This is a genomic window from Arthrobacter sp. StoSoilB13, from assembly GCF_019977255.1.
In the GTDB taxonomy this organism is placed as follows: Bacteria; Actinomycetota; Actinomycetes; order Actinomycetales; family Micrococcaceae; genus Arthrobacter.
Window position 1 is genome coordinate 1,208,536 of sequence record NZ_AP024648.1, and the last position, 112,988, is coordinate 1,321,523.

Annotated in this window: 97 protein-coding genes and 18 pseudogenes (2 of these 115 only partly in view); 75 read left to right on the forward strand and 40 right to left on the reverse strand. The window is 62.4% G+C overall.

Translation table 11 applies throughout. From position 1 onward, the window contains the following. Positions 1–359: the 5' portion of a LytR/AlgR family response regulator transcription factor gene (locus tag LDP01_RS17790; protein ID WP_224092204.1), read on the reverse strand. Its footprint begins 361 nt before the window's first position; 359 of the gene's 720 nt are visible here — the first part of the coding sequence; its start codon is at positions 357–359; its stop codon lies off the left edge, out of view. 22 nt (positions 360–381) lie between these two features. Continuing rightward, a pseudogene (locus LDP01_RS17795) lies at positions 382–1,585 on the reverse strand (sensor histidine kinase). A 243-nt stretch (positions 1,586–1,828) separates the two neighbouring features. Here LDP01_RS17795 and LDP01_RS17800 point away from each other — a divergent pair. Both LDP01_RS17800 and LDP01_RS17805 read left to right on the forward strand, forming a co-directional pair. Further along, positions 1,829–2,209, forward strand: coding sequence for a DUF485 domain-containing protein (locus LDP01_RS17800; protein ID WP_224092207.1), 381 nt, complete (start codon positions 1,829–1,831; stop codon positions 2,207–2,209). Further along, positions 2,206–3,837, forward strand: coding sequence for a monocarboxylic acid transporter (locus tag LDP01_RS17805; protein WP_224092209.1), 1,632 nt, complete (start codon positions 2,206–2,208; stop codon positions 3,835–3,837). The genes LDP01_RS17800 and LDP01_RS17805 overlap by 4 nt, the downstream gene beginning before the upstream one ends. A gap of 77 nt (positions 3,838–3,914) precedes the next feature. Here the strand turns inward: LDP01_RS17805 and LDP01_RS17810 are convergent, their stop codons facing one another. From LDP01_RS17810 to LDP01_RS17830, 5 genes are all read right to left on the reverse strand, one after another. Next, positions 3,915–4,934: a PHP domain-containing protein gene (locus LDP01_RS17810; RefSeq protein ID WP_224092211.1), complete on the reverse strand. Its 1,020-nt coding sequence runs from the start codon at positions 4,932–4,934 to the stop codon at positions 3,915–3,917. 70 nt (positions 4,935–5,004) lie between these two features. Continuing rightward, entirely contained in the window at positions 5,005–5,601 is a 597-nt protein-coding gene (locus tag LDP01_RS17815) for a hypothetical protein (RefSeq protein ID WP_224092213.1), read from the reverse strand. Positions 5,602–5,662: 61 nt separating this feature from the next. Beyond that, entirely contained in the window at positions 5,663–6,070 is a 408-nt protein-coding gene (locus tag LDP01_RS17820) for a DUF4383 domain-containing protein (RefSeq protein ID WP_223936509.1), read from the reverse strand. A gap of 130 nt (positions 6,071–6,200) precedes the next feature. Further along, positions 6,201–6,890 carry a hypothetical protein gene (locus LDP01_RS17825; RefSeq protein WP_224092216.1) on the reverse strand — a complete coding sequence of 230 codons (690 nt, stop codon included), beginning with the start codon at positions 6,888–6,890 and terminating at the stop codon, positions 6,201–6,203. Positions 6,891–7,063: 173 nt separating this feature from the next. Beyond that, positions 7,064–7,534, reverse strand: coding sequence for an Lrp/AsnC family transcriptional regulator (locus tag LDP01_RS17830; RefSeq protein WP_224092218.1), 471 nt, complete (start codon positions 7,532–7,534; stop codon positions 7,064–7,066). 194 nt (positions 7,535–7,728) lie between these two features. Between LDP01_RS17830 and pdhA the strand changes: the two genes are divergently transcribed. From pdhA to LDP01_RS17845, 3 genes and pseudogenes are all read left to right on the forward strand, one after another. Further along, positions 7,729–8,898, forward strand: a complete 1,170-nt coding sequence (gene pdhA, locus LDP01_RS17835; RefSeq protein ID WP_396133494.1) for a pyruvate dehydrogenase (acetyl-transferring) E1 component subunit alpha — start codon at positions 7,729–7,731, stop codon at positions 8,896–8,898. Continuing rightward, positions 8,898–9,909: pseudogene (locus LDP01_RS17840) on the forward strand (alpha-ketoacid dehydrogenase subunit beta). Before pdhA ends, LDP01_RS17840 begins: the two are co-directional and overlap by 1 nt. Next, complete coding sequence (locus LDP01_RS17845; RefSeq protein ID WP_224092222.1) at positions 9,906–11,306, forward strand: dihydrolipoamide acetyltransferase family protein; 1,401 nt, start codon at positions 9,906–9,908, stop codon at positions 11,304–11,306. The pseudogene LDP01_RS17840 and the gene LDP01_RS17845 overlap by 4 nt, the downstream one beginning before the upstream one ends. Positions 11,307–11,405: 99 nt before the next feature. Here LDP01_RS17845 and LDP01_RS17850 read toward each other — a convergent pair whose 3' ends face one another. From LDP01_RS17850 to LDP01_RS17860, 3 genes are all read right to left on the reverse strand, one after another. Beyond that, entirely contained in the window at positions 11,406–12,278 is an 873-nt protein-coding gene (locus LDP01_RS17850) for an NAD-dependent epimerase/dehydratase family protein (protein WP_224092224.1), read from the reverse strand. A gap of 512 nt (positions 12,279–12,790) precedes the next feature. Beyond that, the gene (locus LDP01_RS17855) at positions 12,791–14,443 is read right to left on the reverse strand and encodes an HNH endonuclease signature motif containing protein (protein ID WP_527249092.1); all 1,653 of its coding nucleotides are present in this window, start codon (positions 14,441–14,443) and stop codon (positions 12,791–12,793) included. A gap of 599 nt (positions 14,444–15,042) precedes the next feature. Then, positions 15,043–15,711, reverse strand: a complete 669-nt coding sequence (locus LDP01_RS17860; RefSeq protein WP_276573610.1) for an SACE_7040 family transcriptional regulator — start codon at positions 15,709–15,711, stop codon at positions 15,043–15,045. A 119-nt stretch (positions 15,712–15,830) separates the two neighbouring features. On the opposite strand from LDP01_RS17860, the gene LDP01_RS17865 reads away from it, so the two are divergent. The 7 genes and pseudogenes from LDP01_RS17865 to LDP01_RS17895 all read left to right on the forward strand — a co-directional run bounded on the left by LDP01_RS17865 (position 15,831) and on the right by LDP01_RS17895 (position 23,767). Then, positions 15,831–17,441, forward strand: coding sequence for a carboxyl transferase domain-containing protein (locus LDP01_RS17865; RefSeq protein ID WP_224092226.1), 1,611 nt, complete (start codon positions 15,831–15,833; stop codon positions 17,439–17,441). A 2-nt stretch (positions 17,442–17,443) separates the two neighbouring features. Further along, positions 17,444–19,645 (forward strand): ATP-binding protein, encoded by a 2,202-nt coding sequence (locus LDP01_RS17870; protein ID WP_224092228.1) that lies wholly within the window; start codon positions 17,444–17,446, stop codon positions 19,643–19,645. Beyond that, on the forward strand, positions 19,642–20,805 hold the full coding sequence (locus tag LDP01_RS17875) for an acyl-CoA dehydrogenase family protein (RefSeq protein WP_224092238.1): 1,164 nt from the start codon (positions 19,642–19,644) through the stop codon (positions 20,803–20,805). Before LDP01_RS17870 ends, LDP01_RS17875 begins: the two co-directional genes overlap by 4 nt. Positions 20,806–20,825: 20 nt before the next feature. Continuing rightward, positions 20,826–21,614, forward strand: coding sequence for a CoA transferase subunit A (locus LDP01_RS17880; protein ID WP_224092240.1), 789 nt, complete (start codon positions 20,826–20,828; stop codon positions 21,612–21,614). Continuing rightward, positions 21,611–22,364, forward strand: a pseudogene (locus LDP01_RS17885) (CoA transferase subunit B). The gene LDP01_RS17880 and the pseudogene LDP01_RS17885 overlap by 4 nt, the downstream one beginning before the upstream one ends. Beyond that, positions 22,361–22,846, forward strand: coding sequence for a MaoC family dehydratase (locus LDP01_RS17890; protein WP_223948528.1), 486 nt, complete (start codon positions 22,361–22,363; stop codon positions 22,844–22,846). The pseudogene LDP01_RS17885 and the gene LDP01_RS17890 overlap by 4 nt, the downstream one beginning before the upstream one ends. 45 nt (positions 22,847–22,891) lie before the next feature. Continuing rightward, positions 22,892–23,767 (forward strand): HpcH/HpaI aldolase/citrate lyase family protein, encoded by an 876-nt coding sequence (locus LDP01_RS17895; RefSeq protein WP_224092242.1) that lies wholly within the window; start codon positions 22,892–22,894, stop codon positions 23,765–23,767. Positions 23,768–23,836: 69 nt separating this feature from the next. On the opposite strand, the pseudogene LDP01_RS17900 reads toward LDP01_RS17895, so the two are convergent. From LDP01_RS17900 to LDP01_RS17930, 7 genes and pseudogenes are all read right to left on the reverse strand, one after another. Further along, positions 23,837–24,941 (reverse strand): annotated as a pseudogene (locus LDP01_RS17900) (Gfo/Idh/MocA family protein). Further along, positions 24,926–25,627 carry a ThuA domain-containing protein gene (locus tag LDP01_RS17905; protein ID WP_224092244.1) on the reverse strand — a complete coding sequence of 234 codons (702 nt, stop codon included), beginning with the start codon at positions 25,625–25,627 and terminating at the stop codon, positions 24,926–24,928. The pseudogene LDP01_RS17900 and the gene LDP01_RS17905 overlap by 16 nt, the downstream one beginning before the upstream one ends. A 57-nt stretch (positions 25,628–25,684) precedes the next feature. Further along, positions 25,685–26,689, reverse strand: coding sequence for a sugar phosphate isomerase/epimerase family protein (locus tag LDP01_RS17910; RefSeq protein WP_224092246.1), 1,005 nt, complete (start codon positions 26,687–26,689; stop codon positions 25,685–25,687). A gap of 11 nt (positions 26,690–26,700) precedes the next feature. Beyond that, complete coding sequence (locus tag LDP01_RS17915) at positions 26,701–27,960, reverse strand: Gfo/Idh/MocA family protein (RefSeq protein WP_224092248.1); 1,260 nt, start codon at positions 27,958–27,960, stop codon at positions 26,701–26,703. A 42-nt stretch (positions 27,961–28,002) separates the two neighbouring features. Continuing rightward, positions 28,003–28,848, reverse strand: coding sequence for a carbohydrate ABC transporter permease (locus LDP01_RS17920; protein WP_224093927.1), 846 nt, complete (start codon positions 28,846–28,848; stop codon positions 28,003–28,005). Between the two features lie 61 nt (positions 28,849–28,909). Then, positions 28,910–29,839 (reverse strand): carbohydrate ABC transporter permease, encoded by a 930-nt coding sequence (locus LDP01_RS17925; RefSeq protein WP_224092251.1) that lies wholly within the window; start codon positions 29,837–29,839, stop codon positions 28,910–28,912. Beyond that, on the reverse strand, positions 29,836–31,161 hold the full coding sequence (locus LDP01_RS17930) for an extracellular solute-binding protein (RefSeq protein ID WP_224092261.1): 1,326 nt from the start codon (positions 31,159–31,161) through the stop codon (positions 29,836–29,838). The genes LDP01_RS17925 and LDP01_RS17930 overlap by 4 nt, the downstream gene beginning before the upstream one ends. A gap of 248 nt (positions 31,162–31,409) precedes the next feature. Between LDP01_RS17930 and LDP01_RS17935 the strand changes: the two are divergent. Beyond that, positions 31,410–32,520, forward strand: a pseudogene (locus LDP01_RS17935) (LacI family DNA-binding transcriptional regulator). On the opposite strand, the gene LDP01_RS17940 reads toward LDP01_RS17935, so the two are convergent. Beyond that, a complete protein-coding gene (locus LDP01_RS17940; RefSeq protein WP_224093928.1) occupies positions 32,492–33,970 on the reverse strand; it encodes a lipase maturation factor family protein in 1,479 nt (492 codons plus the stop codon). The pseudogene LDP01_RS17935 and the gene LDP01_RS17940 overlap by 29 nt on opposite strands. Positions 33,971–34,071: 101 nt before the next feature. Here LDP01_RS17940 and dxr point away from each other — a divergent pair, with 101 nt between their 5' ends. The 5 genes and pseudogenes from dxr to LDP01_RS17965 all read left to right on the forward strand — a co-directional run bounded on the left by dxr (position 34,072) and on the right by LDP01_RS17965 (position 39,058). Further along, positions 34,072–35,256 carry a 1-deoxy-D-xylulose-5-phosphate reductoisomerase gene (dxr, locus tag LDP01_RS17945; protein ID WP_224092263.1) on the forward strand — a complete coding sequence of 395 codons (1,185 nt, stop codon included), beginning with the start codon at positions 34,072–34,074 and terminating at the stop codon, positions 35,254–35,256. A 45-nt stretch (positions 35,257–35,301) separates the two neighbouring features. Further along, positions 35,302–36,634: pseudogene (locus LDP01_RS17950) on the forward strand (M50 family metallopeptidase). 73 nt (positions 36,635–36,707) lie between these two features. Then, entirely contained in the window at positions 36,708–37,001 is a 294-nt protein-coding gene (locus LDP01_RS17955; RefSeq protein WP_224092265.1) for a YciI family protein, read from the forward strand. Positions 37,002–37,050: 49 nt separating this feature from the next. Then, positions 37,051–38,217: a flavodoxin-dependent (E)-4-hydroxy-3-methylbut-2-enyl-diphosphate synthase gene (gene ispG, locus LDP01_RS17960; RefSeq protein ID WP_216925300.1), complete on the forward strand. Its 1,167-nt coding sequence runs from the start codon at positions 37,051–37,053 to the stop codon at positions 38,215–38,217. Then, entirely contained in the window at positions 38,180–39,058 is an 879-nt protein-coding gene (locus LDP01_RS17965) for a GNAT family N-acetyltransferase (RefSeq protein WP_224093929.1), read from the forward strand. Before ispG ends, LDP01_RS17965 begins: the two co-directional genes overlap by 38 nt. Positions 39,059–39,114: 56 nt before the next feature. Here the strand turns inward: LDP01_RS17965 and LDP01_RS23510 are convergent, their stop codons facing one another. From LDP01_RS23510 to LDP01_RS17980, 4 genes and pseudogenes are all read right to left on the reverse strand, one after another. Beyond that, a complete protein-coding gene (locus LDP01_RS23510) occupies positions 39,115–39,261 on the reverse strand; it encodes a TetR/AcrR family transcriptional regulator (RefSeq protein ID WP_263433781.1) in 147 nt (48 codons plus the stop codon). Positions 39,262–39,286: 25 nt separating this feature from the next. Beyond that, a complete protein-coding gene (locus tag LDP01_RS17970; RefSeq protein WP_263433782.1) occupies positions 39,287–39,727 on the reverse strand; it encodes a TetR/AcrR family transcriptional regulator in 441 nt (146 codons plus the stop codon). After that, entirely contained in the window at positions 39,724–40,467 is a 744-nt protein-coding gene (locus LDP01_RS17975) for an ABC transporter permease (RefSeq protein ID WP_224092267.1), read from the reverse strand. Before LDP01_RS17975 ends, LDP01_RS17970 begins: the two co-directional genes overlap by 4 nt. Positions 40,468–40,475: 8 nt before the next feature. Further along, a pseudogene (locus LDP01_RS17980) lies at positions 40,476–41,238 on the reverse strand (ABC transporter ATP-binding protein). Between the two features lie 501 nt (positions 41,239–41,739). Between LDP01_RS17980 and LDP01_RS17985 the strand changes: the two are divergent. Together LDP01_RS17985 and LDP01_RS17990 are read left to right on the forward strand one after the other, a co-directional pair. After that, entirely contained in the window at positions 41,740–43,551 is a 1,812-nt protein-coding gene (locus LDP01_RS17985) for a proline--tRNA ligase (RefSeq protein ID WP_224092270.1), read from the forward strand. Continuing rightward, positions 43,548–44,342 carry a sulfite exporter TauE/SafE family protein gene (locus tag LDP01_RS17990; RefSeq protein ID WP_224092272.1) on the forward strand — a complete coding sequence of 265 codons (795 nt, stop codon included), beginning with the start codon at positions 43,548–43,550 and terminating at the stop codon, positions 44,340–44,342. The genes LDP01_RS17985 and LDP01_RS17990 overlap by 4 nt, the downstream gene beginning before the upstream one ends. On the opposite strand, the pseudogene LDP01_RS17995 reads toward LDP01_RS17990, so the two are convergent. The 3 genes and pseudogenes from LDP01_RS17995 to LDP01_RS18005 form a co-directional block, all read right to left on the reverse strand. Further along, positions 44,335–45,334, reverse strand: a pseudogene (locus tag LDP01_RS17995) (aminoglycoside phosphotransferase family protein). The gene LDP01_RS17990 and the pseudogene LDP01_RS17995 overlap by 8 nt on opposite strands. A 49-nt stretch (positions 45,335–45,383) precedes the next feature. Further along, entirely contained in the window at positions 45,384–46,112 is a 729-nt protein-coding gene (locus tag LDP01_RS18000; RefSeq protein WP_224092274.1) for a VIT1/CCC1 transporter family protein, read from the reverse strand. Between the two features lie 97 nt (positions 46,113–46,209). Next, complete coding sequence (locus tag LDP01_RS18005) at positions 46,210–47,268, reverse strand: DUF4439 domain-containing protein (protein ID WP_224092277.1); 1,059 nt, start codon at positions 47,266–47,268, stop codon at positions 46,210–46,212. 115 nt (positions 47,269–47,383) lie between these two features. Here LDP01_RS18005 and rimP point away from each other — a divergent pair, with 115 nt between their 5' ends. Beyond that, a complete protein-coding gene (gene rimP, locus LDP01_RS18010; RefSeq protein WP_224092279.1) occupies positions 47,384–47,995 on the forward strand; it encodes a ribosome maturation factor RimP in 612 nt (203 codons plus the stop codon). Further along, complete coding sequence (gene nusA / locus LDP01_RS18015) at positions 47,995–48,975, forward strand: transcription termination factor NusA (RefSeq protein WP_224092281.1); 981 nt, start codon at positions 47,995–47,997, stop codon at positions 48,973–48,975. Before rimP ends, nusA begins: the two co-directional genes overlap by 1 nt. Before the next feature lie 157 nt (positions 48,976–49,132). On the opposite strand, the gene LDP01_RS23785 is transcribed toward nusA, so the two are convergent. Continuing rightward, positions 49,133–49,336 carry a hypothetical protein gene (locus LDP01_RS23785; protein WP_309928041.1) on the reverse strand — a complete coding sequence of 68 codons (204 nt, stop codon included), beginning with the start codon at positions 49,334–49,336 and terminating at the stop codon, positions 49,133–49,135. On the opposite strand from LDP01_RS23785, the gene LDP01_RS18020 reads away from it, so the two are divergent. The 4 genes and pseudogenes from LDP01_RS18020 (at position 49,256) to LDP01_RS18035 (ending at position 53,688) form a co-directional block, all read left to right on the forward strand. Continuing rightward, positions 49,256–49,510, forward strand: a complete 255-nt coding sequence (locus tag LDP01_RS18020) for a YlxR family protein (protein ID WP_309928035.1) — start codon at positions 49,256–49,258, stop codon at positions 49,508–49,510. The two genes, LDP01_RS23785 and LDP01_RS18020, sit on opposite strands and share 81 nt — an antisense overlap. A 152-nt stretch (positions 49,511–49,662) precedes the next feature. Continuing rightward, the gene (gene infB / locus LDP01_RS18025) at positions 49,663–52,539 is read left to right on the forward strand and encodes a translation initiation factor IF-2 (protein WP_224092285.1); all 2,877 of its coding nucleotides are present in this window, start codon (positions 49,663–49,665) and stop codon (positions 52,537–52,539) included. 77 nt (positions 52,540–52,616) lie between these two features. Beyond that, positions 52,617–53,129 carry a 30S ribosome-binding factor RbfA gene (gene rbfA / locus LDP01_RS18030; RefSeq protein WP_224092287.1) on the forward strand — a complete coding sequence of 171 codons (513 nt, stop codon included), beginning with the start codon at positions 52,617–52,619 and terminating at the stop codon, positions 53,127–53,129. A gap of 75 nt (positions 53,130–53,204) precedes the next feature. Beyond that, positions 53,205–53,688 (forward strand): annotated as a pseudogene (locus LDP01_RS18035) (nucleoside deaminase). Here the strand turns inward: LDP01_RS18035 and LDP01_RS18040 are convergent. After that, positions 53,682–54,878, reverse strand: coding sequence for a pyridoxal phosphate-dependent aminotransferase (locus LDP01_RS18040; protein WP_224092289.1), 1,197 nt, complete (start codon positions 54,876–54,878; stop codon positions 53,682–53,684). The pseudogene LDP01_RS18035 and the gene LDP01_RS18040 overlap by 7 nt on opposite strands. Before the next feature lie 34 nt (positions 54,879–54,912). Between LDP01_RS18040 and truB the strand changes: the two genes are divergently transcribed. From truB to rpsO, 5 genes are all read left to right on the forward strand, one after another. Further along, positions 54,913–55,845: a tRNA pseudouridine(55) synthase TruB gene (gene truB / locus LDP01_RS18045; protein ID WP_224092291.1), complete on the forward strand. Its 933-nt coding sequence runs from the start codon at positions 54,913–54,915 to the stop codon at positions 55,843–55,845. Between the two features lie 2 nt (positions 55,846–55,847). After that, complete coding sequence (locus LDP01_RS18050) at positions 55,848–56,201, forward strand: hypothetical protein (RefSeq protein ID WP_224092294.1); 354 nt, start codon at positions 55,848–55,850, stop codon at positions 56,199–56,201. Between the two features lie 20 nt (positions 56,202–56,221). Continuing rightward, positions 56,222–56,677 carry a hypothetical protein gene (locus LDP01_RS18055; protein WP_224092297.1) on the forward strand — a complete coding sequence of 152 codons (456 nt, stop codon included), beginning with the start codon at positions 56,222–56,224 and terminating at the stop codon, positions 56,675–56,677. Between the two features lie 67 nt (positions 56,678–56,744). Next, complete coding sequence (locus LDP01_RS18060; RefSeq protein ID WP_224092300.1) at positions 56,745–57,728, forward strand: bifunctional riboflavin kinase/FAD synthetase; 984 nt, start codon at positions 56,745–56,747, stop codon at positions 57,726–57,728. A gap of 158 nt (positions 57,729–57,886) precedes the next feature. Continuing rightward, the gene (rpsO, locus tag LDP01_RS18065) at positions 57,887–58,156 is read left to right on the forward strand and encodes a 30S ribosomal protein S15 (protein WP_144652206.1); all 270 of its coding nucleotides are present in this window, start codon (positions 57,887–57,889) and stop codon (positions 58,154–58,156) included. A 47-nt stretch (positions 58,157–58,203) separates the two neighbouring features. On the opposite strand, the gene LDP01_RS18070 is transcribed toward rpsO, so the two are convergent. Beyond that, the gene (locus LDP01_RS18070; protein WP_224092302.1) at positions 58,204–58,398 is read right to left on the reverse strand and encodes a hypothetical protein; all 195 of its coding nucleotides are present in this window, start codon (positions 58,396–58,398) and stop codon (positions 58,204–58,206) included. On the opposite strand from LDP01_RS18070, the pseudogene LDP01_RS18075 reads away from it, so the two are divergent. The 3 genes and pseudogenes from LDP01_RS18075 to LDP01_RS18085 all read left to right on the forward strand — a co-directional run bounded on the left by LDP01_RS18075 (position 58,397) and on the right by LDP01_RS18085 (position 62,629). Further along, a pseudogene (locus tag LDP01_RS18075) lies at positions 58,397–60,647 on the forward strand (polyribonucleotide nucleotidyltransferase). The gene LDP01_RS18070 and the pseudogene LDP01_RS18075 sit on opposite strands and share 2 nt — an antisense overlap. A gap of 75 nt (positions 60,648–60,722) precedes the next feature. Next, on the forward strand, positions 60,723–62,066 hold the full coding sequence (locus LDP01_RS18080; protein ID WP_224092304.1) for a M16 family metallopeptidase: 1,344 nt from the start codon (positions 60,723–60,725) through the stop codon (positions 62,064–62,066). 101 nt (positions 62,067–62,167) lie between these two features. Continuing rightward, positions 62,168–62,629: a DUF1579 family protein gene (locus LDP01_RS18085; RefSeq protein WP_527249093.1), complete on the forward strand. Its 462-nt coding sequence runs from the start codon at positions 62,168–62,170 to the stop codon at positions 62,627–62,629. A 33-nt stretch (positions 62,630–62,662) separates the two neighbouring features. Here the strand turns inward: LDP01_RS18085 and LDP01_RS18090 are convergent, their stop codons facing one another. Both LDP01_RS18090 and moaA read right to left on the reverse strand, forming a co-directional pair. Beyond that, positions 62,663–62,929 carry a MoaD/ThiS family protein gene (locus LDP01_RS18090; RefSeq protein WP_224092308.1) on the reverse strand — a complete coding sequence of 89 codons (267 nt, stop codon included), beginning with the start codon at positions 62,927–62,929 and terminating at the stop codon, positions 62,663–62,665. 4 nt (positions 62,930–62,933) lie between these two features. Then, positions 62,934–64,059: pseudogene (gene moaA / locus LDP01_RS18095) on the reverse strand (GTP 3',8-cyclase MoaA). A gap of 203 nt (positions 64,060–64,262) precedes the next feature. On the opposite strand from moaA, the gene LDP01_RS18100 reads away from it, so the two are divergent. The 9 genes from LDP01_RS18100 (at position 64,263) to LDP01_RS18140 (ending at position 71,911) form a co-directional block, all read left to right on the forward strand. Then, on the forward strand, positions 64,263–64,994 hold the full coding sequence (locus LDP01_RS18100) for a response regulator transcription factor (protein ID WP_224093930.1): 732 nt from the start codon (positions 64,263–64,265) through the stop codon (positions 64,992–64,994). Further along, positions 64,981–66,210, forward strand: coding sequence for a sensor histidine kinase (locus LDP01_RS18105; protein WP_224092311.1), 1,230 nt, complete (start codon positions 64,981–64,983; stop codon positions 66,208–66,210). The genes LDP01_RS18100 and LDP01_RS18105 overlap by 14 nt, the downstream gene beginning before the upstream one ends. Beyond that, on the forward strand, positions 66,207–67,784 hold the full coding sequence (locus tag LDP01_RS18110) for a molybdopterin-dependent oxidoreductase (RefSeq protein WP_224092313.1): 1,578 nt from the start codon (positions 66,207–66,209) through the stop codon (positions 67,782–67,784). Before LDP01_RS18105 ends, LDP01_RS18110 begins: the two co-directional genes overlap by 4 nt. 59 nt (positions 67,785–67,843) lie before the next feature. Then, entirely contained in the window at positions 67,844–69,076 is a 1,233-nt protein-coding gene (locus LDP01_RS18115; RefSeq protein ID WP_224092322.1) for a molybdopterin molybdotransferase MoeA, read from the forward strand. Continuing rightward, positions 69,064–69,618: a cyclic pyranopterin monophosphate synthase MoaC gene (gene moaC / locus LDP01_RS18120; protein ID WP_224092331.1), complete on the forward strand. Its 555-nt coding sequence runs from the start codon at positions 69,064–69,066 to the stop codon at positions 69,616–69,618. The genes LDP01_RS18115 and moaC overlap by 13 nt, the downstream gene beginning before the upstream one ends. Then, entirely contained in the window at positions 69,615–70,118 is a 504-nt protein-coding gene (locus LDP01_RS18125) for a MogA/MoaB family molybdenum cofactor biosynthesis protein (RefSeq protein ID WP_223948552.1), read from the forward strand. Before moaC ends, LDP01_RS18125 begins: the two co-directional genes overlap by 4 nt. Further along, positions 70,108–70,563: a molybdenum cofactor biosynthesis protein MoaE gene (locus LDP01_RS18130; protein ID WP_224092333.1), complete on the forward strand. Its 456-nt coding sequence runs from the start codon at positions 70,108–70,110 to the stop codon at positions 70,561–70,563. Before LDP01_RS18125 ends, LDP01_RS18130 begins: the two co-directional genes overlap by 11 nt. Positions 70,564–70,659: 96 nt before the next feature. Beyond that, the gene (gene dapB, locus LDP01_RS18135; RefSeq protein ID WP_224092335.1) at positions 70,660–71,418 is read left to right on the forward strand and encodes a 4-hydroxy-tetrahydrodipicolinate reductase; all 759 of its coding nucleotides are present in this window, start codon (positions 70,660–70,662) and stop codon (positions 71,416–71,418) included. A 4-nt stretch (positions 71,419–71,422) separates the two neighbouring features. Next, positions 71,423–71,911: a hypothetical protein gene (locus tag LDP01_RS18140; RefSeq protein ID WP_224092337.1), complete on the forward strand. Its 489-nt coding sequence runs from the start codon at positions 71,423–71,425 to the stop codon at positions 71,909–71,911. Here the strand turns inward: LDP01_RS18140 and LDP01_RS18145 are convergent. After that, complete coding sequence (locus tag LDP01_RS18145; protein ID WP_224092338.1) at positions 71,887–73,122, reverse strand: heparan-alpha-glucosaminide N-acetyltransferase domain-containing protein; 1,236 nt, start codon at positions 73,120–73,122, stop codon at positions 71,887–71,889. The genes LDP01_RS18140 and LDP01_RS18145 overlap by 25 nt on opposite strands. Positions 73,123–73,193: 71 nt before the next feature. Then, positions 73,194–73,742: a TOPRIM nucleotidyl transferase/hydrolase domain-containing protein gene (locus tag LDP01_RS18150; RefSeq protein ID WP_224092340.1), complete on the reverse strand. Its 549-nt coding sequence runs from the start codon at positions 73,740–73,742 to the stop codon at positions 73,194–73,196. 76 nt (positions 73,743–73,818) lie between these two features. Between LDP01_RS18150 and LDP01_RS18155 the strand changes: the two genes are divergently transcribed. The 7 genes and pseudogenes from LDP01_RS18155 (at position 73,819) to LDP01_RS18185 (ending at position 81,494) form a co-directional block, all read left to right on the forward strand. Further along, positions 73,819–74,154 carry a hypothetical protein gene (locus LDP01_RS18155; protein ID WP_224092341.1) on the forward strand — a complete coding sequence of 112 codons (336 nt, stop codon included), beginning with the start codon at positions 73,819–73,821 and terminating at the stop codon, positions 74,152–74,154. A 74-nt stretch (positions 74,155–74,228) separates the two neighbouring features. After that, a pseudogene (dapA, locus tag LDP01_RS18160) lies at positions 74,229–75,141 on the forward strand (4-hydroxy-tetrahydrodipicolinate synthase). 27 nt (positions 75,142–75,168) lie between these two features. Further along, on the forward strand, positions 75,169–76,860 hold the full coding sequence (locus LDP01_RS18165; RefSeq protein ID WP_224092342.1) for a ribonuclease J: 1,692 nt from the start codon (positions 75,169–75,171) through the stop codon (positions 76,858–76,860). Between the two features lie 73 nt (positions 76,861–76,933). Next, positions 76,934–79,799 (forward strand): annotated as a pseudogene (locus LDP01_RS18170) (DNA translocase FtsK). Between the two features lie 9 nt (positions 79,800–79,808). Next, the gene (gene pgsA, locus LDP01_RS18175; protein WP_224092346.1) at positions 79,809–80,411 is read left to right on the forward strand and encodes a CDP-diacylglycerol--glycerol-3-phosphate 3-phosphatidyltransferase; all 603 of its coding nucleotides are present in this window, start codon (positions 79,809–79,811) and stop codon (positions 80,409–80,411) included. Further along, positions 80,408–80,921: pseudogene (locus LDP01_RS18180) on the forward strand (CinA family protein). Before pgsA ends, LDP01_RS18180 begins: the two are co-directional and overlap by 4 nt. Before the next feature lie 138 nt (positions 80,922–81,059). Further along, on the forward strand, positions 81,060–81,494 hold the full coding sequence (locus tag LDP01_RS18185; RefSeq protein WP_216925260.1) for a helix-turn-helix domain-containing protein: 435 nt from the start codon (positions 81,060–81,062) through the stop codon (positions 81,492–81,494). 120 nt (positions 81,495–81,614) lie between these two features. On the opposite strand, the gene LDP01_RS18190 is transcribed toward LDP01_RS18185, so the two are convergent. Continuing rightward, positions 81,615–82,163: a MarR family winged helix-turn-helix transcriptional regulator gene (locus LDP01_RS18190; RefSeq protein WP_224092348.1), complete on the reverse strand. Its 549-nt coding sequence runs from the start codon at positions 82,161–82,163 to the stop codon at positions 81,615–81,617. 41 nt (positions 82,164–82,204) lie between these two features. On the opposite strand from LDP01_RS18190, the gene LDP01_RS18195 reads away from it, so the two are divergent. The 6 genes and pseudogenes from LDP01_RS18195 (at position 82,205) to dapF (ending at position 87,858) form a co-directional block, all read left to right on the forward strand. Continuing rightward, positions 82,205–82,429 carry a DUF3046 domain-containing protein gene (locus LDP01_RS18195; protein ID WP_224092350.1) on the forward strand — a complete coding sequence of 75 codons (225 nt, stop codon included), beginning with the start codon at positions 82,205–82,207 and terminating at the stop codon, positions 82,427–82,429. Between the two features lie 270 nt (positions 82,430–82,699). Continuing rightward, positions 82,700–83,741: pseudogene (gene recA, locus LDP01_RS18200) on the forward strand (recombinase RecA). Continuing rightward, complete coding sequence (locus tag LDP01_RS18205; RefSeq protein ID WP_224092352.1) at positions 83,731–84,273, forward strand: regulatory protein RecX; 543 nt, start codon at positions 83,731–83,733, stop codon at positions 84,271–84,273. Before recA ends, LDP01_RS18205 begins: the two are co-directional and overlap by 11 nt. Before the next feature lie 98 nt (positions 84,274–84,371). Further along, positions 84,372–85,901: a tRNA (N6-isopentenyl adenosine(37)-C2)-methylthiotransferase MiaB gene (miaB, locus tag LDP01_RS18210; RefSeq protein ID WP_224093931.1), complete on the forward strand. Its 1,530-nt coding sequence runs from the start codon at positions 84,372–84,374 to the stop codon at positions 85,899–85,901. A gap of 20 nt (positions 85,902–85,921) precedes the next feature. Continuing rightward, a complete protein-coding gene (gene miaA / locus LDP01_RS18215) occupies positions 85,922–86,827 on the forward strand; it encodes a tRNA (adenosine(37)-N6)-dimethylallyltransferase MiaA (RefSeq protein WP_224092353.1) in 906 nt (301 codons plus the stop codon). 62 nt (positions 86,828–86,889) lie between these two features. Beyond that, complete coding sequence (gene dapF, locus LDP01_RS18220; protein ID WP_224092354.1) at positions 86,890–87,858, forward strand: diaminopimelate epimerase; 969 nt, start codon at positions 86,890–86,892, stop codon at positions 87,856–87,858. On the opposite strand, the gene LDP01_RS18225 is transcribed toward dapF, so the two are convergent. Next, complete coding sequence (locus tag LDP01_RS18225; RefSeq protein ID WP_224092356.1) at positions 87,839–88,453, reverse strand: class I SAM-dependent methyltransferase; 615 nt, start codon at positions 88,451–88,453, stop codon at positions 87,839–87,841. The two genes, dapF and LDP01_RS18225, sit on opposite strands and share 20 nt — an antisense overlap. A 491-nt stretch (positions 88,454–88,944) precedes the next feature. Between LDP01_RS18225 and hflX the strand changes: the two genes are divergently transcribed. Further along, on the forward strand, positions 88,945–90,507 hold the full coding sequence (hflX, locus tag LDP01_RS18230; protein WP_224092358.1) for a GTPase HflX: 1,563 nt from the start codon (positions 88,945–88,947) through the stop codon (positions 90,505–90,507). Continuing rightward, positions 90,500–92,557: an ATP-dependent DNA helicase gene (locus tag LDP01_RS18235; RefSeq protein ID WP_224092360.1), complete on the forward strand. Its 2,058-nt coding sequence runs from the start codon at positions 90,500–90,502 to the stop codon at positions 92,555–92,557. Before hflX ends, LDP01_RS18235 begins: the two co-directional genes overlap by 8 nt. Before the next feature lie 27 nt (positions 92,558–92,584). On the opposite strand, the gene lexA is transcribed toward LDP01_RS18235, so the two are convergent. Beyond that, the gene (gene lexA / locus LDP01_RS18240; RefSeq protein WP_224093932.1) at positions 92,585–93,328 is read right to left on the reverse strand and encodes a transcriptional repressor LexA; all 744 of its coding nucleotides are present in this window, start codon (positions 93,326–93,328) and stop codon (positions 92,585–92,587) included. A 356-nt stretch (positions 93,329–93,684) separates the two neighbouring features. On the opposite strand from lexA, the pseudogene LDP01_RS18245 reads away from it, so the two are divergent. The 8 genes and pseudogenes from LDP01_RS18245 (at position 93,685) to LDP01_RS18280 (ending at position 99,896) form a co-directional block, all read left to right on the forward strand. Next, positions 93,685–94,045, forward strand: a pseudogene (locus LDP01_RS18245) (LysM peptidoglycan-binding domain-containing protein). Between the two features lie 76 nt (positions 94,046–94,121). Then, positions 94,122–95,240, forward strand: coding sequence for a histidinol-phosphate transaminase (locus tag LDP01_RS18250; RefSeq protein WP_224092364.1), 1,119 nt, complete (start codon positions 94,122–94,124; stop codon positions 95,238–95,240). A gap of 46 nt (positions 95,241–95,286) precedes the next feature. After that, entirely contained in the window at positions 95,287–95,913 is a 627-nt protein-coding gene (hisB, locus tag LDP01_RS18255) for an imidazoleglycerol-phosphate dehydratase HisB (RefSeq protein WP_216925246.1), read from the forward strand. Next, the gene (gene hisH, locus LDP01_RS18260) at positions 95,910–96,671 is read left to right on the forward strand and encodes an imidazole glycerol phosphate synthase subunit HisH (RefSeq protein WP_224092365.1); all 762 of its coding nucleotides are present in this window, start codon (positions 95,910–95,912) and stop codon (positions 96,669–96,671) included. Before hisB ends, hisH begins: the two co-directional genes overlap by 4 nt. Further along, the gene (locus LDP01_RS18265; protein WP_216925244.1) at positions 96,672–96,830 is read left to right on the forward strand and encodes a CG2302 family histidine operon protein; all 159 of its coding nucleotides are present in this window, start codon (positions 96,672–96,674) and stop codon (positions 96,828–96,830) included. Between the two features lie 34 nt (positions 96,831–96,864). After that, a complete protein-coding gene (gene priA, locus LDP01_RS18270) occupies positions 96,865–97,608 on the forward strand; it encodes a bifunctional 1-(5-phosphoribosyl)-5-((5-phosphoribosylamino)methylideneamino)imidazole-4-carboxamide isomerase/phosphoribosylanthranilate isomerase PriA (RefSeq protein ID WP_224092367.1) in 744 nt (247 codons plus the stop codon). After that, on the forward strand, positions 97,608–98,537 hold the full coding sequence (locus LDP01_RS18275) for an SseB family protein (RefSeq protein WP_224092375.1): 930 nt from the start codon (positions 97,608–97,610) through the stop codon (positions 98,535–98,537). Before priA ends, LDP01_RS18275 begins: the two co-directional genes overlap by 1 nt. Before the next feature lie 53 nt (positions 98,538–98,590). Then, positions 98,591–99,896 (forward strand): annotated as a pseudogene (locus LDP01_RS18280) (MFS transporter). Between the two features lie 158 nt (positions 99,897–100,054). On the opposite strand, the gene LDP01_RS18285 reads toward LDP01_RS18280, so the two are convergent. Next, positions 100,055–100,471, reverse strand: coding sequence for a DUF1844 domain-containing protein (locus tag LDP01_RS18285; protein ID WP_224092377.1), 417 nt, complete (start codon positions 100,469–100,471; stop codon positions 100,055–100,057). Between the two features lie 381 nt (positions 100,472–100,852). Here LDP01_RS18285 and infC point away from each other — a divergent pair, with 381 nt between their 5' ends. From infC to LDP01_RS18310, 5 genes and pseudogenes are all read left to right on the forward strand, one after another. Continuing rightward, entirely contained in the window at positions 100,853–101,875 is a 1,023-nt protein-coding gene (gene infC / locus LDP01_RS23790) for a translation initiation factor IF-3 (protein ID WP_497960737.1), read from the forward strand. A gap of 119 nt (positions 101,876–101,994) precedes the next feature. Further along, entirely contained in the window at positions 101,995–102,189 is a 195-nt protein-coding gene (rpmI, locus tag LDP01_RS18295; RefSeq protein ID WP_059387794.1) for a 50S ribosomal protein L35, read from the forward strand. Positions 102,190–102,309: 120 nt separating this feature from the next. Further along, positions 102,310–102,990 carry a 50S ribosomal protein L20, sunset domain variant gene (gene rplT / locus LDP01_RS18300; RefSeq protein WP_224092379.1) on the forward strand — a complete coding sequence of 227 codons (681 nt, stop codon included), beginning with the start codon at positions 102,310–102,312 and terminating at the stop codon, positions 102,988–102,990. A 26-nt stretch (positions 102,991–103,016) separates the two neighbouring features. Then, positions 103,017–103,938: pseudogene (locus LDP01_RS18305) on the forward strand (TrmH family RNA methyltransferase). Positions 103,939–104,031: 93 nt separating this feature from the next. Beyond that, on the forward strand, positions 104,032–104,949 hold the full coding sequence (locus LDP01_RS18310) for a cation diffusion facilitator family transporter (protein ID WP_223936600.1): 918 nt from the start codon (positions 104,032–104,034) through the stop codon (positions 104,947–104,949). Between the two features lie 93 nt (positions 104,950–105,042). Here LDP01_RS18310 and LDP01_RS18315 read toward each other — a convergent pair whose 3' ends face one another. Beyond that, positions 105,043–106,254: an MFS transporter gene (locus LDP01_RS18315; protein ID WP_224092381.1), complete on the reverse strand. Its 1,212-nt coding sequence runs from the start codon at positions 106,252–106,254 to the stop codon at positions 105,043–105,045. Between the two features lie 134 nt (positions 106,255–106,388). Between LDP01_RS18315 and LDP01_RS18320 the strand changes: the two genes are divergently transcribed. Continuing rightward, positions 106,389–106,823, forward strand: a complete 435-nt coding sequence (locus LDP01_RS18320) for a (deoxy)nucleoside triphosphate pyrophosphohydrolase (protein WP_224092383.1) — start codon at positions 106,389–106,391, stop codon at positions 106,821–106,823. Positions 106,824–106,843: 20 nt separating this feature from the next. Here LDP01_RS18320 and LDP01_RS18325 read toward each other — a convergent pair whose 3' ends face one another. Then, on the reverse strand, positions 106,844–107,938 hold the full coding sequence (locus LDP01_RS18325) for an Rv2578c family radical SAM protein (RefSeq protein ID WP_224092393.1): 1,095 nt from the start codon (positions 107,936–107,938) through the stop codon (positions 106,844–106,846). 77 nt (positions 107,939–108,015) lie between these two features. Here LDP01_RS18325 and pcp point away from each other — a divergent pair, with 77 nt between their 5' ends. Next, positions 108,016–108,663, forward strand: coding sequence for a pyroglutamyl-peptidase I (gene pcp / locus LDP01_RS18330; RefSeq protein WP_224092395.1), 648 nt, complete (start codon positions 108,016–108,018; stop codon positions 108,661–108,663). Here the strand turns inward: pcp and LDP01_RS18335 are convergent. Together LDP01_RS18335 and LDP01_RS18340 are read right to left on the reverse strand one after the other, a co-directional pair. After that, positions 108,632–109,264, reverse strand: coding sequence for an SIMPL domain-containing protein (locus LDP01_RS18335; protein WP_224092404.1), 633 nt, complete (start codon positions 109,262–109,264; stop codon positions 108,632–108,634). The genes pcp and LDP01_RS18335 overlap by 32 nt on opposite strands. Continuing rightward, complete coding sequence (locus tag LDP01_RS18340) at positions 109,261–109,680, reverse strand: hypothetical protein (RefSeq protein WP_224092405.1); 420 nt, start codon at positions 109,678–109,680, stop codon at positions 109,261–109,263. Before LDP01_RS18340 ends, LDP01_RS18335 begins: the two co-directional genes overlap by 4 nt. 148 nt (positions 109,681–109,828) lie before the next feature. Between LDP01_RS18340 and pheS the strand changes: the two genes are divergently transcribed. Together pheS and pheT are read left to right on the forward strand one after the other, a co-directional pair. Further along, positions 109,829–110,890, forward strand: coding sequence for a phenylalanine--tRNA ligase subunit alpha (gene pheS, locus LDP01_RS18345; RefSeq protein ID WP_223936608.1), 1,062 nt, complete (start codon positions 109,829–109,831; stop codon positions 110,888–110,890). A 2-nt stretch (positions 110,891–110,892) separates the two neighbouring features. Beyond that, positions 110,893–112,988, forward strand: the 5' portion of a protein-coding gene (gene pheT, locus LDP01_RS18350; RefSeq protein WP_224092407.1) for a phenylalanine--tRNA ligase subunit beta. Its footprint extends 448 nt past the window's final position; the window shows 2,096 of its 2,544 coding nt (coding positions 1–2,096); it begins with the start codon at positions 110,893–110,895; its stop codon lies off the right edge, out of view.

Below are 112,988 nucleotides of genomic sequence, written 5' to 3' on the forward strand. Positions count from 1 at the left end.
ATCAGCTCGCTGATCCGGTCAACGGAACGTGCCAGCCTTTCGGCACGCAGCGGCTTGAGGAGATAGTCAATGGCAGCGAGGTCGAACGCCTCCAACGCGCAGTCTTCGTCAGCAGTGACAAACACGACGGCGGGAGGGCTGCTGCTGCGCGCAATGGCGCGGGCGATGTCCAAACCGGAAAGGGCCGGCATATGGATGTCGAGGAACACCGCGTCAACGGACTCCCGTTCCAACGTCCGCAAAGCCTCCGCCCCGGACGACGCCCGGTGGATGGTGCCGATGCGCGCATCCTGCCCCAGCAGGAAAGCGAGCTCCTCCACGGCAGGCAGTTCGTCGTCAGCGACGAGCACGTTGATCATGATTAAAGATTAGCCCGGTGTGTCAGGCGTCATGTCCGGGCTGGGATTTGGGGACCCGCATGGTGATCAGCGTTCCCTCGCCCGGGGGCCGTTTCGATGACGAGGCCGTGCTCGTCCCCATAGACCTGCCGCAAGCGGGCGTCGACATTCCGCAGCCCTACGTGCTCACCGTCTGTATGTCCGGCAAGCACGGACCGCAGGTGCTCCGGGTCCATCCCCACCCCGTCGTCCTCAATAGTGACCTCAGCGAACGCGCCGGAATCGTTGGCACAGATGGTGATGTGTCCAGGGCCTTCCTTCGCCTCAAGACCGTGCCGGACCGCATTCTCCACCAGCGGTTGCAGGGAAAGGAACGGTATGACCGTGCTCAGCACCTCGGGTGCGATCCGAAGGCTCACCTGCACGCGCTCGCCGAACCGGGCCCGTTCCAGAAGAAGGTAGCGGTCGATGCAGCGCAGTTCCTCGGCCACGGTGGTGAAGTCGCCGTGCCTTCGGAAGGAGTACCTGGTGAAGTCGGCGAACTCCACCACTAGCTCCCTTGCCCGGGCCGGATCGGTATTGATGAAGGAAGCGATCGCGTTCAAGGAGTTGTAAATGAAGTGCGGGCTGATTTGGGCACGAAGAGCCCGGACTTCGGCCTCCATCAGCAGGGTCCGGGAAGCCTCCAACTCAGCCAGCTCAAGCTGGGCGGCAATCCAGTCAGCCACTTCGCTGGTGGCCCGTACCAAGCCGGCTCCGGCCGCAGGCGCCAATGCTGCCACCGAGCCGACAACTTTGGAGCCGGCACGGATGGGGGCAATGACGGCACTGAAATCGTGGTGGCCGTGCTCGGATCTTGCGGAGGCCGAATGGCCGGCGTGGGGCACCACGGCAGTCCGGCCCGTCGCCAGCACTTCGGCGGCGAGGCCCATGAGGGAAGGCCGCAGCTCCTCGGCAAACCCGTCCCATGCAAGGACCGAATCGGTATCGGTAATGGCCAACGCGTCGCAGCCCAGGAGCATTCGCAGTTGCTTGCTCGCCTTGGCCGCGCCGGCCGCCTGCAGCCCGCCACGCAGATGCTGCCCAGCACGCGAGGCGGCGTGGAGTGTGTTGTATGTGGCCCGTTCAGCATCCGTGCCCAGGTCCCGGAAGGAACGGATCACCTTCAGCCCAACACCCACGACGACGGCGACGGCCAGCACGATCACGGCGATCGCGGCTGCGGTGAAGAGCGGGGAGTCAGGCATAGAGCCAGCGTAGCCGGATGCCCGCTCACATCCTGCGCCGTTTTCCCCCAACGTTCTCTCACATCCCACCGGGTTTTCCCCAACGTTCTCTCACATCCCACCGTTCGGCGCAGCATCCTGACCGCTGGGCGACGGTGGCCGCTGGTTCTCTGGAACCGCTGGCACAGCCCGTTCGATAGTGATTGCAGTCACATTGGCAAAGCGTGTGGAGCTGATGTGGACACATCACAATCAGGAGGAACCATGGGTAATGAGGCCCAACCCCAAGACGCAACAGCGTCCGTGGACTTCCAGGAAGTCCAGCAGACGGAACGGTTCAAGACGCTGCGCAAGCGGCACCGCAGTTTTGTCTTCCCGATGGCAGTGGCGTTCCTGCTCTGGTATTTCGCCTACGTTCTCTTGGCCGACTACGCCGTCGGCTTCATGTCCATCAAAGTTTGGGGCAACATCAACGTCGGCCTGATCCTCGGGCTGCTCCAATTCGTCACCACTTTCGGCATCACGGCTTGGTACGTGAGCTACTCCAACAGGAAGCTGGACCCCATCGCGGCATCGATCCGCAATGAGATCGAGGGCCACCAGTTCGATAAGGATGGCAACATGATCCGCGGGGCAGCCAAATGAACACGAACCACATCAGCACCGTTGTCCCCGCGGTCAACGTTGCAGCATTGAAGGATACGACGCTCCTCAATATGGGCATTTTCGCCCTCTTCGTGGCGGTCACCATGGTGATCGTCTTCCGGGCAAGCAGGAACAACAAGACCGCGGCCGACTACTATGCGGCCGGCCGTTCCTTCACCGGTTCACAGAATGGCACCGCGATTGCGGGCGACTACCTTTCTGCGGCCTCGTTCCTCGGTATCACTGGCGCCATTGCGATCAACGGATATGACGGGTTCCTTTACTCAATCGGCTTCCTTGTCGCCTGGTTGGTGGCGTTGCTCCTCGTGGCCGAGCTCTTGCGCAATACCGGCAAGTTCACCATGGCCGATGTCTTGTCCTTCAGGCTGCGCCAGCGGCCGGTCCGCATAGCGGCTGCCCTCTCCACACTCGCGGTTTGCTTCTTTTACCTCCTCGCGCAAATGGCAGGAGCCGGCAGCTTGATTTCGCTCCTCCTGGGCATCAGCGACTGGGGCGGACAAGCTTTGGTGATCATCGTCGTCGGCGCATTGATGATCATGTACGTCCTCATCGGAGGCATGAAGGGCACCACCTGGGTGCAGATCATCAAAGCCATCCTGCTGATCGCTGGAGCTGCAGTCATGACTGCCTGGGTGCTGGCGATCTACGGATTCAATCTCTCCAACCTGCTCGGCTCCGCCGCCGAAGCCGCCAACAACCCTGCCGTTCTCAACCCAGGCCTGCAGTACGGCAAGACGGAGACGTCCAAGCTTGATTTCATGTCCCTGGGCTTGGCGTTGGTCCTGGGCACAGCTGCCCTCCCACACGTTTTGATGCGTTTCTACACGGTTCCCACCGCCAAGGAAGCACGCAAATCCGTGGTCTGGTCGATCTGGCTGATCGGCCTGTTCTACCTGTTCACGCTGGTGCTGGGTTACGGTGCTGCAGCTTTGGTTGGAGCAGACACCATCAAATCGGCCCCAGGCGGCGTCAACTCTGCCGCGCCCCTGCTGGCCTTCCACCTCGGCGGGCCGCTGCTGCTCGGCTTCATCTCCGCTGTTGCTTTCGCCACCATCCTTGCCGTTGTTGCGGGCCTGACCATCACGGCGGCAGCCTCGTTCGCCCACGATATCTACGCGAACGTCATCTCCAAGGGCAAAGCCGATGCAACCACAGAGGTGAAGGTGGCCCGGCGCACCGTAGTAGTGATCGGCATCCTGGCCATCCTGGGCGGTATCTTCGCCAACGGCCAGAACGTGGCCTTCCTGGTGGCTCTCGCCTTCGCAGTGGCAGCTTCGGCCAACCTGCCAACCATCGTTTACTCGTTGTTCTGGCGGAAGTTCACCACGCAGGGCGCCGTATGGAGCATGTACGGCGGATTGGCCTCGGCCATCCTGCTCATCACGTTCTCGCCCGTGGTCTCTGGTGCAAAGACGTCCATGATCCAGGGAGCCAACTTCGCGTTCTTCCCGCTGAGCAACCCGGGCATCGTATCGATCCCCCTCGCCTTCCTGCTGGGCTGGCTGGGGACCGTCCTGGACAAGCGCCGTGAGGATCCAGCCAAACAAGCGGAGATGGAAGTCCGCTCGCTGACAGGTGTCGGTGCAGAGAAAGCAGTGGACCACTAAGGTCACCAAGGACCAGGCCAAACGCGGGGGCTCCTCTGCCATACGGCGGGGGAGCCCCCAGGCGCGCCAGCACTAACTCACTTCTTGAGGCTTAGCCATTCCTTCAACTGCTCCAACGGCCATGTGGTGACGATCCGTTCCTTAGGCACGCCAAGCGCCTCGGCACGTTCGGCGCCGTACTGAAGGAAATCGAGCTGGCCGGGGGCATGGGCATCACTGTCAATGCTGAACAAGCAGCCGGCATCAAGCGCCATCTTGATCAGCGCGTCCGGAGGGTCCTGCCGCTCCGGCCGTGAATTGATTTCGACGGCGACACCCCACTCGGCACATTCGGTGAAGACCTTGGCGGCGTCGAATTCGGACTCGGGCCGGGTGCCGCGGGATCCTTGGACCAGACGGCCGGTGCAATGCCCCAGAACGTTCGTGTGTGGATCGCTTATTCCACCAAGCATCCGCTTGGTCATGGTCTTCTTGTCCGAGCGCAGCTTCGAGTGGACACTGGCCACCACCACGTCCAGCCGGTCCAGCATTTCCGGCGATTGGTCCAATGTCCCGTCCTCAAGGATGTCCACTTCGATGCCTTTGAGCAACCGGAAGCCGTCCTGATTGGCGTTGATCCCTTCCACCACACCCAGCTGCTTTTCAAGCCGTTCTACGCTGAGGCCGTTGGCGATGGTCAGGTTGGGGGAGTGGTCAGTGAGGGCAAGGTATTCACGGCCCAGCGTTTTGGCAGCAGCCACCATGGTTTCAATCGGTGAACCGCCGTCGGACCAGTTGCTGTGGCTGTGCAGGTCGCCGCGTAACGCTGCCTTGAGCGTGTCGCCGCCGGATGCCAACGATTCCGCGCCGCGCTCGCGAAGGTCGGCCAGATAGTCGGGCACCCTGTCTTCCATTGCCTGGGTAATGACTTCCGCGCTTCGGTCCCCAACACCTTTCAGGCTGGTGACTCTTCCATTTCGGACGAGCCTGGCCAGCTCGTCGGGTGGAAGCTGCCGCACGGCGTCGGCGGCTTTCCTGAAGGCCTGGACCTTGAAGGTAGGGGCTTGGCCGCGTTCCAGCCAAAAGGAGATTTCTTCGAGCGCCTCAACGGGATCCATGGCTCCATGATCCACGAACCGGGCGCACCATCAACAGAGGGCAATGTTGATGGTGCGCCGGTCCGGGCCATTACTTCTGGTGGTGGCCGCCTGGAACCAGTCCGGGAGGTGTTCCGTCCGAGGGCGCCAGTCCATGCTCCCCATGGGGAACGGCGTGCTGGCCGGCCATGGATGCGGCCAATCCCGGCGTGGCCACCGATGCAACAACGACGGCGGCCCCGAACGCGGCTGCCAGAAGCCGCCCGGTCCTTGGCAGGCCGTGGGCGCCGCCGTCGTTGGTATTTTGCTGCCGGCCCAGCCAACCGCCTCCGCCAAGTGCCATCAGAGTTAGTCCCAGAGCCGCAAGATGGCTCACTCCAAGCGAGCCTTCACCGGCCGCCAAACCCCCTCCAAGGACAGTGATGTGGGCAGCGGCGGCAACCAGCAAAGCTGGAAAGGCAAGCCGGCGCAAGACAAGGGAGTTCCGGTGGAGTCCCCACAAAGACCACGCCAGGAAAGCCAGGCCGGCTGCGAGGGCCACCACTCCGGCAAACACCATGCCAGGTGCGCCGGCTACCGTGAGGTAGCCGGCCGCAATGGACAGCTCCACTATCCCGCCGGCCATGGCTGCGAAGTAGACGAACAACAATGCAGTGGCGTTCAGCGTGGGGTGATATTTGGCTGCCATGGCGCTGTCCTCGGTCTCGATGGGTCTGTGATCAGGGGCTCTGTGATCAGGGGTTCTGTGATCAGGCGCGGGCTGAGGCTACGACGGCCTTGTCCTGGGACAGGGCAACGCCCAGAAGCACCACAGCGCTGGCCAGGTGCAGCACGTTATCTGCCCCGTTCAGGGCGATGATGTTCAGCGAAGTTCCCACGAGGAACAGCCCGAGGATACCTACCAGCAGGTAGACACCGCCCACCGCCGTGTTGACGGATTTGGAAAGCGTGACACTGTTCATGCCTGCATAAAGAAGGGCGGCACCAATGGCCAGGTGAATGACGTTGTGCAGGGGGTTCACCGCGAAGATGATCAGGTTGGCACCTTCAGTGGCGAAGAAGCCGGTTCCTGAGGTGACGAAGAATCCGAGCACGCCTACCAAGAGGTATACGGCTCCGAAGATGGTGGCGATCAAGCGATTGGGCGAAGTACGCATTGGTCCGAACCTTCCGGTGATGGCCGGGTGTTCCCGGCCGTCCTGTGGAGCCCCGGGCGGGGCTCTCAAGCAGTGATTCGGACCATGCGTTGCTGCGGATGGGTGGAAACCGGAATATTTTTTCCCGCCCTTATGGACGGAGGCGGATGCTGCTCATTTTGAGATCGTTGGTGCCCTCGAAAACGTACTTGAGATCGATGGTCTTGCCGGTGCACTGCAAGGTTCCCGCGATGTCCGCTTTGTTATTCCCGTTATCCGAATTCACGCTGACGGAGTTGTAATTTGGCTTGCAGGAATCATCAAGTTCCAGGCTGGCAATACCGTCGATGAAGGACTGCTTATCCAGTTCTTCCTTCAAGGCCGGGTGCAGGTAGTTGTCATAGGCCTGCTCAGTTTGCCCTGAAACCACCAGATTGGTGAACTCGTCAGCCAAAGACCTCGCCTTCGACGTCGCGCCGCCCACAACGTTCACCAACACCAGGATGCCCACCACGGCCAGGACGATCACTCCTGCCACAATGCCCAGGACAATCCAAAGCACCTTTTTGCTCTTGGCCGGCGGCGGAAGCTGTTGGCCGTACTGGCCGGGTGGGTACTGCCCCGGCGCATACTGCCCCTGGGGGTACTGGCCTTGCGGGTACGGGTTTTGGTCAGGCGGATATTGTCCCGGCGCATACTGGCCTTGGGGACCCGGGGACGACGGCGGCTGTTGCCACTGCGCTGGAGTCCCGTTTGGTTGGGGGTACCCGGGGGCCGGGTGGGACGGGTGGTGGGTTCTGGCCGTATTCGCTTCCGCTGTGTCGGGTTTCGTCGCGACCATTCGGTTCTTGCAGGTTGCTCACTGTAGTGCCCCTTTCGGCAGCCTGCGGCAGCGCCACCACGTAGCCAGGAACCGCTGGCCGGCCCCCGATGCGTCCACCTGAATCAAATCGCATCCGCAGTTCCACAGGCAAGGGCCAAAGCGTAGTAACGGCAGGTGAAAACGGGGGGGTGTCAGCCTTCGGAGCGCCGGCCCAGCAGGGGTTGCACCCGGTACGGAATCATTTCCCGCATCGCCAAGGCAGTATCGGTGCGGTCAACGCCGTCGCATGCAAGGATCTTGCCGTTGATCCGGTAGAGGTCTTCGGCGTCCAGCGCCACCACACGCAAGAGCAAGTCGGCTGATCCGGTCAGCCCGAAACCTTCCAGGATCTCCGGGATGTCCGCAAGATCCTTCGCGAGCGAGGCGAGTTTCTGTTGCTGGACATGCACGGTGATGAACGCCGTAAGGGGGTAGCCGAGGGCAACCGGATTGATTCGCCGTTCAAAGGAGAGGAAGGCATGCTTCTTCTCGAGTTGGGCCATGCGCGCCTGAACAGTATTGCGGGACAAACCAAGTTTCTGGGCGAGAGCCACAACGGTCCCTCTGGGATCCTTTGCCATCGCTGAAAGGAGCCGGGTGTCAGTGCCATCCAAAGGTTGCATAATGCGCAAGATTAGCACGGCTCGGCCACTCCCAACATGGCAGAATGCTCAAGTTTTTCAACGGTAGTTGTACCCGATGCGTCTTGTGAGTAGGGTCACAATTAACGCTGGCGAAGGAGCCAGGGGGCCGGTCTGCGCTTGGATCACAAGTCCAGCAGGGTCGGCAAAACCTAGCCGGAAGGTTGCGATCACCTGTGTTAACGGATAAGGCGGGCAAGGGAGTGCAAAATGACGCTCCGCGCCCCGGACAAAGTGCACAAAATCCTTTGCGGACGGGGGGCAACCTCCTTCAGTTGGTGTCGCCGGAAGGCGAACGGATCAGCCACCCGGAATTTGATCTTTGGATCAAGGACATCGGCGATGAACAATTGGGCTCCTTGTTTGAGGACATGACAGTCATCCGCCGCATCGACACCGAGGCCACAGCCCTCCAGAGGCAGGGCGAACTGGCCCTGTGGCCGCCGCTGCTTGGGCAGGAAGCAGCCCAGATCGGCTCAAGCCGCTCCTTGCGCGACGACGACTTTGTCTTCCCCAGCTACCGTGAAAGCGGCGTGGCGTACATCCGCGGCGCGCACGTCTCAGAGATCGCCCAGGTATGGCGCGGAAACGCCTTGTACGCCTGGGATCCCCAACGGATCAACATGGCGACACCCCAAATCATCATTGGTTCCCAGAGCCTCCACGCCACTGGTTACGCCATGGGCGTCCAGTTGGACGGCGCCAGCACGGCGGTGCTGGCCTACTTCGGGGACGGCGCCACGAGCGAAGGCGACGTGAGCGAGGCCATGGTGTTTGCGGCAAGTTTCCAGGCTCCCGTGGTCTTTTTCTGCCAGAACAACCATTGGGCTATTTCCGAACCCGTGCGCGTGCAGTCCCACGTTCAACTGGCCGACAGGCCGACAGGGTTCGGCATCCCCAGCCTGCGCGTTGACGGAAACGATGTCCTCGCCGTCATGGCTGCTACCCGCTGGGCTTTGGACCGTGCCCGCAGCGGCGGCGGCCCAACCTTTATCGAAGCGGTCACCTACCGCATGGGCCCGCACACTACGGCCGATGATCCCACGCGGTACCGGGACCCGAACGAGCTGGAGGACTGGGCTGCCAAGGATCCAATTCTCCGTCTGCGGCGGCTCCTTGACGCCAAAGGCCTGCTCACTGAAGAACTGGAAGGCAGAGTCAAAGCCAAGGCCGACGCCGTCGCAGCCGAGCTCCGAACCAGCTGCGTCAACATGCCTGATCCGCAGCCGTTGGACGTTTTTAACCACGTCTACAGCACACCCAACTCCTGGATTGAACGCCAGAAGGATCACTATTCGCGCTACCTGAGCAGTTTCAACCAGCCCGTCGAGGAAGGTGCACTCTGATGTCCAAGCTCACATTTGCCCGGGCAATCAACGCCGGCCTTCGCAAGTCCCTGGAAAGCGATCCCAAAGTCATCCTCATGGGCGAGGACATTGGTTCCCTCGGTGGTGTCTTTCGTGTCACCGACGGACTCCAGAAGGACTTTGGAAAGCACCGGGTGATCGATTCGCCGCTGGCTGAGTCCGGCATCATCGGAACCGCAGTGGGCCTGGCCTACCGGGGCTACCGCCCAGTGTGCGAGATCCAGTTCGACGGCTTCATCTATCCTGCCTTCGATCAGATCGTCAGCCAGGTGGCCAAGATGCACTACCGGACGCAGGGGCGGGTCAAGATGCCGATCACCATCCGCGTTCCTTTCGGTGGTGGCATTGGCTCGCCGGAGCACCACTCGGAATCGCCGGAAGCCTACTTCACCCACACTTCAGGGCTTCGGGTAGTGGCGGTGTCCAACCCGCAGGACGCTTACACAATGATCCAGCAGGCCATTGCCTCCGATGATCCTGTTCTCTATTTCGAACCCAAGCGCCGCTACCACGACAAGGGTGACGTCGATGAGTCCATCGAGCTCTCCCAAGCGATGCCATTGGACAAAGCGGCAGTGGTCAACGCCGGATCGGACGTCACCCTGGTGGCTTACGGCCCCCTGGTAAAGACCGCCAAGGCTGCGGCACAGGCTGCAGCTGATGAAGGAATTTCCGTGGAAGTCATCGACCTGCGCTCGTTGTCCCCGGTTGACTACCCGGTGGTTGAGGCATCCGTGCGCAAGACAGGCCGGCTGGTCATCACGCACGAGGCCCGGCCAAAATGGTGGCCTCGGAGCGGAAATTGCGGCCAGCATTACCGAGCGCTGCTTCAACTACCTGGAATCCGCACCCGTCCGCATTACTGGCTTCGACGTTCCCTATCCCTATTCGAAGCTTGAGATGCATCATTTGCCCGATCTGGACAGGATTCTGGATGGCGTGGACCGCACGTTGGGCCGCCACAACTCCCTGAGTGGACTGGAAGGATGACCGCTACCATGATCAAGGAATTCAGGCTGCCGGACCTTGGCGAAGGCCTGACCGAGTCGGAAATCCTTAGCTGGAAGGTCGCAGTGGGGGACACCGTCACCCTCAATCAGGTCATCGCGGAGGTTGAGACGGCCAAGGCCGTCGTTGAGCTGCCGTCGCCTTTCGCCGGCGTCGTAGCGGCACTGCACGAGCAGCCTGGTTCCGTGGTGGAGGTCGGCAAGCCGATCGTCTCCTTCGAAGTGGACGACGCCGGGGCCTCCAACGGTGGCAACCCGACCGCCGTCGAGACCAAGGCTGCAGCGCCACAACCTGAAATGGCGCAATCTCAAACGCCACAATCTCAAACGTCACAGGCCGAGTCGCCTGAGGCTGACGCGACCCCCGCCAAGAGGGAGCCGAACCTGGTGGGCTATGGCGCCGTCGTCGAGGAGACCGGGCGCCCGGTCCGCCGTGCCCGCGGCCTTGTGCAGGCTGCGGCAACAACAGTGCAGGCAAGGCCCAAATCCGATGATGTCCCTGCAGAGCGTCCACGTTCCACACCGCCGGTCCGCAAGCTGGCGCGCGATCTTGGAATTGACCTCCAGCTGGTTCCCGGCACTGGTCCAGGGGGACTCATCACGCGGGAAGACGTCCAGAACTTCACAGGTGAGCCGGAAGGCACAAGCGCAGTACCAACGGCGCCGGCAGCCACCGGCGAGCGTGAAACGCGCACACCTATCAAGGGTGTCCGGAAGTTCACGGCCGCTGCCATGGTGCAGAGCGCTTTCACCGCACCGCATGTGACGGAATTCCTGACAATCGATGTCACAGCCACCATGGAATTGCTCACGCGGCTCAAGGCAAGCAAAGCGTTTGAGGGCTACAAGCTCACTCCGCTTACCGTTGCGGCCAAGGCGGTCCTGATAGCGCTACGGAACAACCCAACGTTGAATTCCCGTTGGGACGAGGCGCGCCAGGAGATCATCCAGTTCAACTACGTCAACCTTGGCATCGCGGCCGCTACGCCGCGAGGCCTGACGGTACCGAACATCAAGGATGCCGATCGCCTGAGCCTACGGGAACTTGCCACTGCGCTGTCGGAACTCACGGACACAGCACGTGCCGGCAAGACGTCTCCGTCAGATCTTTCGGGTGGCACCATCTCCATTACCAACATCGGAGTATTTGGGATCGACGCCGGAACGCCCATCCTGAATCCGGGGGAGGCGGCCATTGTGGCCTTGGGTGCCGTGAGGAAGGCGCCGTGGGTGGTCGATGATGAGATCGCCGTACGCCAGGTGATGTCCCTGAGCTTATCCTTCGACCATCGCTTGGTGGATGGGGAACAGGGTTCACGATTCCTGGCCGACCTTGGCGCTATCCTGTCCGACCCCGCCATGGTGTTGACTATGGTCTAGCTTCACGAACGTAGGAAGCTGCGCCGGCCCACCCCTTTACGAGTGCTTGCAGGAAACTGCGGCTAAGGGGTGGGCCGTTGCGCGTTCAAGCCCGCGCGTTCAGTCCTCTGTGGGCGTGGTCCGGTTGGAGTGGTAATCGCGCCAGCTGTGTTCCGGCTCAAAGCCAAGGAGCCGTCGGGCTTTGTCGATGGACAGCATGGTTTCGTGCTGGCCCAGTTCCTTGACAACCTCGACGCCGGGAAAGACTTCGGCGGCAAGTTCGGCGCTGCTTCGGCTCATCACGGTGTCCGAAGCGGCGATGATGAAGGTCTCGAAACCGGCTGCACTTTTCTCCAAGGCGCGAACCACTGCCTGGGCGCCGTCGCGGGCATCAATATAGCCCCACAGATTCCACTTGCGAAGGGTGGCGTCCGAGTCGAAGGACGGGAAGGCGTCGTAATCCTCGGGGTCCATCACGTTGGAGAACCTGAGCGCGGTGATGCTCAATGCCGGGTCCCAGCGCGTGAGCTGGATGGCCATCTGCTCCTCGAGGTGTTTCACCAGGGAGTAGGTGCTCTCAGGCCGCGCCGCGTACTCCTCATCTACAGGAATGTAGGGAGGGTCGATATCGAAAGGGAGCCCCAGGACTGTCTCGCTGGAGGCATAAACCACTTTCTTGATGCCCGCTCGCCGGGCTGCCTGGAAGACGTTGTAGGTGGAGAGCATGTTGTTTTCAAAAATTGCGGCGTCCGGAGCCAACCCCGGTGCGGGGATGGCGGCCAAATGGACGATCGCGTCCAAGCCGCTGTGTTGGTCGTCCAAACCAAGTACCACGTCCAGGACCTCGCCATAGTTGCGGAGGTCTACATTTACGTAGCCGTGGCCCCTCTTGCCTGCGCGGTCCATGTTGAGCACGTGGTGGCCGTCCTGCGTCAGCCGGCGGACCACGCTCCTGCCCAATTTTCCGCTTCCCCCAGTGACAGCAATCCTCATGATGCGCTCCTCGCGTTATGTAATCCGCTCCAGCCTATGTGCCGCAAGAGGACCGCACAGCCCCTGAAACTGGCCCTGTGAGTCCTAGGAATACTGGAACAGCCCAAGCACATACGGGTAGCAGGTTGCGGGTAGGGGCGGTCAGGCAACTGACGCAGGTAGAGCCAGGGGCCTGGCGCCCGTCTGTGCACGCGCGCACGCGCGCTGGTACTCGTCTCTGCGCGCGCGAAGGCACCCGGCAATCATCTGTACATCGCATCCGGCACCTTCCGCATACCGCGGCACTCCCTGGACGCATCCGGCACGTTCGGCCTACCGGGGCACCCGTGGACGCATCCGGCACGTTCGGCCTACCGGGGCACCCCGTGGACGCATCCGGCACCTTCCGCATACCGCGGCACTCCCTGACGCACCCGGCACCTTCCGCATACCGCGGCACTCCCTGACGCACCCGGCACCTTCCGCCTACCGGGGCACTCCCTGGAGGCACCCGGCACCGTTGTCGGGCAGGTTTATGTTCTCCGGGGTGTGTGGTGGTGGTTGCGTCGGGGTGTTTGTTTGGGGTCGATGTGGGGTGGCGGAATGAACCACGGAACCCCTGTTGTGATGTCGATGCGCCAGTCTTCTTTGTGAATGAGGTGGTGGTGGTGGCTGCAGAGCAGGGTGCCGTTGTTGGTTGACGTGGTGCCGCCGTGTGACCAGTAGGTGATGTGGTGGGCTTCGCACCACGGGGCGGGCATGCTGCAGTCGGGGAACGCGCAGCCTTGGTCCCGGGCGGTGATGGCTTTGCGGATGTGGGGTGGGAAAATCCGGGTGGTGCGGCCGATGTCGAGGATGCGGGATTCGCTGCCGAGCAGTACGGGGAGGATGTCGGCGTCGCAGGCGATTTTGCGGATGGTGTTGGGGTGCATCGGACCCTGGAACGTTGCTGTGCCGGTGCTGAGTCTTTGGTGGCCCGTGAGTCGTTGGTGGCCCGTGAGTCGTTCGAAGAGGTCGCGTTCGTCGATGGTGACGGCGAGTTGGGGGCGGAGTCCGCCGTTGGAGGGCAGTTTCCCGGTGGTCATCGCGACAGCACAGGCTCCGACGAGGCCGTTGAGCAGTTTCTGGGCCCGCGTGCGACGGTCCAGATCCGGTCCGCCTGACGAGTGTTCTGGTCGGGGGTGGAGGGCCGTTCCGGTGCTGGTGCTGGTGTCGGGCGCGATGGCGGGCTCGGCGTTGTGGCCCATGAGTCGTGGGTTGGTGGCGGTATTCATGGCGGTGGCCAGGGTTTCGTATTGTTCTGCGGTGGCGAAGATTTCGATGTGGTGGAGCCCGTTGCGGCGTCGTCGGCGGAGGAACGCGCCTTGGAGTTGGCGGAGAACTTCTTCGGACGGTTCGGGACCGTCTTGGTCGATCGAATCGACCCAGCGTTTGGCCATTTTGGTGACGAAATCCGGGTCGGATTCAATAGCCGTGGCGGTGAGGGCGTGTTCCATCCGGGCGATGGTGCCGTCATCGGCGAGCTGACGGACTTTGTCCAGTGCGGTGCTGATGATCGTTGCGGACCGGGAAGGCACCAGAGCTGAGGAGAGGGCTTCGGCCAGCACTTCGCGCCGGGCCGGGATCTCCTGCCCGGCCATTCCGGCCTGAGGAAGGACGTCGGGTGCGAGGGCGAGCCTGCGCCGGGCTTCCCCGATGCTGATCCGCAACCGGGCCCGAAGGAACTCAGCGGCATTCCGGTACCCGTCATCCAGGACGCTGCCCGTTCCCGTAACCCTCGCATCCGAGGCTGGTTCGGTCCAACCGGTCCGCCACTCGGGCGCGCCAGCCGACGACCCCGGCGACGCTTGCTGTGCTTCCTTCCGCGTCCTTTCCACCGCCTGCGCCGCGACAACCTGCAAGTACTCCAACGACCGGGAGATCTCCTCGATCCTGCCGGCAAAGTCAGCGGCCTCAACAAACCCACACAGCCGCGCGGCATCGGCCGCTGCGGACAACCGCAGGGGGTCCGAAAGAGCCGCACTGTCCTCAAGAAGAGCCGCCAGATCCCCTCCGGTAGCTGCAGGATTGGGATGCCTAATTTCGAAATGGGGGCTCGGCTGAGCAAGCTCCGGGCCATGGCCGGTGCGAGCTTTCCCCTCTGAGTCACGGATCTTTCCGGCGGCGGGGGCCGAGGCGTCTACCATCGGAGCGCCCGTGGATCCGGTGTCCGTGGATCTGGCGCCTGTGGATCTGGCGCCTGTGGATCTGGCGCCTGTGGATCTGGCGCCTGTGGATCTGGCGCCTGTGGATCTGGCGCCTGTGGATCTGGCGCCTGTGGACCCGGTGTCCGTGGATCTGGCGCCTGTGGATCTAGCGTCCGTAGATCTGGTGTCCGTGGATCTGGCGCCTGTGGACCCGCTACTCGTGGCTATGTCGCCCGCGGGCCCTGAAGCCCGGGCGACCTTGGCCTTGCCGTTGAGCGGCGCAGCGTCGTTGCCCAGCCCAGCGTCGTTGCCCAGCCCAACTCTGTTGCCCAGCCCAGCTCTGTTGCCCAGTTCAGCGTGGAAATGGCTGATGGCGGTGATGGACGCCGTCGAATCCTTGAACCCGGCCTTGACCAAGTCCGGCATGCTCAAGAAGCGTTGTGACCGGACCGCGGCCAGGGCAGCGACAACAGGGGACGGTTCCGTCCGAAGTGCTGCCAGCTGCCCCATGTCTTCCATGATCAAAATCATTACATCGGGGTCTGACAATTTAAGAGGAAACTGGAAGACGGTCACGATCTCCCGGAAAGAGTAAACAGTCAGGCTGCTGTCAGCGCAGCCAGGGCCATCTGTTCCAGGATGGGTCTGGCCGACTTGACCGCGATCTTCCGCCCGTGATGGCGGACAGAGTGGGGTGTGGAGTTGATAAGGCCGAAGGCCGCATGCGCCCGGACACGGAGGCCGGCGACATCCGCATCGGAGTGGATGCGTGCCAGGACGTCCACCCACGTTTCAACGTAGGCGCGTTGCAAGGACCGGACTTCGCCTTGGTCGGTGCTGCTGAGGCTCCCGAAGTCGCGGTCTTGGACACGTATGACGTCCGGGTTGCTCAGCGCAAAGTCCACTTGGAACTGGATCAAGCCCTTCAGCGCATCCATGGGGTTCCCGGCTTCCGCGACCACGCGGAGGCCGCCGTCGAGCAGATCGCGGCTGACGCTGAGGAGAAGCTCGGCAAGGACAGCCTGCTTGCCGGGGAAGTGCCGGTACACGGCAGGCCCGCTGACGCCTGCCGCCGCCCCAAGATCCTCCAGCGAAACCCGTGTGAAGCCATTCTCCGCAAAGAGTCCCGCGGCCGCTGATAGCAATGCCAGCCTGCGGAGTTCCTTGGCCTGGCCTCGCTGCGTTGCTGGGGCTGGGCTGCTTGCTGGGGCTGGATTGCTAGTTAGGGCTGGGCTGGGGACAGTTCCTGTTTCCGGGCCTCCGGTCACGTTCTCCTCCTTGGTGAAGTTCCACCGTGCTGGACATCACAGTTAATACAGACTAACCTAAATTTCAGTTACGTGGCACTAACCGAAATGGCCTGGGGCCGGGAATGGAACAGTGGTCAATGGAGACAATCGCCAGCGTGGCAGGACCCCACAGCGGCACCTTTGAAGCCAACCAGGAAGCGCAGCTGGCCCTCGTAGGGGAGCTGAAGGAACGTCTTGCCGCGGCAGCCCTCGGGGGGCCCGCGAAATCCAGGGAGCGGCACGTCGCCCGAGGCAAACTGCTGCCCCGCGAGCGAATCGACTACCTCCTGGACGATGGCAGCCCCTTCCTGGAGATAGCGCCCCTGGCCGCCAACGGCATGTACAACGACGATTCGCCGGGCGCAGGAGTGATTGCCGGTATTGGGTTGGTTCATGGCCGGCACGTCCTGGTGATTTCCAACGATGCCACGGTCAAGGGCGGCACTTACTACCCCATGACGGTAAAAAAGCACCTCAGAGCTCAGGAAATTGCCCTGGAAAACAAGCTTCCCTGCATCTACCTCGTGGATTCCGGGGGAGCATTCCTGCCCAAGCAGGACGAGGTTTTCCCCGACAAAGAGCACTTTGGCCGGATCTTCTACAACCAAGCCAAAATGTCAGCGGCCAAGATTCCTCAAATTGCCTCGGTGATGGGCTCGTGCACGGCCGGCGGTGCCTATGTCCCGGCCATGAGCGATGAGACTGTCATCGTAAGAAATCAGGGCACCATCTTCCTCGGCGGCCCGCCCCTGGTGAAGGCAGCGATCGGCGAGATCGTCACCGCCGAGGAACTGGGAGGCGGCGACGTTCACTCCCGGATTTCGGGCGTTACGGACCACCTCGCCGAGAACGACCAGCACGCGCTGGAGATCGTTCGGGACATCGTGGCGACGTTGCCAAAGCCGGCGAAACCGGCGTGGGACGTGCTCGACGTCGTCCTGCCGCCCGTCGTCGACCCCTCCGGCATTTATGGCGTGGTCCCCACAGACGTCAACGCCCAATACGATGTCCGCGAAGTAATTGCCCGGCTCGTGGACGGTTCCCAATTCCATGAGTTCAAAAAGAACTATGGCACCACGCTGGTGACTGGATTCGCCCATCTTCATGGGCACCCGGTTGGCATCGTTGCCAACAACGGGGTCCTGTTCAGTGAGTCCTCGCTCAAGGGCGCCCACTTCATCGAACTCTGCGATCAACGCGGGGTCCCGCTGATTTTCCTGCAGAACCTCTCGGGTTTCATGGTGGGCAAGGACTACGAGCAAGGCGGCATCGCCAAGAACGGCGCAAAGATGGTCACGGCGGTCGCAACAGCGAGTGTCCCCAAGCTGACAGTTGTCATCGGCGGCTCCTTCGGCGCCGGAAACTACTCCATGTGCGGGCGGGCCTACTCGCCGCGTTTCCTGTGGATGTGGCCAGCTGCCCGCATTTCAGTGATGGGCGGAAACCAGGCATCCAGTGTCCTTGCAACGGTAAAACGCGACCAGTACGAGGCCGCCGGCCAGGAATGGTCTGCCGAGGAAGAAGAAGCCTTCAAAGCTCCCATTAGGCAGCAGTACGAGGAACAAGGCAGCCCTTATTACTCCACCGCCCGGCTTTGGGATGACGGCATCATCGATCCCGCAGACACCCGACGGGTCCTGGGCTTGGCTTTGGACGTCGTCTCCCGCCAGCAACTGCCCGAGACCTCCTTCGGTCTCTTCAGGATGTGACCATGACTCTGCCAACCACCACCGCACCGGCCGCCACTGCGGCATCCCGTCCGTTCAGCGCCGTCCTCGTTGCCAACCGCGGTGAGATCGCCTGCCGCGTGATCCGGACCCTGAGGGACATGGGCATCCGCTCCATTGCCGTCTATTCGGACGCGGACAAGCACGCCAAGCACGTGGCCCTTGCCGATACCGCAGTGGCGATCGGGGGCACGGCGCCCTCGGAGAGCTACTTGAAAATCGAGGCCATCATCGATGCCTGCCGCCGCAGCGGTGCGGAGGCCGTCCACCCCGGATACGGCTTCCTGTCCGAGAATGTGGAGTTCGCCAAAGCCCTTGACGCGGCGGGGATAACGTTCATCGGACCGGGCATTGACGCGATCGAGGTCATGGGTGACAAGATCCGTTCCAAAAACCACGTCATGGCCTACGACGTCCCATGCGTACCCGGAATCGCAGTACCCGGACTCACGGACCAGGAACTAATCGACGCTGCGCCGTCCGTAGGTTTTCCTTTGCTCATCAAGCCTTCGGCAGGCGGCGGCGGCAAAGGGATGCACATCGTGGAGCGGCCTGAAGACATGGCCGCAACACTGCAGACAGCACGGCGCGTGGCAGCTTCGGCGTTCGGCGATGACACCCTGTTCCTGGAGCGGCTCATCAAGGCACCCCGCCACATTGAGGTCCAGGTCCTCGCGGATAACCACGGCAACGTCATCCACCTGGGCGAGCGCGAATGTTCCCTCCAACGCCGCCATCAGAAAGTGATCGAGGAAGCTCCTTCGGCACTCTTCGAATCGCTGGCGGACGGCCCGGACGAACGGGCCCGCATTGGAGAAGCAGCCTGCAACGCAGCACGCTCGGTCAAATACAGCGGTGCCGGCACCGTGGAATTCCTGGTGTCCGACGAACATCCCGATGAGTTCTTCTTCATGGAGATGAACACGCGCTTGCAGGTGGAGCACCCCGTCACCGAAATGGTCACCGGGATAGACCTCGTTGAATGGCAGGTGCGGATCGCCGCCGGTGAGGTGCTCACCGTTGCGCAGTCCGACGTCGTTCTTGAAGGCCACGCCGTAGAGGCGCGCGTCTATGCAGAAGTACCGGAACGGAACTTCATGCCCTCGATGGGGCGCGTCGTTGCGCTCGCCGAGAATGGCGGGGCGGATCCCAAGGTGCTCGGAGAGCAACGCTCCAACGCTAACGTCCGGATCGACTCCGCTATGCGCGAGGACCTTGAGATCACCGGCGACTACGATCCCATGCTGGCCAAGGTCATCGCCTGGGGCGACAACCGCGCCGCTGCGCTGGACACCTTGGACGCCGCCCTGGGCAGGTACACGCTCCTGGGCTTGGACACGAATGTGGAATATCTCCGGCTGCTGATCAATGATCCTGACGTCCGCGACGGCCACCTGGACACGGGGCTGATCGAACGCAAGCTGCCGTCCATGGAATTCAGGCACGTCGGCGCCAACGAGTTGATCGCTGCAGCCCTGGCGCTGTGGCTCGAAAAGAAGGAAAACTCCGGTGCTTCCATGCTCGCTGGTAGCGCCTGGAGGTCGCCGGACTCGTGGCGTATCGGCCGGCGGGCCGCTTGGCGAGCCAGCTTTGGACTGCCCGGAACCGGCACCGCCACAGTGGCGTTGACGGAGGACTCCGGCACTTTCGCGGCAATCATCGACGACGGCCCTGAAGCCGGCCGGGCCGCCAAGGTCACGGTGGTGGAGCGCACCGGTGACGGCATCGTCCTGGAGCTCGACGGCGGCCGGGTCACCTACGCGGTTGGCACAGCGACCGAGGGGGCCAGCGGGACCCGGGACATCTACCTTGGCAACGATGGCTGGTCCTGCCGTCTGGAAGTCCTGGACCGCGCCGAACGTCTTCAGAGGATGCTGGCAGGCATCCAGCGCGAAGAAGGTGCTGCGGACCCGGAGGTGCGATCGCCGATGCCCGGAACGGTGGTTTCCGTGGCAGTGGCCAACGGAGACATGGTCCAGGAGGGACAGCCGCTCCTGTCGGTCGAAGCCATGAAAATGGAGCACCAACTGGTGGCATCGGTTGCCGGAACCGTCCACCTCACCAGCAAACCGGGCGACCTGGTCAAAGCCGACCAGGTGCTCGCAACTATCCACGCGGCGGCCCCTCTTGAGGGGCCCGCAGAGACTGAAAAGCCCGCAGAAACAGACAAGGAAGTCCAGCTATGAGCAGTTTTGACCTCAACGAGGAGTACCAGGACCTCAGTGATTCCGTCCGCGAATTCGCCGACGAAGTGGTGGCACCCGTATCTGCCAAACACGATGAAGAACACAGCTTTCCCTATGAAGTCATCAAGCAGATGGGGGAGATGGGGCTGTTTGGCCTGCCGTTCCCGGAGGAGTTCGGTGGAATGGGCGGGGACTATTTTGCCCTGGCGCTGGCTTTGGAGCAGTTGGGCCGGGTTGACCAGTCCGTGGCAATCACCCTCGAGGCCGGCGTGTCCCTGGGCGCCATGCCGGTGTACCGGTTCGGCACGCAGGAACAGAAGGAGCGCTGGCTTCCGGAGCTGGCATCCGGACGATCCCTGGCCGGGTTCGGGTTGACTGAGCGGGAAGCAGGTTCCGATGCGGGCGGTACCAAGACCCACGCCCACGTGGACAACGGGGAATGGGTCATCAACGGCAACAAGGAGTTCATCACGAACTCCGGCACCGACATCACCACCTTGGTCACAGTCACCGCCGTCACGGGCAAGACGGAAAACGCGGACGGCAGCACCAGGAAAGAGATCTCCACCATCCTGGTTCCCACCGAAACCCCAGGATTTAAGGCAGAGCGGGCCTACAACAAGGTGGGCTGGAATGCGTCGGACACGCATCCGCTGACGTTGGACAACGTCCGGGTTCCTGAGGCGAACCTCCTGGGCCAGCGGGGCAGGGGGTATGCCAACTTCCTGTCGATCCTTGACGAGGGCCGCATTGCCATTGCCGCTTTGGGCACGGGCGCGGCCCAGGGTTGTGTGGACCTTTCGGTGAAGTATGCCAAGGAACGCACCGCATTTGGCCAGAACATCGGCAAGTACCAGGCCATCCAATTCAAGATCGCAAGGATGCAGGCCAGGGCCCATACGGCTCGTTTGGCCTATTACGATGCCGCGGCAAGGATGCTGGCCGGCAAGCCGTTCAAGACTGAAGCGGCCATCGCTAAGATGGTCGCAGGCGAGGCAGCCATGGACAACGCACGGGACGCCACCCAGGTGTTCGGTGGCTATGGCTTCATCAACGAATTTACGGTGGCGCGCCATTACCGCGACTCCAAGATCCTTGAAGTCGGGGAGGGCACCACCGAGGTTCAGCTGATGCTCATCGCCCGCGAGCTGGGTCTGTAACCGTACGGGAAGGATCAAGGATGATTGACAAGGTTGTTGCCAGCGCCGCGGAAGCGGTGAAGGACATACCCGACGGCGCCTCGCTCGCCGTTGGCGGTTTTGGCTTATGCGGTATCCCCGTGTCACTCATCGACGCACTCCACAGCCAAGGCACCACGGACCTCGAAACCGTCAGCAACAACTGCGGAGTGGACGACTGGGGCCTGGGCATCCTCCTCAGGGACGGACGTATCCGCCGTACCATCAGCTCGTACGTGGGTGAGAATAAGGAATTCGCCAGGCAGTACCTCGCCGGTGAACTGGAGGTGGTCCTCACGCCGCAGGGAACCCTCGCCGAGAAACTGCGGGCCGGCGGTGCAGGCATTCCCGCTTTCTATACGAAGGCCGGTGTGGGCACCCAGGTTTCCGAGGGCGGCTTGCCGCAAAAGTACGACGCCGAGGGGAACGTTGCGATCGCCTCCGCGCCGAAGGAGGTGCGCACCTTCAATGACGCCGACTATGTGCTGGAAGAGTCGCTGACTCCGGACTTCGGCTTGGTCCATGCGTGGAAGGGGGACCGCCACGGAAACCTCGTTTTCCATGCAACAGCCATGAACTTCAACCCCCTCTGTGCCATGGCTGCCAGGACAACAATCGCCGAGGTCGAAGAACTCGTGGAAACCGGCGAGCTGGATCCGGAGCACATCCATACCCCTGGCATTTTCGTCCAGCGGGTGGTGGTGGCTCCCACAACGGAGAAGCGGATTGAGAAACGGACGGTGGCCCTGACCACCAGCCAGGCAACCGGGCAGGCAGGAGCAGCACAGTGAACGACAACTCGTATCATGACATCCCGCCCCGCCCCGAAGCCGTGCGGCACGAGTACCGGCGTGCCGACGTCGACCACCACGAGGCCAAAGGCTGGAGCCGCAACGAACTTGCCGCACGGGTAGCCCAGGAACTCACCAACGGTCAGTACGTGAACCTGGGGATCGGGATGCCCACCCTGATCCCCAACTACATTCCCGCGGGTGTGGAAGTGATCCTCCATTCCGAGAACGGCATTCTGGGCGTTGGCCCGTACCCCGCCGAGGACCAGGTTGACCCGGACCTCATCAACGCCGGCAAGGAAACTGTCACGACTAAACCGGGGGCTGCATTCTTCGACTCGGCCTCGTCCTTTGGCATGATCCGGGGCGGCCCACGTGGATGTGGCGGTCCTGGGGGCCATGGAAGTGGCCGCCAACGGTGATCTTGCCAACTGGATGATCCCCGGAAAAATGGTCAAGGGCATGGGTGGGGCCATGGACCTCGTGTTCGGCGCCAAGAAGGTGATCGTCATGATGGAGCACGTGGACCGCAACGGCAGGCCCAAAATCGTCAAGGACTGCACCCTGCCCTTGACGGGCAAAGGCTGCGTGGACCGGATCATCACCGACCTTGCCGTGATCGACGTCGTCAAGGACGAAGGCGAGCCGCGGCTGGTACTTCGTGAGCTCGCCCCCAACGTCACTTTGGACGATGTAGTGGCTGCCACCGGGGCTGAACTCTTCGAAGAGGACCAGGAACTCACCGTATGACGCGTGTTGTTGAGCAGCGTGGACTGTACTTCGATGAGCTTGAAGAGGGCGTGATCTACGCCCACAAGCCTGGACGAACCGTGACGGAGACGGATAACGTCCTGTTCACTACTTTGACCATGAACACCCAGGCGCTGCACCTGGATGCAGCCTGGAGTTCCGCCCAGCCTTTCGGGCAGCGGCTGATGAACTCGATGTTCACCTTGTCCACGATGGTGGGGCAGTCAGTGACCCAACTGACGCAGGGCACCATCATCGCCCAGCTGGGGCTGACGGATGTCACCTTTCCCCACCCGCTCTATCACGGGGATACCCTGTACACGGAAACGGTGATCACCGCCAAAAGGTTGTCGTCCTCGCGTCCTGGCCAAGGTGTGGTGACCATGCAACATACTGGCAGGAACCAGGACGGAGTGGTGGTGGCGCTTGCCACGCGTACCTGCTTGATGTGGACCCAGGAAGCACACGCCGCACAGTCCTAGGCTGTTTTCCACATTTGTCAGCATTCCAGCAGCAAGGAACCGTTCATGCCTTCTTCCGACTCGTCACTCCACGGAGCCGTTACGCCGTTCACCATGGGGCCGGCACTCCTGTTTTGCCCAGCTGACCGGCCAGAGCGTTTCGGCAAGGCGGCGGAGCGCTCGGATGCCGTGATCCTTGACCTCGAAGATGCCGTGGCTCCAGGGGACAAGCAGCGGGCCCGGGGCGCGATCCTCGCGCAGCTCGGATCCGAAGGAGAGACTGCTGAGCTGGACCCCAGCCGGACGATTATCCGCGTCAACCCGGCGGGCTCCGCAGAATTCGAGAAGGACCTGCACAGCCTTGCGCACACTCCCTACCGCACCGTCATGCTCGCCAAAGCGGAGAGTGCTGAGCAGCTCAGGGCGCTTGAGGGCTACCGCGTGATTGCGCTCTGCGAAACAGCGGCCGGCATCGTCAATGCTGCAGCCATCGCCGCGGAACCCAACGTGGTTGCCCTGATGTGGGGCGCGGAGGACCTGCTGGCTTCCCTGGGTGGCCTCTCCAGCAGGAACGACGACGGCGGCTACCGGGCCGTGGCACTGCACTCACGGTCCGCTGTGCTGCTTGCTGCAAAAGCCGCCGGCAAGGAAGCCATCGACTCCGTGTATGTGAACATCCCCGATCTCCAGGGCCTGTCTGTTGAATCCCTGGACGCCGTGGCCAGTGGTTTCGGTGCCAAGGCGTGCATCCACCCCAGCCAGGTCGCAACCGTACGGGAAGCCTACGCGCCCACGCCCGAAGCCGTGACCGAGGCCGCCGAGCTTCTAGATGCAGCATCTGCTGCGGGAACGGGCGTCTTCCAGTTCAAGGGCAAGATGATCGACGGCCCTATTCTTAAGCACGCCGAGGCAACACTGCGCCGGGCCCGCCACGTGAAGTGACAGTTGAACCCACGCGTTCGCGGGAAAACCGAACCGTGGGTTCAACTGTCACCTCGGCGTGCCTCAGCGCTAGGCGCGTACCGGCGTCGTGAGTTCTGCCAGTTCCACCATGTCCGGACGCTTGACGGTGCTCTGGATGGCTACCGCCTGTCCGGTCTTGGCGGATTCCAGCACAGACTCCATGACCTCAAGGGCATGGAAGGCGAGTTGGCCACCCGCGCGGGGCTCTTGTCCCGCCGGAGTTGCTGACAAATCGGCGATGCCGAAGCCGCGGCCGGCGTCGACGTAACCCGCGGATACGGGGAGGGTTTTCCAGTCGTCGGCTCCCAACTCGAACAACTGCACGTCGCCGTCGAAGTGGTTGGGATCCGGAACAACGAGCGACCCCTTCTCCCCATGGATTTCGATGTTGGGGCTCTTGGTCTTGACGGCGTCGAAGCTCATGAACAGCGTCGACAGGGCGCCGGATGCGTGCACCAGTACACCTGTGACATGGGAATCGATCTCCACCGGCACTTTTTGCCCCTCGCGGGGACCGGAGCCAATGGTTCGTTCGCTGCGCGTGTGGCTGGCCGCGCCCACCACGGACACTATGGGGCCAAGCAGCGTGACCAGAGCGGATACGTAGTAGGGGCCCATGTCCAGCAGCGGACCCCCGCCGGGCTGGTAGTAGAAATCGGGGTTGGGGTGCCAGCGCTCATGCCCGGGCGTAGCCATGGTGGCGGTCGCCGAAACCGGAGCGCCAATCAGGCCGTCGTCGATCGCTTTGCGCGCTGTCTGGATGCCGGTACCCAGCACGGTGTCGGGAGCGCAGCCGACAGCCACGCCTGCCGCGGCGGCGGCGTCGAGTACTTGCCGGGGCCTCGGCGGTGGTCGCTGCCAGCGGCTTCTCGCCGTACACGGACTTGCCCGCGGCAATGGCCTTGAGCGCGACGTCGGCATGCGCTGCCGGAATTGTCAGGTTCAGGACGAGCTCGACGTCGTCTGCGGCCAGCAGCTCGTCCACCGTCAGAGCACGGACGCCGTCGTAAGAGTCGGCAACTGCTTGGGCCCGGGCGGGATCAAGGTCCGCGACGGCCACGAGGTTGATCGCATCCAGTCTGCGGAAGTTCGTCAGGTACTGGGCGATGATGGCGCCACAGCCAATGATTCCTACATTTAGCGGGATGCCCACAGCATGCCCCTTTCGATGATGGTGCGGACGTTGCTGTCCTGGAGGATTTCGACTCGGTGGCCGGGGGTGGAAACGAAGATTCTTCCCTTGCCCCATTGCCTGGTCCAGATGGCGGGGGAGGTCACTTCACGGTTCCAAGGGTCCCATTCGCGTACTTTTTGCGTAGTGGTCGCCAGGACATCGATGTAGTCGTCGGCCAGAACCCAATACTGCTCGGTGACGAGGTCAAAGTCTGCGATTCCCTGGGTAATGGGATGCTCTGCTGCGGCTGGGAGCATGTTCACCGTGTAGGGAACATAGTTGTCCGGCTGTTCCCCGGTCCGTTCGTCTTCATGCTTGCCCGGGTGGCAGGCGAACTGGCCCCCGATCAAGTGCAGGTAGTCCGAAGTGTTGCGGTAGGAATCGGCGATCCCGCCATGCCATCCGGCAAGCCCCGTGCCATTTTCGACGGCGGCGCGGAGCCCCTCGAACTCGTCCTTTTCGATGGTGGACATCGTCATGCACTGCACGATGAGGTCTACTCCGGCCATGTATTCAGCGTCCGCGTAAATTTTGGGGGATTCCTCCACCCTGACCTCATAGCCGTTCTCTTTGAGGAAGGGGAGGAACAGTTCGGTGGCTTCCACCGGCTGGTGTCCGTCCCAGCCGCCCCGAACCACAAGTGCGGTCTTACTCTTGGTTGTCATGTTTTCCTTTGTATTTCTTTACGTCCGGGTGAGTCTGTTGGGTGTTCGTAAGCGGGTTCAGCGGGCGGCGAAGGCGGCATCGAAAGCCGCAGCCGGGGGACGGATGGCAGCCAACCGGCGGACCATGTCCAACGCTTCCGGAGCGCCGATCAGCCGGTCCATTCCGGCGTCTTCCCATTCGATGCTGGTGGGTCCGGCGTACCCGATCGAGTTGAGCATGCGGAAAATGGGTTCCCAGTCCACGTCGCCATGGCCTGCGGTGACGAAGTCCCAGCCGCGGCGGGGATCCGCCCACGGCAGGTGGGATCCAAGGCGGCCGTTGCGTCCGTTGAGTTGGCGTACGGATTCCTTGACATGCACGTGGAAGATCTTGTCCGCGAAGTCCTGGAGGAACATCACGGGGTCAAGGTCCTGCCAGATGAAGTGGGAGGGGTCGAAGTTCAGGCCGAAGTTCTCCCGGTGCCCGATGGCCTCAAGGGTGCGTTTGGCGGTCCAGTAGTCGTAGGCGATCTCCGAAGGATGGACTTCCAAGGCAAATCGGACTCCTACCTCGTCAAAGACATCCAGGATGGGATTCCAACGGTCTGCGAAGTCCTGGTAGCCGCGCTCGATCATGGCTTCGGAAGCCGGCGGGAACATTGCGACGCACTTCCATATGGACGAGCCCGTGAACCCCGTGACGGTCTTGACGCCAAGCTTTGCCGCCGCAAGCGCAGTGGTCTTCATGGCTTCAGCAGCACGCTGTCGGACGCCCTCAGGATCGCCGTCGCCCCACACGTCCGGTGCCAGGATGTCCCGGTGACGTTCATCGATGGGGTCATCGCAAACTGCCTGCCCGGTGAGGTGGTTGGCGATCGCGTGGACCGATAGGTGGTGCTTCTCCAGGATGTCCAGCCTGCCTTGAAGATACGCGTCGTCCTCGACGATGCGCTGCGGGTCCAGGTGATCGCCCCAGCAGGCTATCTCCAGGCCGTCAAAGCCCCATTCGCCAGCCAGGCGCGCTACTTCCTCAAACGGCAGGTCGGCCCACTGGCCGGTAAAAAGGGTGATGGGTCGGGTCATGTTGGTTCCTCTCAGACGTTCTGCCAGCGGCTCGCGTTGCCCGCGCTCGCCTCAACGGCGGCCAGCACCTTTTGAACCTGCAAGGCATCAGAGAACGACGGCGAGGGCTGCTCCCCAGCGCCGATGGCATTCACCAGGTCCACCACCTGGTGGGTGAATCCGTGCTCGTAGCCAAGACCGTGCCCGGTGGGCCACCAATTGCCTGTATACGGATGGGATGGTTCGGTGACGATGATCTTCCGGAATCCGGCGTCAGGTTCCAGCGCCGAATCGTAGACCTGTAGCGAGTTCATGTCCTCGAAGTCGAAGGCCAGCGAGCCCTTGGTCCCGTTGAGCTCCAGGCGCATGGCGTTCTTGCGGCCAAGGGCAAAGCGAGTGGCTTCGAAGATGCCGATGGGCCCTGCCACAGCGCTGGAACCAGTGCCGGAAGGAGTCCCGACGGCGGTGCCTTCCGTGGCGGTGGTGGCGGCAGCGCCGTCGTCGTGCTTTCCGGCAAAACGGGCGGTGAACAGCGCGGCGTCGTCCACCGTGACCGGGCCCTTGGGAGCGTCCGAACCGCCGCGGCCACCGAGGCCCACGAAGTCACCGCCCACAGGCCGTTCCTTCACGAAGGTTTCCAGCAGCGCCGAGACCCCGGTGATTGTGGAACCCGTGATCCACTGCGCGGCGTCAATGCTGTGGGCACCGATATCGCCAAGGGAACCGGAGCCGGACTTGGACTTGTCCAGGCGCCACGTGAGCGGCGCATCCGCGTCACTGAGCCAGTCCTGCAGGTATTGCGCCCGGACGTGGCGGATATCGCCAAGGCGCCCTTCCTCCACCATCCGCTTTGCCAACGCCAACGCGGGAGTGCGGCGGTAGCTGAAGCCGCACATGGATAACACGCCGCGCTCTGCTGCCGCCTGGGCGACGGCTGTCATTTTCTCCGCCTCTTCCACTGAATTGGCCAGTGGCTTTTCGCAGAGCACGTGCTTGCCCGCTTCCAAGGCGGCGATGGCGATCTCGGCATGCGTGTTTCCGGGGGTGCAGATATCGATGAGGTCAATATCATCGCGCTCGATCAGCCGGCGCCAGTCGGTTTCCACGGAATCCCAACCGTACTTGCGTGCCGCAGCACGGACGCCTTCTTCGTTGCGGCCGGCGACGGCAGCCAATTCCGGGGCGAGCGGAAGGTCGAAGAACCGCGGAGCAGTCCGCCAAGCGTGCGAGTGGGCGGCACCCATGAAGGCGTAGCCCACCATGCCTACGCGCAGGGGTTTCGGTTCTGACATGTGAAAGTCCTTTCTTGTCTGAATTCGCACCTGGGGCAGCTGCTACTTGCTGAAGCCAGCGGTCAGGCCACTGACCAGCTGACGGCGTCCAAGGACGTAAATCACCAGGATTGGCAGGGTGCTCAGGACGACAGAGGCCAGTACGGCGGGGATGTTGACGCTGAACTCGCCTTGGAAAGTCCACAGCCCCAAGGGGAGGACACGGAGTCCGGGGCTTTGGGTGAGCACCAAGGGCAGCAGGAATCCGTTCCAGACATGCAAGCCGTTGTAAATTGCCACGGTTACTATCGCCGGGCGGGTCAAGGGCAGCGCCAACCTCCACATCGTCTGCCAATCACTGCAGCCGTCCAGGCGCATTGACTCGAACAATTCGTTCGGCACATCGCGGATGAAGTTGGACAGGATCAGGACCGTCAACGGAATGGCGAACGCTACGGAGGGAAGCATGATGGCAAGGAGGCTGTCATACAGATTCAGCCGGATGATCATCAGGTAGATCGGAATGATGGTCGCCTGGAGCGGAATCGCCAGGCCCATCAGGAACATGCCGTTGACAAACTTCAGGTATCGGCCGCGACCACGAACGATCGCGAAGGCAGCCATGAATGAGATCAACACCGTGGGGATCACGGAGCCAAGTGTGACGATCACGCTGTTCATGAAGTACGTCGTGAAGTTGGCCTCGAGAACCAGTTGATAGTTCTCCAACGTAGGAGCCGTCGGGAGGGCCAGCGGATTCTGCCCAAAGTACCCTTCGGAGGTCTTCAGGCTGGTGATGACGATGTAATAGATCGGCACAATGATGATGGCCAGCCATATCCAACCGCCGAGGCCGCCGGGAATGTTCAGCCGCCTGACCCGTGAACCAAGGCTCTGCTTGGCCTTCATGGAATGGCCCGGGGGAGTGGCCGGAGCGGTTTTCGAATCGCTTTGAAGGACAGTGCTCACCTTACAAACCTTCCAATTGGCTGCCCTGCTTGTCCTTGCCTCCAAGGCGCTGGAGGAACAAGGCAAGGACAAGGCCTATAACGACGAGGATGACGGCGATGACACTTGCCGGGCCCATGAGGTTGGCCCGGAAGCCGCGCAAGTACATGTCCAAGGCCAGGATGCGGGTGGAATTACCAGGCCCGCCACCGGTGAGGACGAAGATGAGGTCGAAGTACGTCAGCGATCCTACGACCATCAGGGTGGACGAGGTGATGATGGTGTATTTCAGCTGCGGAAGCGTGATGTGGAAGAACTGCTTAATGATTCCCGCACCATCGATCTGAGCTGCCTCGTACAGGGATTTGGGGATTTGCCGCACGCCACCTTGATAGATGAGTGTGTGGAAGGGCACGAACTGCCAGGCGATCACGAAGATGACCAGGCCCAATGCCAACTGCGGGACGCCCAGCCAGTCCTGGGCCAGGATGGGCAATCCCAGTCCCATGGCCAGGCCAAAGTTAGGGTCCAACAGTGCCTTGTATGCGATGGCAACTGCCGCGGAGGAGAGGAGAAGCGGCAAGAAGTACAACACTGCCAAGGCAGCCCTGTAACGCTGTGTACCTGCCGTGAAGACTCCCAGGAGAAGGCTGATGGGAGTCTGAACCAGCCAGGAGACAATCATGATCAGGAAAGTCAGGCCCAGTGCGTTGTACAGTCCGGGGTCGGTGAGTACTGAGGACCAGTTCTCCAGGCCGGCCGCTCCGATGGCCCCGATGCCGTCCCAGTTGGCGAAGCTCAGCACCAGGACACCTACCAGCGGCACGAGCGCAAACACCACGAAGAAGATCAAAGCCGGCACTGTCAGCCAGGCGAGTGCGGATTTTTGCTGCCCGGCCTGCTCGACTTTCCGCGATCCAGTGGCAGCCCTGTGAGTGGTTGTTGAACTCATTTGCCCAGGGTGGCATTCATGTTCTCGGCGAACTGCTGTGGCGTGATCGACTTGAGGAACAGTTGGTCGATGTTGTTAAGCAGGGCCTCGGCCGCGGTCGGGCTCAGGGCTTGATCCCAGGACTGCTGGAAGTTCGGGGCATTCTTGGCCATGTCGTAGACGAAGTTCAGGAAGTCCTTGTCCGGCGACGTTGCGAGCTTGTCTTCAATTCCGTTGACGATCGGGACCGAACCGGAGTTGATGTAGGCGTCGATGACCGTATCGGTCATGATGCCGTCCTTGAAGAACTTCTTGGCCGTTTCCTTTTCTTTGTCGGTGGCCTTGGCCGAAATCGACATGTACTGGGCAGGGTTGCCTACGCCATTCTTAGGATCTCCCTTGCCTCCCGGGATGGTCGGGAAGGTGACGAAGCCCAGTTTTCCGTTCTGGACGAAGTTCTGGCCTTCCTTCTTCATAGGTCCGTAGACCCAGGAACCTTGAAGCAACATGGCGGCTTTGCCGGTGAACAACAGCGCCTGGTCTGCCTTCGAATCTGCCGTGATGGAGGAGAAGCCCTTGATGAAGCCGTCGGCGGATACCAGTTCCTGGATCTTTGTTCCCGTTTCGATCACGGCCGGATCCATCCAGGCGTTGGGCTTGCCTTCGAAGATCGCCTTGAACACCTCGGCCCCTCCGATGCGGTCCAGCAGGTATTCCAGCCACATCATCGAGGTCCAGCGGGATTGACCGCCCAAGGAGAACGGAGCTACGCCCATGTCGTTGAAGGTCTTGACCAATGACATGACGTCATCCCAGGTCTTGGGTGGCTGCACCCCGGCCTTTTCAAAGAGCTCTTTGTTGTAGAACAGGACAACAGGGGCCACGTACTGGTTGGGGAGGGCGTAGATCTTGCCGTTGACGGTGGCTGCACCGAACGAAGCGGGGAAGAACTTGTTTTTCAGGTCCGGGTTGGCCTCGAACCAGCTGGTCAGGTCTTCCACCTGGTTGGCCTCGGCGTAGGTCTTCAACGTTCCGCCGCCCCATCCATAAACAATGGTTGGGGCCTGGCCGGCGCCGATCGCGGTTTTGATCTTCGTCTTGTAAGCATCGTTCTGGAAGTACGTCACAGCAATCTTGTTGTCGGGATTCGACGAACCAAAAGCATCGACGGCCTTCTGGATGGTGGTCTGGTTCGGCTCACCGGAGAGGAACCACATGCTGGCTCCTCCTCCGCTCGCGCTGCCCGGTCCGGACGTACCGCAGGCACTGGTTGCCATGACTGCGAATGGTGTAACTGCCGCCAGAGCCAGAAAAGAACGCCGTGATGATTGGAACTGCTTCATTGCTTCTCCATGTGTAGTCGCCTCGTTGGGCACTGCGGTGCCCATCTCCCAAAGGAGTGACCGTGTCCCGAAAAATACCGAAATATTTCGCGAATGCTGTTTAGGTCACGGTCTAAACTAAAGTGCATTCGATCACACGTCAAGGCTTACTTTTGCGACGAGTCGCCTGCTGTTGCGGCGGTCTTGAGCTTTCCGCGGGCATCCCGCATACTCGAACCAAACCGAAATATTTCGAAAGCAGGGGGACTATGAAACGCGAGCAACGTCCGCTCAAACTCACACTGGCTGCCGTGGCCAAAGAGGTGGGGGTTTCAGCGCCTACGGTTTCCAAGGTGGTGAACGGCAGGGAGGACGTGGCCGAGGAAACCCGGGCGCGCGTGCTTGAGGCCTTGCAACGAACCGGATACAAATCGCCCCTCCAACGCAAAAGCCTTCCGCTCCGGCAGTCAGTTGAAGTGGTTTTCGACTCCCTGAACTCGGCCTATTCCGTGGAAGTCCTCAACGGGGTCATGGAGCATGCGGCGGTCTCGGACATGGAGGTCATCCTCTCGGTGACCAGCAAGCAAACAGCGTCACCCTTGGGACCCGAGGAGCGGGCCCAGCGCATTATCGACGAAGGCCGCAGCGGAATGATCGTGGTCACTTCCGCCTTTGGCTCCGCACAGCTGGAAGCGTTCCAACGCCGCCGGATCCCCATCGTGGTGGTGGACCCCCTCAACCCGCCACCGGCAGACGTCTTCAGCGTTGGCGCAAGCAACTGGGCCGGAGGCAAGGCCGCGGCTACCCATCTGCTCGGGTTGGGACACCGCAAAATCGCCTATATAGGCGGACCTGCCACGGCAGAGTGCAGCCAGGCGCGGCTCCACGGCTATATGGCGGCACTCATGGCAGAGGGAATTGCCGTGGACGACGACTATGTCTCCTCCGGCCCGTTCCGGCCCGAGAACGGTGTGCGGGGCATGAAGGGCCCTGCTTGCACTTGAGGATCCGCCCACGGCAGTATTCGCTGGAAGTGACAGCATCGCGCTGGGTGTCCTGGCAGAAGCGCGAAGGCAGAACATCCGGATCCCGGAGGACATGAGCCTCGTCGGTTTCGACGGCACACACCAAGCGGAAGAATCCGTTCCACCCCTGACGTCCGTGTCACAGCCATTGCAGGAGATGGGCCGCTCTGCCCTGCGGTTCATCCTGCGCCAGGTCCGTGGCGAGGACATCGACTCCCGCCGCGTGGAGCTGGCAACGCATCTGGTGGTCCGTGAGTCCACAGCACCACCGCCCGCGCCCCCAGCCAAATCCGCCGTGCCCGCATCCGAGGCCAGGCCAGACAACACTAAAGGAGCCGCCGCCGTCGAGGCGTAAGTGAGACCGGCGGAATGGCGTCATACAGGAACACCCGCACCCAACGCCCACCCGTCTCACGGAACTCCGCACGGCTGGCGAAACGGTAAAGATAGCTGCGCGCACGCACCCAACGCGGGCGTTCGCCGTCGAACGGGTCATGGCGAAGCAGCCCAAGCGTGGGCTTGTCTGCCTCCAACAGCTTCTCCAGGAAGGCGTAGAACCACCCTTCGTGGACGGTCCGCAGGGGCAGGAACCACATGAGCCAATCAAGCCTGAGGTGGTATGGCGCCCACTGCCGCGGGAGGCGGCGCACGTCCCCGGGTTTGCCTTTGAAGCCGTACTCCAGCCACTGCTCGTCAGCTGCATCGGGCTCTTCAGCCATGGTGCCTTCGACGACGACCTCGATCCGCTGCTTCGTCACCGTACCGAACGCACCATAGGCGTTCACGAGGCGCCAGCGGTTGAAGCTCGCATTCATGAGTTGCTGGCGCGAGAACAGGTTCAGAAGCGGCCGGTAGCTGAGGACCAGCAACAGGACCGTCACGGCAAGTACGACGACGAACCACCACGCCGGGGTTTCGGCACCTGCATGCCACTGGAGCGGGATGACGGGAAGAACCGCATGCGCCACCGGATCACTCACTGCAGCGAAGGCAAGGACGATTGCCATCCAGTTCAGCCAGGCAAAATTGCCGCTGCCCACCAACCAAAGCTGCGTCACGACGATGATTCCTGCCGCGATACTGGCCAGCGGTTGCGGCGCGAACAGGAAGAACGGAACCACCAACTGAGCGAAGTGGTTTCCAACCACTTCCACTTTGTGCAGGGGGCGGGGGAGGAGATGGAACTGCCGGCTCAGCGGCCCGGGCATCGGCTGCGTCTCGTGGTGGTAGAGCATCGCGGTGAGGTCGCGCCACTCTCGGCCGCCCCTGATTTTGATCATTCCCGCGCCGAACTCGAGCCGGAACACCAGCCAAACAATCAGGACCAGGATGGTGGTGGGCGGTGGAACCTGGTCCGAGCCAAGGAAAGCTACGGTGAAACCGGCCTCCAGCAGCAGGATCTCCCAACCAAAGCCGTAGAACGTCTGGCCCACATTCACAATCGACATGTACAGGAACCAGAGGCTGAGGAACGCCAGCATCGGAAGCCACGGTGGTCCCAGCTGCGGCAGGCCGACCACCAGCATCGCGGACACAGCGATTCCTACCCAACAAACTGCGCGCAGCAGGGCATCGGAGTACCGCCACTGGAAAAGAGTGGGCCGGGCGAGACGGCGCGCCATCTCAAGGAATGACGGAACCGGAAGCAGGCCGTGCTCGCCAAGGAGTGCAGGAAACTGGTTAAGGGTGGAGAGGAACGCAACCAGATAAAGGGCGGCAGTTCCGCGTTGCAATACCTGGCGCGCAAATTCGTAGTCCTGCGCGTTAAACCAGTCCTGCGCGTCAAACCAGGCCAGCCACTCCACAAATTCCACGTTACGCCCGGGGAAGAAGTGGTCAAACAGGGTTTTCCACTTAGCCTTACGCTCCGTTCGCAGGCTTCTGCAGCTGCTGGGATACTTAAGCAATGCAGCCGCGCAAGATCGTCATCCTCGGGTCCACCGGTTCCATCGGCACACAGGCGATTGACGTCGTCGACGGCGCCCCGCACCTTTTCGAAGTTGTGGCACTGAGCGCCGGCGGCGGCAATCCGGAGTTGCTTGCACATCAGGCTGTGCACACGCGGGCGCAGGCAATCGGCATCGCCCATGGCGATCCGGGAGTATTGCAGAACCTGATTGACGCCGCAGCGGCCCGAAGCGGCTTGCGCAACTTTGCCCCGGAAATTTTCGTTGGACCGGACGCGTCCACCCGCATCGCGGAAGTGGAATGCGACGTCGTTCTCAACGGCATCACCGGTTCCATTGGCTTGGCGCCAACCCTGGCCGCGCTGGCGTCAGGTGCCATCTTGGCGCTCGCCAATAAAGAGTCGCTGATCGTCGGTGGTGCCCTGGTGAAAGCAGCTGCCGGCCCCGGCCAGATCGTGCCTGTCGATTCCGAACATTCGGCCATTGCCCAGTGCTTGCGTTCAGGTACCGAGCAGGAGGTCGAGAAGTTGATTCTCACCGCGTCCGGCGGACCTTTCCGTGGCCGCAGCCGAGAGCAGCTTCACAACGTCACACCCGCCGAGGCTTTGGCGCATCCAACATGGGATATGGGCCTGATGGTCACCACCAACTCGGCGAGCCTCGTCAATAAGGGCCTTGAAGTGATCGAGGCACATCTGCTGTTCGATGTGCCACTGGACAGGATCGAGGTGGTGGTCCATCCACAGTCGGTGGTCCATTCCATGGTCCAGTTCGTGGATGGGTCCATCATTGCCCAGGCGTCGCCGCCTGACATGCGCCTTCCCATAGCGCTGGGGCTGGGTTGGCCCGGACGCGTTCCACGTGCCGCCCAGGCATGTGACTGGACACAGGCCACAAGTTGGACGTTCGAACCATTGGACTCGGTTGCCTTTCCGGCGGTGGAGCTCGCCAAGGAGGCCGCGAAGCAGGGCAGCACCTATCCTGCCGTCTTCAACGCGGCCAACGAGGAAGCCGTGGAGGCTTTCCACGCTGGCCGCATCCGCTTCACGGACATCGTGGACACGGTGGAGTCCGTCCTCAGCGAACATTCAGGTTCTTCGGAGCTTACGGTGGAGTCCGTGCTGGATGCTGAGAGCTGGGCACGCACGCGCACCCATGATCGTTTAGCCAACAGCTCCGTATAGCAGAGATACCGGTAAAGAAACCCCTATGGAAGCAGTCCCGTCGGCATGAGTCCCGTCCTTCTTTTCATCCTCGGAGTCGTCTTCGTCGCCATTGGCGTCGCAGTGTCCATCGCTTTGCATGAGGTTGGCCACCTGGTCCCCGCGAAGCTCTTTAAGGTGCGCGTGACCAAGTACATGATTGGTTTCGGGCCCACCTTGTGGTCCAGGAAGAAGGGCGAAACCGAGTACGGCTTCAAGGCCCTTCCTTTGGGCGGCTATGTGGCCATGATCGGCATGTACCCGCCCAACAAAGAAGATGGCGGGGTACGTCCCTCCAGCACGGGCATGTTCCAGACACTCGCAAGCGAAGCCCGTTCCGTCGCCCACGAAGAAGTTGGCCCCGGGGACGAAGGCAGGGTCTTTTACAAGCTTCCGGTCTGGAAGAAGATCATCGTCATGCTCGGCGGTCCGGCCATGAACATGCTGATCGGTTTGGTTCTCCTCGCCATCCTGCTCATGGGTTTTGGCGTTGCCACGCCCACCACAACCATCGCGGACGTCTCAAAGTGCCAGGTGGCTGCGGGGAAAACGGTGGACCCGGACTCGGCGGACTGCAAGCCAACACCTGCTGCGGCCGCCGGGCTGCAGCCGAACGACGTCGTCAAGACTTTCGACGGCAAGGCTGTCACCAGCTGGGATGAACTCACCGGCTGGATCCGGGGCCTCCGCCGGCAAAGCAGTACCCGTCACCGTCGAGCGCAACGGCTCGGAAGTTTCCACCACAGTTACTCCGGTTTTGTCCTCGCGGCCGGTTGTGGGTGCCGATGGACGCCAGGAGCAGGACGCCAACGGCACGCTGAAGTACCAGGAGGTGGGCTTCCTGGGAATCGGCCCGCAGAGCGCCTTGGTTCCCCAGCCGGCGTCGTCCGTTCTTCCCATGGCGGGGGAGAACATCAAGCAGATATCCGGAGTGATCCTTAACCTGCCCGCCCGTGTGGTTGGTGTGGCGAAGGCCGCCTTCAGCGAGGAACCCAGGGATCCCAACGGCCCCATCAGTGTGGTTGGCGTCGGCCGTGTGGCCGGCGAGGTCGCTGCGATGGAAGAGGTCCCCCTCCAGGCGCGCATTGGAACGTTGGTAGGGCTGCTTGCGGGCCTGAACTTCGCGCTGGCCATCTTCAACCTTGTGCCCCTGCTGCCTCTCGACGGCGGCCACGTGGCGGGTGCCCTGTATGAGGGGGCCCGGCGCCAGGTGGCCAGGCTGAGGGGAAAGCCGGATCCGGGTGCGTTCGATATCGCAAAGCTCCTTCCCGCCACGTATGTGGTGGCCGCGCTGCTGATGGCCATGGGAGCCCTGCTGATTTACGCGGACATCGTCAAGCCAGTGAATATCTTTGGCTGAGATTCCCGCAGGGACCACTCAGTGGGCTGGAATGGATGGCGGATCATCGGACGCGGCGGGATAGGCTAGCTCCATGACTGTTTTCGCTGTTGAGTATGTATACGTCGCCGAATCCGGCGCCCTCCGCGACGAAGCCCGCCCGGCGCACCGCGCCTGGCTCGGCGACCTCGCAGAGGACGGCACCCTGCTTGCCAGCGGCCCCTACGGTGACGGCGCCGGCGCCCTGCTCATCTTCAAGTCGGCTGATGAAGCCGAACTCAACGACCTCCTGAAGCAGGATCCGTTCGCCGAAGCCGGAGTCATAGCCGGCATCCGCACCACGGAATGGGACCCCATTATCGGCGTCCTGGCTGCCTACGCATCCTAGCTCCCGCGTCCTCCACCACAACGATCCACCCCAAACCCAAGGAGTCCACGTGACCTCGGTCAGCCTGGGAATGCCAGCAGCCCCACCCCCCGTCCTTGCCCCTCGCCGCAAGACGCGGCAGATCAAGGTTGGGTCCGTTGGCGTTGGTTCTGATTCACCCATCAGCGTGCAGTCCATGACTACGACGCCCACCACGGATATCAACGCCACGCTTCAACAGATCGCTGAACTGACGGCCTCCGGCTGCGACATCGTCCGTGTTGCCTGTCCGTCAGCCGACGACGCCGAGGCGTTGCCGATCATTGCCCGCAAATCCCAGATCCCCGTGATTGCCGATATCCACTTCCAGCCGAAGTATGTTTTCGCGGCCATTGAAGCGGGATGCGCAGCGGTCCGTGTGAACCCCGGCAATATCCGGAAGTTCGATGACCAGGTCAAGGAAATCGCCGCAGCCGCGAAAGACCATGGGACGTCCATCCGCATTGGCGTCAACGCCGGCTCCCTGGAACCGGGCATCATGAAGAAGTACGGCAAGGCCACCCCTGAAGCGCTGGTGGAGTCTGCGGTCTGGGAAGCCTCGCTCTTCGAGGAGCACGGTTTCCACGACTTCAAGATCTCCGTGAAGCACAACGACCCCGTGATCATGGTGGCCGCCTACGAGATGCTCGCCGAAAAGGGCGACTGGCCCCTGCACCTCGGCGTGACTGAAGCGGGTCCGGCCTTCCAGGGAACCATCAAGTCCGCAACTGCTTTCGGGGCTTTGCTGTCCCGCGGGATCGGCGACACGATCCGCGTTTCCCTCTCGGCGCCGCCCGTGGAGGAAATCAAGGTAGGCAACCAGATCCTGCAGTCATTGAACCTGCGTCCACGCAAGCTTGAGATTGTGTCCTGCCCGTCCTGTGGCCGTGCCCAGGTGGACGTGTACACGTTGGCTGAGCAAGTAACCGCCGGCCTTGAGGGGATGGAAATCCCTCTCCGCGTTGCTGTCATGGGTTGTGTAGTCAACGGTCCGGGCGAAGCCCGCGAAGCGGACCTCGGTGTGGCCTCCGGAAACGGTAAAGGCCAGATTTTCGTGAAGGGCGAAGTCATCAAGACAGTGCCTGAAAGCGAAATTGTTGAGACACTGATCGAAGAGGCCATGCGTATCGCTGAAGAGATGGGGGAGGCCGATGGCGAAGATGCTGTCAAGGGTAGCCCCGTGGTTAGCGTCTCGTAACGAGACAGGCCTGGGGGTCAGGGTGCTCGGCAGTGCCGACACCTTGGCCCTTCGCGCGCTTGCGAGCGAAGATCCCGTTGCCAACGTCTTCATCCTGGCGCATCTGGACAGCGTGGGAACGGCAGCGCCCACCAGCGGCGGCGCCAGCGTCTTTGGCGTGTTCGACGACGACACCCTCCTTGGAGCCTGTTGGGCCGGGGCCAATCTGGTCCCGGTGCAACTCGACCCCGGGCTGACCGGATATGTGGCTACGGCGGCCCACCAGTCCGGCAGGCGGTACGCCTCCATCTTCGGGCCGGCGGAAACAGTGCTGGCGCTTTACTCCCGCTTTGAGCAGTTGGGCCACTTCGCGCACGAAGTCCGTTCCAGGCAGCCCCTCTTGACCATTTCCGGTGGCCCGGCCATCGAAGCCAATCCGTTGCTGACCTTCGGCACGATGGCGGACTTCGAACGCATTCTGCCTGCCTGCGCCGCCATGTTCGAAGAAGAAGTTGGCTATTCGCCCTTCCTGGGAGGCCAGGACTTCTACAGCAGGCGCGTTGCGGGGCTCATCCGCCAAGGGCATTCCCTGGTCCACATCGACGCTGCCGGGACAGTTGTCTTCAAGGCAGAGTTGGGGGCAGTTACCCAGGACGTCACGCAGGTCCAGGGCGTATGGATGAATCCGGACATGCGTGGACACCACCAGAGCGCCGGCTACATGGCCGCCGTCGTAAATCTCTCACGTACCTTTGCGCCAATAACGAGCCTGTACGTCAACGACTACAACGCCAAAGCGCGCGCCACCTACGAAAGAGTCGGCTTCGAGCAAGTCGGTACATTCGCGACGGTCTTGTTTTAGCAATCCAAGTAGCAGCTGATGCCGTTTTGCCGGCTCTAAACGGCATCAGCTGCTACTTACTTGGGCGGGTTCAGGTTTCCGGTGAGATACCGCTGGATGGTCGGTGCCACCAGGCTCACTACTTCCTCCTGGTCAGCACTCGCCAAGGGTTCGAGCCGGATCACGTAGCGGAGCAGCATCAGTCCCACCACCTGTGTGGCCACCAGATTGCCACGCAGGCGGACTTCCTCAGCAGGGGCCCTGCACGCCCACCATGACCCGGGACAGGATGGTCCGGCTCACGGTCTCCCGCAGCAGTGCCGTTTTGGCCTTCGATCCGATGGTGCCGCGAACGAATGCCACCAAGCCGGGTTGCGCCGGGCCCTCCCACAACCGGACAACCGCACGGACAAGTGCTTCTGCCCTCGCCTCCGGTTCCAGGGTTTCAACGCCTGCCAGGACCTGTTCAGGATCGGCAGGCAACTCCACGCTGGAGGCGAACAATTCGTCTTTGCCTTTGAAGAAGTGATGGACCATCGCCGGATCCACTGAGGCTTCCCGCGCCACCTGGCGAAGACTCGTGCCGTCGAACCCTTGCTCTGCGAACAACTTCCGGGCCGCCACCAGAATGGCTTCGCGCGAATGGTCGCTTCCGCTTCGACGGCCGCGGCGCAGGGGTTCCAGGCTCATGAGGTCTGCCGCCTCAGCGTCAACGAGGCAAGGACAAGGACTCCCACCACGATTCCGCCCATCACCAGGGTGTCCTGCCACAGGGCGTCAGTCGCATCGATGTTTCCTGCGATCTCCTGAAGGGCATCAACAGAAAACGTCAGGGGAAGGACACCGGAGATGGCCTCGAGGACGTCGTTCATCTGCTCCCGGGCAACGAACAGTCCGCAGAGCAGGATCTGCGGCACCACCACTACGGGCATGAACTGGACAGCCTGGAACTCGGTGCGTGCAAAGGCCGAACACAGCAGCCCCAAGGCCACTCCAAGGACAGCGTTGATCACCGCGATCATCACGACGAACCCTGGACTTCCTTTGATGTCGAGATTGAAGATCCAATATGCAACTGCCGTCGCCACCAGGGACTGCAACGCGGCCATGATGGAGAACGCAATGGCGTAGCCGAACAAGAGGTCTGCTTTATGGATGGGTGTGGTGAGGAGCCGCTCCAAGGTCCCGGAGGTTCGTTCCCGCAGCATGGTGATGGACGTGACCAGAAACATGACGACGAACGGGAAGATCGCCAGCATCATCAGGCCCACGCGGTCGAAAGTGCGTGGAAAACCCGGGGGCAGTGTTTCGTTCTCGAAAAGATAGTAGACGGCGGTGAGCAGCAGCGCCGGGACCACCATAATGAGCGCCACGCTGCGGTGATCGTGCCGCAGTTGACCAAGGACCCGGGCTGTGGTGGCAAAGGTCATCCGAAGATTCATGATGCCACCTGGCTTTTCTTTGCTGGCTGACCGCTGTCCGGACCACGTTCGGCGTCTTTGATCATGTTCAGGAACGCGCGCTCAAGGTCATTGCTGCGTCCCCGCCTGGCAAGCTCGGCCGGTGTGAGCTGCGCCAGCAGCAGGCCGTCCCGCAGGAGCAGCAACGAGGAACAATGCGACGCTTCCTCCATCACATGGCTGGAAACCAAAAGCGTTGTTCCGCCAGCTGCCATGTCAACGAACCGCTCCCACAACTCCGCACGCAGTACCGGATCCAGGCCCACTGTCGGTTCGTCCAGGACCAGCAGCTTGGGGTGCGCCACCAGCGCGCATGCGAGGGACACGCGGCTGAACTCCCCGCCCGAGAGGTTCCCGGCTTTCTGCTTTGCAAACGATTCGAGCCCGACGGCGGCGATCGACTCCGCTACGTCCGTCGCCGTTGCCTTGTGCATGGCACCGAAGTACTTGACGTTGGCTTCGACGCTGAGGTCCGCGTAGACGCTGGCGCCTTGGGTGACATACCCGACGTCGTGCCTTAACGGTGCGCTGCCCGCCGGGCGGCCGAGGACGCTGATGGATCCGCGCGTGATTCGCTGGACCCCCACAATGCCGCGCATGAGTGTTGTCTTGCCGCTACCTGACGGGCCGAGCAGTCCCGTGATGCGCCCGCTGTCCACGGCGAAGTCCAGGCCCCGCAAAATTCTTGTTCGGGCCCCGGGAGATGTGCAGGTCCGTGACTTCTATTGCTGCTTGTGACATGGCTGCCTCCGGCGCCACCGAGTAATTCACCAAGTGATGAATTAACGCTAAGTCTGGTAAACGGTGCGGTCAATAGGCCTTTGCCATCAAAATCCTTGAAAACGTGTCCGCTATCACATAGGTTTTTCCCAAGCCGTGTCGATGGGGCACGGGTGGTTACAGGGGGAATTATGGCAAAGACCTTGAAGGCTGCTTCCGGCAGCCGCACCATCCGTGAGCTCGGCAGTCACCAATGCTTCCCAGTCGCAGGCGATCCCGTTCCGCTGGAGGGAACGGGGGACTAGTCCCCGGACAGAGTCTGCGGCCGGCCGGCCGCTGAGCCACGCCATCGCAGGATGACCAGCCGATCTTTGGCCAGGGGCTTCCAGACGCGACGGCGTGGCTCTTCTCTGTGCTGGCCGTTCTGTGCGAAGCGGCACTGTGCGGAGCGGCGCGCTGGCAGCCGGTAGATTAGTAGACAGTTGTTTTTGCCACATCTGCCATAGAAACGGATACGTACCCGTGGTCCTTCGCCTTTCACAGTTGTTCCTGCGCACCCTGCGTGAAGATCCCGTCGACGCCGAGGTCGCCAGCCACAAGCTCCTGGTCCGGGCCGGTTACATCCGCCGTGCCGCGCCGGGCATCTACACGTGGCTGCCGCTGGGACTCAGCGTCCTGCGCAAGGTGGAGGAAATCATCCGGCAGGAAATGTCCGCCATTGGCGCGCAGGAAGTCCACTTCCCGGCACTGCTCCCGCGCGAGCCCTACGAGGCCACCAACCGCTGGACGGAGTACGGAGAGGGCCTGTTCAGGCTTCAGGACCGCAAGGGTGCCGATTACCTCCTGGCTCCGACGCACGAGGAAATGTTCACCCTCCTGGTCAAGGACCTGTACTCCTCGTACAAGGACCTGCCGTTGAGCCTGTACCAGATCCAGAACAAGTACCGCGATGAAGCGCGACCCCGTGCAGGCCTCCTCCGTGGCCGCGAGTTCATCATGAAGGACTCCTACTCGTTCGACGTTGACGACGCCGGCCTGGACGCAAGCTACGCCGCCCACCGTGCTGCCTACCTGAAGATTTTCGACCGCCTGGGTCTGGAAGTCATTCCGGTTGCTGCCACGGCAGGGGCCATGGGCGGCTCCAAGAGCGAAGAATTCCTCTTCCCCACGGAGATCGGCGAGGACACCTTTGTTCGCTCGGCAGGGGGCTATTACGCCAACGTCGAAGCAGTCACCACGGTTGTCCCTGAGGATATTGACTTCACGGACGCGCCGGCTGCCCAGGTTCTGGACACACCGAACACCCCCACCATCGAGACCCTGGTTGACGCAGCCAACCAGCTGGCACCCCGCAGCGAGGCCGACGGCGGCGCCTGGACTGCCGCTGACACGTTGAAGAACGTCGTCCTCGCCGTGACGCTGCCCACCGGTGAACGCCAGATCGTCGTCCTCGGCGTTCCAGGTGACCGCGCCGTGGATCTCAAGCGGGTGGAAGCCAACATTGGTTCGTTCCTTCCCATCGCGGGCGAGATCGGCCTGGAGGCAGCCAACGAGGAAGACCTCAAGAAGCTGCCGTGGCTGGTCAAGGGCTACATCGGGCCTGGTTTGTCCCTGGATGAAGCAGTTCTGGGCCTGGAAGGGTCTTCCAAGCTGCTGTACCTCGTGGATCCCCGCGTCGTCTCCGGCACAACCTGGGTGACGGGCGCCAATATTGATGGCAAGCACGTCTTCGGACTGGTAGCGGGCCGCGACTTCACGTGGGACGGCGTCATCGAATGCACAGACGTCCGGGCAGGGGATCCGGCGCCTGACGGCTCCGGGCCGCTTGAAACTGCCCGCGGCATCGAAATGGGCCACATCTTCCAGCTCGGACGCAAGTACGCCGAGGCGCTGGACCTGAAGGTACTTGACCAGAACGGCAAGCAGGTTGTTGTCACCATGGGCTCCTACGGTGTTGGTGTCACCCGTGCTGTCGCAGCCCTTGCGGAGGCCAACCATGACGACCGCGGCCTCGTGTGGCCACGCACGGTGGCCCCTGCCGACGTACACGTTGTGGCTGTGGGCCGCGGTGACGAAATTTTCGAAGCCGCAGAGAAGCTATCGGCGGAACTAGAGGCTGCAGGCCTCGACGTCATCTTTGATGACCGGCCCAAGGTTTCTCCCGGCGTCAAGTTTGGCGATGCCGAGCTCGTCGGAGTGCCCACCATCCTGGCCGTCGGACGTGGGCTCGTGGACGGCGTTGTGGAGATCAAGGACCGCCGCAGCGGTGAAGCCGAGAACATCTCGGTGGAAAAGGCCGTGGATTACGTGGTCAACGCTGTCCGTAACCGGTGATTTCCGGCTTCGAGACTATCCAGCTCACCACCATCATCCTGATTGTGGTGGCTGGATTCGCAGCCGGCTGGGTTGACGCGGTAGTAGGTGGCGGGGGGCTGATCCAGCTCCCCGCACTGCTGCTGGTGCCCGGCATCACGCCCGTCCAGGCTCTGGCAACGAACAAGATGGGTTCCATCTTCGGCACCACCGCCAGTGCCACCACCTATTACCGGCGGGTGGGACCGGACCTCAAGACGGCAATACCCATGGCGGTGATTGCGCTGGCGGGGAGCTTTGGCGGTGCCATCCTCGCTGCATCGTTGCCGGCCAGCGTCTTCAAGCCCATCATTGTCCTGGCGCTGATCGCCGTCGCGATTTTCACGGCACTGCGCCCCAGCGCGGGCGAGCTGACTGCTCTGCGGCACGACGGGCACAAGCACTACGTGGTGGCCTGCCTGATCGGTGCCGTGATCGGTTTTTACGATGGCCTGATCGGGCCCGGTACAGGATCCTTCCTGGTGATCGCCTTGGTCTCGGCCATGGGCTACGCGTTCCTTGAAGCCAGCGCGAAGGCCAAGATCGTCAACATGGCCACCAACGCCGGTGCCCTCATTTTCTTCCTCCCCCACGGCTCCTTGTTGTGGGGAGTGGGCCTGGTGCTGGGCCTGGCAAACATGGCGGGCGGATACCTTGGCGCCCGCACAGCTGTAGCCAGGGGGAGCAGCTTTGTGCGGATCGTGTTCCTGATCGTCGTCGCGGCACTGATCATCAAGCTCGGCGTGGACGTCTGGAACGACAACGTCAGCTGACTGCGTCCCCGGGCTCGGGCAAATCCCTTGCTGCTGGAAGTCCTTCGAGCGTCCTGCCCGCCAGTGTGCTCGCCACCCATAGGGAACGGGCCACATCGCCTTCATGACCCCGCTTTCCCGCGGACCACAGGGCATTGTTCACTTCGCGGGCGATGCTCCATTGTCGCGCGACCTCCGGATCAAGGCCGGCGGCGAGGCTGAAGTCCCGGCATCGCTCCCGCAGGGCAGCCCCCGGATCGCGATCCGGCAAATCCTTGATCCGGTTCCACAGAACAGGTGCCACCGCAAATTCGGCTTCACCGATCTGCGGCTGGGGGTCGATGGCCAGGTAGCCTCGACGGTCCGCGTCCAAGGTGGCGAGGATGTTCATGAAGTGGAGATCGGTATGCACCAGGACGTCCCTGCCGGATCGTCGGCCAACAGCACCGCGGGTCTGGCACACTTCCAACGCGGCCCTCCAGTAACCATCGCGGGAAGGGGCGGTCCTGCTGCTCCCACTCCAAAGGCATTTCGTCGCTCCAGCGCTCGGCCGTGGCGGCGATGTGATCGAAGCCCCGCCACTCGGGACGATCATCCGGCGCAATGGAAAGCCCGCGCATGATGTCACCCCAGACCTGCCGGGCTTCATCCATGGGGGCATCCTGCAGCCAACGGGACGCGTCAAGGCGTTCCAGCAGCATGGAGCAACTGGCGGCGTCGGCAGCCAGGAGCCGGACAGCTCCGTGGCCACCCCACAGGGCCAGGGCATGGCGCTCTACAAGGGCTTCCTCATGCGGATAGGCGATCTTCAGCGCAGCCTGCCTGCTGTGCTGGAGAACGGGCACAACCAAGGCTCCATGTCCGTTCCACGGCTCTTCACCGGGTGCGAGGTCCACGGACAACTGCCAACGGTCCAAAGCCTCACGGATAAGCCCCGGAAGGCTCGCCAGCCAGTCCCGCCCCGCGGAATCGCGGTTGTATCGGGCGTGCAGGTCGCCCGGAATCGGAATCATGGCGTGAAGGGTCACGCCATCAGCCTAGCTCTGCCCGGCGGCAGTACCCTCAGAAAACGCCGCTGGCGCCCAAGAGGCTTCCGATCGAGAACGTGGCTGCAAGCGCCAACGCTCCGCCTAACACCACCCGGGCTGCGGCGCGGAACCTGGGCGCCGCACCAATCCAAGCCCCCACGGCTCCCGTGATCGCGAGAGCCAGCAGGACGGCAACGAACGTCAGCGGAACGCGCATCGCCGGGGGAGGGAGCAGGATGGCCAGCATGGGGAGCACGGCGCCAAGGGTAAACGCCACTGCCGATGCAAGGGCGGCGTTCCACGGACTGACGATGTCGTCCTCGTGGATATTGAGCTCCGCGGACAGATGGGCGGCAAGGGCATCATGCTTCGTCAGTTCTTCGGCCACTGTCCGGGCGGTACGCGCGCTGAGCCCCTTCGCCTGGTAGATCGAGGTGAGCTCTTCGAGTTCTTCCTCCGGCTGCTCGGCGAGCTCCCTGCGTTCCTTCTCAATGAGCGACTTTTGCGTGTCGCTCTGGCTGCTGACGGATACATATTCGCCCAACGCCATGGAAATGGCTCCACCCACCAAGCCCGCCGTTCCCGCAGCAAGGATGCTGCCGGTGTTGGTCGTGGCACCGGCCACGCCGACGACGATTGCTGCGACGGAGACAATGCCGTCGTTCGCACCCAAAACGCCGGCGCGCAGCCAGTTCAGCCGATGGGCAAGGTCATCACGATGCGGTTCGTTCTCATGTGTGGTGGCAGTTTCTGCGGAAGCCATGCTTCAAGCCAAGCACCGGCGGGCCGCCTTGACCAGCATGGCTAGGCTCGCCTATCCCATGCGCCGCTTTACTCACTACTGGGGGTGTGGGATTTACTCATTGGGGGGTGGGCGTCGGCAGCGGAGGCAAGTCATCGTCATCGACCTCCAAACCCGGCAACGCCGCAAGCGTGGCACCCCAATCCAGGCTCCTGCGGACGGCGGCCAGCAGGCTGCTGGCAGCCCAGTCCCGGGTCTCTCCTGTTGAAAGCGCGATGAGGTCGCCAAATCCCTGCAGGGAGTCCGACTCCAAGGCCCCCAAGCCGGCAGCCGGGTCTTCAGCGAACTGTGCAGGCAGCCTGTATCCGGCCTCGCGGGTGGGGACGTCGCCACAATTACGGCGGGTCAGGGCTTCTGCTTGTTGAAGGAGCCGCTCGTGTACTGCAAGGTACTTGGCGGCTTGGGCAGTTGCGCCAGCGTCCAATCGCTTCAGCGCCACCTGGTAGACGTAAATGGCTTCCTGTTCGGAACGGACAGTCGCCGCAAGAGCGGCATCGGTAGTGGCAGCGGTTGCATCCGGGGTGGGGCTGACTGAAGGGCACTGGTGCGGAGCCGGTGTTGTTACGGCAGGTGTTGTGGCAGACGGGTTACCGCTCGACGTCGGCAACGGCACCGGCACCTGCCACGCAGCAGCCAGTTTTTCGCCCTGGAGAAGTTGGGCGGATCCGACGGCGGCCAGCAACCGGGCGGTCCCGCCGTCGGCCTCGCATGCGTCGTCCAGCCGTTGCCGGCCGCTGGCGATCAGGCCGGCCACGACCGAGGCAGGCGTAGCTTCCGTGGCCGTGTCTTTTTTGTCGCTTGTCGTTGAAGCTGCGGGAGAAGGCGGAAGGAGGGCCCGGGACTGTGTTGTCAGCAATGTCACAGCATCGTCCAGGGCGGCCGTTTGGGAACCGGATCCTGCAGCTGCCATCAGTCCAGCAGCAGATTCCTGCAGCTTCCTGGTATCGGCGAAAGCGTCGGCGAGGGCAGATACGGAGAACGAAACTGTAGGAGGAGTCCCGGAATCCCGCGGTAGAAGGACGATTCCCGTGCCCGCAACGAGCAGCGCAACCACGGAAATGAGAAGGAGCCGGCCCCACGCTGGTGATCGTCGTTTTTCACTTGTCTGCTCGTCCACAACACACCATGGTGTCACGTGGACGGGCGGACAAGGGAAAAGCCGTGCACCATGTGCTGCCGAAAATCGTTAGGCTAGTAGTCACAACAACATCTATCGGGAGGCGGCGGGCAACGTGAGTGACTCGGAAGCCACGACTTCAACAGACCGTACTGAGTCGAATTCAACGGCCACCATCCACAACCCGGAAGAGCGCAGGCTAAAGGCACTGCTCGAACCGGCAGTCCTTGCCAACAGGCTCTACCTCGAGGATGTTTCCATCCACGTCGCCGGTTCACACCGCACGGTCCACGTCGTCGTGGATCTTCCGCAGGAGGAGACCGGGGGCGTCAGCCTTGACGCCATCGCAGATGTCTCGCGTGGGTTGTCCGATATTCTGGACAACGATCCCCACGACGACGGCCGTCCCTACGACCTCGAAGTTTCTTCGCCTGGAGTAGGCCGTCCTCTGACGGAACCGCGCCACTGGCACAGGGCGCGCGGCCGCATGGTCAGGGTCAACGTCATCCAGGGTGAGAACGTCCTTGGCCGGATTGCGTCAGTAGATGACGCCGGCGTGACCCTCATTCCGGAGCACGAGGTCAAGAAGGGCATGAAGCCCAAACAGGGCGACCCCATCACTATTCCTTTCGACAGGATCCGCCACGGAAAAGTCGAGATTGAATTCAGCCACCTCCACGAGGCCGGGCTGGCAGACGAACACAATGGACCTTCCGAGGAGGCCTAATGGATATTGACATGAGCGCACTGAGACTCCTGGAGCGTGAGCGTGAAATCCCGCTGGACCTCCTGATTCCCACCATCGAGCAAGCGCTCCTGGTGGCCTATCACAAGACGCCCGGTGCCTTCGAGAAGGCCCGCGCCGAGCTGGACCGCAAGAGCGGCCACGTGACCATCTGGGCAACGGAAATCGACGACGACGGCGAGGCGATCGGGGAGTTCGAGGACACCCCGGCCGGTTTTGGCCGCATCGCCGCAAGCACGGCACGCCAGATCATCCTGCAGCGTCTTCGTGACGTCGAGGACGATAACGTATTGGGCGAATTCAAGGGTCGCGAAGGCGAACTGGTCGCCGGCATGATCCAGCAGGGCAACAACCCGCACATGATCCAGGTAAACCTCGGATCGGTGGAGGCCCTGTTGCCGCCGCCGGAGCAGGTTCCTGGCGAAAAGTACATTCACGGCAGCAGGCTTCGTGCCTTCGTGGTGGATGTCCACCGTGGGGCGAAGGGCCCGTCCATTACGTTGTCGCGTTCGCACCCGGGCCTGGTCCGCAAGTTGTTCGAAATGGAAGTTCCGGAAATCGCGGATCGTTCCGTCGAGATCGTGGCACTCGCCAGGGAAGCCGGCCACCGCACCAAGATTGCCGTCAAGGCGAACACCCCGGGTGTCAACGCCAAGGGCGCCTGCATCGGCGAAATGGGCTCCCGGGTCCGTGCAGTCATGACTGAGCTCAACGACGAAAAGATCGACATCGTGGACTTCAGTGAGGATCCTGCGACCTTCATCGCCAACTCCTTGTCACCGTCCCGGGTGAATTCGGTCACTATTACGGACGAGGCAACGCGCTCGGCCCGGGTAGTTGTGCCGGACTACCAGCTCTCCTTGGCGATTGGCAAGGAAGGCCAGAACGCACGCCTCGCTGCGAAGCTGACCGGATGGCGGATCGATATCGTGTCCGACGCCGCCCCGGCCAAGACCGAATAGCGATCGTTCCGGCGGCTTGGCCGACGGAACCGCGCCGCGCTTACAGTGCGGCCGGTTTCGGCTGTCCGGGGCCGGGGGGCTAGAATAGATGGAACCGGGCTTACGTCCGGTATCCGCGCGCTTTGACGTGCCTTATCTGCATGTGCAGTGTCGGTCGTCAGCGCAAGTTTGCAGAGGCAGGTAAGGACACGTCGTGGCTGAACTGCTTGAACGCGGCCATGGCCCTGTTCGTACGTGCATCGGATGCCGGAAGCAAGGCTCCCGGTCCGAGCTTGTCCGGCTGGTCGCCCAAGGTGGTGGTTCGTCCACTGTCCTTGTCGATGTTCGACGCCGGATGGCCGGCAGGGGTGCGTGGCTGCATCCCAGCGAAAAGTGCTTGGCATTGGCAATCAAGCGGCGTGCTTTCGGAAGGGCCCTCGCGGGCGCTGCTGAAACAACCGCCGTCGAAAGCTACTTCATGTCAGGCGCGCCACTTGTGGAGGCTCCGGCTGCCACAGGAAAACCGTCCAAACCTGAAAGCGGGTCAGAAAACTGATGGAAACCCGATGAGTTCCCAGCGATGAGTGCGTAACGATGACAACTTTGTTGCGCTCTGCAATGGGCCTTTCAGTCGCGCTAGCGGCAGGGGCCCGCAGTAAGAAGTAGACGGTTCGTGCCTGGCTCGGTGCGGACCGAGACAGGAGAAATGTGGCCAAGGTCCGCGTACATGAGCTCGCCAAAGAGCTCGGTATTACTTCCAAAGATGCAGTAACAAAACTGCAGGAATTGGGCGAATTCGTTCGCTCCGCCTCTTCCACCATTGAGGCCCCCGTCGTGAAGAAGCTTCGCGACGCCTACCCCGGTGCAGGCGCTGCAAAGGCAGCTGCCCCCGCACCTGCAGCCGCCCCCAAGGCTCCGGCTGCTCCCGCAGCATCCCGTCCGGCAGCGCCGGCTCCGGGCCCCGCTGCACCCAAGGCCCCGGCTCCGGCAGCACCGGCCGCGGCGGCACCTGCCCCCGCAGCACCAGCTCCCGCGGCGCCTGCTCCGGCAGCGCCATCGGCTCCCGTTGCATCCACGCCGTTTTCGGCAAAGCCCGGTGCCCGTCCTGCTCCCAAGGCAGAGACTCCGGCTCCGTCCCGCCAAGGCGGCCAGGCCCCGCGTCCCGGCGGTCCCCGTCCGGGCAACAACCCCTTCGCCACGTCCCAGGGCATGCCCCGCGGCCGTGGTGGCGACGGCGAACGTCCGCCGCGTCCGGGAAACAACCCGTTTGCAACCTCACAGGGCATGCCCCGCGCAGGTGGCCGCAATGATGGCGAACGCCCCGGTGGTCCCCGTCCCGCAGCAGGTGCGGGTGGTCCCCGTCCCGCAGCAGGCAGCGGTGGTCCCCGTCCGGGTGCTCCGCGTCCCGGTGCGCCCCGTCCCGGTGGTGCTCCGCGTCCGGCTGGTGGCCCCGGTGGAAACCGGCCTACTCCGGGCATGATGCCCAACCGCACTGAGCGTCCGGCTCCGGGTGGCGCAGGTCGTCCCGGTGGCGCAGGCCGTCCGGGTGGCGGACCGGGACGTCCCGGTGGCGCACCAGGTGCAGGTACCGGTGGCGGCGCTCCCGCCGGCGGTGGCTTCGGCAAGGGTGGCCGCGGTCGCGGTGGTACCCAGGGTGCCTTCGGCAAGGGCGGCGCCGGTCGTGGCAAGCAGCGCAAGTCGAAGCGTGCAAAGCGCCAGGAACTGGAGCAGATGAGTGCTCCGTCGCTGGGCGGCGTATCCGTACCCCGCGGCGATGGCGAGACCATCATCCGTTTGCGCCGTGGTTCCTCCATCACGGACTTTGCAGAGAAGATCGATGCGAACCCCGCATCGCTCGTGACCGTTCTCTTCCACCTCGGTGAGATGGCAACGGCTACGCAGTCCCTCGACGAAGACACCTTTGGATTGCTCGGCGCCGAACTTGGCTACAAGCTCCAGGTTGTTTCGCCGGAAGACGAAGAGCGCGAGCTGCTGGACCAGTTCGACATCAACATCCAGGACGAGCTTGACGCCGAAGGTGACGATGTCCTTGAGGCACGTCCGCCGGTTGTCACCGTCATGGGTCACGTTGACCACGGTAAGACCCGCCTGCTTGACGCCATCCGCAACTCCAACGTTGTGGCCGGCGAGCACGGTGGAATCACCCAGCACATCGGTGCTTACCAGATCAGCCACATCCACGAGGGCACGGCCCGCGACATCACGTTCATTGACACCCCCGGTCACGAGGCCTTCACGGCCATGCGTGCACGTGGTGCCAAGGTCACCGACATCGCGATCCTGGTTGTTGCAGCCGACGACGGCGTTATGCCGCAGACGGTTGAAGCACTCAACCACGCCCAGGCAGCCAACGTGCCGATCGTCGTCGCAGTGAACAAGATCGACAAGGAAGGCGCCAACCCTGACAAGGTCAAGGGTCAGCTCACCGAGTACGGCCTGGTTCCCGAGGAATACGGTGGCGACACCATGTTCGTTGAGGTTTCTGCCCGCCAGAACCTCAACATCGACGAACTGATCGACGCCGTCCTGCTGACGGCCGATGCCGCACTGGATCTGCGCGCCAACCCGGACAAGGACGCCCGAGGCATTGCCATCGAAGCGAACCTGGACAAGGGCCGCGGTTCCGTGGCCACCGTCCTGGTGCAGTCCGGTACCTTGGCCGTGGGTGACACGATCGTGGCCGGTACGGCCCACGGCCGCGTCCGTGCCATGTTCGACGAGAACGGCGAGGCCCTCGATGTCGCACTGCCGTCGCGTCCGGTCCAGGTCCTCGGCCTGTCCAACGTACCGCGTGCAGGTGACACCTTCCTGGTGACGCCGGACGAGCGTACGGCCCGCCAGATCGCCGAGAAGCGTGAAGCTGCCGACCGCAACGCCGCACTGGCCAAGCGTCGCAAGCGCATCAGCCTGGAAGACTTCGACCAAGCCGTTGCAGAAGGCAAGATCGACACCCTCAACCTCATCCTCAAGGGTGACGTCTCCGGTGCCGTGGAAGCCCTCGAAGATGCCTTGCTCAAGATCGATGTCGGAGACGACGACGTTCAGCTCCGTGTCATCCACCGCGGTGTGGGTGCCATCACGCAGAACGACGTCAACCTGGCAACGGTGGACAACGCCATCATCATCGGCTTCAACGTCAAGCCGGCTGAGCGCGTCGCTGAACTGGCTGACCGTGAAGGCGTGGACATGCGCTTCTACTCCGTCATCTACGCAGCAATCGATGACATCGAGATGGCCCTCAAGGGCATGCTCAAGCCGGAGTACGAAGAAGTCCAGCTCGGTACTGCCGAAGTCCGCGAAGTCTTCCGTTCCTCCAAGTTCGGAAACATCGCCGGTTCGATCGTCCGCACGGGCATCATCCGCCGTAACACCAAGGCACGCGTTAGCCGCGACGGCAAGGTCATCGGTGACAACCTCACCGTTGAGACGCTCAAGCGCTTCAAGGATGACGCAACCGAAGTCCGTACTGACTTCGAGTGTGGTATCGGTCTTGGCTCGTTCAACGACATCTCCGAAGGCGACATCATCGAGACCTTCGAGATGCGCGAAAAGCCGCGCGTCTAGGTTCCGCTTGGAGCGGGTCCGTCGGGTAGCCCCGGCGGACCCGTTCCGTACCCGTTTCTACTTTCCAGGAGGAAGTCATGGCCGATCCGGCACGCGCTGCCAAGTTGGCGCAGCGGATAAAGGTCGTCGTGGCCGAGGCCCTCGGCCGCAGGGTCAAGGACCCGCGCGTCGAGTCCATCACGATCACCGACGCCCGCGTCACCAACGACCTTCAGCACGCCACCATCTACTACACCGTCTTTGGTGACGACATAGCCCACGCCGATGCCGCCAGGGCATTGGAGAAGGCCAAGGGTGTGCTCCGACAGGAAGTCGGCCGCAATATCACCGTACGGCTTACTCCCACCCTTGAGTTCGTTGCTGACCAGATTCCGGTCAACGCATCCAACCTTGAGGAGCTGCTCCGTGAAGCAAAGCGTCGCGACGCCGAGGTAGCCGCTTTGGCTGCCGGCGCCAAGCACGCAGGCGAGGCTGACCCCTACAAGGGCGAGGGCCCCGAAGGCTCCGAAGAAATCGACGAAGACGACTTCGACGAAGAAGACATCGACCTCGCGGACGATGACGAACTCGACGAAGACGCCAACCGCTAGAAGTTTTCTTGCAGAAAGGCCGGTTCCTCCTGAGGAACCGGCCTTTCTGCCGTCCATGCTCGCTAAGATCGGAGCATGTCGGCGCACAGTGCTCAGCAGCGTGATGAATTCCTGAACCATGCGATTCGGCTCGCGGTGCAGAACGTCTCCGACGGCGGGGGGCCGTTTGGCGCTGTCGTCGTCACCCCGGATGGGCGAATCCATGAGGGGGTCAACCGGGTCACACGGGACAACGATCCCACCGCGCATGCGGAAGTGGTGGCCATTCGCCGGGCCGCAGCCGACATCGGCAATTTCGATCTCAACGGCTCAGTGCTCTATGCCAGCTGCGAGCCATGCCCGTTGTGCCTCTCGGCCACGCTCTGGGCCAGGATCGGCCGGGTGTACTTCGCCGCGGACAGGCACGGAGCCGCCAGGGGCCGGCTTCGATGATGCGGTGTTCTACGAGTACTTTGCCGGCGGGAGGCCTGAGCTGCTTCCCGTAGAACACGCGCCGGTTGCCGCTTCCGAGACGCCTTTCGAGGCTTGGCGCAACAACGCGGAACGCACCGACTACTGACGCTCCCATCGCTGCGCCGGTTGCGGCGGGAGTACGTGGGCCCGGGCAGGAAGCCGATGCACGCCGTCGAGCAGTTCCTGCTGATCGCCGCACAGCGCAATCCGGATCCAGCCTTCGCCGATGGACCCAAATGCAGTGCCGGGCGCGAACGCAACTCCCGAATCGGCCAGGAACGCGTGGACCCAGGCCCGGACATCGCCGCCACTGACGTGGGAGACATCAGCCCACAGGTAGAAGGCTCCTTGCGCGCCAAGGAACGGAATGCCCTTGCCTTCCAGGACGGCGGAGGCGGCATCACGGTTGCTCCTATAGTGGTTTCGCGCATCCGTCACGTAGTCCTGGGGGCCGGTCAAGGCACCCAAGGCGGCATACTGCGATGGCGAGGCAACGCAGGAAACGATCGCTTCCATGACATTGTTCATTTTCTTTTCCAAGCCCGGCGGGCAGATCAAGGCTCCGATCCGTAGGCCTGTGAGCCCGTACGTCTTGGACAGCGTCAGGGACGTGAAGACGCGCGACTCGCCGGGGATGTCGCTATCGAACCGGGCCGGGCTGACATGCGGGACGTCAAAGGTGAAGGCTTCATAGCACTCGTCCGAGAGGATCCAGAGATCGTGCCGGACGGCCAGTTCCACAAGTTGGCGGACGGCATCCTCGCTGATGACGGCGCCCAGGGGGTTGGACGGCGAGTTCAGCACGAGAACGCGGGTCTGCGGCGTGATGAGAGCTTCGATGTCCGCAATGTCCGGCAGGAACCCGTTATGTGGGTACAGGGGATACCGGACGGGCACTGCGTTCAGGAGCCGGCTGGTCATGGCGAACGTGGGATAGCCGGGGTTGGGAATCAGGATTTCGTCGCCGGGGGAGAGTAGCAGGCTCATGGCGAAGTGCAGGCCCTGCTGCGCTCCGTCCACCACGTAGACCCGCTCGGCACCGACTTCCACGTCATGATGCTCACGGAACCTCTTGGCGAAGGCTTCGCGGAGCGCGGGGATACCTGCGTTTGGGGTGTAGTTGGTTTCGTCCCGCTCAAGGCACGCTATTCCGGCGTCGAGGACGTGCCGTGGGAGAGCAAAGCCTGGTTCGCCGATGCTCAGCACGATCGCTCCCGGGGTCCTCCAGGCGGCCTCGGTGATTTCACGGATCTGGTTCACGGGGACGTCGCGGACGTGCGCGGCAAGCTCAGGCATGGGAGCTATCCTAGCCACCCATATACTGGTAAGCGTGCTTTCTGGACTGGTAATCGTTGACAAACCGCAGGGATGGACCAGCCATGATGTGGTTGGCCGGATGCGGCGGCTGGCCGGCACCCGGAAAGTGGGGCATGCGGGCACGCTCGATCCCATGGCCACCGGAGTGCTGGTCCTTGGGATCAACAAGGCCACACGGCTCCTGACCTACATTGTGGGAACGTCCAAGACGTACACAGCTACCATCAGGCTCGGCGAGACCACCATCACCGATGACGCAGAAGGCGAAGTCACGGAGGCGCGCAGCGCAGTGGACATTACCGACGACGCCGTTGCCGCCGGCGTTGCCGCCCTCACCGGGCCCATCCAGCAGGTTCCCAGCAGCGTCAGCGCCATCAAGGTCAACGGCGAACGCTCCTACGCCCGTGTCCGCTCCGGCGAAGAGGTCAAGCTTGCGGCCCGGCCCGTAACCATCCACCGCTTCGACATCCACGCCATCAACAGGATCGACGGCGGAAGGGTGGTCGACGTCGACGTCACGGTGGAATGTTCCTCCGGTACGTACATCCGGGCCCTGGCCCGCGACCTCGGCAACGCCTTGGGCGTCGGTGGACACCTCACGGCCCTGCGCAGGACGCAGGTTGGCCCGTACTCCCTTGACCAGGCCCGGACGCTGGAGGAGCTCGCAGAAGAGCTCGAGGTTCTGGAGATGTCCCTGGCAGCACGCTCGCTGATGCCCAACCGGGAGCTCACCGAAGAAGAAACTACCGAGATCTCCTTCGGCCGGCGCATCGCCGCGGGGCCAGGAGCAGGAACGCCGGACGCCGCCACGGCCGAAAAGCCTGCCGCAGCGTTCGCGCCGTCGGGAGAGCTGGTAGCCCTGCTGGCCGATACCGGGAGCTTCGCGAAGCCTGTACTGGTCTTTGCCCCCGGAACCGGAACCGCCACGGTCGGCGAGGAAAAGTAGGCATGGACGGCTATTTCTACTCCATCCTTATTGTTGGTTTGGTATCCACGATCGCGTGCGTCGTGGCAGGTTTGATGAAGAAGGCCCCAAACGACGTCACCATCTTCTCCGTGCTGGCCGTAGAGCTGGCCCTGCTGGTCTACCTGGTTGGTTCGATTGTCCGGGTTGCCGTGGGTGAACGGATGGCCGGTGAAGCCTGGGAGTTCTGGGGATACCTGATCACAGCGTTGATGATCCCGTTGGGGGCCGTGTACTGGGCCATCCTTGAGCGGACCCGCTGGAGCAACTTCGTCCTGGCGGCGGTGGGCGTCACAGCGCTCGTCATGGCTGCCCGCATGAATCAGATCTGGTACTGACCTTGAAGGAAAAACGAAACATGACTGGAACCGAGACTGAGGCAAACGCCGGCCGGACACCCCAAAAAGACACACGGAACACCGGCCCTGGGCGCTTGCTGATCGCGGTCTATGCCGTCTTCGCACTCTCAGCCACTGCCCGGGCCGGATATCAGATTGCCACCAAGTTTGCCGAAGCTCCGCTGGCGCATATCCTCTCTGCGTTCGCCGCCGTCGTCTATGTCGTAGCCACCATCTCGCTGGCAAAACCGGGCCGCACCTGGTTCAAAGTGTCGTTGGCCGCGGTACTTGTGGAACTGCTCGGCGTGCTGGTGGTTGGAGCCATAAGCCTCTTCGATCCTGTGGCTTTCCCGCATGACACTGTGTGGTCGCTGTTTGGACGCGGTTATGGTTTTGTCCCGCTCGTGCTGCCCGTCCTCGGACTCCTGTGGTTGAACAAGAGGCGGCCGTCCAAAGCGAATAGCCACAGCGGGTAACCTTAGAATGTTCCGGCGCCGGGAGGTTGCCGGGCGGAACGAATATCTGCAGTAAAAGGCGAGGTTGATGGTCCACATCTGGAACGATCCCACCGAAGTCCCCAGGGACTTCGGACCAACAGTCGTTACCATCGGGAACTTTGACGGCGTCCATCGTGGCCACCAGCATGTTCTCGCGCAACTGACGAACACCGCCAAGCGTCACCACATCCCGTCAGTGGCCGTGACCTTCGATCCCCACCCCGCCCAGGTCCACCGCCCGGAGTCGGCCCCGGAGCTGATCATGGGCCTCCAGGACAAACTGGACGCCCTGGGCGAAACAGGGGTGGACGCTGTCCTGGTCATGAAATACACGCTGGACCTCGCGTCCATGACGCCCATCGAGTTCGTCCGTCAGGTCCTCCTCGAGTCCCTTCACGCTGCGCACGTCGTGGTTGGCCACGATCTCCGCTTCGGCGCAGGGAATGTGGGAGACGTCGTCACCATGCAGGAACTCGGCGAGCAGTTGGGCTTTGGCGTCCAGGTTGTCAATGAGTATGGCGCAGGAGGCTTCCCGGTACACGAAGACGGGGATACCGACCGCCGTTGCTCCTCCACCTGGGTGCGGGAAGCTTTGTCCGAAGGCGACGTCGTAACGGCAGCCGCCGTCCTGGGACGTCCCCACCGCATGCGCGGCGAGGTGGTACATGGAGCTGCCCGCGGGAGGAACCTCGGTTTTCCCACCGCCAACCTTTCGCATGATTCCACAGGGTACGTACCAGCCGACGGTATCTATGCAGGCTGGTTGATAGACCAGTCCGGAACGCGGTGGCCCGCCGCCATCTCTGTTGGCTCCAACCCCACGTTCGACGGTGTGAGCCGACAAGTGGAGGCCCACGTTATTGACCGTCCCGAGGAGAACGTGGAGGACTTTGACCTCTACGGCCAGACTGTGGCGGTCGAATTTACCCAGCGCCTCCGCGGAATGGTGGCATATCGCGGGCCCGAGGCCCTGGTGGAGCAGATGTGCCTGGATGTAGCCCAGGCACACGAGCTGCTGACCCGGCGCTAGCGGTATTTCGACAACAATGCTGACCTGCCGGTAAACTATTAGTGGATCCGGCTGCAGTCCGTGGCGGCTGGACCTGTTTTTGTGTGCGGAGACGCATCTGAAGCAACCCGTCAGCGAGGCGCTGCACCGGGAGGCACGGCACAACTCTAGGAGTTCACGTGGCACTTGACGCCGCTGTAAAGCAGTCCATCATCAAGGAATACGCAACCTCTGAAGGCGACACCGGTTCGCCCGAGGTCCAGGTTGCAGTCCTGACCCAGCGGATCAAGGATCTGACTGAGCACATGAAGGAGCACAAGCACGACTTCCACACCCAGCGCGGTCTGCTGGCCATGGTTGGTCGTCGCAAGCGCATGCTTTCCTACCTGAAGAACACTGACATCGCCCGCTACCGTTCGCTCATTGAGCGCCTCGGCCTGCGCCGCTAGTCTGCCTTTGGGGGCGGCCCGATCCCTCGCGGAACGGGCCGCCTTCTTCAAAAACAACTAAAAAAAGGAATCAACCGCATCGCGCATTCGCGGTCCTCGGTAGTGATTCCCGGGAAGAAATCGGCGACGATTTGCCCGTGGATCTCGATCGATGACCGGGTGTCGTACAGGCCAGGAATGAAGAAGAGGCCTGGGTTGATGCGGCGGACTTCCGCTAAATCAGAAACGGAGGTGACTCTCATGGAGGGTCCCGAAATCCAGTTCTCCGAAGCGATTATTGACAACGGCCGTTTTGGCAAGCGTGTCATCCGCTTTGAAACCGGCCGCCTTGCCAAGCAGGCTGCCGGCGCTTCGATGGTCTACATCGACGAAGACACCGCACTCCTCTCGGCAACCACCGCAGGCAAGCAGCCGCGCGAAGGCTTCGACTTCTTCCCGCTGACGGTTGACGTCGAAGAGCGTATGTATGCTGCCGGCCGTATCCCGGGCTCGTTCTTCCGCCGTGAAGGCCGCCCCTCCACGGAAGCCATCCTGGCTTGCCGCCTGATGGACCGCCCGCTGCGACCGGCCTTCGTGAAGGGCCTGCGCAACGAGGTCCAGATCGTTGTGACCGTCCTGGCGATCAACCCGGACGAGCTCTACGACGTCGTGGCCATCAACGCGTCTTCCATGTCCACGCAGCTCTCCGGCCTCCCGTTCTCCGGCCCGATCGGTGGCGTCCGCGTTGCCCTCATCGCCGACGAACAGGGCTCACAGTGGGTTGCCTTCCCCAAGCACTCCCAGCTTGAGAACGCCGTGTTCAACATGGTTGTTGCCGGCCGCATCGCAGGCGACGACGTCGCCATCATGATGGTTGAAGCCGAAGCAACCGACAACTCCTGGAACCTCATCACGGAACAGGGCGCAACTGCTCCCACCGAAGAAGTTGTTTCCGAGGGCCTCGAAGCCGCAAAGCCATTCATCAAGGCTCTCTGCGAAGCCCAGGCCGATCTTGCTGCCCGTGCAGCGAAGCCGACCGTCGAGTTCCCGGTCTTCCTGGACTACCAGGACGACGTCTACGCTGCCGTTGAGGCCGCTGCCGCTGACAAGCTGGCTGCTGTCTTCCAGATCGCTGACAAGCAGGACCGCGACAACGCCTCCGACGAGCTCAAGGATGAGGTCCTTGGCTCACTTGCCGGCCAGTTCGAAGGCCGCGAGAAGGAGCTGTCCGCAGCTTTCCGCTCGGTCACCAAGCACGTTGTGCGCCAGCGCATCCTCAAGGACCAGGTCCGCATCGACGGCCGTGGCCTGACGGATATCCGCCAGCTCACCGCAGAGGTCGAAGTTCTGCCCCGCGTTCACGGTTCGGCCATCTTCGAACGTGGCGAGACCCAGATCATGGGCGTCACCACGCTGAACATGCTCAAGATGGAGCAGCAGATCGACTCGTTGTCGCCGGTAACGCGCAAGCGCTACATGCACAACTACAACTTCCCGCCGTACTCCACCGGTGAAACCGGCCGCGTCGGTTCCCCGAAGCGCCGCGAAATCGGCCACGGTGCCCTCGCTGAGCGCGCCCTGGTACCGGTTCTGCCTACCCGTGAAGAGTTCCCTTACGCCATCCGCCAGGTATCCGAGGCCCTCGGTTCCAACGGTTCGACGTCCATGGGTTCGGTGTGTGCTTCGACGCTCTCGATGCTCAACGCAGGTGTCCCGCTGAAGGCAGCTGTTGCCGGTATCGCCATGGGCCTGGTTTCCGACCAGGTTGACGGTCAGACCCGCTACGCAGCCCTGACCGACATCCTCGGCGCCGAAGACGCCTTCGGCGACATGGACTTCAAGGTTGCCGGTACGTCCGAGTTCGTCACGGCCATCCAGCTGGACACCAAGCTCGACGGCATCCCCGCTTCCGTGCTGGCAGCAGCGCTGAAGCAGGGCCCGCGAAGCCCGCCTCCACATTCTTGAGGTCATCAACGCAGCGATCGACACCCCGGATGAGCTCTCCGAGTTCGCCCCCCGCGTCATCGCCGTGAAGATCCCCGTAGACAAGATCGGCGAGGTCATTGGCCCCAAGGGCAAGATGATCAACCAGATCCAGGAAGACACGGGCGCGGACATCTCCATCGAAGATGACGGCACGGTCTACATTGGCGCCACCAACGGTCCGTCTGCTGATGCAGCACGTTCCGCCATCAACGCCATCGCCAACCCGCAGGTACCGGAAATCGGTGAGCGCTACTTGGGCACGGTCGTCAAGACCACCACGTTCGGCGCTTTCGTTTCCCTTACCCCGGGCAAGGACGGCCTGCTGCACATCTCCGAGCTCCGCAAGCTCGCCAACGGCAAGCGCGTGGACAACGTTGATGACGTCGTCTCGGTGGGCCAGAAGGTCCAGGTCGAGATCACCAAGATCGACGACCGCGGAAAGCTTTCCCTCTCCCCGGTTGTTGCCGAGGAAGAAGGCGCAGCCTCCGAGGAAGCTGCAGAAGAAGCCGAAGTTTCCGCAGAGTAGTCTGTAAGCAGTACCCGGAGGGGCCGGTGGGCTGAAAGGTCCACGGGCCCCTCTGGCTTTACCCGAAAGGTCTTAATGACTGTCGTACCCTTGCCGTTGGAGCAGACACTTCCCGGCGGCGACCTCATCCATGGTGCCGAGGGCGGTTCCGTCGTACGGCGTTCGGTCCTGCCCGGCGGCGTCCGCGTCCTCACCGAGGCAATGCCCGGGCAGCGTTCGGCCACCATCGGATTCTGGGTGGCAGTCGGTTCCCGCGACGAGGCCGATGGTCAGCATGGTTCCACGCACTTCCTGGAACATCTCCTGTTCAAGGGCACCAAGCGCCGTACCGCCTTGGAAATTGCTTCAGCCTTTGATGAGGTGGGTGGCGAGTCCAACGCTGCGACTGCCAAGGAGAGTACCTGTTACTTTGCCCGGGTCCTGGACACGGATCTGCCCATGGCCATCGATGTCATCGCTGACATGATCACCGGTGCTGTCCTGGATCCGGCGGAGCTGGAACAGGAACGGGACGTCATTCTTGAAGAAATCGCCATGGACAGCGATGACCCAACAGACGTGGCCCACGAAAAATTTGTTGCAGCCGTGCTCGGCAGCCACCCGCTCGCGCGTCCTATTGGCGGAACTCCGGACGCCATCAAGGCCGTTGCAAGGGACTCGGTCTGGGAGCACTACCAGCGCTACTACCGTCCGGAAGAACTGGTTATCACCGCGGCTGGCGGCTTGGACCATGACGTCGTCTGCGATCTCGTGCAGAAGGCGTTGGAAGCAGCAGGCTGGCAGCTGGATCCGGAAGCAGCTCCGGTAGATCGTCGGGCCACCAACCGAGCCGTGATCACCGGCACATCCGGCCTTCACGTGGTCAAGCGTCCCGTGGAGCAGGCAAACATCATTATGGGTTGCCCCACTATCGTGGCAACGGATGATCGCCGATTCGTCATGAGCGTGCTCAATGCCGTGCTCGGTGGGGGAATGTCCTCCAGGCTTTTCCAGGAGATCCGTGAGAAGCGCGGCCTGGTCTACTCCACCTACTCTTTCACCGCCGCGTACGCCGATGCCGGCTATTTCGGCATGTATGCAGGGTGCACGCCGTCAAAAGTGCGCCAAGTGCTCGATCTTCTTGGTGTTGAGTTGGACAAGCTCGCCAAGGAGGGCATCACAGAGGAGGAACTCCGGAAGGCCGTGGGACAACTCAGCGGCGGCATTGTCCTCGCCCTCGAGGACACGGGCTCACGTATGTCCCGGCTCGGCCGGGCGGAACTCGTATCCGGGGAGTTCCAGGATATTGACGAGACACTGGCCCGGATCAAGGCAGTCACTGTGGACGAAGTCCAGGAACTCGCCCGGGAACTTGCCGCAGCTCCCCGCACCATCACCGTCGTCGGGCCGTTTGAAGAAAGCGAGACCTTCGGTCTTTAGGACCCAGCGCATTCAGCTGGTCCTCCATCTCTGGACTCCCGCACTGTAAACAGGGCAGCATGATCACACGATCATGCTGCCCTGCTCACATTGGAGTCGTGATGGATGTGCCGCCAAAAGGACATGCCGCAGAACTGCTGAGGGACTTTATTGGACACTGGCGGGGGATCACCGAGATAGCACAGTCTCCATGGGGCGCAGCGCGGACCGCAGAGGCCGAAGCCGTATTCACGCAAGCTGCGGGGGGCTACGCCGTTGTGCAGAGCTACCGACACCGCGAGCCGGATGGAACGCACTTCGAAGGGCACGGGATGTTCACAGTGGATCCGGCCCATGGGGATACGCTCTGGTATTACGTGGACAGCATGGGCCGGCCACCAACTGCCCCGGTGCGCGGTACATGGCATGCAGGGACGCTGACGGTGGACCGGCGAACGCCGGAGGGCGTAGCACGGAACGCGTTCCGTGTTGAAGATGGCGTCCTGGTGCACACCGCGGAACTGCGGCTCGAGGGCACGGCCGAGTTCACTCCTTTGCTCAAGAGTGTGTTCCGGAAAACCTGACGGCTTATGAATCCGGGTTTGTTGCTTCTGCCCTTAGCCGCCTGCGAACGGAGGAAGGACGTCGATAACATCCTCGGCGCCCAGGGGAGCAGAAGGGTCTCGAACCGCTACCTCATTCCTGAGGAAGCTGCTGCGGGCCACGATGCGGGCAAGCGTTGGTGTCCCCTCCGGAGGCAAAGGACGTTCGACGGCGAGGGCAGCTTCCAGCAAGGCCTCGAGGCTGGATCCTTCCGGGAGTGGATGGATTTCCTCTTCGACACCTGCAGCGGCGCGTGCGGCAGCGAAGTAACGTACAAGCAAGGGTTCAGCCTCCGATTGCGCTCATGCTGCGGTCCGGCTGCACGAAGTCCGGTGCGCCGAGGCCAGTGTGGTCCATGCCGTGGGCTTTGGGTTTGACCCACATGGCGTCCTGCCAACGTTGGGCAAGCTCCTCATCCGTTGCGCCTTCCCGAAGCAGTCCGAGGAGATCGAACTCCTCACGGGAGAACAGGCAGCTCATGATCTTGCCTTCAGCCGTAATGCGGGTGCGGCGGCAGTCTGAACAGAACGGTTCGGTAACCGATGCGATGATCCCGACTGTACCGAGGACCGCCCCTTCAGCTTCACCCGTTGCCTGGTTCCGGCGTCGTACTTCAAATCGTTCGGCAGGGGCGCCGTCGCGTTCCCGCGGGTCCGGACCGAGGACAAAGTCCTTTGACAGCAAATCCCGGATTTCAGCCGCAGTGATCATGTTGCGCCGGGTCCACCCGTGGTCGGCATCCAGCGGCATCTGTTCGATGAAGCGAAGTTCGTAGCCACGGTCCAAGGCCCAGGCGAGGAGGTCAGGAGACTCGGCATCGTTGATGCCCCTCATCAGCACGGCATTCAACTTGACCGGACCAAGACCGGCAGCCCATGCGGCGTCCACGCCGGCGAGGACACGGTCCAGGAAAGGCCGGCGCGTGAGCTTGGTGAAGGTTTCCTCGTGGAGCGAATCCAGGGAGACGTTGATCCGGGTGAGTCCTGCGGCTTTGAGGGCGGCCGCTTTCTTGTCCAGGGCCCACGCCATTGGTGGTCATCGAAATGGGAAGGTCAGGGTGCTCGTTCCGGATGCCTGCAATGACGTCAACCAGATCAGCCCGGACCAACGGCTCACCACCAGTGAGGCGCAGTTCCCGCACGCCCAGGGCGCCAACGCCTACACGCACAATGCGAATGATTTCGTCTTTGGTCATCACCGCCTGCTTGGAGAGCCATTCCAACCCTTCCGCAGGCATGCAGTACGTACACCGCAGATTGCACTTGTCTGTCAGGGAAAGGCGCATATCAGTCGCGCGGCGTCCATAGCGGTCCCACAAACCGGTGGGCGTGCCAGCTGGACGCGGCGGCGGAACCGGGCCGCCTGCAGCGCTGCCCAAAGGAGGCACAGGCATGCCAAGCTGAACACTCATGAATTCAGGCTACGCCACCGTGGGCTGAACAGTGATACCGGCTACATTTCGTTTCACTCAGCGGACATTGGTTCGGCTGATCCTGAAAAGGCCGCGGCCATGTCCGGTGCCCTCGCAGTTCTTACGGAATGCGGACATTCACCCGGAAGTGACCCGTATCCGATGCCGGGCAGCTTCGGCGTACCTATGCTGAAAGCGTGAGCATGCAATCGGCATCAACAGCGGCAGAGCCCGGCAATCGCCGCATCCTTCTCGTCGAAGACGAGCAGACCATCGCTGATGTCGTCCGCGACTATCTCCTGCAAGCCGGGTTCCAGGTTGACGTGGCCGGGGATGGGTTCTCGGCGCTCAGGCTCGCAGCAACCCGACAGCCGGACCTTGTGATTCTGGACCGCATGTTGCCCGGGCTGGACGGTGTGGAAGTGTGTCGCCGGCTCCGCCAGAGCATGAGCGTGCCGGTCATCATGGTTACGGCACTGGGAACCGAAGATGACCGCATCCTTGGTTTGGAGATGGGCGCGGACGATTACGTCACCAAGCCGTTCTCGCCGCGGGAGCTTGTCCTTCGCGTCAAGTCCGTCCTTCGCCGCAGCGTGAAGGAATTCTCCCCCGAACCACCTGTCGAATTGGCAGGCTTTGAACTGGATCCCGCATCCCGGACCGTCACGCACCGTGGAACGCCGCTGACTTTGACGGTGCGTGAGTTCGACCTCCTGGCCTTCATGCTGCGCAGGCCAAACCAGGTCTTCAGCCGGGAAGAACTCATCAAGGCAGTCTGGGGCTGGGACTTCGGCGATCTTTCCACTGTGACCGTCCATGTGCGGCGCCTCCGCGAGAAGATCGAAGTCAACCCCACCAAGCCTGAGCTCCTTAAGACGGTTTGGGGCGTTGGCTACAGGTTCGACGCCAAGGGGGATGGCCATGGAGGGCACTGAGCTTGCAACCATCCTTGCCTGGGTGCTCCTGTGGGCAGTGGTCATCGGTGCCATCACGCTTGTGCTGCTACGTGTCCTTCGCCGCGCTTCGGTGTTGGCCCAGATCTGCCTGGTTGTGGTGGCTACCGTGGCTGTCCTTGTGGCAGGCATGGTCAGTGCGTTCAATGCCATGTTCATTTCTGCCAGGGACCTTGAGGTCATGTGGTACATCCTGGCCATGGCTTCGGCAGTAGCAGTGGCCTTATCGCTCGTGCTGGGAGCCGGGGTATCCCGGAACGCGGCGCGCCTTGTGGCGGCGGCCAGGAGACTCGGCCGGGGCGAAACCCTGGACCACAGCACTAAAAACGGAAGGCGGACCGGACCTGCCATGACCTCGGAACTCGCTGAACTGGCCCAGGAACTGGAGGCCAGCAGCCGTAACCTTGCGGAGTCGCGGGCCAGGGAAGCCGCCATTGAAACCGCGCGGCGCGAGCTCGTCTCGTGGATTTCACATGACCTCCGTACTCCACTTGCCAGCATGCGCGCCATGACCGAAGCCCTTGAGGACGGCATGGTGGCCGATATCCCGGAGTACTACCGGAAGATCATCGGGCAGACCGAACAAATGACTGCCATGGTCAACGACCTTCTGGAGTTGTCCAAGATCCAGGCTGGAAGCCTTCGCTTGCGCGCCGAGTCCCTGGACCTCTATGACCTTGTCAGTGATGCTCTGTCCGATCTGGCGCCGCTGGCCGCCCAACGCGGTATTACGCTCACCGGCGGAGGAGACCGCGAGTGCATGGCCGTGGCCGACGGACCCAGCATGGCCAGTGCGATCCGGAACGTGCTGCTCAACGCGATCATTTACAGCAGGCCGGACACGGACGTTCACACAAGCGTGGGGCGCGACAACGGAAACGCCGTGGTCGCAGTTCAGGACCACTGCGGGGGCATCCCGGAGGAGGACCTTCCCCACCTGTTCGAAACCGGCTGGCAGAAGGACCCTTCACGGGGGAACCCGGCGGGATCGCAGGGAAGCTACAGCGGAGCAGGAATCGGATTGAGCATGGTGGCTGGCATTGTCAAGGCGCACGGGGGAGCTGTGAAGGTGGAAAACGTCGACGGCGGTTGTCGGTTTGCGCTGTCACTTCCGGCTGGTTCGCTTCCTTCTGGTTCCCTTCCGGCGGGCTCTGTTCAAACAGGATCTGTTGTGGATCGCCAAGGAGGCGCAGCATGAGAAAGCCCGGATTCTGGGCTGCGGTTGCCGGTGTGGCGGCCGGGGGAGCAGGCATTGCGGCAGGCGAGCTGAGCGCCGGCTTCCTTAGCCCCCTCGTTTCGCCCGTGACGGCACTGGGCGGCGCCGTCATCGATTCCGTTCCTCCCGGAGTGAAGGACCTCGCCGTGCAGCTCTTCGGGACGGCGGACAAGATCGTGCTGGTCGCTTCCATCCTGGTTGTGGCTGTGGTTCTGGCCGCTCTGGCCGGGATTCTGGAGCGCCGTCGAACCGGACTCGGACTTGTTCTGGCGGCGTTGGCCGGTGCGGCGGGCCTCAGCGCTGTCCTGACCCGGGCCCAAACAACACCGCAGGCCGCCATCGCACCCATCGTGGCCGCCGTCGTCACCATGCTGCTGCTCCGCACGTTGATTCGCCGCCTAGGCACGTGGGTCCCGCTACGTGAAGCGTCATCCGGCGTGGTGCCGTCAGATCCGGCCAGTGCCTCACCTCCGCCGGAACCTGCCCCTCTGGCACGGCGGAGCTTCCTGAACGCCGTGGCGGCCACATCGCTTGCGGCAGCCGTAGGCGGAGTGGTCACCAGTATCCTTACGCGGGCCACCACCGTGGCTTCCGGTTTCAGGGGCTCTTTAACGCTGCCGGCTCCATCGACGACGCAGCAGGCTATCCCTGCAGGGGCATCGCTGCCCCTGGAAGGGATCAGCCCCCTGGTGACACCGAACCCTGACTTCTACCGGATCGACACCGCTTTGACTGTGCCGGCCATCGATCCTCCACAGTGGAAACTGAAAGTGACCGGAATGGTGGATCGCGAGGTCGAACTCGACTTCGCGACGCTCCTCACAAAGCCCATGACGGAGCGGCACATCACCATCGCGTGCGTGTCCAATGAAGTGGGCGGCGACCTCATCGGTAATGCCCTGTGGCTTGGCTGGCCTGTACGGGAACTCCTGGCCATGGCCGGTCCCAAACCAGGGGCAGACATGGTGCTTTCCACCAGCAACGATGGCTGGACGGCAAGTACGCCCCTGGAAGCGCTCACGGACGACCGCGACGCCCTCCTTGCCGTTGGCATGAACGGCGAGCCGCTGCCTCTGGAACACGGATTCCCGGTGCGGATGATCGTGCCGGGACTCTACGGCTTCGTCTCGGCAACCAAATGGCTCACCGAACTCAAGGTCACCCGGTTTGCGGACGACACCGCTTACTGGACTCCCCGTGGCTGGAGCGATCACGGCCCCATCAAGACGCAGTCCCGCATCGATGTACCGCGTAGTGGGCGCACGGTCAAAGCAGGCAAAGTGCAATTTGGCGGTGTGGCCTGGGCCCAGCATCGTGGGGTGGACCATGTGGAGCTCCGCATCAACCGTGGCCCCTGGCGACAGGTGATGCTTGCACCAGGGATATCCGCGGATACCTGGTACCAGTGGCAGCTGGGGGTTGACCTCTCACCCGGCGACTATGAAGTCCAAGTGCGTGCCACGGACTCTACAGGCAAACCACAAACCGAAGACCGGACCCCCGTAGCTCCCGACGGCGCCACCGGCTATCACACCATCAACGTCAAGGTCACATAAAGGCCCTACTCTGGGTACGTCCTGATAATCTCCGGACAGGAGCGTGACCACACAGGAGGATGTCCTTGCCCAGATCCGTTGCTGCCCATCGCGACGCCGTGGTGGAACTACTGAGCGGTCCTGCCGCCACCATGGCCACTGAAAAGCTGCCACTGCTTGACGCGCTGGGCAAGGTGCTGGCCGTGGACCTCCACGCGCCACTTTCCCTGCCGCCATTCGCCAACTCCCAAATGGACGGCTTTGCCGTCAACTCTGCCGGGATTCCCGACGGCGGCGCGAAGCTACGGGTGGCGGCACCTGTTCCGGCGGGGGCGGCTCCTGAGGTGTTGAAGCCGGGCTTTGCGGCGCCCATCATGACCGGCGCCATGATCCCCGAGGGCGCCGACGCCGTAGTCCCCATTGAGCGGGCACGCCCCAGCACCTTCCCGAATCCCGAGGCAAGGGATGTTGAGGTTGAACTCCCCGCCGTTGCTCCCAATACCTATGTTCGGCACGCGGGCAGCGACATCAAAGAAGGGGACCTGGCTCTTCCCGCAGGTACCTGTCTAGGACCCGCTCAGCTTGGCCTGTTGGCCGCGCTGGGGTTGACCGCCGTCGAAGTCCGCAGGCCATGTCATGTCCTGCTGGTCACCACGGGCGATGAAGTCCTGGAACCGGGCCGGAATCTTACGCCCGGCAAGATCTACGACTCCAACGGAACCCTCCTGGAAGCATCCATGCGCCAAGCAGGCCTTGACGTCGTGCGAAGCCGGATCTCCGATGATGATCCCGCGCAATTGCTCGAACTGCTTCGCAGCCACCTTGGCAGCGATGACGGCCGGCGCCCGGTAGACCTGATAGTGACCACCGGCGGCGTCAGCAAGGGGGCATACGAGGTCGTCCGGCAAGCCATGGCCGCCCAGCACGTGGAGTTCCTGCCCGTGGCCATGCAGCCAGGAGGCCCACAAGGAATCGGCCGCTTTGAAGGCGTTCCGTTCCTCGGCTTTCCGGGCAACCCTGTCAGCTGCCTCGTTTCCTATGAGATGTTCCTGCGCCCTGCCCTTTCGCTGATCCACGGCGTCCCGGCAATGAGGCCGGTACAGCGGGCGCGTTTGGTGGAACCGCTGCATTCACCAGAGGGCAAGCATCAAGTCCGCCGCGGAACGGTGCTGCCTGACGGCTCCGTCCGCATGGAGGGTGGCGCGGGAAGCCACCTGGTGCATGCCTTGGCACGCTCGAACGCATTGGTGCAGATCCCCAGCGACGTCACGGAACTCGCTGAGGGAAGCGAAGTGGAAGTATGGATGCTGTGAATGAAACTCCCACGAACACGTCCGGCAACACCGGCGGCCTGACCCATCTCCGTCAAGACGGTACTGCCCAGATGGTGGATGTCTCAGAGAAAGCAGTCACCACCCGTGAGGCGACAGCCACGGCCACGGTCCGCAGTACTGCCGAAGTCCTGGCCCTTCTCGGCGCCGGCGAACTTCCCAAGGGCGACGCGCTCGCAGTGGCGCGCGTGGCAGGGATCATGGCTGCCAAGAAGACACCCGAACTGATCCCGCTGTGCCACCCGTTGCCGATTTCCAAGGTCACGGTCGATTTTGAGCTGGGAGCCGACTCGATCGAAGTACTGGCTACTGTGAAGACGCGTGGTGTCACCGGCGTCGAAATGGAAGCTCTCACCGCTGCCTCCGTAGCGGCCCTGAGCGTCTACGACATGATCAAGGCCGTGGATAAGCACGCAGTCCTGACGGATATTCAGGTGCTGGCAAAAAGCGGTGGCAAAAGTGGGGATTGGAAGCACGGTGACTGGAACCGGGGCAGTTCGGCGCCGGAAAGAGCCCAAGCATGAGTGCGTGCGAACCAAACGCCCACGGGCCGCGGAAAGCCGGCGTCGTCATAGCGTCCACGCGTGCGGCGGCGGGAATCTACGCCGACGAAACAGGCCCCGTCATCCTGGACTGGCTCAAGGAGCACGGCTTTGATGCCTTTCCCACCATGGTGGTGCCGGATGGCGAGCCCGTTGGTGCGGCTTTGAGGGCGCTCCTGACCCAGCAGCCCGCAGTCGTCATCACCAGTGGCGGAACGGGCCTGAGCCCGGACGACAGGACGCCGGAAGTAACCTTGCCGCTGCTGGATCGTGAGATCCCAGGCATTATGGAAGGCATTCGGCGGGCGGGCGCTGCAAAGACGCCCATGGCAATGCTGAGCCGTGGGCACGCAGGAGCAGCAGGAAAGACATTCATCATTAACTTGCCCGGTTCCCCGAAGGGCGTCATGGACGGCTTGACTGTCCTGGATCCGGTGATCGGGCACCTTTGCGATCAATTGGAAGGAAGCCATGGGCACTGAAACAGACTTTGAAGTTGTTAGCGCGGTCCTGAGCGCCGAGCCCATCTCCGTGGACCAGGCAATTGCCGCGGTGGAGTCCGACACCGCCGGGGCAGTAGTCAGCTTCAGCGGCGTGGTACGCAACCACGATTCGGGCAAGCCCGTGGACCGCCTGAGCTACAGCGCGCATCCCACAGCGCACCGGATCATGGCCGACGTAGTCGCGCAGTTGGTGGCCGAGCACTCCGGCGAAGCAGCGCAGCCCGTCAGGATTTGGGCCGCACACAGGATCGGGATGCTGGAGATAGGTGATCCCGCGTTGGTGTGTGCCGTGGCTGCCGCCCATCGGGGCCAGGCGTTTGCCGTTTGTTCGGAACTTGTGGACCGGGTCAAAGAACAGGTGCCTATTTGGAAGGAACAGTTCTTCAGCGACGGCACCGTGGAATGGGTCGGGGCCGGGGAGTAAGAGGGTACGGCCCGGGGAGTAGGGGGAACGGCCCGGGGGAGTGGCTGCGAAGTCACGGTTCCTGCCGTACCCCGGCCCGGCGGTAGGGTTAAAGGCATGACCGAACAACTTGCTGTTGCAGTGCTGGGCGCCTACGGGCGCATGGGAATTGAAGCCGTGAAGGCTGTTGAAGCAGCCGACGATATGAAGCTGGTAGCGGCTCTCGGTCGCGGCGATTCCCTGCAGACGCTGCTCGATGCAGGTGCCAAGTATGTTGTGGACCTGACTGTTCCGGACACTACCGAGGCCAACGTCCGTTTCGCGGTTGAACATGGCATTCATGCAGTGGTCGGGACCACCGGTTGGGATGGGCAGCGCCTTGGGTCGTTGCGGACGCTTTTGGAGCAGAAGCCGGAAACAGGCGTTCTGATCGCCCCGAACTTTGCTTTGGGTTCCGTGCTGGCGTCGGCGTTTGCGGCGAAGGCGTCGCAGTACTTCGAGTCCGTGGAGATCATTGAACTGCATCACCCGAACAAGGTTGACGCTCCTTCAGGTACGGCCGTGCGTACTGCACAGCTGATTGCCCAGGCCAGGCAGGAAGCGGGTGTGCCGGCAAGTCCTGACGCCACGGAAACGTCCTTGGACGGCGCCCGGGGCTGCGATGTGGAAGGTGTGCGTGTCCACAGCGTGCGGCTCCGCGGGCTGGTGGCGCATCAGGAAGTGCTGTTCGGCGGGCCTGGTGAACAGCTGACGCTGCGCCATGACTCCTTCGATCGTGCCTCGTTCATGCCAGGTGTGCTGCTCGGGCTTCGCAAAGTTGCGGAGCACCCAGGTTTGACCGTGGGCCTGGATGGCTACCTGGACCTGGGGCTTTAGGATCATGGGAACTTTTTGGGAGTCTGTGAAGAAAAACCGCACCAAAATCTGGGTTGGTGCCATCACCCTGCTCTTGGTGTTGTATCTGGTGGTGTCCCTCCAGCGTTCCATCCTGTTGCTTGGTGATCCCAATCCGGTGGCAAAAGGTATCGGCGCGGCTTACCTCGTTTTGCCTGTGATTGGCGCTTGGGCGCTCATTCGTGAGCTCTTGTTTGGGGCGCGGACCGAACAGATGGCCAAGGTCCTGGAGGCCGAGGGAGGCCTTCCTGTGGACACCTTGCCGCGCACGCCCGGTGGCCGGATTGTCCGGGCTGCCGCTGATGCCGAGTTCGAAAAGTATCGTGCTGAGGCCGAGGCAGCACCCGGGGATTGGCGTTCCTGGTTCCGGCTGAGCTGCGCCTACGACGCCTCCGGCGATCGCAAACGTGCCCGCGCTTCAATGCGCGACGCCGTGAAGCTCTTCCGCTCTCAGCCCACGGTGGCCGGGCGGTAACTGCCCAGGCGCGACGCCTGGTGGGCCAGCCACTCCAGCGGTCCGCGCCAGCGCAGGAGGGCAAAGCAGATGCCGATGCCTACAGCGGCCAGGGCCTGCGTCCAATACATTCCTTCGTCGGTCCACCCCGCTGGCAGTGGCTTGTTGTGGAAACCGGATACCACCCAGACATGGAGTGAATACAGCGTGAGGGTCATGGCGCCCGGACCGCTGAGGAGTATGAGGAAGTTGACCTTGATGCGTTGGGCAAGGGTGCCCAGCATCAGGAACAAGCCGACGACGGCGGCAGCCACGCCACCGGTGTGAAGCAGATCCAGGGTGGTGCCGGCATGCGGTGCCGCGCTTGCCAGCCACCACCACGAGTCCACCTGCTGCAAGCCTGTCAGGTTCACTTGGAGCATGCTCTCCAGCGGGTATCCCCGTGTTCCCGGCAGTGCTTCCAGTGCGGCGCGGCCGCCCCATACCTCCATGGCCAGGGTTCCTACGATTTTCGCCAAAGCGGCCACCGCGAATCCGCAGGTGAACAGCAGCAACTGGACGTTCGCCGTCGTGAGCGCCAAACGGCCGATCGCCAGTCCGATCAGCAAATAGGCGATCCATTGGAACACCGGGTAGTAGCCCGTGAAGAACAAGTCGGCGACCAAGCGTCCCGGTGTCTCAAGGTCCTCGCTGTTTGGGTTGTGCCCCAACTGCAGGGGAGGGTTGGCGTCGAGCAGCCAGGGCCGGACGAGGTAGGCGATCAGGGGTGAGACCAGTACCCAGCCGAGCGCCCACAAGCAGAGTGCTTTCAGTCGCAATCCCAGAAACGGCAGGATGCACAGGAACAAGACGGCATAGTGCACCAGGATGACCGCGACGTTGACGTCCAGACCCCCAAGCGTCAGCCCGACGACGGCAATCACCAAGGCGCGCATCGCGACACCGCTTCTCGCCGCCCAGAGGTCAAGGCCCTGGCGCGGCTCCTGCTTTCCGGTGGTGAGTGCCAACCCGATTCCGGCGAGGACTGCGAAAAGCGCAGCGGACCTGCCCGAGAAAACCAGTCCGACCCACGTGGGTTCCCACTGGGGCGAGGGGCCGAACGTCGGCATCAGATGGGTGGCCATCATTCCGAGCAAGGCCAGGCCGCGGGCGGCATCTATGCCCGTAAGGCGGGTGGAGACTTTGCGTCCCCTGGGCACCTTCCGGGCTGGCGCCGTCTCTTGCGAAGTCATGCTGCGATCGTCTCACAAGGGACTGTGGCCCTGCTGTGAAGCGGGCTGGAAGCATCGTGGCAGCAGATGGCTCATTGCGGAAATGATTCCACGAGACGGGCGAGCGGTGGGGGTGCCTGTCCCGCCGGCAGTGCGTCGACGAGCAGGGAGGCGTACCGGATTTTGTTGCCGCTGCGTCCCCCGAAGAAACGGCGCAGCTGTGCCGGTGCCGGCTTGCCGCGCTGTGAGGGCTGGCGTTGGAGGAGCCGGAACGAGGCAAGCTCACCTTGGGCCGCAATGACGTTGAGCACGGCATCGACGCCAAGGCAGCGGATGAGTTCGTCCTCCAGATCCGCTTGGCAAACGTGGAAGCCGCTCCCGGACAAGGAGCCGGAACCAAGGCCTGCCCGGCTGAGTGCGCGGGCGATGCCCTGTGCTTCGCCTGCATCGCAAAGTCCGAGTAACCGGTGGTCCGTGCCTTTCGGGCCGTAGCGGTCAAGGAAGCGAACGATGTTGGTCGCGCCTCCCATCGGCACCACAGTGACGCGCTCAGCCTTCAGGTCATGGCCAAGGCGAACGGCCAGTGTCTCCACCGCAAGCCGGTCACTTTCGCCCTCCACCAACACAGTCGTCACCCGCATGGAACCAGTATGAAGGACACACGCTGCCGGGCCACAGGCCTTGTCTTCGAATATATGTTCGAATAACATGGCCTTCATGAACGATGCTCCAAAGCCTCCGGAAGGCCTCCAGGGACCCATGAGGGCGATGAGTCCAGGTGTTGTCGACTTCCTTTTCAGGCAACTCGTGGCAGGTGAACCGCCGGAAGATGTCCAGTGGCGCAGCGAGGGAACGGTCCTTGCCGAGCAGGCGCCAGGTGCTGAGCTTGCACGTCGCCTGGCTGAAACGGACCTTGAGGCCCTCACGCCAAGGGAACTCTTCGACTACGTTCGCGCGTCCCAGCGTTTGGTTGCCTGGGCGGAACAATTGAAGGAAAAAGCGGTGGCGCAATATTGCTCTGAGGGCACTGCGAGGACGCCCAAGCCCGCATAGTCAGCAGGGCCGATGACGACCATCACGCGGAACCCATTCCCGGAACATGGCTGTGACAGGGTAACGTTTTTCTTATGTCTGACTCCCGCGCCCACATTCCCGCACTTGGTACCCTGCTGACCGCCATGGTCACCCCGTTCACCGAGGATGGCAAGGTCGACTACGACCAAGCCGCGGCGTTGGCGGAGAAGCTGGTCCAGGATGGTTGCGACGGACTCGTGGTCACCGGTACCACTGGAGAGACCTCAACCCTTACTGACGAAGAAAACCTCGGCATGTTCCGTGCGGTCAAGGAAGCCGTGGGGGGCAAAGCTGCCATCATTGCCGGAACCGGCACCAACGACACCGCGCACTCCGTGCATCTGTCCCAGCGCGCGGCCCAGATTGGCATCGACGGCCTTCTGATCGTCACTCCTTACTACAACAAGCCCAGCCAGGCCGGCGTTCGCGCCCACTTCGAGACCATTGCGTCCTCTACGGACCTGCCGGTCATGCTCTATGACATCCCCGGCCGCTCGTCCATTGCCATCGCGCCCGAGACCATGATCGGGCTTGCCAAGCACCCGAACATCGTGGCCGTCAAGGACGCCAAGGCGGACTTCGCCGCAGCCACCCGCGTCATGGCCGAGACTGATTTGGTCTTTTACTCAGGCGACGACGGCCTCACGCTGCAGTGGATGGCGCTGGGGGCAGCAGGCCCTCGTGGGCGTGACCACGCACGTGGCTACCCGCCGATTCCGCGAACTCATTGACGCTGTCAATGCCAATGACCTTGCCACGGCGCGGGCCATCAACTTTGAACTGGAACCCGTGGTGCGCGCAACCATGACGCGGGTCCAAGGCGCTGTAGCCGCCAAGCAGATTCTCAAGTGGCAGGGAGTCCTGCCCAACTCGGTTGTCCGTTTGCCCCTCGTGGAGCCGGACGAGGCCGAGATCAAAACCATCCGCGGGGATTTGGCGGAAGCCGGAATGGACTTCAACGTCTAGGACGGCACCGCCGGAAAGAAGCACAATATGACCCAAACAGCCCTTCCTGGACTGGTTACTCCGCCGAAACTGCCGCAAGGCACACTGCGGATTGTTCCGCTAGGTGGACTGGGGGAGATAGGCCGCAACATGGCGGTCTTCGAAATCGACGGCAAGTTGCTGATCGTTGACTGCGGCGTACTTTTCCCCGAGGAAACGCAGCCCGGCGTTGATTTGATCCTTCCCGACTTCTCTTACATCGAGGACCGGCTGCAGGATGTTGTTGGGGTGGTGCTCACGCATGGCCACGAAGACCACATCGGTGCTGTTCCGTATCTGCTGCGCCTCAAAGCTGACATCCCGTTGATCGGCTCCCAGTTGACGCTGGCCTTGGTGGAGGCGAAGCTGCAGGAGCATCGGATCAAGCCGTACACGCTGACCGTCAGCGAGGGCCAGGTGGAGCAGTTCGGCCCGTTCGAATGCGAATTCATCGCAGTGAACCACTCGATCCCGGACGCGTTGGCCGTCTTCATTCGCACAGCGGGCGGCACTGTCCTGCATACGGGCGACTTCAAGATGGATCAACTGCCTTTGGACGGCCGCATCACGGACCTCCGCCACTTCGCCCGCCTGGGCGAAGAAGGAGTGGACCTCTTCATGGCGGACTCCACCAATGCCGACGTTCCCGGGTTCACCACCGCCGAGAAGGAAATCGGCCCCACCCTTGACCGCTTGTTCGGGCAGGCGAAGAAGCGCATCATCGTGGCTTCCTTCTCATCCCACGTTCACCGCGTCCAGCAGGTCCTCGACGCCGCAGCCAAGCACGGCCGCAACGTTGCGTTCGTCGGCCGTTCCATGGTCCGGAACATGGCTATCGCAGCCAAACTGGGGTACCTTGACGTGCCCAACGGGATCCTGGTGGACATCAAGAACATTGACAATCTCCCCGATGACCGGGTGGTCCTGATGTCCACCGGTTCCCAGGGCGAGCCCATGGCAGCACTCTCACGCATGGCAAACGGGGACCACCGTGTGGTTGTTGGCCAGGGCGACACCGTGATCCTGGCCTCGAGCCTTATTCCAGGCAACGAGAATGCCGTGTTCCGCATCATCAACGGATTGTTGAAGCTCGGTGCCGATGTCATCCACAAGGGGACGGCCAAGGTTCACGTGTCCGGGCACGCAGCTGCCGGCGAATTGTTGTACTGCTACAACATCCTTGAGCCCCTCAACGCCATGCCTGTCCACGGTGAAACCCGGCACCTGATTGCCAACGGAAATATTGCCGAAGAGTCCGGCGTGCCTTCCGAAGGCATCATCCTCAGCGATAACGGCACTGTCATTGACCTGAAGGACCACAAAGCCAACATCGTTGGCCAGGTAGAGGTCGGCTTCGTCTATGTGGACGGTTCCAGCGTTGGTGAAATCACCGATGCGGATCTGAAGGACCGCCGTATCCTGGGCGACGAAGGCTTCATCTCCATCATCACGGTCATTAACCGGACCACCGGCAAGATCGTCTCCGGACCGGAGATCCATGCACGCGGTGTGGCGGAGGACGACGCCGTCTTCGACGAAATCATCCCCAAGATCAACGCTGCGTTGGAAGAAGCCGTGCTCAACCACGCAGACCACACCAACCACCAGCTGCAGCAGGTCGTGCGCAGGATCATCGGAACGTGGGTGAACCGGAAGCTTCGTCGCCGTCCCATGATCATTCCGGTGGTCCTGGAAGCGTAGTCCACCGGCAACATGCATCCCAGGGGGCCTGAAATCCGCGGATTTCGGGCCCCCTTGGGGTAGCGTGGCAACCATGGCGACCCGTACTTCCTCCACGCCACGAGGCAGCTCCAGCAGTAAATCCGGCGGCACAGGGCCGGGGCGCAGCTGCATCCAAAAGCAGTGCAGCCACGTCCAGGAACGGCCGGGGCAGCAGTGCACGCTCCAAGCAGCCGGCCGCCGTCGAGCCCCACGCGCCGCTGCCGTTGCGCATGCTCGCAGGCGCCTGGCAGGGTATTGGCCACGTTGTGGGCGCAGGAGTCCGCCGGATCGGGTACGACGTTAGCGACCTCGATCCCGCCGATCGCCGCGACGGCGCAGCCCTGTTCAACCTGGTGCTGGGAATCGGCATTGCAACGTTCGCCTGGTGGGGTCTGACAGGATGGCTGCCTGACGCCGTCTACAGCGTGGTCAACGGCACGTTCGGCTGGATGTCGCTTGTTTTGCCTTTCATGCTTTTCATCTGCTCTTTCCGCCTCTTCCGCAAACCGCAGGATGGCCGCGGCAACAACCGCGTTGGCATCGGCTTCATGATCATGACTTTTGCCGGCTCCGGCTTGGCCCACATTATTGGTGGCCAGCCCACCGTGGCTGATGGCTTTGATGGTCTGCGCAGGGCGGGTGGAATGCTGGGCTTCCTTGCAGCGTCTCCGCTGGCTGCCATCCATGCCATTGTCCCGGTGATCGTCTACAGCCTGTTGGCCTTCGTATCGGTGCTGATCGTCACGGCCACGCCGTTCGGGGCGATCCCCTCCAGGATCCGCTCTGCCTACGAGCACCTCATGGGCGTGGACCTCATGGACGCCGAGTCCGGCAAAGATGCCCATGATCGCAGTTACCTCTATGAAAACGGGGCTGTTGCACAGCCCAAGAAGAAGAAGCGAATGCGTCTCTTCGGCAAGGATGAGGACACCGATGCCGGTTTGGAAGGCTACGTCGGTGACGAGGCCTTTGAGCACGCAATAGTCGACGACGACGAAACTCCCCAACCGTCTGCACCCCGCGTTCCGCCGGGCGTACGCCGCCCCACCCAGGCCGAGATAGCCGTGGGTAAGATCAAGGCTGCCCAGGGCCTGGGTGCTGCTCCCGGCATCGACAACCCCACCGAGGCCATTCCTGTCCTCACCCCGGAGATGACCGCACCCACCGTGGCGCAGGTTCCGGCCAGGCCGGCAACGCCGCCTCCGCCGCCCACGCCGATTCCCCAGCGCACGGAGCAACTGTCCCTGGCAGGGGACGTCACGTATACCCTGCCGGCTTCGGACTTCCTTACTCCAGGTTCCATTCCGAAGGAGCGCACCGAGGCCAATGACGCCGTCGTGGCCGCCCTGACGGACACGTTGACGCAGTTCAATGTCGATGCCGCCGTGACCGGCTTCAGTCGCGGCCCCACAGTGACGCGCTATGAAATCGAGCTGTCTCCCGGCACCAAGGTGGAGCGCGTAACGGCGCTCTCGAAGAACATCTCCTACGCGGTGGCATCCAGCGACGTACGCATCCTGAGCCCCATTCCCGGCAAGTCCGCAATCGGCATCGAGATTCCGAACACGGACCGCGAAACGGTCTCCCTGGGTGATGTGCTGCGCAGCCAGAACGCACGCCGGACCGACCACCCCATGGTCATGGGTGTCGGCAAGGACGTCGAGGGTGGTTATGTAGTGGCCAACCTTGCCAAGATGCCCCACCTCCTGGTGGCCGGTGCTACAGGTGCTGGTAAATCAAGCTTCGTGAACTCCATGATCACCTCGATCCTGATGCGCGCTACGCCTGACGAAGTCCGCATGGTCATGGTGGACCCAAAGCGCGTTGAACTGACTGCCTATGAAGGCGTTCCACACCTGATCACACCCATCATCACCAATCCCAAGAAGGCTGCCGAAGCCCTGCAATGGGTGGTTCGCGAGATGGACGCCCGCTATGACGATCTCGCCAACTACGGTTACAAGCACATCGACGACTTCAACAAGGCGGTCAGGGCAGGAAAGGTCACTCCGCCGGTTGACTCCAAGCGTGTCATCAAGCCCTACCCGTATTTGCTGGTCATCGTGGACGAGCTCGCGGACCTCATGATGGTGGCGCCTCGCGACGTCGAAGATTCGATCGTCCGCATCACCCAGCTGGCCCGTGCCGCGGGCATCCACCTGGTGCTGGCTACGCAGCGACCTTCCGTGGACGTTGTTACGGGCCTCATCAAAGCCAACGTGCCCTCCCGCATGGCGTTCGCCACCTCGTCCGTTACGGACTCCCGAGTGGTGCTGGACCAGCCGGGCGCCGAAAAACTTATTGGCCAGGGTGATGCGCTCTTCTTGCCGATGGGCGCTTCCAAGGCCATGCGTGTGCAGGGTGCCTGGGTGACGGAATCCGAAATCCATAAAGTTGTGGAACACGTCAAAGGCCAGTTGCAGGCCGTGTACCGCGACGACGTCGCCGCCGAGGCTCCCAAGAAACAGATCGACGACGACATCGGAGACGACCTCGAGGTGCTGCTCCAGGCCACCGAATTGGTGGTCACCACCCAGTTCGGTTCCACCTCCATGTTGCAGCGCAAGCTTCGTGTCGGTTTTGCCAAGGCCGGACGCCTTATGGACCTCCTGGAGTCCCGCGGCGTCGTGGGTCCCTCCGAGGGGTCCAAGGCCCGTGATGTCCTGGTCAAGCCGGATGACCTCGCTGCCGTGCTTGCTGCCATGAAGGGACAGGAATCCCCGGCTGCGCCTGACGCCCACACTGCGGCCCTGAGCGATAACGCGAACTCCAACATCGCCGTCGGCGGTTATGCCGAGGACCTGGTGGCAGCGGATCTGGACAACCGGACCCAGGCTGTTGAATATTTCGACAGCGCCGACGGCTCCGATGACGATGACGAGGATGGCGAGGACGCCTGGTCGCTCACCGGACGGTAGCCTAGAGGGGTGACTACAGCCGAAGGTGACAACGCCTCTTCCAGCAGCTCCGACGTCTGGAACCTTCCCAATATCCTCACGATGCTCCGCATCGTCCTGGTTCCGTTTTTCGTTTGGTTCCTCGTGGCAGATGACAGCCATCAAGGTATTTGGCGGTGGGCGGCAGTCGTGGCCTTCGCCGTAGCGATCTATACCGACAAGCTCGACGGCGATATCGCCCGCGCGCGTGGCCTTATCACCAACTTCGGCAAGATCGCGGACCCCATTGCGGACAAACTGCTCATCGGTTCAGCGCTGGTGCTCTTGTCCATCCTCGGGGAACTGCCCTGGTGGGTGACTATCCTCATCCTGGTCCGCGAGTGGGGCATCACGGCACTGAGGTTCTTTGTGATCCGCTACGGCGTCATGCCGGCCTCACGCGGCGGAAAGCTGAAAACAGTCATCCAGACAGTGGCCATCTTCCTGTACATCCTGCCGCTTGAGGCGATCGCACCGTGGTTGGTCATTGTGGCCTTCTGGGTCATGATGGCCGCCCTTGCCATCACGCTATGGACCGGAGCGGAATACGTCGTCCAGGCGCTCCGGCTTCGTGCCGCTGGCCGCGGAGCATGAGTCACCCCGGAGACGCTGCCGAAGCGGCAGCGCTGGCGACGGCGGCAGTGGCCCTGTCGCTGGGAAAGAGCCTGACCGTGGCGACGGCGGAGTCGCTGACAGCCGGAATGGTGGCGGCAAGCCTGGCCAACACTCCCGGTGCATCCGGAATGTTGCAGGGCGGTGTGGTTGCCTATCAGAACTCCGTGAAGGCCTCCGTCCTCGGTGTTTCAACGGAACTGCTTGACGCGGTTGGTTCAGTGGACGGCGCAGTAGCTGAGGCGATGGCCGAGGGCGCCAGGCGGGGCCTGCATGGCCGACGTCGGAATATCCACCACCGGCGTGGCCGGTCCGGAGCCCCATGACGGCAAACCAGTGGGAACTGTTTTTGTTGGCGTCGCTACGGGTACCGGCACGGGGTCGTTTGAATTCAGCTTTTCGGGGGACAGGCAGAGTATCAGGCAACAAGCCTGTGAAGCTGCGCTGGCGCGCCTGCTTGATGCGCTGGAAGGGGTTGGTTACCGTTCGTAAAGTAGCCGGGAACAAAAACTCATTGCCAATAGTTGTGTCATTGTGTCGCTTCGGAACAGCCGGGGCGCCTAGGATGTAGAAAACCACACCGGTCCGCCAGCCAGCGAACCGGATGAACGAGGGAGCAAGGCGATACAGATGGTAAAGCAGCCCGTATCCGTAAACGGCGTTGTCCGCTGGAAGGATGTGGGCTTGGCTAAGCAGGCACAGAGCGAACAGAAGGAGCGCAAAATGGTTGTACTACGCCACGAAATCGGTGATGTACTGCGCGATGTCCGCCAGCGTCAGGGCCGTACCCTCCGCGAGGTCTCGCACAGCGCCCGTGTCTCACTTGGATACCTGAGTGAGGTTGAACGCGGCCAAAAGGAGGCTTCTTCCGAGCTCCTGTCCTCTATCTGCACCGCCCTGGACGTTCCGTTGTCCAGCATGCTCCGCGAAGTCAGTGACCGCGTGGCTGTTGCGGAGGGCGTAGCTGTTCCGGACACCGTTCCGCAGGAATTCTCCCAGCGTTACGGTCGCGATCTTGACCTGACCGACGACTTCCCGCAGGGCATGCTCTCCGGAGCCCGGTAACGGTCACACCCACATCAGGAATTAGCACGAAAGGTCCCCAGCCTACGGCTGGGGACCTTTCGCGTCCGGCGACATTTCGCATGTGCTGCTGCGCGGCCTAAAGCCGCGTTTGGAGGTGCGTTAGTCCTCCGTGGGATTGGCGGTCTCCCCGGACCCGGTCTCCTTCAGGGTGGCGTCCCTGATGATGCTTTCACCGTAGACGGCGTTGAGCCGGCCCATGTAGTCGGCCAGGGTTTGGACATCCTCCAGCGGCCACTCACCGAGTCGCTCACGGAACACCTGCCGGCGGGCGTCCTGGACCTGGTGCATCTTCTCTTCGCCTTTTTCCGTCAGGCGAATGGACTGGGCGCGTCCGTCCTGCGGATCTGCCTCCTTGTAAACCAAGCCGATACTTTCCAGAAATGCGATCTGGCGGCTCACTGAGGGCTTGCCCACTCCGATGCACGAGGCAAGGTCCGTCAGGCGGATGGGGCCTTCGCGGCGAATGATCGTCAGCAGTCCGTACGCGGCAGGCTCCATGTCGGGATGGACCTGGCGGGACAACTGATGCGATATGGAACGGGCACGGCGCCAGAGCAGGCTCAGCTGGTGTTCCACCTGCTGAAGGGCGTCGTCTATGGTTTCGCCTGGCACGGCCTCGGGGGGCGTGCTCTGGAGAGGATTGCTCATGGCAACCATTCTAGAGTCCGGCGTCGTGAGAGACTCTATCCGTGAGGGCAAGTGACTTTTGGCGATTAATGGACGATGAATTTGGGGCAGGCTATTCCCGCGTCCTGGCCAATTCCCTGGTGCTGGCCGGGGTGGGAGGGCGGACTGCCGTAGAGGCGCTGGCTGCCGGCTACCAGCCGCGGGAAGTCTGGCTGGCGATATGCGAAGTCCAGGATGTCCCTTTGGAGCGCAGGCTCGGCAGGGATATCAAGCCTGCGGCCAACTGAAGTCTCCGGCCATGTTTGCCGGGGGACTTCCAGCCCTCTGGTGGTGACACGCCCGCGCGCGTTGTTCGAATATCTGTTCGGATAGGGATATGCTCCTGTGAGAGGAAAATTGTTCCCGAAGGACGCATTCCACAGGCAATCCGAGGGTTGGTTATCCACATAGCCCACATCGGCTTCAAAAAATGTCAGGGAGCCGTAATAGCGTCTGAGATGACAGGAAAGCGGCCATTCAGGCCACTCCACAGCGAGAAAGCATCAGAGGTGTGAACCATGGCGGCAACCCCGGATCGTGAAAAGGCGCTCGAAGCAGCGCTTGCCCAGATCGACAAGCAGTTCGGCAAAGGCTCCATCATGCGCTTGGGTGATGACACCCGCGCCCCGATCGAAGTCATTCCTACTGGATCCATCGCACTGGATGTCGCCCTTGGCATTGGCGGCCTGCCCCGTGGCCGCGTCGTGGAGATCTACGGCCCGGAATCCTCTGGTAAGACCACAGTGGCGCTGCACGCTGTAGCCAACGCGCAACGTAACGGTGGCATCGCGGCCTTCATCGACGCCGAGCACGCCCTTGACCCCGATTACGCCGCCAAACTTGGGGTGGACACGGACGCACTCCTCGTGTCGCAGCCGGACACTGGTGAGCAGGCCCCTGGAAATCATGGACATGCTCGTGGGCTCCGGCTCCCTGGACATTATCGTCATTGACTCCGTGGCTGCCTTGGTCCCACGTGCTGAAATTGAGGGCGAGATGGGCGACTCCCACGTCGGCCTTCAGGCGAGGCTCATGAGCCAGGCCCTGCGAAAGATCACTGGTCGCCTGAGCCAGACCAAGACCACCGCCATCTTCATCAACCAGTTGCGTGAGAAGATCGGCGTCTTCTTTGGATCGCCCGAAACCACCACCGGTGGTAAGGCCCTGAAGTTCTACGCCTCAGTGCGCATCGACGTCCGTCGCATTCAGACGCTGAAGGAAGGTGCCGACTCCGTCGGTAACCGGACCAAGGCCAAGATCGTCAAGAACAAGATGGCCCCGCCCTTCAAGATTGCTGAATTCGACATCATCTACGGCCAGGGCATCTCCCGCGAGGGAGGCATCATTGACATGGGCGTAGAGCACGGCATCATCAAGAAGTCCGGCTCGTGGTTCACTTACGACGGCGATCAGCTGGGCCAAGGCATGGAGAATTCACGGCGCTTCCTGCGTGATAATCCGGAGCTGGCACAGGAACTTGAGCGTCTCATCAAGGAAAAGCTTGGCGTGGGTGTCAAGCCGGAGGCAGATTCCCCAAAGCTGAAGGCCGTTGACGGCTAGAACCGGGCCGGACCCGGAGTCCTCCGTCTCCGGCGATCCTGAGCCTGATCCCGAATCCGTGGCCCGCGCCATCGTCTTGCGGCAATTGACGATGGCGCCACGGAGTCGGCTGCAGCTGTCCCGCAAGCTGGCCGAGCGGAATGTCCCTCCGGATGTTGCTGAGGCTGTGCTGGACCGCTTCGAGGAAGTCCAGCTCATTGACGACGCTGAGTTTGCCAGAATGTGGGTGCGCAGCCGCTCCCAAAGCAGAAAACTGGCCAAAGGTGCCATTCGCCGTGAGCTGACGGAGAAGGGTATCGAGCTCGATGATGCCGAGGAAGCACTCTCACAGCTCAGCGATGAAGACGAGGAAATCGCCGCTCGTGAGCTCGTTGAGCGCAAACTGAGGCCAGGCGTGGATCTCTCCGATCGTGCAGAACGTGACAAGTACACCCGTAGGCTGGCATCCATGCTGGCCCGGAAGGGCTATGCCCCTTCGATGGCCTTCCGGATCGTCGGTGAGGTACTTGCCCAAGCCGATACCCTTGAGTAGTGAGTTTGACCATTCCTTCCCCCTCAGCAGAAACCACGCCTTCGGCTGTAGCATTGGCAACCAATGCTGATGCCCAAGTGACGGATGTCCGTGCCCCGATGGAATCTGCCACGTTTGAACCTGCGCCGTCTGAATCTGCCCCGTTTGAACCGAGGACGTATCAGGTCCGTACTTTCGGCTGCCAGATGAACGTCCACGATTCCGAGCGTATGGCCGGCCTCCTTGAGGATGCTGGTTACGTGCCCGCGGAGGGTGAGGTTGCGGACATCGTGGTGTTCAACACGTGCGCCGTTCGGGAAAATGCCGACAACAAGCTCTATGGAAACCTTGGCCAGCTTCGGCAGGTCAAGGCAGCCAACCCTGGCATGCAGATCGCCGTCGGCGGTTGCCTCGCCCAGAAGGACCGGGAAACCATCGTCAAGAAGGCTCCTTGGGTGGACGCTGTGTTTGGCACCCACAATGTAGGAGCACTTCCGGCACTGCTGAAGCGGGCGCGGCACAACAACGAGGCCCAGCTCGAAATCCTGGAATCCCTGGACGTCTTCCCGTCTACCCTCCCCACCAAGCGCGACTCCGTCTATTCCGGCTGGGTTTCGATTTCAGTGGGCTGCAACAACACCTGCACGTTCTGCATCGTGCCATCGCTCCGCGGCAAGGAGAAGGATCGGCGTCCCGGGGAAATCCTGGCCGAAATTCAGGCCTTGGTGGACGACGGCGCCGTGGAAGTTACGTTGTTGGGCCAGAACGTGAACTCCTACGGGGTTGAGTTCGGTGACCGCCTGGCCTTCTCAAAGCTTCTGCGTGCCTGTGGTGAGATCGAAGGCCTTGAACGCGTACGCTTCACCAGCCCGCATCCGGCAGCGTTTACGGACGACGTCATTGAGGCGATGGCCGAGACACCCAACGTGATGCCGCAGTTGCACATGCCCCTGCAATCGGGCTCGGACAAGGTGCTCAAGGATATGAGGCGCTCGTACCGTTCCAGCAAGTTCCTTGGCATCCTGGACAAGGTGCGTGAGCGGATTCCCAATGCGGCCATCACTACGGACATCATTGTTGGCTTCCCCGGAGAAACCGAAGAGGATTTCCAAGCGACGCTCGACGTCGTCGAGAAATCGCGGTTTGCCTCAGCCTTCACCTTCCAGTACTCCAAACGGCCTGGTACGCCTGCTGCCGAGCTCCCGGAGCAACTTCCCAAAGCAGTGGTCCAGGAGCGTTTCGAAAGGCTGACCGCCCTTCAGGACCGAATCGCCGCGGAGGAGAACGCAAAGCAGCTGGGTCGCCGTGTGGAGATTCTGGTGACAGCGCAGTCGGGCCGCAAAGCAGAGGAAACGCACCGGTTGTCCGGCCGGTCCAAGGATCAGCGACTCGTTCACTTCTCGGTACCTGATGGTGCGGAAACCCCCCGCCCAGGTGACTTTGTCACCGTGACCATTACCGAAGCAGCGGCATTCCACCTGGTTGCCGATCCTGCCGGCCTGGACGATTACATGTTGCGCCGGTCAAGGGCTGGTGACGCCTGGGATCGTTCGCAGGCAGATTCCTGCGGTGTTCCGAGCGCGGGTGCGGCGTCGGACAGGAAAGGCGTGTCTTTGGGCATGCCGTCGCTGCCTGTTCGCGGCGCCTGACGCCCATTATTCGAGGTCGAATGGCTCCCTCCCATGCCGCGCCGCCGGTCATCGCAGTCGTCGGCCCCACCGGTTCCGGTAAATCGGACCTGGGCGTCGAGCTGGCCCTTGCCCTCGATGGTGAGGTCATCAACGCTGATGCCTTGCAGTTCTATCGGGGCATGGACATCGGGACGGCCAAGATCACTGTGGACGAGCGCAGGGGTGTGCCACACCATCTGCTGGACACAAAGGATGTCACGGAGGAAGCCAGCGTGGCGGACTTCCAGGCGGAATGCCGCGCCGTCATTAGTGACGTGCACGCCCGCGGCAAGCGCGCCATCATGGTGGGGGGTTCTGGCCTCTATGTGCGGGCCGCCCTGGATGTTCTGGAGTTTCCCGGCACGGACCCTGTCTTGCGAAAACGGCTTGAGGACGAATGGGAAACGTTCGGTCTGGCGCCGTTGCGGGCCCGGCTTGAAAAGGTGGATCCCATCTCGGCGGGGCGTCTGGGGGATGCCCGGCGGGTGATCAGGGCCTTGGAGGTCTACGAAATGACGGGACGGCCGTTCAGCTCGTTCATGCCGCAACGCGAGTACTTCCAGCCGGCCATACAGATTGGCCTGGCTGTGGAACGGGAGGTTCTGCGGGAGAGGCTGGCGCTCCGCGTACACCGGATGGTGGATGCGGGGTTGCTCCAGGAAGTGGAACGCCTTGATGCGGCTGGGCTGCGGCGCGGCAAGACGGCCTCGCGTGCCCTGGGATATGCGCAGTTCCTCAGGGTGCTCGACGCCGAAGCCAGTGTCCCGGAGGCAGCTGAGGAAACCATTGTGGCCACGCGGCAGTTCGCCCGGCGGCAATTGACCTGGTTTCGGGCCGATCCCCGCATCGCCTGGCTTGATTGGCAGGACCCGGACCTTGTGTCCAAGGCATTGGCGCTGGCCTAGCCGGGCTGCCACTCCCATACAGCAATTTCTGACCGAACCTGCCCGGCGGGTAGCCTAGTCCCATGGATCAAACCGCCGCAGTTCCCGCCCAGCAGTCCGCCGCTGCCGGTGCCACCGTGTCCACTGCCAGCCTTTCCGGTTTGGCGTTTTCCAAGGGCCATGGAACGGGTAATGACTTCGTCCTGATTGCTGATCCGGGTGCTGTCCACGAGATCTCACCAGAGCAGGTAGCACAGCTGTGCGACAGGCATCGGGGAATTGGTGGTGACGGTCTTATCCGGGCTGTCCCCTCGCGGTATTTGCCCGAAGGCCGCATCCTGCTTGAGCAGGACGCCTCTGCCGAATGGTTCATGGACTACCGGAACGGCGATGGTTCGCTCTCCGAGATGTGCGGCAACGGTGTTCGAGTGTTCGTGCACTTCCTGATCGACCAAGGCCTGGTTGAGCTCGGGCCGGGTCAGTCCTTGACCATCGGAACACGTGGCGGCATCAAGAAGATTGTGCGCACGTCCGGCGGTTATGCCGTGGATATGGGCCCATGGGAATTCATCTTCCCTGCAGAAGCACAAAGCAAAGCCATGGATGCTTTGGTCAGCGCAGATGGTCTGGAGGTGGCCCGGCCCGGGCTGTCGGTCAGCATGGGCAACCCGCACACGGTGGTAGCACTTGCTGAGCTCAGTGAGCTCGCCGCCACGAAGCTGTTCACAGCTCCGGTCGTGGATCCCAAGCCTGCCAATGGCACCAACGTCGAGTTCGTGGTGCCCGCTGAACCGCTGGTCCACGACGGTGTGGGAAGTATCACCATGCGCGTCCACGAGCGCGGCGTAGGCGAGACGCAATCGTGTGGCACCGGTGCGTGTGCGGCTGCCGTCGCAATACGTCACTGGGCTGGCAGCAGCGCCCCCAATGCCTGGCACGTCAACGTTCCCGGCGGCGTAGTGGAAGTGAAGTTCTTCCCCGGCGAGGACGGCCGCGAACACGTTGAGCTCAGCGGGCCGGCGGTCATTGTGGCTAGTGGGACGCTTTCCTGACCCGAAGGATCCTGAAGGACTTGGAAGTGCTTTCCCGGGAGACTGTGTAGGACTTGTCCAGTTCGTTGGCCAGCCAGCGTTGGAGTGAGTCCGAGCCCAGGTTCTTCTGGACCACCATCCATGCGTTGCCGCCCGGTGCCAGCCGGGGCAGCCACGTCAGGAGAAGCGAGTGCAGCTCGTCCTTGCCGATGCGGATGGGCGGGTTGGACCAGATCGTGTCGAATTCGACGCCGGGATCTACCTCCTGCGGGAGGCTGGCCTTCACGTTGTTCAAGCCCAGGGAAACGGCGTTTTCATTGGTCAGGGCGATGCAGCGCTCGTTGACGTCCACGGCATAGACCTGTGCCAGGGGCGCCATGAGCCCCATGGTGAGGGCAATAGGGCCCCAACCGCACCCGATATCCAGCAGGTTGCCCCGGGGCGAGGGCGGTGGAACCTCGGCCAGAAGGACCTTGGTGCCTTTGTCCACACCGTCGGGGCTGAAGATGCCCGACGAGGTCTGCACATGACGGGTAGCTCCAGCCAGTTCCACAGTGAGGGGCTTGCGGGTAAACGGACCGGCCGGTTGGGCGCTGAAATAGTGTGCAGACTCCATAATTTGCCAGATTAGTTGGCTTCCGGCGGCTTGGGAAACTGCCCTCGGGCCGGGACGGTTTGACAGTGCTGCTAATGTGGAAGGCATGTTCTTGATCTTTGAGTAATCAGCCCGAGCCGGCCAAACAGTCGGCAAGGCACCTGCCCGCGATGCAGGCCCGCTTGGCACATCAGCCCGGCGCATGGCCATTCCGCCCGCAGGTTCCGTCCGGCAGACTCCGCACCTCCCGTTGTTGGTGGATCGCGGTTGCTCAGTAGAACATGTCCCACCCAGCTGTCGCGAAAGCAGTGGCCCAGCCATCTGCCGTTAGGCCTGGCTTATGGATTGGCGATGAATTCTCCTGCAGGACAGGACCTCCCGCGGACCAACCCGCTCGATTCAAGCACCACAGGAGGCCCTATATGGCCGAAGCCCGTCAGCCCACCGCGAATACCGTCCCATTGGACACCAAACAGCACTATTCTGGATATGCCGAACAGTCTAAGGAGACCATGACCACCCAGAAGCACTCCGGATCCGATTCCGACGCCCAGGACATGAGTCCTGAACAAATCCAGGCCGTCATTGACCGGATTCTTTCCAAGGATGTACCCGCACAGGCATCCGATGACAATGATGCCAAGGGCGTTTTCGGCAGGGCACAAGCGATCTCCACGCTTGACCACGAACACAGCATTTACGACGGCGACCAGGAAGACCTGGCCGAGCGTCGTGCACTTCGCCGTACAGCGGGCCTTTCCACCGAACTCGAAGACGTCACAGAGGTCGAATACCGGCAGCTGCGCCTGGAACGCGTCGTCCTGGCCGGCCTGTGGACAGAAGGCACCTTGGCTGACGCCGAGAATTCGCTTCGCGAACTCGCAGCACTGGCAGAGACTGCCGGATCAGAGGTCCTTGACGGACTGGTTCAGCGCCGTACGAAACCGGATCCCGGAACGTTCCTGGGGTCGGGCAAGGCCCAGGAACTCAAGGACATCGTGGCTGCCACGGGAGCCGATACCGTTGTGGTCGACACCGAGCTTTCCCCCTCGCAGCGACGCGGACTTGAGGACATCGTCAAGGTCAAGGTGGTGGACAGGACCACGCTGATCCTGGATATCTTCGCGCAGCATGCAAAGAGCCGTGAAGGCAAGGCACAAGTTGAGCTCGCACAGCTTGAGTACCTGCTCCCCAGGCTTCGTGGTTGGGGTGACTCCATGTCCCGCCAGGCCGGTGGCCAGGTGGGTGGAGCCGGCGCCGGTATGGGTTCCCGTGGTCCCGGTGAAACAAAGATCGAGCTCGATCGCCGCAGAATCCGGACGCGCATGGCCAAGCTTCGCCGGGAGATTGCCGCCATGAAGCCTGCGCGCGAGACCAAGCGGGCCAACCGCCGTCGTAATGCCGTACCTTCGGTTGCCATTGCCGGCTATACCAACGCTGGTAAGTCCTCGCTCCTGAACCGGCTGACCGATGCTGGAGTGCTGGTGGAAAACGCCCTGTTCGCCACCCTGGACCCGACGGTCAGGAAGGCGCAAACGCCGGACGGCATCGGCTACACGCTGGCCGACACCGTTGGGTTCGTCCGCTCGCTGCCTACGCAGCTGGTGGAAGCCTTCCGTTCCACGCTGGAGGAAGTAGCGGACGCAGACCTGATCCTGCATGTCGTGGACGCCTCCCATCCTGACCCGGAAGGGCAAATCGCGGCAGTGCGTGCTGTCTTCACCGAGGTCGACGCCCGCAAGGTCCCGGAAATCATCGTCCTGAACAAAGTGGACGTGGCTGATCCTTTCGTAGTGGAACGCCTTAAGCAGAAGGAGCCGCGGCACGCCGTGGTTTCCACGCGCACAGGCCAGGGCATTCCTGAGCTCCTGGAAGAGATCAGCCGGTCCATTCCCCGGCCGGGAGTCCGCCTCGAAGTGCTGATCCCGTACGACCGCGGTGACATGGTCAACAAGCTGCACAACTCCGATTCGGAAATCCTGAGCCTCGAGCACGAGGAAAACGGAACCCGCGTGGTGGCCATGGTCCGTGAGGGATTGGCGGCCGAACTGGAGTCATTCGTCAGCAATGGTTGAGAAGGTGGCGGCGGACGTCGTCGAGTCGGTGGCGGAGAAGTTCACCCTCGAACTGTTGGACAAAGCTGTTGCCGGGATGGGCGGTCAAAGCCGTTCAGGCCAGCACGAGATGGCCAGGCAAGTCACCAGGGCCATCGAGTCCGGTGAACATTTGTTGGTCCAGGCGGGAACGGGTACGGGTAAGTCCTTGGCGTACCTGATTCCGTTGATCGCCCATTCCATGGACAGCGACAAACCAACGCTTGTGTCCACCGCTACCTTGGCCCTGCAAACGCAGATTGTTGGCAGGGACCTGCCCCGGCTGTTGGAGACCATAAGCCCGGCCCTTGAGCGTCCCGTGAACGTGGCACTCGTTAAGGGCCGGGCAAATTATGTTTGCCTGCAAAAGCTGGAGGGCGGCTTCCCCAGCGAAGAGCCGTCCGAGGGGCAACTTTTTTCCCTGGGTGAGGACACCAGCGTGCCGCATTTTGCAGCGGCGGTTGGCGGCCCGTCGTCGCAATTGGGCAAGGAAGTGGTCCGGCTCCGTGAATGGGCCGAAAAGACGGCCACTGGCGACCGCGATGAACTGATGCCGGGTGTCACCGACCGCGCCTGGAGGCAGGTCTCCGTGACGTCCATGGAGTGCCTGGGAGCGCAAAAATGTCCGCTTGCCGAGGAATGCTTCAGCGAGCAGGCCCGGGCCCGGGCGGCTGAGGCTGACGTCGTGGTGACCAACCATGCCATGCTGGCCGTCAGTGCCTTCGAAGGCCTTGCTGTCCTGCCCGAGTACGACGTCGTTGTGGTTGACGAAGCACATGAGCTGCAGGACCGGGTCACGGGAGCCGTGACAGGTCAGCTGTCCGTGGCAATGGTGCATGCTGCGGCTTCGAGCGCGCGCAAACACACCGCTATTACCGTAGACGCCCTGAACGCGGCCGCCGATCGACTGGACATGGCCATTGCCGGTGTCCCCAACGGCCTGCTGCCCAATGGGCTCAACGACGAACAACTGGACTGCCTGGACCAGCTGCGCGATGCTACACGCGCCGCATTGTCCGACTCGAAGAGCGACTCTTCAAACGCGGTCGACGGCGGGAGGCAGCTTGCGCGCTCACGGCTCATGCTCATTCTGGAACTGTGCGAGCGGATGCTCGCAGCCAAGGAGAACCGTGAAGTGGTGTGGTTCTCCAGGAACAGCACCTTCGATCCCCAGCAGGGATACTCACACCCGGACGAGACCGCGCCCGCACTGATCAACATCGCCCCGCTTAGCGTTGCCGGCCGCCTGCGGGAGGGCCTTTTCGCAGGGCACACAGTGGTGCTTACTTCTGCCACGCTGGCCATTGGATCTGCCTTTGAACCCGCAGCCGGTGGCCTGGGGCTTATTGGAGATGGGGCGCCAAGCTGGACCGGGTTGGACGTCGGGTCACCTTTTGATTATCCGAAGCAGGGTGTGCTCTACGTGGCCAAGCACCTGCCCAAGCCCGGCAGGGGCACTTCACCCGAGGCCCTGGATGAGCTTGAGGACCTCATCCGTGCATCCGGTGGGGGAGCCCTGTGCCTGTTCTCATCGCGTCGGGCGGCCGAAGAAGCTGCAGATGCCATGCGCCCGCGGCTGGATGTGGACATCCTCTGCCAGGGGGAATCCACCATGGCAGCACTGGTGAAGCAATTTGCCGATGAACCGGACACCTGCCTCTTCGGCACCATGTCCCTGTGGCAGGGCGTCGACGTCCCTGGCGGTTCATGCCGCCTTGTGGTGATTGACCGCATTCCATTCCCGAGGCCCGATGACCCGCTAATGACCGCACGCTCACGGGCCGTTGCACAGTCCGGGGGCAACGGGTTCATGGCGGTGTCGGCTACGCATGCGGCAATTCGTCTTGCGCAGGGAGCAGGACGCCTCATTCGTTCCACCGGCGACAAAGGCGTGGTGGCCGTCCTGGACTCACGGCTTTCCACCGAACGGTACGGCGGGTTCCTGCGTGCCGCTTTGCCGCCATTTTGGGCAACGACGGACCGCAACGTGGTGCGCGGCGTCCTGGAACGCCTGGGCGCAAAGAGAACGTAGGCGAACTCCCTAGAGGGAGCGCAGTACCTAGAGGGAGCGCAGGACCGAGACGACCTTGCCCATGATGGTGGCCTGGTCTCCAAGTATCGGTTCGTACTGCGTGTTTTGCGGGAGCAGCCATGTGTGGCCGTCCCGCTGGCGGAAGGTTTTTACCGTGGCTTCGTCATCCAGGAGTGCTGCCACGATGTCACCGTTGATGGCGTCATTCTGGCGACGGACAACCACCCAGTCACCGTCACAGATTGCGGCATCGATCATTGAGTCACCAGCGACCTTCAGCATGAACAGTTCGCCGTGGCCCACCAGCTGCCGGGGCAGGGGCAGGACATCCTCAATAGTCTGGTCGGCGAGGATGGGCCCACCTGCAGCGATGCGTCCCACCAGGGGTACCATCGCGGTGTCGCTGGCGCTGGCCAGTTCCGTCACGGCGAGTCCGCCTGCGCTGCGGAGTGTAGTAGCTGCTTCCACTCCGGGAATTGTCCCGCCGTCAAGGGTCAAAGGCATGAGTACTTCCATGGCGCGGGGGCGCTTGGGATCTCTGCGCAAGTAGCCGAGCTTCTCCAACTGGGAGAGCTGGTGCGTGACGCTGGAGAGGCTCGCGAGACCAACGGTGTCGCCAATTTCGCGCATGCTGGGCGGATACCCGTTGTCATTGACAGACCGCTGGATGGTTTCCAGGATTTTCTTCTGCCGGACAGTCAGGCTTTTGGGACTCTTTTGAGGCTGCTGGCTCCGCAGGGGTGCCCCGCCGCCGGTGGCTTTCGCTGCCATGTTCGCCAATGCCCTTCCGTTCCGCCCGGTCACGGTCTGAAGTGTGCCCGGGGATGTGGGATCCGAAAAAATGTCAGACCCTCCTGTTCCACTGAAACAGTGCCTGTTTCTTCACTCAAACCTAGGCCAGGCACACGCGTTTATCAAACATTCGTTCTAGCGAGTCTCGACACCGTTCGTTGATAAGTGCTAAAAATGTCATAGCAAGGTTCGAATATGTGTTCTATAAAAGTTGAGCGCGGTTCGGATGTTCGAAGAAAGTGTTCGAACATTCGGCGCCGGGCTCGGCGAACACAAGGAATTGGCAGCCGGCAACGGGCATCCGATGCAGGCAATCGCTCAGAAGGGCTCAGCTCATGTCCGCAATCTCTACGTTCCACGAATTCCGCAACACTCCGGCTCCTGCGCGTCTCCGGCTTACCCAACGCGGCAGGATCGTCTTCTTTGGAATTCCCGTCATGCTGCTCCTTGCCGCGCTGCTGAGCCTTGCCGGCTTCATCAACTCCCCGGCCAAAGCTTCTGATTCCCAAGCCCAGCTGCAGCCGCCGGTGGCAGTTACGGTTACCGTCCAGCCAGGGCAGTCCCTGTGGGGCATCGCCGGTGCGGCCCGCGCCGGAGCGGGACCCCCGTGATGTCATCGCGGAAATCATCCAGTTGAACGATCTCCGCGGGGGACGCATCCAGCCCGGCCAGCAGCTGTTCGTTCCCGCCAATTGAGCGGCCAGGGGCGAGGGGCCAGCGTCTCTGGCGTCACAGTTACTCCGCAGTCGCACCGGCACCTTAAACTGTCTTGGTGAGTGACCAGCTTGAGCGACTTGACCGACTTCCCCTTCGGACCAACCTGCGTGGATTGAGCCCCTATGGCGCGCCGCAGCTTGACGTCCCCATTTTGCTCAACGTCAACGAGAACACCCATGGCGTTCCGGCAGATGTGCAAGCGGCGATTACCCAGGCTGTTGCCGCCGCGGCCACTGGCCTGAACCGGTATCCTGACCGCGAATTCACCGAACTCCGTGAATCCCTTGCCGATTACCTCGGACACGGGCTTTCCGCGGAGAATATCTGGGCAGCCAACGGCTCCAACGAGGTCCTGCAGCAGATTTTGCAGGCTTTTGGAGGTCCGGGGCGTAAGGCGCTGGGATTCCCTCCCACGTATTCCATGTACCCGTTGCTTGCCAGTGGCACGGACACTGAGTATGTCCGTGGGGTGCGGGCTGATGACTATGGCCTGGATGCGGCTTCTGCGGCTGCCCAGGTGCGGGAGACCGGCGCAAATATCGTCTTCCTGTGCTCGCCGAACAACCCCACGGGAACGGGACTGGGCCTGGACGTGGTCGAAGCCGTGTACGAAGCCGGCGAGGCCAGCCAGGCAATCGTCATCGTGGACGAGGCCTACCACGAGTTCGCGCACGACAACACCCCGAGCGCACTGACGCTGCTTCCCGGGCGGGAGCGTTTGATCGTCTCGCGCACCATGAGCAAGGCCTTTGCCTTGGCAGGTGCCCGGTTGGGCTACATGGCTGCCGCGCCTGAGGTCACCGATGCCATCAGGCTCGTTCGGCTGCCCTACCACCTTTCAGCCGTCACACAAGCCACGGCCCTGGCCGCCCTGAACCACCGCGAAGCGCTCATGGCCGACGTCGAAGACATCAAGGTCCAGCGGGACCGCATTGTGACCGAGCTCCTCCGAATGGGACTCAAGCCTGCGGCCTCGGACTCAAACTACGTGTTCTTCGGTGGGCTTTCGAACCCGCACGCAGTCTGGCAGGGCTTGCTGGATGCGGGAGTCCTGATCCGCGACGTCGGTATTCCAGGGCACCTGCGGGTGACTGCGGGAACAGAAAAGGAAACAACGGCCTTCCTTGAGGCCCTGGAAGCCCTTCTGGACAGCGCTGCGTCCCAGCCCAACTAAACTTGTCAATAGACCCACCCCATTCTTCGTGTATAAGGACGTCCCAATGAGCGAAACCGGCGCCAAGCCGTCCGCTGACCGCACTGCGCGCATGGAGCGCACCACCAGCGAATCCTCCGTCCTGGTGGAGATCAACCTGGATGGCACCGGTGTCTCGGACATCAGCACCACGGTTCCCTTTTATGACCACATGCTGACGGCGTTGTGCAAGCACTCCCTGATTGACATGACCGTCAAGGCCACGGGTGACACCCACATTGATGCCCACCACACGGTGGAGGATGTGGCCATTACCTTTGGTGAGGTTTTGCGTACTGCCCTGGGCAACAAAGCCGGAATCCGCCGCTTCGGCGAAGCAACGGTTCCTCTGGACGAGGCCTTGGCGCACGCTGTCGTGGATGTTTCGGGACGCCCGTATCTGGTGCACGGAGGAGAACCTGCAGGGCAGGAGTACCACCTGATCGGTGGCCACTTCACAGGCTCGCTGACCCGTCACGTCTTTGAGGCCATCACGTTGCACGCCGGTATCTGCCTGCACATGAACGTCCTCGCAGGCCGGGATCCCCACCACATCGTCGAGGCCCAGTTCAAAGCCTTTGCCCGGGCTCTTCGTTCTGCAGTGGAGTCGGATCCCCGCGTGGAGGGCATTCCATCCACCAAGGGGGCGCTATGAGCGGGCAAATCCTGAAGGACGGTGCGGTTATTGACGCTTCGGCTACCGTCAAGCCGGAGTCTCCCGAAGGCAAGCCCACGGTTACGGTGCTGGATTACGGTTCAGGCAACGTCCGTTCGGCTGTTCGCGCCCTTGAGCGTGCAGGCGCCCAGGTGGTTCTTAGCTCCAAGCCTGAGGACGTACTGAATGCCGACGGGCTGCTGGTCCCCGGCGTGGGTGCCTTTGAAACGGTGATGAGGGAACTCAAGGCCGTCGATGCCATCCGCATGATTGGCCGCCGTGTCGCGGGTGGACGGCCTGTCCTGGCGATCTGCGTTGGGTTGCAGGTCCTCTTCGAGGCCGGAGTCGAACACGGAACCGAGTCCGAGGGGATGGCCGAATGGCCGGGCAAAGTTGAGCTCCTTCCCGCCCCCGTGGTTCCCCACATGGGTTGGAACACGGTGGACGTGCCTGAAGGATCCAAGCTATTCGCGGGCGTCGAACAGGAACGTTTCTACTTCGTGCACTCATACGGCGTGCAGGAGTGGAACTTCGACGTCGTCCAGCCCCGGATGGCTCCACCTTTGGTGACGTGGTCCGAGCACGGAGCCCCCTTTATCGCTGCTGTTGAAAATGGCCCCCTGTGCGCCACCCAATTCCACCCCGAGAAATCCGGAGATGCCGGGGCACGCCTCCTGCGCAACTGGGTGGACGGGCTTCGCAAACCTGAAGCCAAGGTGGCACAAGGTCCGGCAGCGGACGATCGTGGTGCAGCCTAAGTGTGGTCGGTAGTGCTTATGGGCCTTGCCGGCGTGCTGGTGGGTGGAGGTATCTCCTTCCACCAGCAGAAGAAGCCACTGTGGGTTTCCGTTTCCTTTTATGTGCTGGCGGGGATGTCCCTGCTTGCCGCCTATCTCCTGACGCTGCCGGGCAACTGAACGCCTCGCGTCCCCATCAACTCCTAGGACACACATGACCACCTCTGCCCAGTCCGTTCTGGAACTCCTCCCCGCCGTCGACATCGTTGATGGCCAGGCAGTCCGCCTGCTGCAAGGCGAGGCAGGCTCGGAAACCAGCTACGGTACGCCTCTGGAAGCTGCCTTGAACTGGCAGAACGCCGGTGCTGAGTGGGTGCACATGGTGGACCTCGACGCCGCTTTTGGCCGTGGCAACAACGCGGACCTCATCAGCGAGGTCGTCTCCCAGCTCAACGTAAAGGTTGAGTTGTCCGGCGGTCTGAGGGATGACGAGTCGCTGGAACGCGCCCTGGATTTGGGCGTGGAGCGGGTAAACCTCGGTACGGCAGCACTGGAGAACCCTGAGTGGACACGGCGTGCCATTGACCGCTTCGGTGACAAGATCGCCGTCGGCCTCGATGTCCGTGGTACCACCCTGGCTGGTCGCGGCTGGACCAAAGAAGGCGGCGACCTCTGGGAAGTTCTTGTCCGCCTGGAGGACGCTGGCTGCGCACGCTACGTGGTCACCGACGTCACCAAAGACGGAACGCTGCAGGGCCCGAACGTTGATTTGCTGCGCCAGATGGTGCAGAAAACGGGTAAGCCCGTGGTGGCTTCAGGCGGTATCTCCAGCCTTGAGGATCTTCGCGTGCTCCGCGAACTCGTGCCCTTGGGCGTCGAGGGTGCCATTGTTGGCAAGGCCCTTTATGCAGGTGCTTTCACTCTGCCCGAAGCCCTGGATGTAGCCGGTCGCCGCTGATGGCTGCTTCACGTCCCACAGATTCCGGCCCGGAGAACCACCCGGGCAACCGCGATGCCGGACGACGCGAACTTCCGGGCCACATTGCTGCTGCCTTGGCTGGCGCCGGGGGAGCCACCGACTCCGCGGGGCAACCTTGGGAAGGCCGGAGCCTGAGTGGTGACGATGCCAGGATCCACAATTTCGAAGACGACGACGGCACGGCTGATGCCGGTTACCTCGCGGCCGTTGCTGCACTGCTGAACGGTACGGGCAGTGAGGCAGACGTCCTGGCTTCACTCGCTACCGCCAGGGTCTTTGTTCCCGTGATAGCCCAGCTCGCCGAGGAAGCCGAAGGCGTTGGCGGGCTGCACGCGGACAAGCAGGCGGATATGGCATTAGTCACACTTAAGGCGCCTGATGGCCGGAAGGCAATGCCGGTCTTCACCACGGCCGCCGCTCTTGAATCGTGGCATGCAGAGGCCCGGCCCGTAGCTGTTTATGCGGCAAGGGCGGCCCTTTCGGCCGTTTCCGAAGGCGCTCAATTGCTGGTGTTGGACCCCGGTTCAACGTTCACTTTCGTGGTTCGGCGGCCAGCCATGTGGGCGTTGGCTCAGCAGCGGGACTGGACGCCGTCATACCTTGATGATCAACTGGAGTTTGCTCTCGCTTCACAGGCCGAGTCGTTTCCGGCGGTGCGCCGGCTCGAAACACAGGCCGGTGGTGGCGTCGCCTCCCTGACTGCGGACGGCCGCACGGTCCCGGGCGGAGGCGCTGGCCCGGAACTGCGGATAGTGCTGTTCCTTGAGGACGGACTCGACGCCGCTGCCGTCCAATCGCTGGTGGCTGACCTGAACGAGGCGTGGGCGCAGCTGGAATCCTTTGCCGAGGGCGTCGATTCCATTGAAGTAAAACTGCAACGTGCGGCGCAGGAGCCTGGGCGGCACTAACGGCAGTACCCGTCCACCGGGGACTGCCCCGGGGGAACAAGAGGAATTAGCCCGTGAACTTCGCTCTCTACAAGGAGATGCTTTCCATCCGCCCTGTCCGGCGGCTCCTGCTGGTGGGCATGGTCGCCCGTATTCCGCATTCAGCGGCTGGCGTGCTCCTGACGCTGCACATTGTCCTGTCGCTGGGGCAGGGCTACGCCGCCGCGGGCGCTGCTGCCGCCGTCATGACCATAGGTATTGCCTTGGGGGCGCCTTGGCGTGGTCGGCGCGTTGACATGGTGGGCCTGCGTAAGGCGCTGATCCCTTCCGTCATCTCGGAAACAGTGATCTGGTCTCTTGTTCCGCATGTCCCGTACGCCTGGCTGCTTCCCTTGGTCTTCGTGGGGGGCTTGTTCACATTGCCTATCTTCAGCGTGGTGCGTCAATCGTTGGGCGTCATGGTGGACGGAGACCAGCGACGCTCCGCGTTTGCGCTTGATTCCATCGCCACTGAGCTCGTGTTCATGATAGGTCCCGCTGTTGGCGCGATCGTCGCAACGAGCGGCTTCTCGGCCGTGGGACTTACCGCGGTGGGCATCTCTGTCTCCGTGGCCGGCCTGTTCTTGATCTGGTTCAACCCTCCGACCCGCAGTGATGCCAAGTGCACTCCGGAGGAATCCGCGGCACGGGGCCGCTGCGGACCTTGCCGCCGCCGAGGCAGCCATGGTCGCCTCCGCACCGGGCCACGTGCAGGAGGCGGCGTCTGAAATGGCACCGGCAGCCATCTCCCGTACAGCCGGACTTCGGAACCGCGTGGCCCGCAATTTCACCTGGTTTACGGTTTCCGTTGCAGCGCTTTTCGCCGTAGCTGCGGGATCGGGGATGGTACTTAGCGGTTCGGACGTCAGCATTGTTGGCCTGTTGGAGCGCGGCGGACACCAGAACGAGATTGGCATCGTCTTCTTTTTCTGGTGTGCGGCATCGGTTGTGGGCGGCCTCATCTACGGTGCCATGAATCGTCCGGTCTCTCCCATGCTGCTGTTGTTGGGCATGGCCGCGCTCACCATCCCAATGGGTTTCGCACACGATACCTGGACGCTGGCGGTGCTCTCGATTCTCCCCGGCCTTCTTTGCGCTCCAGTGCTGTCTGCGTCATCGGAGAAGGTGGCGGACCTTGTCGATGAGGAACGCCGCGGCGAGGCCATGGGGTGGTACGGATCCGCGCTGACGGCCGGGATTGCGTTCGGCGCACCCCTTGCCGGGATATTTATTGACCATGTAGGGCCGTCCGGAGGTTTTGCTTCCGTCGGCTTCGCCGGAGTCGTACTCTGCATCGCGGGCTTCGCCCTCATGTCCCGGCGCCGCCGCGCCCGGGTGTAGCTCCAGCATTGCCAGGGTCTAGCTCCTGTATTGCCAGGTGTAGCTCCAGCATCGCTAAATGTTCGCCGTAATCCCTGTGTCGGCGGCATTAACGACGACGGCGGCCCGGCCACATATGTGGTCGGGCCGCCGTTGTAGGTACTTTGGGCAGTTCCTGGCTAGTTCACCGGCCCGGTGAACTTCTCACCCGGGCCTTTGCCTGGCGCGTCAGGGATAAGGGAAGCTTCGCGGAATGCCAACTGGAGGGAGCGCAGTCCATCACGCAAGGGCCCGGCATGCTGCGAACCGATTTCGGGGGCGGCCGCCGTTACGAGGCCGGCCAATGCAGTGATGAGCTTGCGGGCCTCGTCAAGGTCTTTGAGGTCTTCTGCGTTGGGGTCATCGGCGAGGCCGACCTTCACAGCGGCGGCGCTCATCAGGTGGACCGCGCCGGTGGTGATGACTTCTACAGCCGGAACTTCCGCGATGTCACGGATCTGCTGGGAGACCCCGGAATTGGCCGCGGGGGCCGCAGCTGTGGTTGTGTCGGCGTCCTTGGAGTAGGAATTGCGCGAATTGCTGTCTTCAGTGCTCATACTGGTAAGCTTGTCACAGACCGACTGGAAGTCGTTATTCGCATTAAATGCTCCCGCCCCGTGCAATGTGCGCTTGGCGGGTTATTTCTGTAGAATTGATTTTCAGTTTGCAAGCGGAGTTCTCTCCCACCCGCGTCAGCCGTTTTCCCTCCGGGGAACAGGATTCCTTCACGGAACAAGAGGTTGCCGGGTACTGGTCGGACACACCGAGGCGTAGCCTCTGGAGTGCGTGCCCCCTTCAAGGGAGCACACCCGATCCTTGAGGCCTTCGATTGCACCAGCAATTGGAGGCCTTCTCTATTTGCCGGTGAAACTCACCACAACCACAGGAGCTTTAACATTAGCGAGCCAAGAATCAATGAGCGTATCCGCGTCCCCGAGGTGCGGCTGGTCGGCCCTGCCGGCGAACAGGTAGGAATCGTCCGCATCGAGGACGCCCTGCGTCTTGCTGCCGAATCCGATCTCGATCTCGTTGAAGTTGCCCCGCAGGCTAAGCCTCCTGTTTGCAAGTTGATGGACTTCGGCAAGTACAAGTACGAAGCTGCCGTGAAGGCGCGTGAGGCCCGCAAGAACCAGACCAACACGGTTCTGAAGGAAATCCGTTTCCGCCTCAAGATCGACAAGCACGACTACGAAACCAAGCGCGGACATGCACTTCGCTTCCTCGGCGCCGGTGACAAGGTCAAGGCAATGATCCAGTTCCGCGGCCGCGAACAGCAGCGTCCGGAGATGGGCATCCGCCTGCTTCAGAAGTTTGCTGAAGACGTCGCAGAGGTGGGCATTGTTGAGTCCAGCCCACGCATCGATGGCCGCAACATGGTCATGGTGATCGGTCCGCTGAAGAACAAGGCCGAAGCCAAGGCTGAAGCCCGGCGTGCAGCCCAGCGTGCAGAAGCCAAGGCCCAGAATGAGGCCAAGGCATCCGGGCGCGTGGACACGACAGGTGACCAGGCTCCGTTGACGCAGACCTTGGGCGACCTTCTTCCGGCAGGCCTGCTTGCTTCCGAAGAAGAGCCCAAGCAGGAGGCTGTCGAGGCTCCCGCAGCTGAAACCCCCGTTGCTGAAGAGGCACCGGTTGTTGAAGAAGCCGAGGAAGCGCCCGTAGCTGAAGAAGCTCCCGTAGTCGAGGAGGCTCCGGTTGTTGAGGAAGCTCCTGTAGTCGAAGAAGCACCCGTGGTTGAGGAAGCCCCGGCTGTGAAGGCTGCACCAGCGGAGAAAGCACCGGCCCCCAAGGCAGCAGCCCCTGCACCCGCAGCTCCGAAGCCAGCTGTTCCGGCAGCTGCCCCGAAGCCTGCAGTTCCCTCGGCTCCGAAGCCCGTCGCCAAGCCGGCAGCTCCCAAGCCGGCAGCTCGGCCCGCAGCCCCCAAGGCTGCGCCGAAGCCTGCATCACGCAAGACCAACTAGTTCAACGCCCCGGAGGCCCTGGCCTCCAACGGCAAGCAACCAGCACGCCAGCCCTTGTAGGCCGGCTGCACGAAAGAACTGCGGACTTTGTCCGTGGATACGTAAGGAGATCGGTTCCCATGCCGAAGATGAAGACCCACAGCGGTGCTAAGAAGCGCTTCAAGCTGACCGGCACCGGCAAGCTGAAGCGTCAGCAGGCCAACCGCCGCCACTACCTGGAGCACAAGTCCTCCACGCTGACCCGTCGCCTCGCCGGCGACAAGATCGTCTTCAAGGGCGATGCCAAGGTCATCAAGAAGATGCTCGGCGTCTAAGTTCCAAGTTCTTTGGTTGCTGCCATCCGGTAGCGGCCGACTACACCAAAAGCCTTCTCAGGGCCGGCCGGGTTTCCGGCAGTAGCAGCTTGGGATAAAGATTTCTGAAGGAGTACGCACGTGGCACGTGTGAAGCGGGCGGTAAACGCCCACAAGAAGCGCCGGGTTATCCTCGAACGCGCCAAGGGTTACCGCGGTCAGCGTTCGCGCCTGTACCGCAAGGCCAAAGAGCAGCTGCTGCACTCGTTTGTGTACAGCTACGGCGACCGCCGTAAGAAGAAGGGCGACTTCCGTCGCCTCTGGATCCAGCGCATCAACGCTGCATCCCGCGCCAACGGCCTCACCTACAACCGCCTGATCCAGGGCCTGAAGGCCGCTGAGGTTGAGGTTGACCGCCGCATGCTGGCCGAACTGGCTGTTTCGGACGCCAACGCATTCGCCGCTCTGGTGAACATTGCCAAGGCCTCCCTGCCTGCCGACACGTCTGCTCCGGCTGCCAAGGCCGAGGTTGCTGCACCGAAGGCTGCCAAGGTTGCTCCGGCTGCTGCTACCGCAACGGCTGTCAAGGCTTCTGTCTCCGAGAAGCCGGCCATCGATGGCGCTATTGCTGCCGTTGAAGGCGAAGGTGCCCCGGAAGGCCACGCCATCAAGGGCAACGCTGAGTCCAAGAAGTACCACGTACCGGGTTCCACTTGGTACGAGAACACTGCTGCTGAATACTGGTTCTCCACGGTTGAGGCTGCAAAGGCTGCCGGCTTCGAGCCGGCCGGCGGCGAAGCCCGCCAGCAGATCAAGAACTAGTCGCAACTGCCACTAAAGTTCTTTATATGAACCAAACCGGGCGCCCGCAAGACTTTTCGATGACCAACCCCCGAGCAGATCGGGTAAGGGACGTTGCCAAGCTTGCCGGGCGCCCGGCCCCGTTTAAAGCGCGGCCGTTTCCTGGCTGAGGGTCCACAGGCGGTTCGCGAGGCTTTGACCCTTCACCGGGAGCGCATTGCGGCAGGGGGTTCCGCCGTCGTGCATGAAGTCTTTGCGAGCGAGGCATGCCTGGAGCGGCTCCCGGAACTCGCAGACCTTGCAGAAGGTACACAGCTTCGGCTGGCCAGCGACGACGTCCTGGCCGCCATGGCGGACACCGTCAACCCGCAGGGCATCGTTGCTGTCTGCAGTTTTGTGGATGTCAGCCTTGAATCAGTGCTCGACGCCGGTCCTCGCCTTCTTGCGGTCATGTGCCAGGTCCGGGACCCCGGCAATGCGGGCACAGTTTTGCGCGCGGCCGACGCCGCTGGTGCCGATGCCGTGATCCTGACGGGTTCCAGCGTGGATATCTATAATCCCAAGGCGGTACGGTCCACGGCCGGTTCGTTGTTCCACCTGCCGGTGGTCCTGGGGGCTGATGTTGAAGATCTCGTCGCGCGTTGCCGGGCACTGGGTATTGGGATCCTGGCCGCCGACGGATATGGGACGGTAAACCTTGATCAGCTCCAGGACGAGAATGCTGCCCGGAGGCTCGGAAACGGCGATGTCGCCTCTGATTATGCCCTTGAAGCCCCCACCGCCTGGTTGTTCGGCAATGAGGCACAAGGATTGTCCGACGCCGAATTGGCGCTTGCGGATCACCGCGTAGCCGTTCCTGTCTATGGGGCGGCGGAGAGCTTGAACCTGGGTACAGCGGCCACCGTTTGCCTCTATGCAAGCGCCCGTTCGCAGCAAGGCGCCCGGGTCGGGAATGCAGAAATAGCCTGACGCCCGGTACGGTGTTTCTTGCAAGATCGTCACGATGACGACTCTTCTTGGCCCATTTCCAATCTTTCCCAAAACCGAAGAGGTGAAGCTTTCGTGGCTGCAAGTGGCGGTACCAAAGCGATCGTGGCGGCCCTCGCCGCGAACCTGACCATCGCTGTCCTGAAGTTCGTTGCGTTCGTCCTGACGATGTCATCGTCCATGCTCGCTGAGGCCATTCACTCAGTTGCTGACTCCGGCAACCAGATCCTTCTCCTGGTAGGAGGCAAGCGCGCACAGCGTGCGGCAAGCCCCGAGCACCCCTTTGGCTACGGCCGCGAACGGTACATCTACGCGTTCATCGTGTCCATCGTCCTCTTCAGCGTGGGTGGCCTCTTCGCCCTGTACGAGGCATGGGAGAAGTTCCAGCACCCACACGGCATCGAAGGCGACTTCTGGTGGGTGCCGTTGGCCGTCCTGGTTGGCGCCATCATTGCCGAGTCGTTCTCTTTCCGAACCGCCATCGTGGAATCGAACCATATCCGTGGCAAGCAGACGTGGGCCAAGTTCATCCGCAATGCCAAGCAGCCCGAACTGCCGGTCATCCTCCTTGAAGACTTCGGCGCCTTGCTGGGCTTGGTGTTCGCCCTGTTCGGCGTCAGCATGACCCTCGTAACCGGCGACGGCGTGTGGGACGCCTTGGGTACGGCCATGATCGGCCTGCTGCTTGTCGCCATCGCTGTCATCCTTGCTGTGGAGACCAAATCGCTCCTGCTGGGTGAATCGGCCACTAAAGACGACGTCGCACGCATCACCGAGGCACTGCAGGCGGATGGCACCCGGATCATCCATCTCAAGACCATGCACCTGGGGCCGGAAGAACTGCTGGTTGCCGCCAAGATCACCATGGGTGCAGCCGATACCGGTCAAGCAATTGCCCGTGTGATTGACGACGCCGAGCAACGGATCCGGGCGGCCGTTCCGATCGCGCGGGTCATCTACCTTGAACCCGATGTTGAGCGCGTCCAGGCTTAGTCAGGTCAGCATTAACCAAAAGATGGGCTCCTCAAACCGAGGAGCCCATCTTTTTTGTTGCGGTTTCGAGCAGTTGGATTATCCGCTAGCGATTCATGGGGTAGCCAGCGGCTTCTTGCGTTCCAGCAGCCCGCTGATGATGGCAACTCCCAGCCCGAGGATGGCGAGGACTGCGCCCACAAGGGCCGGAGCCACGTAGCCCCAACCCCAGGCAATCACGGTCCCGCCGAGGAAGGCTCCCAAGGCATTGGCAATGTTGAGGGCGGAGTGGTTCAGTGACGAAGCGAGCGAGGCGGCGCCGGGAGCGGCATCCAGGAGACGGGTCTGCAACGCTGGCGTGAGCATGGAGCCTATGCCGCCGACGACGAAAGCCATGATGAAGGCGGACCAGGCCCAGTGGGCGGCAATGGCGTAAACCACCAATGCTGCGGCGATGCCGGGCATGACCCAGTAGATGGTTCCCATGACGGACTTATCGGCGATGCGGCCCCCGATGATGTTGCCCGCAACCATGCCTAGCCCGTATAGCGCCACCACTGCCGGAATGAGGGTTTTGGGTATGCCGGCCACGCCGGTCATGGTGTGCGCGATGTAGGTGTAGACGGCGAAGAACCCACCAAAGCCGATGATGCCGATCAGCAAAGCAAGCCATACCTGAAGACGCTTGAGTGCACCGAGTTCGCGTCGAATACTCGCTTCAGGGTGCGCTGCTTCGAAGGGGACGAATTTCCAGACCATGGCCACGGTCAGCAGGCCGATGGCCCCCACGATGATGAAGAGGAGGCGCCAGCCGAAGGTCTGCCCCACCCAGGTGGCGAGTGGCACTCCGATGACGTTGGAAACTGTGAGGCCAGCCATGACCATGGAGATGGCCCAACCCCGTTTTGTGGGCGCCACCAAGCCGGCGGCAATAACGGCAGCCACACCGAAGAACGCGCCATGGGGGAGCCCGGACGCGAAGCGGGAGAGCAGCATGAAACCGTAGTCGGGAGCAATGAAGGAGGTCAGGTTGGCGATGGAGAGGAACAGCATCAACCCCAGGGCCAAGCGCTTCCTGGGAAGTTTGGCTCCGAATGCAGCGAAGATGGGGGCTCCGATGACAACGCCCAAGGCATAGGCGGAGATGAGGTTGCCGGCCTCGGGCGTGCTGATGCCCAGTCCTTCCTCGATTTCCTTGAGAAGTCCCATCATCGCGAATTCTGTGGTGCCGATGGCGAACCCGCCCGTGGCAAGCGCGAGGATGGCCAGGCCCAGGTGGCGCCTTGCTGTTGTGGAGGCGGCGGGTGGGGACACGGTGATAGTCATGAGCCTGCTTCGTGAGGTGCCTTGAGGGCTGGGAAAAGGTGGAGAAAATCCGATAACAAGCTTAGACCCGTAACCCCGACTTGACGTCGCTATGTGACGATGCCCATGATGCGCGGCACCCATAGACTGTTTCAGTGACTGGACTGATAAACGTTGTGGGCGCCGCCGTCGTCGACTCCCTGGACGCCCCGGCCCGACTCCTTGTAGCACGTCGCACTGCGCCCCCGCAGTTCGCCGGAATGTGGGAATTTCCCGGCGGCAAAGTAGAAGACGGCGAGTCGGCCGAAGCTGCCCTTCATCGGGAGCTCGCGGAGGAGTTGGGAGTTACGGTTCAGCTCGGGGCGGAGCTGGAGTCCGGTGAGGTCGCGGGGTGGCCCCTCAATGAGCGCGCGGCTATGCGTGTCTGGTTGGCGGAACTCGCTGAAGGCACACCTCGTGCCCTTGAGGATCACGACGAGCTGCGCTGGGTATCCCTGCTTGATGACGAAGAAGCTCTTGGGCTTGCGTGGATCCCGGCTGACTTCCCGATAGTCCGGGCGTTGCTGGAAAGAGTGACTGCAAGGGCCTAGGCCTCTTCATAGGCGTCAGTTCAGAAAAGTGGTTCTTGCCCTGGCAGGGGCGTCCTGACCGCAGGCTCCGTGCCCGAAGCTGGAGCGGTGGCTGGCCGGGCATTGCGGTGGCTGAAGCCATGCGTCCCGGTAAAGCCATGCTTGGCTTTAAAGTGATTAATCCTCCCTGATAACCAGGTCCGGTATTCCTTGGAGGCATAAGAACCCTGCCCGTACAGGCGACGGTACCGTCCTACGAGTTCGGGATGGTGGGCGGCGAGCCACTTCATGTACCACTCACGCGTACCCGGCTTCAGGTAGAGGGCTCCTGCAGTGATGCCTGTGGCGCCGGCCTTGGAGAGTTCTGAGAACAAGGATTCAAGGGCCTCGTCTGAATCCGTGAGCCAAGGCAGGATAGGCATGGCCATCACTCCGCAACCCAGACCTGCCTCACGGAGCCGCGCAATAAGCTTGAGGCGGGCCCTCGGGGAAGGGGTGCCGGGTTCAACAATCCCAGCAAGATCCTCATTGGTCATGGCCAGTGAGATGCCCAGGTCCACTGGGACCTGGGTGGCCGCATGCTTGAGCAGGGGAATGTCCCGGGCAAGCAACGTGCCTTTGGTCAGGATGGAAAACGGGGTGCCTGAATCTGCCAGGGCCCGGATGATCCCTGGCATCAGCGTATATCGGCCTTCGGCGCGCTGGTAGGGGTCTGTGTTGGTTCCCAAGGCAACCTGGTGCCGCTCCCAGGAGGGTTTGGCCAGTTCCTTCCGCAGGACCTCTGCCGCGTTGATCTTGACCACCACTTGGGAGTCGAAGTCGCGCCCGGCGTCGAACTCCAGGTAGGTGTGCGTCTTCCGGGCGAAGCAATAAACACAGGCATGGCTGCAACCCCTGTAGGGATTCACTGTCCATTCGAAAGGCATATTGGAACCGGAAGGCACCTTGTTGAGCACTGACTTTGCGGTGACCTCATGGAAGGTGACTCCGGAGAATTCGGGTGTTGAGATGGAGCGCACAAGCCCGGCCAAGGGCAGCAGGGCGTCCAAGGCCGGGGCAGGGCCAGGAGCCATACTGTCAAGGCTTTCGGACGCCGGTCCACGCGTTGGCGAAAGTGCTTGTGCGTCCCATCTCATGCACTCTATTCGAATGTATGTTCGAACCAATGTCAAGGACCACGAATGCCGATTCAGGACCTTGCTAAGGTTGGCCCATGATTCTGCTGACTGGGTTCGAACCGTTTGGCGATCAAAGTGTCAATCCATCTTGGACGGCTGCCCTGCGTGCACGGGACATCCTTCGCTCCGAGGGATACAAGGTTGAAGCAGTAGAGCTTCCCTGCGTGTTCGGTGAGTCAGCGTCTGTCCTGCTGGCCGCCGTCGAATCCCTGGCGCCGGACGTCGTACTGTGCGCGGGGTTGGCTGGAGGAAGGGAGAGGCTCTCCTTGGAGCGCGTAGCCATCAACTGCGATGACGCCCGCATCCCGGATAACAAGGGCAAGCGGCCCATCGATGAGGAAGTGGTTCCTGGTGGCCCGGCAGCTTACTTCTCGACGTTGCCGATCAAAGCCTCCCTACGGAACCTGCAGATCGCCGGCATCAAGGGTGAGATCTCACAGTCTGCCGGAACCTACGTCTGCAACCATGTGTTCTATGCACTGATGCATGCCCTCGCAACCAGGGACGGGGTGCGGGGAGGATTTGTCCATCTTCCCTTCCTTCCGGAGCAGGTGCCCGAGGGGAGCGCGACGCCGTCCATGCCGCTCGATGCCATGGCTGCCGGCATCGCAGTGGTGGTGCGGACGGCAGTCCAGGCGCCGGTGGATGGACCTAAGGCTTCAAAAGTTCCCATTCCACGGTGACGCTTGCCGCCACGGACGACTCGCCGGCCTCAAGGGGAAGTGCTTCAACAGCAGCGGCCCTGACCAGTCCGCCCATCGGGATAGGGGAGCCCGGCAGGGGCTGCTGGGAAATCGAAACCACGGAGCCCAACCGGGCGGACGCCAAGGAGGCGTACTGCTCCGCCCGCTGAAGCGCGTCCTGCCACGCCGCTTCCTGCGCCTGCCTCGTGACCTGGGAGCCGTCCGCAAAGCCCTGCTCGATCCCGTTGATCCGGATGTCGTCCCCACCGGCGGCCACCGCCGCAGCAATGGTGGCGGGGGCTTCCGTGTGTGAGCGGATGCCGACGTGCACATTGGTGGATGCCACATAGGCGGCGACCTTCTGTCCTTGCCCCTCCACCCACACCAGGTCTGCCCGAAGGTTTAAGCCGCTGGTGCGCAGATCCGCATCCTGCACGCCAGCCGCCCGCAGACTGGTGGCGACGGCGGAGGCCGCCTTGCCGGCGTCGTCGTATGCCTTGGACGCAGTCTCCCTTCGCGTCTCGACGCCCAGCGTCAGTATCACCAGGTCCGGCACTGCCTTGGCGCTCGCCGTTCCCGTAACGGTAATGGTGCGTTTCATGCGTCGGCCTCGATTCCATGGTCAATGTAGCCGCCTGCTGCGAGTCCAGCCTGCCGTTCAAAGAAATTCCTCGACGCCGGATTGCCCGCGCGCAGCATGGACCAGCCGGCGGCGACACCGTAGAAAACGAGGAACGGCAACCCCAGGCAGTAGGCGTACTGGGTGCTGTGCCGTTCCTCGTGGGCAAGGAGCAGCTCATTGCGTCCTGCCACGTCGTGCGCTGCACGGTAGAGGACGACGTTCCCCACCGTGAACGCTCCGGCGTGTGGAAGCTTCCACGCATACCCTGCCGCTATCAGCAGGCCCCGGGGTCCACGCGAAATGCGTGATCGGGAGGCGCGCGCGACCAACAGCCCCAAGGGTGTTGTCAGGTTCAGGAAGTTGGCGACTTGCCTTAGTCGCTGCCCGGGAGTCATGAAGACATGCTAGACCTGTGGAGTTAAATGGCGCCTGTGAGCTTCAACTAGACTGAAGGGTAGTGCCTGCCGTCCGCGGTGAGCACTGCCCTTTCGTTTTGCAGGCCAGCCATGCCGGCCGCTCCCGACTCGTAGCTAAGAACAGTAGATGACTGACACTTTGCCAGGCGCTGCCATCCCGAATCCGCTGGATGAAGCCGCCATCAACGCCGCCGTTGAGGATGCGATCGCCGCGATAGCGGCTGCCTCCTCCCTCGAAGAACTCAAGGCTGTCCGCCTCGCCCACACAGGCGAGAAGTCGCCCCTGAGCCTGGCCAACCGTGAAATCGGTGGCCTCGCCAAGGAGCACAAGGCTGCCGCCGGAAAGCTCATGGGATCCTCACGGGGCCGGGTCAACCAGGCGCTCGCCGCCCGGACCGAAGTACTCGAAGCCGAGAACGACGCCCGGATCCTGGTGGAGGAAACCGTTGATGTCACGGCGGCGCCGCGTCGACGCCGTGCGGGAGCGCGCCATCCGCTGTCCACGCTGCAGGACCGTGTTTCGGACATCTTCGTGGGCATGGGCTGGGAAATTGCCGAAGGTCCCGAGGTGGAGTCCGAGTGGTTCAACTTCGACGCCCTGAATTTCAAGCCGGACCACCCGGCCCGCGAAATGCAGGACACGTTCTTCGTGGAACCTCCCGAGGCACACCTGCTCATGCGCACCCACACCTCTCCGGTTCAGGTCCGTTCCATGCTGGAGCGCGAAGTGCCCATCTACGTCCTGTGCCCGGGCAAGGTGTTCCGCACGGACGAGCTCGACGCAACGCACACCCCGGTCTTCCACCAGTTCGAGGGTCTGGCGATCGACAAGAACCTGAGCATGGCAGACCTCCGTGGAACGCTGGAGCACTTCGCCCGCCAGATGTTTGGCGACGAAGCCTCCATTCGCCTGCGCCCGAACTACTTCCCGTTCACCGAGCCGTCAGCCGAACTCGACATTTGGCACCCCGGTGCCAAGGGCGGTCCGCGCTGGATCGAATGGGGTGGCTGCGGCATGGTCAACCCCAACGTCCTCCGGGCTGCCGGCATCGATCCGGACGTCTATTCAGGTTTTGCCTTCGGCATGGGCATCGAGCGCACGCTCATGTTCCGCAACGAGGTCGGCGACATGCGCGACATGATCGAGGGCGATGTACGTTTCAGCGAGCACTTCGGGATGGAGATCTAACAGTGCGTATCCCACTTTCCTGGCTGCGTGAATTTGCGCAGGTTCCGGCCGATGCCACGGCCGAAGACGTCATGGCGGACCTGGTCAAGGTCGGTTTTGAAGAAGAGGAAGTCCACCGTCCCACGGATGAACTCACGGGTCCCATTGTGGTTGGCCAGGTGCTGAGCCTGGTCAAGGAGCGGCAGTCCAATGGCAAGACCATCAACTGGTGCCAGGTCCGTGTTGTCCCTGAAGGGCAGGAACAGACCCTGACTGGCGAGGGAATCGATCCTTCCGGTGTGCAGGGCATCATTTGTGGTGCCCACAACTTCGTGGAAGGCGACAAAGTTGTTGTCACGCTTCCCGGAGCTGTGCTGCCCGGCAACTTCCGGATTTCGGCGCGGAAAACTTACGGTCACCTGTCTGCGGGCATGATCGCTTCGGTTCGCGAACTGGGCATCGGCGATGACCATGATGGAATTTTGGTTCTCTCACGGATCGGGTTGGATCCGGAAATCGGCACGGACGCTATGAAACTCCTTGGTCTCTATGACCAGGCTGCGGAAATCAACGTCACGCCGGACCGCGGCTACGCCTTCTCCATCCGTGGTGTGGCACGCGAATACGCCCACGCCACCGGAACATCCTTCGTTGACCCGGCCTCCAAGGTCAACGCTCCGGCCAGCCTCCAAGGCGGGTACGGCGTAAAGCTCAACGACGACGCCCCCATCTATGGCAAGCCGGGCTGTGACCGCTTCGTGGCACGTACAGTGCGTGGCGTGGACGCTTCCCGTCCCACCCCGCCGTGGATGTCTGCACGTCTTCGTCTGGCCGGCGTCCGTTCCATCTCCCTGCCGGTTGATATTTCCAACTACGTCATGCTTGAGCTCGGCCAGCCGAACCACTGCTACGACCTCGACAAGCTTGCGGGCGACATCGTGGTTCGCCGCGCTGTGGCGGGGGAAAAGATCACCACGCTGGACGACAAAGAGCGCACGCTCGATGTCGAAGACCTGCTGATCACCGATGACTCCGGAGCTATCGGCATCGCCGGGGTCATGGGCGGTGCCCACACCGAGGTTTCGGATTCCACCACGAACATTCTGGTGGAAGCCGCGCACTTCGACGAAGTATCGATTGCACGTTCCCGTCGCCGCCATAAGCTTCCGTCCGAAGCATCCAAGCGCTTCGAGCGCGGGGTTGACTGGCACGTTGCGAATGTCGCCGCGCAGCGCGTGGTGGACCTCTTGGTTGAACTTGCCGGAGGTACTGCGGACGAGACAGGTACCGACGTCGGAACCGCTCCTGACGCCGTCACCATTGACTTGCCTGCAGAGTTCGCCGCCGCCCGTATCGGTATCGACTTCACGGCAGAGCAGATCACAACGTCCCTGGTGGATCTTGGTGCTGCTGTGGAGAAGACTTCCACCGGCTATCTGGTGACGGCTCCGAGCTGGCGCAACGACCTCGAAACCAAGGAAGACCTGTCCGAGGAAATAGCCCGCTTGGTTGGCTATGACAACATCCCGGCAACGCTGCCCGTGGCGCCTCCGGGCCGTGGCCTGAGCCGCAGCCAGCAGCAGAAGCGCCGCGTCGTGCAAGCTCTGGCGGACGCCGGACTGACGGAGGTCCTGTCCTATCCGTTCGTCTCCAAGGCATCCAACGAGACCTTCGGCGTGCCAGCGGAAGGCGAAGAACGTCCGGCCTTGAAGCTGGCCAACCCCATCAGCGAGGAGCACGGTTACCTACGTACGTCCATCCTGCCGGGACTGATCGAGGTTGCCCGCCGGAACCACTCCCGCGGTTTCCGTGACCTGGCACTCTATGAGGCCGGCTCGGTGTTCCTTCCCGGCGAAAAGCTCGGTACTGAATCCATCCCGCCGCTGGGCGTCAAGCCTTCCGATGAGGTACTGGATGCACTGTACGACGGCGTCCCGCACCAGCCGCTGCACATCGCGGCTATCTTGACCGGCCACGATTCTCCGGCTGCGGCGACGCACACGCCGCGTGCCTGGGACTGGGCCGACGCTTTGGATGTCGCGCGGCTCATCGCGGATGTTCTCGGCGTTGAACTTGTAGTCAGCCAGGGGAGCCACCAGGCCTTCCATCCCGGACGTGC

What these genes read in the sequence shown, in the direction of transcription:
- LDP01_RS18150 (WP_224092340.1), bottom strand. Translation starts at nt 73,742, where the DNA reads ATGCGGGTGACGACTGTGTTGGTGGAGGGCGAAAGTGACCGGCTTGCG.
- LDP01_RS17820 (WP_223936509.1), bottom strand. Translation starts at nt 6,070, where the DNA reads ATGCGTACTTCGCCCAATCGCTTGATCGCCACCATCTTCGGAGCCGTA.
- LDP01_RS17825 (WP_224092216.1), bottom strand. Translation starts at nt 6,890, where the DNA reads ATGGTCGCGACGAAACCCGACACAGCGGAAGCGAATACGGCCAGAACC.
- LDP01_RS17800 (WP_224092207.1), top strand. Translation starts at nt 1,829, where the DNA reads ATGGGTAATGAGGCCCAACCCCAAGACGCAACAGCGTCCGTGGACTTC.
- LDP01_RS18110 (WP_224092313.1), top strand. Translation starts at nt 66,207, where the DNA reads ATGAGAAAGCCCGGATTCTGGGCTGCGGTTGCCGGTGTGGCGGCCGGG.
- LDP01_RS17925 (WP_224092251.1), bottom strand. Translation starts at nt 29,839, where the DNA reads ATGAGTTCAACAACCACTCACAGGGCTGCCACTGGATCGCGGAAAGTC.
- pcp (WP_224092395.1), top strand. Translation starts at nt 108,016, where the DNA reads ATGATTCTGCTGACTGGGTTCGAACCGTTTGGCGATCAAAGTGTCAAT.
- LDP01_RS18125 (WP_223948552.1), top strand. Translation starts at nt 69,615, where the DNA reads ATGAGTGCGTGCGAACCAAACGCCCACGGGCCGCGGAAAGCCGGCGTC.
- LDP01_RS17870 (WP_224092228.1), top strand. Translation starts at nt 17,444, where the DNA reads ATGACTCTGCCAACCACCACCGCACCGGCCGCCACTGCGGCATCCCGT.
- LDP01_RS17965 (WP_224093929.1), top strand. Translation starts at nt 38,180, where the DNA reads ATGCTGTCAAGGGTAGCCCCGTGGTTAGCGTCTCGTAACGAGACAGGC.
- rbfA (WP_224092287.1), top strand. Translation starts at nt 52,617, where the DNA reads ATGGCCGATCCGGCACGCGCTGCCAAGTTGGCGCAGCGGATAAAGGTC.
- nusA (WP_224092281.1), top strand. Translation starts at nt 47,995, where the DNA reads ATGGATATTGACATGAGCGCACTGAGACTCCTGGAGCGTGAGCGTGAA.
- LDP01_RS17975 (WP_224092267.1), bottom strand. Translation starts at nt 40,467, where the DNA reads ATGACCTTTGCCACCACAGCCCGGGTCCTTGGTCAACTGCGGCACGAT.
- LDP01_RS18275 (WP_224092375.1), top strand. Translation starts at nt 97,608, where the DNA reads ATGGCTGCTTCACGTCCCACAGATTCCGGCCCGGAGAACCACCCGGGC.
- hisB (WP_216925246.1), top strand. Translation starts at nt 95,287, where the DNA reads ATGAGCGAAACCGGCGCCAAGCCGTCCGCTGACCGCACTGCGCGCATG.
- LDP01_RS18185 (WP_216925260.1), top strand. Translation starts at nt 81,060, where the DNA reads ATGGTAAAGCAGCCCGTATCCGTAAACGGCGTTGTCCGCTGGAAGGAT.
- LDP01_RS17810 (WP_224092211.1), bottom strand. Translation starts at nt 4,934, where the DNA reads ATGGATCCCGTTGAGGCGCTCGAAGAAATCTCCTTTTGGCTGGAACGC.
- LDP01_RS18140 (WP_224092337.1), top strand. Translation starts at nt 71,423, where the DNA reads ATGGGAACTTTTTGGGAGTCTGTGAAGAAAAACCGCACCAAAATCTGG.
- LDP01_RS18225 (WP_224092356.1), bottom strand. Translation starts at nt 88,453, where the DNA reads ATGGAGTCTGCACACTATTTCAGCGCCCAACCGGCCGGTCCGTTTACC.
- LDP01_RS17930 (WP_224092261.1), bottom strand. Translation starts at nt 31,161, where the DNA reads ATGAAGCAGTTCCAATCATCACGGCGTTCTTTTCTGGCTCTGGCGGCA.
- LDP01_RS18105 (WP_224092311.1), top strand. Translation starts at nt 64,981, where the DNA reads ATGGAGGGCACTGAGCTTGCAACCATCCTTGCCTGGGTGCTCCTGTGG.
- LDP01_RS18315 (WP_224092381.1), bottom strand. Translation starts at nt 106,254, where the DNA reads ATGACTATCACCGTGTCCCCACCCGCCGCCTCCACAACAGCAAGGCGC.
- LDP01_RS18070 (WP_224092302.1), bottom strand. Translation starts at nt 58,398, where the DNA reads ATGAGAGTCACCTCCGTTTCTGATTTAGCGGAAGTCCGCCGCATCAAC.
- pheS (WP_223936608.1), top strand. Translation starts at nt 109,829, where the DNA reads ATGACTGACACTTTGCCAGGCGCTGCCATCCCGAATCCGCTGGATGAA.
- LDP01_RS17955 (WP_224092265.1), top strand. Translation starts at nt 36,708, where the DNA reads ATGACTGTTTTCGCTGTTGAGTATGTATACGTCGCCGAATCCGGCGCC.
- LDP01_RS18285 (WP_224092377.1), bottom strand. Translation starts at nt 100,471, where the DNA reads ATGAGCACTGAAGACAGCAATTCGCGCAATTCCTACTCCAAGGACGCC.
- LDP01_RS18165 (WP_224092342.1), top strand. Translation starts at nt 75,169, where the DNA reads ATGACCCAAACAGCCCTTCCTGGACTGGTTACTCCGCCGAAACTGCCG.
- priA (WP_224092367.1), top strand. Translation starts at nt 96,865, where the DNA reads ATGACCACCTCTGCCCAGTCCGTTCTGGAACTCCTCCCCGCCGTCGAC.
- LDP01_RS17920 (WP_224093927.1), bottom strand. Translation starts at nt 28,848, where the DNA reads ATGAAGGCCAAGCAGAGCCTTGGTTCACGGGTCAGGCGGCTGAACATT.
- moaC (WP_224092331.1), top strand. Translation starts at nt 69,064, where the DNA reads ATGGATGCTGTGAATGAAACTCCCACGAACACGTCCGGCAACACCGGC.
- lexA (WP_224093932.1), bottom strand. Translation starts at nt 93,328, where the DNA reads ATGGCAGCGAAAGCCACCGGCGGCGGGGCACCCCTGCGGAGCCAGCAG.
- LDP01_RS18325 (WP_224092393.1), bottom strand. Translation starts at nt 107,938, where the DNA reads ATGAGATGGGACGCACAAGCACTTTCGCCAACGCGTGGACCGGCGTCC.
- LDP01_RS17910 (WP_224092246.1), bottom strand. Translation starts at nt 26,689, where the DNA reads ATGACCCGACCCATCACCCTTTTTACCGGCCAGTGGGCCGACCTGCCG.
- LDP01_RS18060 (WP_224092300.1), top strand. Translation starts at nt 56,745, where the DNA reads ATGGTCCACATCTGGAACGATCCCACCGAAGTCCCCAGGGACTTCGGA.
- LDP01_RS18335 (WP_224092404.1), bottom strand. Translation starts at nt 109,264, where the DNA reads ATGAAACGCACCATTACCGTTACGGGAACGGCGAGCGCCAAGGCAGTG.
- LDP01_RS18050 (WP_224092294.1), top strand. Translation starts at nt 55,848, where the DNA reads ATGGACGGCTATTTCTACTCCATCCTTATTGTTGGTTTGGTATCCACG.
- LDP01_RS18190 (WP_224092348.1), bottom strand. Translation starts at nt 82,163, where the DNA reads ATGAGCAATCCTCTCCAGAGCACGCCCCCCGAGGCCGTGCCAGGCGAA.
- LDP01_RS17865 (WP_224092226.1), top strand. Translation starts at nt 15,831, where the DNA reads ATGGAGACAATCGCCAGCGTGGCAGGACCCCACAGCGGCACCTTTGAA.
- LDP01_RS18340 (WP_224092405.1), bottom strand. Translation starts at nt 109,680, where the DNA reads ATGACTCCCGGGCAGCGACTAAGGCAAGTCGCCAACTTCCTGAACCTG.
- LDP01_RS17970 (WP_263433782.1), bottom strand. Translation starts at nt 39,727, where the DNA reads ATGAGCCTGGAACCCCTGCGCCGCGGCCGTCGAAGCGGAAGCGACCAT.
- LDP01_RS23785 (WP_309928041.1), bottom strand. Translation starts at nt 49,336, where the DNA reads ATGCAGCCACGCACCCCTGCCGGCCATCCGGCGTCGAACATCGACAAG.
- LDP01_RS17805 (WP_224092209.1), top strand. Translation starts at nt 2,206, where the DNA reads ATGAACACGAACCACATCAGCACCGTTGTCCCCGCGGTCAACGTTGCA.
- dapB (WP_224092335.1), top strand. Translation starts at nt 70,660, where the DNA reads ATGACCGAACAACTTGCTGTTGCAGTGCTGGGCGCCTACGGGCGCATG.
- LDP01_RS18115 (WP_224092322.1), top strand. Translation starts at nt 67,844, where the DNA reads ATGTCCTTGCCCAGATCCGTTGCTGCCCATCGCGACGCCGTGGTGGAA.
- LDP01_RS18130 (WP_224092333.1), top strand. Translation starts at nt 70,108, where the DNA reads ATGGGCACTGAAACAGACTTTGAAGTTGTTAGCGCGGTCCTGAGCGCC.
- LDP01_RS17895 (WP_224092242.1), top strand. Translation starts at nt 22,892, where the DNA reads ATGCCTTCTTCCGACTCGTCACTCCACGGAGCCGTTACGCCGTTCACC.
- LDP01_RS17845 (WP_224092222.1), top strand. Translation starts at nt 9,906, where the DNA reads ATGACCGCTACCATGATCAAGGAATTCAGGCTGCCGGACCTTGGCGAA.
- LDP01_RS18040 (WP_224092289.1), bottom strand. Translation starts at nt 54,878, where the DNA reads ATGCCTGAGCTTGCCGCGCACGTCCGCGACGTCCCCGTGAACCAGATC.
- LDP01_RS17830 (WP_224092218.1), bottom strand. Translation starts at nt 7,534, where the DNA reads ATGCAACCTTTGGATGGCACTGACACCCGGCTCCTTTCAGCGATGGCA.
- LDP01_RS18100 (WP_224093930.1), top strand. Translation starts at nt 64,263, where the DNA reads ATGCAATCGGCATCAACAGCGGCAGAGCCCGGCAATCGCCGCATCCTT.
- LDP01_RS17890 (WP_223948528.1), top strand. Translation starts at nt 22,361, where the DNA reads ATGACGCGTGTTGTTGAGCAGCGTGGACTGTACTTCGATGAGCTTGAA.
- LDP01_RS17855 (WP_527249092.1), bottom strand. Translation starts at nt 14,443, where the DNA reads ATGGTAGACGCCTCGGCCCCCGCCGCCGGAAAGATCCGTGACTCAGAG.
- LDP01_RS17880 (WP_224092240.1), top strand. Translation starts at nt 20,826, where the DNA reads ATGATTGACAAGGTTGTTGCCAGCGCCGCGGAAGCGGTGAAGGACATA.
- LDP01_RS18000 (WP_224092274.1), bottom strand. Translation starts at nt 46,112, where the DNA reads ATGGCTTCCGCAGAAACTGCCACCACACATGAGAACGAACCGCATCGT.
- LDP01_RS18155 (WP_224092341.1), top strand. Translation starts at nt 73,819, where the DNA reads ATGAACGATGCTCCAAAGCCTCCGGAAGGCCTCCAGGGACCCATGAGG.
- LDP01_RS17850 (WP_224092224.1), bottom strand. Translation starts at nt 12,278, where the DNA reads ATGAGGATTGCTGTCACTGGGGGAAGCGGAAAATTGGGCAGGAGCGTG.
- hisH (WP_224092365.1), top strand. Translation starts at nt 95,910, where the DNA reads ATGAGCGGGCAAATCCTGAAGGACGGTGCGGTTATTGACGCTTCGGCT.
- LDP01_RS18080 (WP_224092304.1), top strand. Translation starts at nt 60,723, where the DNA reads ATGACTGTCGTACCCTTGCCGTTGGAGCAGACACTTCCCGGCGGCGAC.
- LDP01_RS18085 (WP_527249093.1), top strand. Translation starts at nt 62,168, where the DNA reads ATGGATGTGCCGCCAAAAGGACATGCCGCAGAACTGCTGAGGGACTTT.
- rpmI (WP_059387794.1), top strand. Translation starts at nt 101,995, where the DNA reads ATGCCGAAGATGAAGACCCACAGCGGTGCTAAGAAGCGCTTCAAGCTG.
- miaA (WP_224092353.1), top strand. Translation starts at nt 85,922, where the DNA reads ATGGCTCCCTCCCATGCCGCGCCGCCGGTCATCGCAGTCGTCGGCCCC.
- LDP01_RS18055 (WP_224092297.1), top strand. Translation starts at nt 56,222, where the DNA reads ATGACTGGAACCGAGACTGAGGCAAACGCCGGCCGGACACCCCAAAAA.
- LDP01_RS17815 (WP_224092213.1), bottom strand. Translation starts at nt 5,601, where the DNA reads ATGGCAGCCAAATATCACCCCACGCTGAACGCCACTGCATTGTTGTTC.
- hflX (WP_224092358.1), top strand. Translation starts at nt 88,945, where the DNA reads ATGACCACCCAGAAGCACTCCGGATCCGATTCCGACGCCCAGGACATG.
- miaB (WP_224093931.1), top strand. Translation starts at nt 84,372, where the DNA reads ATGGAATCTGCCACGTTTGAACCTGCGCCGTCTGAATCTGCCCCGTTT.
- LDP01_RS17905 (WP_224092244.1), bottom strand. Translation starts at nt 25,627, where the DNA reads ATGACAACCAAGAGTAAGACCGCACTTGTGGTTCGGGGCGGCTGGGAC.
- dapF (WP_224092354.1), top strand. Translation starts at nt 86,890, where the DNA reads ATGGATCAAACCGCCGCAGTTCCCGCCCAGCAGTCCGCCGCTGCCGGT.
- LDP01_RS17875 (WP_224092238.1), top strand. Translation starts at nt 19,642, where the DNA reads ATGAGCAGTTTTGACCTCAACGAGGAGTACCAGGACCTCAGTGATTCC.
- dxr (WP_224092263.1), top strand. Translation starts at nt 34,072, where the DNA reads ATGCAGCCGCGCAAGATCGTCATCCTCGGGTCCACCGGTTCCATCGGC.
- LDP01_RS18235 (WP_224092360.1), top strand. Translation starts at nt 90,500, where the DNA reads ATGGTTGAGAAGGTGGCGGCGGACGTCGTCGAGTCGGTGGCGGAGAAG.
- LDP01_RS17915 (WP_224092248.1), bottom strand. Translation starts at nt 27,960, where the DNA reads ATGTCAGAACCGAAACCCCTGCGCGTAGGCATGGTGGGCTACGCCTTC.
- LDP01_RS18145 (WP_224092338.1), bottom strand. Translation starts at nt 73,122, where the DNA reads ATGACTTCGCAAGAGACGGCGCCAGCCCGGAAGGTGCCCAGGGGACGC.